The sequence below is a fragment of the Catenuloplanes niger genome, from assembly GCF_031458255.1.
GTDB classification, from domain to species: Bacteria; Actinomycetota; Actinomycetes; order Mycobacteriales; family Micromonosporaceae; genus Catenuloplanes; species Catenuloplanes niger.
The window spans coordinates 3157033-3272375 of record NZ_JAVDYC010000001.1 but is presented as its reverse complement, the minus strand read 5'-3'; the positions used below and the strand labels follow the sequence as shown (position 1 = coordinate 3272375).

101 protein-coding genes and 8 pseudogenes (2 of these 109 only partly in view) are annotated in these 115343 nt (G+C 70.5%); 46 read left to right on the top strand and 63 right to left on the bottom strand.

All coding sequences use genetic code 11. The features are described 5' to 3' along the window. Positions 1-113: the final stretch of a sigma-70 family RNA polymerase sigma factor gene (locus tag J2S44_RS14195; RefSeq protein WP_310413233.1), read on the top strand. 364 nt of this gene lie to the left of the window's left edge; 113 of the gene's 477 nt are visible here — the last part of the coding sequence; the start codon falls outside the window, past its left edge; the stop codon is at positions 111-113. A 21-nt stretch (positions 114-134) separates the two neighbouring features. On the opposite strand, the gene J2S44_RS14190 is transcribed toward J2S44_RS14195, so the two are convergent. Together J2S44_RS14190 and J2S44_RS14185 are read right to left on the bottom strand one after the other, a co-directional pair. Beyond that, positions 135-479 carry a hypothetical protein gene (locus tag J2S44_RS14190; protein WP_310413230.1) on the bottom strand — a complete coding sequence of 115 codons (345 nt, stop codon included), beginning with the start codon at positions 477-479 and terminating at the stop codon, positions 135-137. Positions 480-539: 60 nt separating this feature from the next. After that, positions 540-1595, bottom strand: a complete 1056-nt coding sequence (locus J2S44_RS14185; RefSeq protein ID WP_310413227.1) for a fatty acid desaturase family protein — start codon at positions 1593-1595, stop codon at positions 540-542. 105 nt (positions 1596-1700) lie between these two features. Between J2S44_RS14185 and J2S44_RS14180 the strand changes: the two genes are divergently transcribed. Next, on the top strand, positions 1701-2972 hold the full coding sequence (locus J2S44_RS14180) for a sensor histidine kinase (protein WP_310413224.1): 1272 nt from the start codon (positions 1701-1703) through the stop codon (positions 2970-2972). Continuing rightward, entirely contained in the window at positions 2960-3595 is a 636-nt protein-coding gene (locus tag J2S44_RS14175) for a LuxR C-terminal-related transcriptional regulator (RefSeq protein ID WP_310413221.1), read from the top strand. Before J2S44_RS14180 ends, J2S44_RS14175 begins: the two co-directional genes overlap by 13 nt. Before the next feature lie 11 nt (positions 3596-3606). On the opposite strand, the gene J2S44_RS14170 is transcribed toward J2S44_RS14175, so the two are convergent. Beyond that, positions 3607-5238: a Na+/H+ antiporter gene (locus tag J2S44_RS14170; protein ID WP_310413218.1), complete on the bottom strand. Its 1632-nt coding sequence runs from the start codon at positions 5236-5238 to the stop codon at positions 3607-3609. Between the two features lie 251 nt (positions 5239-5489). Between J2S44_RS14170 and J2S44_RS14165 the strand changes: the two genes are divergently transcribed. Further along, a complete protein-coding gene (locus J2S44_RS14165; protein WP_310413215.1) occupies positions 5490-5693 on the top strand; it encodes a cold-shock protein in 204 nt (67 codons plus the stop codon). 509 nt (positions 5694-6202) lie between these two features. On the opposite strand, the gene J2S44_RS14160 is transcribed toward J2S44_RS14165, so the two are convergent. The 3 genes from J2S44_RS14160 to J2S44_RS14150 form a co-directional block, all read right to left on the bottom strand. Next, on the bottom strand, positions 6203-6694 hold the full coding sequence (locus J2S44_RS14160; RefSeq protein ID WP_310413212.1) for a DUF5994 family protein: 492 nt from the start codon (positions 6692-6694) through the stop codon (positions 6203-6205). A 64-nt stretch (positions 6695-6758) separates the two neighbouring features. Next, entirely contained in the window at positions 6759-7007 is a 249-nt protein-coding gene (locus J2S44_RS14155) for a LapA family protein (protein ID WP_310413208.1), read from the bottom strand. Between the two features lie 297 nt (positions 7008-7304). Next, on the bottom strand, positions 7305-7730 hold the full coding sequence (locus J2S44_RS14150; protein WP_374727980.1) for an ATP-binding protein: 426 nt from the start codon (positions 7728-7730) through the stop codon (positions 7305-7307). Between the two features lie 262 nt (positions 7731-7992). Between J2S44_RS14150 and J2S44_RS14145 the strand changes: the two genes are divergently transcribed. After that, on the top strand, positions 7993-8391 hold the full coding sequence (locus J2S44_RS14145) for a hypothetical protein (RefSeq protein ID WP_310413202.1): 399 nt from the start codon (positions 7993-7995) through the stop codon (positions 8389-8391). After that, complete coding sequence (locus J2S44_RS14140; RefSeq protein WP_310413199.1) at positions 8352-8555, top strand: GAF domain-containing protein; 204 nt, start codon at positions 8352-8354, stop codon at positions 8553-8555. Before J2S44_RS14145 ends, J2S44_RS14140 begins: the two co-directional genes overlap by 40 nt. Here J2S44_RS14140 and J2S44_RS14135 read toward each other — a convergent pair. The 5 genes from J2S44_RS14135 to J2S44_RS14115 form a co-directional block, all read right to left on the bottom strand. Further along, positions 8492-8986: a GAF domain-containing protein gene (locus J2S44_RS14135; protein WP_310413196.1), complete on the bottom strand. Its 495-nt coding sequence runs from the start codon at positions 8984-8986 to the stop codon at positions 8492-8494. The two genes, J2S44_RS14140 and J2S44_RS14135, sit on opposite strands and share 64 nt — an antisense overlap. Before the next feature lie 557 nt (positions 8987-9543). Then, positions 9544-9801, bottom strand: a complete 258-nt coding sequence (locus tag J2S44_RS14130; RefSeq protein ID WP_310413193.1) for an STAS domain-containing protein — start codon at positions 9799-9801, stop codon at positions 9544-9546. Positions 9802-9985: 184 nt separating this feature from the next. Further along, a complete protein-coding gene (locus J2S44_RS14125; protein WP_310413190.1) occupies positions 9986-12652 on the bottom strand; it encodes a helix-turn-helix transcriptional regulator in 2667 nt (888 codons plus the stop codon). A gap of 46 nt (positions 12653-12698) precedes the next feature. Continuing rightward, positions 12699-13598, bottom strand: a complete 900-nt coding sequence (locus tag J2S44_RS14120) for an alcohol dehydrogenase catalytic domain-containing protein (RefSeq protein ID WP_310413188.1) — start codon at positions 13596-13598, stop codon at positions 12699-12701. 9 nt (positions 13599-13607) lie between these two features. Further along, the gene (locus tag J2S44_RS14115) at positions 13608-14642 is read right to left on the bottom strand and encodes a medium chain dehydrogenase/reductase family protein (RefSeq protein WP_310413185.1); all 1035 of its coding nucleotides are present in this window, start codon (positions 14640-14642) and stop codon (positions 13608-13610) included. A gap of 207 nt (positions 14643-14849) precedes the next feature. On the opposite strand from J2S44_RS14115, the gene J2S44_RS14110 reads away from it, so the two are divergent. Continuing rightward, on the top strand, positions 14850-15251 hold the full coding sequence (locus J2S44_RS14110) for a Dabb family protein (RefSeq protein ID WP_310413183.1): 402 nt from the start codon (positions 14850-14852) through the stop codon (positions 15249-15251). Positions 15252-15330: 79 nt separating this feature from the next. Here J2S44_RS14110 and J2S44_RS14105 read toward each other — a convergent pair whose 3' ends face one another. Then, complete coding sequence (locus J2S44_RS14105) at positions 15331-16194, bottom strand: hypothetical protein (RefSeq protein WP_310413181.1); 864 nt, start codon at positions 16192-16194, stop codon at positions 15331-15333. Next, the gene (locus J2S44_RS14100) at positions 16187-16711 is read right to left on the bottom strand and encodes an RNA polymerase sigma factor (RefSeq protein WP_310413178.1); all 525 of its coding nucleotides are present in this window, start codon (positions 16709-16711) and stop codon (positions 16187-16189) included. Before J2S44_RS14100 ends, J2S44_RS14105 begins: the two co-directional genes overlap by 8 nt. A gap of 145 nt (positions 16712-16856) precedes the next feature. Between J2S44_RS14100 and J2S44_RS14095 the strand changes: the two genes are divergently transcribed. Then, complete coding sequence (locus tag J2S44_RS14095) at positions 16857-17975, top strand: acyltransferase family protein (RefSeq protein WP_310413175.1); 1119 nt, start codon at positions 16857-16859, stop codon at positions 17973-17975. A gap of 90 nt (positions 17976-18065) precedes the next feature. Here J2S44_RS14095 and J2S44_RS14090 read toward each other — a convergent pair whose 3' ends face one another. Together J2S44_RS14090 and J2S44_RS14085 are read right to left on the bottom strand one after the other, a co-directional pair. Further along, complete coding sequence (locus J2S44_RS14090) at positions 18066-19034, bottom strand: cation diffusion facilitator family transporter (protein WP_310413172.1); 969 nt, start codon at positions 19032-19034, stop codon at positions 18066-18068. A 31-nt stretch (positions 19035-19065) separates the two neighbouring features. Further along, entirely contained in the window at positions 19066-19542 is a 477-nt protein-coding gene (locus tag J2S44_RS14085) for a substrate-binding periplasmic protein (RefSeq protein ID WP_310413169.1), read from the bottom strand. A 67-nt stretch (positions 19543-19609) separates the two neighbouring features. On the opposite strand from J2S44_RS14085, the gene J2S44_RS14080 reads away from it, so the two are divergent. After that, entirely contained in the window at positions 19610-20023 is a 414-nt protein-coding gene (locus tag J2S44_RS14080) for a CBS domain-containing protein (RefSeq protein ID WP_310413166.1), read from the top strand. Here J2S44_RS14080 and J2S44_RS14075 read toward each other — a convergent pair. Then, the gene (locus J2S44_RS14075) at positions 19982-21790 is read right to left on the bottom strand and encodes a sensor histidine kinase (protein ID WP_310413163.1); all 1809 of its coding nucleotides are present in this window, start codon (positions 21788-21790) and stop codon (positions 19982-19984) included. The genes J2S44_RS14080 and J2S44_RS14075 overlap by 42 nt on opposite strands. After that, positions 21787-22467 carry a response regulator gene (locus J2S44_RS14070; protein ID WP_310413161.1) on the bottom strand — a complete coding sequence of 227 codons (681 nt, stop codon included), beginning with the start codon at positions 22465-22467 and terminating at the stop codon, positions 21787-21789. The genes J2S44_RS14075 and J2S44_RS14070 overlap by 4 nt, the downstream gene beginning before the upstream one ends. A 108-nt stretch (positions 22468-22575) precedes the next feature. On the opposite strand from J2S44_RS14070, the gene J2S44_RS14065 reads away from it, so the two are divergent. The 5 genes from J2S44_RS14065 (at position 22576) to J2S44_RS14045 (ending at position 27326) form a co-directional block, all read left to right on the top strand. Further along, the gene (locus tag J2S44_RS14065; RefSeq protein ID WP_310413158.1) at positions 22576-23781 is read left to right on the top strand and encodes an efflux RND transporter periplasmic adaptor subunit; all 1206 of its coding nucleotides are present in this window, start codon (positions 22576-22578) and stop codon (positions 23779-23781) included. After that, entirely contained in the window at positions 23778-24491 is a 714-nt protein-coding gene (locus J2S44_RS14060) for an ABC transporter ATP-binding protein (RefSeq protein ID WP_310413156.1), read from the top strand. Before J2S44_RS14065 ends, J2S44_RS14060 begins: the two co-directional genes overlap by 4 nt. Next, positions 24488-25699 carry an ABC transporter permease gene (locus tag J2S44_RS14055; protein ID WP_310413153.1) on the top strand — a complete coding sequence of 404 codons (1212 nt, stop codon included), beginning with the start codon at positions 24488-24490 and terminating at the stop codon, positions 25697-25699. Before J2S44_RS14060 ends, J2S44_RS14055 begins: the two co-directional genes overlap by 4 nt. A gap of 13 nt (positions 25700-25712) precedes the next feature. Continuing rightward, positions 25713-26294 carry a hypothetical protein gene (locus tag J2S44_RS14050; RefSeq protein WP_310413150.1) on the top strand — a complete coding sequence of 194 codons (582 nt, stop codon included), beginning with the start codon at positions 25713-25715 and terminating at the stop codon, positions 26292-26294. Between the two features lie 129 nt (positions 26295-26423). Then, positions 26424-27326 (top strand): CPBP family intramembrane glutamic endopeptidase, encoded by a 903-nt coding sequence (locus J2S44_RS14045; protein WP_310413147.1) that lies wholly within the window; start codon positions 26424-26426, stop codon positions 27324-27326. 42 nt (positions 27327-27368) lie between these two features. Here the strand turns inward: J2S44_RS14045 and J2S44_RS14040 are convergent, their stop codons facing one another. Both J2S44_RS14040 and ligD read right to left on the bottom strand, forming a co-directional pair. Beyond that, entirely contained in the window at positions 27369-28754 is a 1386-nt protein-coding gene (locus tag J2S44_RS14040) for a serine hydrolase (protein WP_310413144.1), read from the bottom strand. A 103-nt stretch (positions 28755-28857) separates the two neighbouring features. Then, a complete protein-coding gene (gene ligD, locus J2S44_RS14035; RefSeq protein ID WP_310413141.1) occupies positions 28858-29808 on the bottom strand; it encodes a non-homologous end-joining DNA ligase in 951 nt (316 codons plus the stop codon). A 205-nt stretch (positions 29809-30013) separates the two neighbouring features. On the opposite strand from ligD, the gene J2S44_RS14030 reads away from it, so the two are divergent. Further along, positions 30014-30361, top strand: a complete 348-nt coding sequence (locus J2S44_RS14030; protein ID WP_310413138.1) for an MmcQ/YjbR family DNA-binding protein — start codon at positions 30014-30016, stop codon at positions 30359-30361. Between the two features lie 82 nt (positions 30362-30443). Here J2S44_RS14030 and J2S44_RS14025 read toward each other — a convergent pair whose 3' ends face one another. After that, a complete protein-coding gene (locus J2S44_RS14025; RefSeq protein ID WP_310413136.1) occupies positions 30444-33545 on the bottom strand; it encodes a DNRLRE domain-containing protein in 3102 nt (1033 codons plus the stop codon). Between the two features lie 356 nt (positions 33546-33901). Between J2S44_RS14025 and J2S44_RS14020 the strand changes: the two genes are divergently transcribed. The 5 genes and pseudogenes from J2S44_RS14020 to J2S44_RS14000 all read left to right on the top strand — a co-directional run bounded on the left by J2S44_RS14020 (position 33902) and on the right by J2S44_RS14000 (position 44244). Beyond that, complete coding sequence (locus tag J2S44_RS14020) at positions 33902-41584, top strand: ricin-type beta-trefoil lectin domain protein (protein ID WP_374727840.1); 7683 nt, start codon at positions 33902-33904, stop codon at positions 41582-41584. Then, positions 41581-42090, top strand: coding sequence for a hypothetical protein (locus tag J2S44_RS14015; RefSeq protein WP_310413133.1), 510 nt, complete (start codon positions 41581-41583; stop codon positions 42088-42090). Before J2S44_RS14020 ends, J2S44_RS14015 begins: the two co-directional genes overlap by 4 nt. Before the next feature lie 112 nt (positions 42091-42202). Then, positions 42203-43105, top strand: a pseudogene (locus J2S44_RS14010) (IS5 family transposase). A gap of 171 nt (positions 43106-43276) precedes the next feature. Then, on the top strand, positions 43277-43816 hold the full coding sequence (locus J2S44_RS14005) for an IS110 family transposase (RefSeq protein WP_310413130.1): 540 nt from the start codon (positions 43277-43279) through the stop codon (positions 43814-43816). After that, positions 43804-44244 carry a transposase gene (locus tag J2S44_RS14000; protein WP_310413127.1) on the top strand — a complete coding sequence of 147 codons (441 nt, stop codon included), beginning with the start codon at positions 43804-43806 and terminating at the stop codon, positions 44242-44244. Before J2S44_RS14005 ends, J2S44_RS14000 begins: the two co-directional genes overlap by 13 nt. Positions 44245-44620: 376 nt before the next feature. On the opposite strand, the gene J2S44_RS13995 is transcribed toward J2S44_RS14000, so the two are convergent. Beyond that, positions 44621-45445 (bottom strand): transposase family protein, encoded by an 825-nt coding sequence (locus J2S44_RS13995; protein WP_310413124.1) that lies wholly within the window; start codon positions 45443-45445, stop codon positions 44621-44623. 166 nt (positions 45446-45611) lie between these two features. Between J2S44_RS13995 and J2S44_RS13990 the strand changes: the two genes are divergently transcribed. Next, positions 45612-45932 (top strand): hypothetical protein, encoded by a 321-nt coding sequence (locus J2S44_RS13990; protein ID WP_310413121.1) that lies wholly within the window; start codon positions 45612-45614, stop codon positions 45930-45932. A gap of 3 nt (positions 45933-45935) precedes the next feature. Further along, positions 45936-46406: a hypothetical protein gene (locus J2S44_RS13985; RefSeq protein WP_310413118.1), complete on the top strand. Its 471-nt coding sequence runs from the start codon at positions 45936-45938 to the stop codon at positions 46404-46406. A 146-nt stretch (positions 46407-46552) separates the two neighbouring features. On the opposite strand, the pseudogene J2S44_RS13980 reads toward J2S44_RS13985, so the two are convergent. Then, positions 46553-46741 (bottom strand): annotated as a pseudogene (locus tag J2S44_RS13980) (hypothetical protein); the annotation flags it as partial. Positions 46742-46806: 65 nt separating this feature from the next. Between J2S44_RS13980 and J2S44_RS13975 the strand changes: the two are divergent. Next, a complete protein-coding gene (locus tag J2S44_RS13975; RefSeq protein WP_310413111.1) occupies positions 46807-47100 on the top strand; it encodes a transposase in 294 nt (97 codons plus the stop codon). A 17-nt stretch (positions 47101-47117) separates the two neighbouring features. Beyond that, positions 47118-47978, top strand: a complete 861-nt coding sequence (locus tag J2S44_RS13970; RefSeq protein ID WP_310429655.1) for an IS3 family transposase — start codon at positions 47118-47120, stop codon at positions 47976-47978. A gap of 56 nt (positions 47979-48034) precedes the next feature. Here J2S44_RS13970 and J2S44_RS13965 read toward each other — a convergent pair whose 3' ends face one another. The 7 genes from J2S44_RS13965 to J2S44_RS13935 form a co-directional block, all read right to left on the bottom strand. After that, positions 48035-50398, bottom strand: coding sequence for an ATP-binding cassette domain-containing protein (locus J2S44_RS13965; protein ID WP_310413108.1), 2364 nt, complete (start codon positions 50396-50398; stop codon positions 48035-48037). A gap of 8 nt (positions 50399-50406) precedes the next feature. After that, entirely contained in the window at positions 50407-50814 is a 408-nt protein-coding gene (locus tag J2S44_RS13960) for a VOC family protein (RefSeq protein ID WP_310413105.1), read from the bottom strand. A gap of 5 nt (positions 50815-50819) precedes the next feature. Then, entirely contained in the window at positions 50820-51194 is a 375-nt protein-coding gene (locus J2S44_RS13955; RefSeq protein WP_310429652.1) for a helix-turn-helix transcriptional regulator, read from the bottom strand. Between the two features lie 74 nt (positions 51195-51268). Beyond that, positions 51269-52294: a hypothetical protein gene (locus tag J2S44_RS13950; RefSeq protein ID WP_310429650.1), complete on the bottom strand. Its 1026-nt coding sequence runs from the start codon at positions 52292-52294 to the stop codon at positions 51269-51271. A 76-nt stretch (positions 52295-52370) separates the two neighbouring features. Further along, on the bottom strand, positions 52371-53471 hold the full coding sequence (locus J2S44_RS13945) for a mannose-1-phosphate guanylyltransferase (RefSeq protein WP_310413102.1): 1101 nt from the start codon (positions 53469-53471) through the stop codon (positions 52371-52373). A 111-nt stretch (positions 53472-53582) separates the two neighbouring features. After that, positions 53583-54728 (bottom strand): glycosyltransferase family 4 protein, encoded by a 1146-nt coding sequence (locus J2S44_RS13940; protein WP_310413099.1) that lies wholly within the window; start codon positions 54726-54728, stop codon positions 53583-53585. A 318-nt stretch (positions 54729-55046) separates the two neighbouring features. Beyond that, entirely contained in the window at positions 55047-56975 is a 1929-nt protein-coding gene (locus J2S44_RS13935; RefSeq protein ID WP_310413096.1) for an acetoacetate--CoA ligase, read from the bottom strand. A gap of 97 nt (positions 56976-57072) precedes the next feature. Here J2S44_RS13935 and J2S44_RS13930 point away from each other — a divergent pair, with 97 nt between their 5' ends. Further along, complete coding sequence (locus J2S44_RS13930) at positions 57073-58083, top strand: hypothetical protein (protein ID WP_310413093.1); 1011 nt, start codon at positions 57073-57075, stop codon at positions 58081-58083. Between the two features lie 52 nt (positions 58084-58135). Further along, positions 58136-58702 (top strand): Uma2 family endonuclease, encoded by a 567-nt coding sequence (locus tag J2S44_RS13925; RefSeq protein ID WP_310413090.1) that lies wholly within the window; start codon positions 58136-58138, stop codon positions 58700-58702. Between the two features lie 241 nt (positions 58703-58943). Here J2S44_RS13925 and J2S44_RS13920 read toward each other — a convergent pair. The 7 genes and pseudogenes from J2S44_RS13920 to J2S44_RS42900 form a co-directional block, all read right to left on the bottom strand. Beyond that, a pseudogene (locus J2S44_RS13920) lies at positions 58944-59287 on the bottom strand (transposase family protein); the annotation flags it as partial. 173 nt (positions 59288-59460) lie between these two features. Next, positions 59461-59868 (bottom strand): hypothetical protein, encoded by a 408-nt coding sequence (locus J2S44_RS13915; RefSeq protein WP_310413088.1) that lies wholly within the window; start codon positions 59866-59868, stop codon positions 59461-59463. A 126-nt stretch (positions 59869-59994) separates the two neighbouring features. Beyond that, positions 59995-60408 carry a DddA-like double-stranded DNA deaminase toxin gene (locus J2S44_RS13910; protein WP_310413085.1) on the bottom strand — a complete coding sequence of 138 codons (414 nt, stop codon included), beginning with the start codon at positions 60406-60408 and terminating at the stop codon, positions 59995-59997. A gap of 135 nt (positions 60409-60543) precedes the next feature. Next, positions 60544-60741 carry a hypothetical protein gene (locus tag J2S44_RS13905; protein WP_310413083.1) on the bottom strand — a complete coding sequence of 66 codons (198 nt, stop codon included), beginning with the start codon at positions 60739-60741 and terminating at the stop codon, positions 60544-60546. A gap of 1328 nt (positions 60742-62069) precedes the next feature. Then, a pseudogene (locus tag J2S44_RS13900) lies at positions 62070-62402 on the bottom strand (helix-turn-helix domain-containing protein); the annotation flags it as partial. Between the two features lie 71 nt (positions 62403-62473). Next, positions 62474-63031 (bottom strand): SUKH-4 family immunity protein, encoded by a 558-nt coding sequence (locus tag J2S44_RS13895; protein ID WP_310413076.1) that lies wholly within the window; start codon positions 63029-63031, stop codon positions 62474-62476. A 4-nt stretch (positions 63032-63035) separates the two neighbouring features. Beyond that, positions 63036-63332 carry a nucleic acid/nucleotide deaminase domain-containing protein gene (locus tag J2S44_RS42900; RefSeq protein ID WP_374727839.1) on the bottom strand — a complete coding sequence of 99 codons (297 nt, stop codon included), beginning with the start codon at positions 63330-63332 and terminating at the stop codon, positions 63036-63038. A gap of 221 nt (positions 63333-63553) precedes the next feature. Here J2S44_RS42900 and J2S44_RS13890 point away from each other — a divergent pair. Continuing rightward, a pseudogene (locus tag J2S44_RS13890) lies at positions 63554-64364 on the top strand (transposase family protein). Between the two features lie 51 nt (positions 64365-64415). Here the strand turns inward: J2S44_RS13890 and J2S44_RS43115 are convergent. The 3 genes and pseudogenes from J2S44_RS43115 to J2S44_RS13880 all read right to left on the bottom strand — a co-directional run. Beyond that, positions 64416-64749: pseudogene (locus tag J2S44_RS43115) on the bottom strand (helix-turn-helix domain-containing protein); the annotation flags it as partial. A 147-nt stretch (positions 64750-64896) separates the two neighbouring features. Next, a complete protein-coding gene (locus J2S44_RS13885) occupies positions 64897-65463 on the bottom strand; it encodes an SMI1/KNR4 family protein (RefSeq protein ID WP_310413074.1) in 567 nt (188 codons plus the stop codon). After that, positions 65460-66803, bottom strand: a complete 1344-nt coding sequence (locus tag J2S44_RS13880) for a polymorphic toxin-type HINT domain-containing protein (RefSeq protein WP_310413071.1) — start codon at positions 66801-66803, stop codon at positions 65460-65462. The genes J2S44_RS13885 and J2S44_RS13880 overlap by 4 nt, the downstream gene beginning before the upstream one ends. On the opposite strand from J2S44_RS13880, the gene J2S44_RS13875 reads away from it, so the two are divergent. Further along, complete coding sequence (locus J2S44_RS13875; protein WP_310413068.1) at positions 66699-67532, top strand: IS5 family transposase; 834 nt, start codon at positions 66699-66701, stop codon at positions 67530-67532. The two genes, J2S44_RS13880 and J2S44_RS13875, sit on opposite strands and share 105 nt — an antisense overlap. A 25-nt stretch (positions 67533-67557) precedes the next feature. Here the strand turns inward: J2S44_RS13875 and J2S44_RS13870 are convergent. The 3 genes and pseudogenes from J2S44_RS13870 to J2S44_RS13860 all read right to left on the bottom strand — a co-directional run. Continuing rightward, positions 67558-68739: pseudogene (locus J2S44_RS13870) on the bottom strand (RHS repeat-associated core domain-containing protein); the annotation flags it as partial. Between the two features lie 29 nt (positions 68740-68768). After that, positions 68769-69116 (bottom strand): annotated as a pseudogene (locus tag J2S44_RS13865) (transposase); the annotation flags it as partial. 245 nt (positions 69117-69361) lie between these two features. After that, positions 69362-69697, bottom strand: a complete 336-nt coding sequence (locus J2S44_RS13860) for an EthD domain-containing protein (RefSeq protein ID WP_310413067.1) — start codon at positions 69695-69697, stop codon at positions 69362-69364. A gap of 104 nt (positions 69698-69801) precedes the next feature. On the opposite strand from J2S44_RS13860, the gene J2S44_RS13855 reads away from it, so the two are divergent. Continuing rightward, positions 69802-70188 carry a MerR family transcriptional regulator gene (locus tag J2S44_RS13855; protein WP_310413064.1) on the top strand — a complete coding sequence of 129 codons (387 nt, stop codon included), beginning with the start codon at positions 69802-69804 and terminating at the stop codon, positions 70186-70188. A 157-nt stretch (positions 70189-70345) separates the two neighbouring features. Here the strand turns inward: J2S44_RS13855 and J2S44_RS13850 are convergent, their stop codons facing one another. Both J2S44_RS13850 and cofD read right to left on the bottom strand, forming a co-directional pair. Continuing rightward, positions 70346-71470, bottom strand: a complete 1125-nt coding sequence (locus tag J2S44_RS13850; protein ID WP_445343958.1) for a coenzyme F420-0:L-glutamate ligase — start codon at positions 71468-71470, stop codon at positions 70346-70348. Positions 71471-71665: 195 nt separating this feature from the next. Further along, positions 71666-72622: a 2-phospho-L-lactate transferase gene (gene cofD, locus J2S44_RS13845; protein WP_310413062.1), complete on the bottom strand. Its 957-nt coding sequence runs from the start codon at positions 72620-72622 to the stop codon at positions 71666-71668. A 116-nt stretch (positions 72623-72738) separates the two neighbouring features. Between cofD and J2S44_RS13840 the strand changes: the two genes are divergently transcribed. The 3 genes from J2S44_RS13840 (at position 72739) to J2S44_RS13830 (ending at position 76983) form a co-directional block, all read left to right on the top strand. After that, a complete protein-coding gene (locus tag J2S44_RS13840; RefSeq protein WP_310413059.1) occupies positions 72739-73803 on the top strand; it encodes an ABC transporter permease in 1065 nt (354 codons plus the stop codon). A gap of 96 nt (positions 73804-73899) precedes the next feature. Beyond that, positions 73900-76422: a bifunctional FO biosynthesis protein CofGH gene (locus J2S44_RS13835; protein WP_310413056.1), complete on the top strand. Its 2523-nt coding sequence runs from the start codon at positions 73900-73902 to the stop codon at positions 76420-76422. A gap of 303 nt (positions 76423-76725) precedes the next feature. Then, positions 76726-76983 carry a WhiB family transcriptional regulator gene (locus J2S44_RS13830; protein ID WP_033339648.1) on the top strand — a complete coding sequence of 86 codons (258 nt, stop codon included), beginning with the start codon at positions 76726-76728 and terminating at the stop codon, positions 76981-76983. A gap of 41 nt (positions 76984-77024) precedes the next feature. Here J2S44_RS13830 and J2S44_RS13825 read toward each other — a convergent pair whose 3' ends face one another. Then, complete coding sequence (locus J2S44_RS13825) at positions 77025-77393, bottom strand: metallopeptidase family protein (RefSeq protein WP_306839767.1); 369 nt, start codon at positions 77391-77393, stop codon at positions 77025-77027. A 322-nt stretch (positions 77394-77715) separates the two neighbouring features. Here J2S44_RS13825 and J2S44_RS13820 point away from each other — a divergent pair, with 322 nt between their 5' ends. Then, a complete protein-coding gene (locus tag J2S44_RS13820; protein WP_306838402.1) occupies positions 77716-78090 on the top strand; it encodes a DUF3499 domain-containing protein in 375 nt (124 codons plus the stop codon). Between the two features lie 236 nt (positions 78091-78326). After that, the gene (locus J2S44_RS13815) at positions 78327-80510 is read left to right on the top strand and encodes an immune inhibitor A domain-containing protein (RefSeq protein ID WP_310413053.1); all 2184 of its coding nucleotides are present in this window, start codon (positions 78327-78329) and stop codon (positions 80508-80510) included. Positions 80511-80590: 80 nt separating this feature from the next. Here J2S44_RS13815 and J2S44_RS13810 read toward each other — a convergent pair whose 3' ends face one another. The 3 genes from J2S44_RS13810 to J2S44_RS13800 all read right to left on the bottom strand — a co-directional run bounded on the left by J2S44_RS13810 (position 80591) and on the right by J2S44_RS13800 (position 83973). Then, positions 80591-82003, bottom strand: a complete 1413-nt coding sequence (locus tag J2S44_RS13810) for an NAD(P)/FAD-dependent oxidoreductase (protein WP_310413050.1) — start codon at positions 82001-82003, stop codon at positions 80591-80593. Further along, positions 82003-83349, bottom strand: a complete 1347-nt coding sequence (locus tag J2S44_RS13805; protein ID WP_310429646.1) for an aspartate aminotransferase family protein — start codon at positions 83347-83349, stop codon at positions 82003-82005. Before J2S44_RS13805 ends, J2S44_RS13810 begins: the two co-directional genes overlap by 1 nt. Before the next feature lie 123 nt (positions 83350-83472). Beyond that, complete coding sequence (locus J2S44_RS13800) at positions 83473-83973, bottom strand: Lrp/AsnC family transcriptional regulator (protein WP_310413048.1); 501 nt, start codon at positions 83971-83973, stop codon at positions 83473-83475. A gap of 187 nt (positions 83974-84160) precedes the next feature. Here J2S44_RS13800 and J2S44_RS13795 point away from each other — a divergent pair, with 187 nt between their 5' ends. The 5 genes from J2S44_RS13795 to J2S44_RS13775 are packed head-to-tail and all read left to right on the top strand — an operon-like array spanning position 84161 to position 89625. Beyond that, positions 84161-85387 carry a polyamine ABC transporter substrate-binding protein gene (locus J2S44_RS13795; RefSeq protein ID WP_310413045.1) on the top strand — a complete coding sequence of 409 codons (1227 nt, stop codon included), beginning with the start codon at positions 84161-84163 and terminating at the stop codon, positions 85385-85387. Between the two features lie 59 nt (positions 85388-85446). Beyond that, positions 85447-86574 (top strand): ABC transporter ATP-binding protein, encoded by a 1128-nt coding sequence (locus tag J2S44_RS13790; RefSeq protein ID WP_310413041.1) that lies wholly within the window; start codon positions 85447-85449, stop codon positions 86572-86574. After that, complete coding sequence (locus J2S44_RS13785) at positions 86571-87476, top strand: ABC transporter permease (RefSeq protein ID WP_310413039.1); 906 nt, start codon at positions 86571-86573, stop codon at positions 87474-87476. The genes J2S44_RS13790 and J2S44_RS13785 overlap by 4 nt, the downstream gene beginning before the upstream one ends. After that, positions 87473-88252 carry an ABC transporter permease gene (locus J2S44_RS13780; RefSeq protein ID WP_310413036.1) on the top strand — a complete coding sequence of 260 codons (780 nt, stop codon included), beginning with the start codon at positions 87473-87475 and terminating at the stop codon, positions 88250-88252. Before J2S44_RS13785 ends, J2S44_RS13780 begins: the two co-directional genes overlap by 4 nt. After that, a complete protein-coding gene (locus J2S44_RS13775) occupies positions 88249-89625 on the top strand; it encodes an NAD(P)/FAD-dependent oxidoreductase (RefSeq protein WP_310413033.1) in 1377 nt (458 codons plus the stop codon). The genes J2S44_RS13780 and J2S44_RS13775 overlap by 4 nt, the downstream gene beginning before the upstream one ends. A gap of 298 nt (positions 89626-89923) precedes the next feature. Here J2S44_RS13775 and J2S44_RS13770 read toward each other — a convergent pair whose 3' ends face one another. The 6 genes from J2S44_RS13770 to J2S44_RS13745 all read right to left on the bottom strand — a co-directional run bounded on the left by J2S44_RS13770 (position 89924) and on the right by J2S44_RS13745 (position 97407). Then, on the bottom strand, positions 89924-91480 hold the full coding sequence (locus tag J2S44_RS13770) for an alpha/beta hydrolase (RefSeq protein ID WP_310413030.1): 1557 nt from the start codon (positions 91478-91480) through the stop codon (positions 89924-89926). A gap of 93 nt (positions 91481-91573) precedes the next feature. Further along, positions 91574-93115 carry a beta-N-acetylhexosaminidase gene (locus J2S44_RS13765; protein WP_310413028.1) on the bottom strand — a complete coding sequence of 514 codons (1542 nt, stop codon included), beginning with the start codon at positions 93113-93115 and terminating at the stop codon, positions 91574-91576. A 71-nt stretch (positions 93116-93186) separates the two neighbouring features. Continuing rightward, positions 93187-94350: a carbohydrate-binding protein gene (locus J2S44_RS13760; RefSeq protein ID WP_310413025.1), complete on the bottom strand. Its 1164-nt coding sequence runs from the start codon at positions 94348-94350 to the stop codon at positions 93187-93189. 24 nt (positions 94351-94374) lie between these two features. Next, on the bottom strand, positions 94375-95193 hold the full coding sequence (locus J2S44_RS13755) for a carbohydrate ABC transporter permease (protein WP_310413022.1): 819 nt from the start codon (positions 95191-95193) through the stop codon (positions 94375-94377). Continuing rightward, positions 95190-96131: a carbohydrate ABC transporter permease gene (locus J2S44_RS13750; RefSeq protein ID WP_310413019.1), complete on the bottom strand. Its 942-nt coding sequence runs from the start codon at positions 96129-96131 to the stop codon at positions 95190-95192. Before J2S44_RS13750 ends, J2S44_RS13755 begins: the two co-directional genes overlap by 4 nt. A gap of 1 nt (position 96132) precedes the next feature. Further along, positions 96133-97407 carry an extracellular solute-binding protein gene (locus J2S44_RS13745; protein WP_310429644.1) on the bottom strand — a complete coding sequence of 425 codons (1275 nt, stop codon included), beginning with the start codon at positions 97405-97407 and terminating at the stop codon, positions 96133-96135. A gap of 184 nt (positions 97408-97591) precedes the next feature. Here J2S44_RS13745 and J2S44_RS13740 point away from each other — a divergent pair, with 184 nt between their 5' ends. Then, the gene (locus J2S44_RS13740) at positions 97592-98302 is read left to right on the top strand and encodes a GntR family transcriptional regulator (protein WP_310413016.1); all 711 of its coding nucleotides are present in this window, start codon (positions 97592-97594) and stop codon (positions 98300-98302) included. Between the two features lie 29 nt (positions 98303-98331). On the opposite strand, the gene J2S44_RS13735 is transcribed toward J2S44_RS13740, so the two are convergent. Beyond that, the gene (locus J2S44_RS13735) at positions 98332-99291 is read right to left on the bottom strand and encodes a glycoside hydrolase family 16 protein (RefSeq protein ID WP_310413013.1); all 960 of its coding nucleotides are present in this window, start codon (positions 99289-99291) and stop codon (positions 98332-98334) included. A 133-nt stretch (positions 99292-99424) separates the two neighbouring features. On the opposite strand from J2S44_RS13735, the gene J2S44_RS13730 reads away from it, so the two are divergent. Then, positions 99425-100030, top strand: a complete 606-nt coding sequence (locus J2S44_RS13730) for a TetR/AcrR family transcriptional regulator (RefSeq protein WP_310413011.1) — start codon at positions 99425-99427, stop codon at positions 100028-100030. 65 nt (positions 100031-100095) lie between these two features. Here the strand turns inward: J2S44_RS13730 and J2S44_RS13725 are convergent, their stop codons facing one another. Both J2S44_RS13725 and J2S44_RS13720 read right to left on the bottom strand, forming a co-directional pair. Beyond that, complete coding sequence (locus J2S44_RS13725) at positions 100096-101256, bottom strand: monooxygenase (protein WP_310413008.1); 1161 nt, start codon at positions 101254-101256, stop codon at positions 100096-100098. A gap of 248 nt (positions 101257-101504) precedes the next feature. Then, positions 101505-102380, bottom strand: coding sequence for a LysR family transcriptional regulator ArgP (locus J2S44_RS13720; RefSeq protein WP_310413005.1), 876 nt, complete (start codon positions 102378-102380; stop codon positions 101505-101507). Between the two features lie 70 nt (positions 102381-102450). Here J2S44_RS13720 and J2S44_RS13715 point away from each other — a divergent pair, with 70 nt between their 5' ends. Together J2S44_RS13715 and J2S44_RS13710 are read left to right on the top strand one after the other, a co-directional pair. Further along, entirely contained in the window at positions 102451-103044 is a 594-nt protein-coding gene (locus tag J2S44_RS13715; protein WP_310413002.1) for a LysE/ArgO family amino acid transporter, read from the top strand. Positions 103045-103115: 71 nt separating this feature from the next. Then, positions 103116-103589: a hypothetical protein gene (locus tag J2S44_RS13710; protein ID WP_310412999.1), complete on the top strand. Its 474-nt coding sequence runs from the start codon at positions 103116-103118 to the stop codon at positions 103587-103589. Here J2S44_RS13710 and J2S44_RS13705 read toward each other — a convergent pair. Next, positions 103527-104774 (bottom strand): GAF domain-containing protein, encoded by a 1248-nt coding sequence (locus tag J2S44_RS13705; protein ID WP_310412996.1) that lies wholly within the window; start codon positions 104772-104774, stop codon positions 103527-103529. The two genes, J2S44_RS13710 and J2S44_RS13705, sit on opposite strands and share 63 nt — an antisense overlap. Positions 104775-104907: 133 nt before the next feature. On the opposite strand from J2S44_RS13705, the gene J2S44_RS13700 reads away from it, so the two are divergent. Next, positions 104908-105309: a YbaB/EbfC family nucleoid-associated protein gene (locus tag J2S44_RS13700; protein ID WP_310412994.1), complete on the top strand. Its 402-nt coding sequence runs from the start codon at positions 104908-104910 to the stop codon at positions 105307-105309. Next, positions 105306-105629 (top strand): hypothetical protein, encoded by a 324-nt coding sequence (locus tag J2S44_RS13695; RefSeq protein WP_310412991.1) that lies wholly within the window; start codon positions 105306-105308, stop codon positions 105627-105629. The genes J2S44_RS13700 and J2S44_RS13695 overlap by 4 nt, the downstream gene beginning before the upstream one ends. A 245-nt stretch (positions 105630-105874) precedes the next feature. On the opposite strand, the gene J2S44_RS13690 is transcribed toward J2S44_RS13695, so the two are convergent. From J2S44_RS13690 to exaC, 3 genes are all read right to left on the bottom strand, one after another. Then, positions 105875-106756 (bottom strand): IS5 family transposase, encoded by an 882-nt coding sequence (locus J2S44_RS13690; RefSeq protein WP_310429634.1) that lies wholly within the window; start codon positions 106754-106756, stop codon positions 105875-105877. Positions 106757-106880: 124 nt separating this feature from the next. After that, positions 106881-107255: a DUF779 domain-containing protein gene (locus J2S44_RS13685; protein ID WP_310412988.1), complete on the bottom strand. Its 375-nt coding sequence runs from the start codon at positions 107253-107255 to the stop codon at positions 106881-106883. Positions 107256-107264: 9 nt separating this feature from the next. Next, on the bottom strand, positions 107265-108788 hold the full coding sequence (gene exaC / locus J2S44_RS13680; protein WP_310412985.1) for an acetaldehyde dehydrogenase ExaC: 1524 nt from the start codon (positions 108786-108788) through the stop codon (positions 107265-107267). Positions 108789-108917: 129 nt separating this feature from the next. Between exaC and J2S44_RS13675 the strand changes: the two genes are divergently transcribed. Beyond that, positions 108918-112763 carry a WXG100-like domain-containing protein gene (locus J2S44_RS13675; protein ID WP_396077140.1) on the top strand — a complete coding sequence of 1282 codons (3846 nt, stop codon included), beginning with the start codon at positions 108918-108920 and terminating at the stop codon, positions 112761-112763. Positions 112764-113069: 306 nt separating this feature from the next. Here the strand turns inward: J2S44_RS13675 and gabT are convergent, their stop codons facing one another. Together gabT and J2S44_RS13665 are read right to left on the bottom strand one after the other, a co-directional pair. Further along, complete coding sequence (gene gabT / locus J2S44_RS13670; RefSeq protein WP_310412978.1) at positions 113070-114347, bottom strand: 4-aminobutyrate--2-oxoglutarate transaminase; 1278 nt, start codon at positions 114345-114347, stop codon at positions 113070-113072. A gap of 1 nt (position 114348) precedes the next feature. Further along, on the bottom strand, positions 114349-115343 hold the 3' portion of the coding sequence (locus tag J2S44_RS13665) for a gamma-aminobutyraldehyde dehydrogenase (protein ID WP_310412974.1). It continues 445 nt past the right edge of the window; only the last 995 of its 1440 coding nucleotides appear in the window; the start codon falls outside the window, past its right edge; the stop codon is at positions 114349-114351.

The window sequence follows — 115343 nt, the reverse complement described above, 5'->3', positions numbered from 1 at the left end:
GCGGCGAGTTGACGGTAACCCTGGACGACGCCGAGTTCGCCGGTGCGCGGACGCGCGTGGGCCGGTGGGCCGGGTGCGGTCGGCATCGGCCGCACGGCGAACCCCGCACCTGACGTCCCGGACCCGGCACCGTCCTACAGGTACTGCCCGCTCGCCGCGCTGTCCTGGCCGGCCACCCGGACCGACACCACGTTGGCCAGATTGATGAGTACGGCGTTCTCGTCCGCCGCCCGGTCGTACCTGGCGCGGGTGAGAACCAGGGTGCGGCGCTCGTCCAGGGCTCGGGTGATCGCCTCGATCGCCTCGTCCGGGCCGGAGAAGTCACTGGTCAGCACGGAGACATCCTCACCGCCCACCGGATGGAACCGGATGATCATTTCAGCGTTGTCGGACACGGTCGTCTCCTTCCGGACCGGCCGGATCGCGACCGCCGCTCGGTGCGGCTCGCGCGGATCGTCGCCGGTCACGTTCTCCGTCATTCCCGACGGTACTGCGCGCGCCTCGCCCGGAGGGCCCCGAAGGGCCGTCCACACGTGAACTCACCGTCCGGTGCGTGCCGCGTGCTCGGCGCGGGCCGGGGCGCCCACCTCGTGCAGGTACTGCAGTGCCTGGCGGTACGACGTGACGAGGCTGGTCTGCTCGTACGGGACGCCGATCTCCGCGCAGTAGGCCTGGACGATCGGCTGGGCCTTGCGGAGGTTCGGGGCCGGCATGCCGGGGAACAGGTGGTGCTCGATCTGGTAGTTCAGCCCGCCCAGCGCCGCGTCGGTGAACCGGCCGCCACGGACGTTGCGGGAGGTCAGCACCTGCTTGCGGAGGAAGTCCTCGTCGCCGGTGGGGTGCGGCATGCCCTTGTGGTTCGGGGCGAACGTCATGCCGAGGTAGAGACCGAACAGGGCCTGGTGCACCAGCAGGAACACGACGGCCTGCACGGGGGAGAGCACGAACAGCAGCGCGGCGAGATAGCCGACGGCGTGCATGATCAGCAGCGTGGCCTCCACGCGCGGGCGTTTCATCGTACCGTTGCGCAGGGCCTTGATGCTGGAGATCTTGAGGTCCGCGGCGAGCAGCGTGATCAGCGGGAAGAACAGCGCGGCCTGGTGCCGGGCGATGAAACTCTTCAGCCCACGGCGCCCGACGGCCGACTCGGTGGCCCAGATCAGCACCTCGGGGGCGACGTCCGGGTCGAGGTCGTCGTGGTTCGGGTTGTTGTGGTGGCGGGTGTGCTTGTCCATCCACCAGCCGTAACTCATCCCGATGCCGAGGTTGCCGGCGATCCGGCCGGCGATCTCACCGGGCCGCTTGGTGCGGAACACCTGCCGGTGCGCGAGATCGTGCGCGAGCAGCCCGATCTGGGTGAACGTGACGGCGAGGAACGCCGCCGTCAGCAGCTGCCACCAGGACGAGCCGATCAGGAAGAACGCGGTCCAGCCACCGGCGAGCATGAGCGCGACGACGGCCATCCGGACGACGTAGTGCCCGGTCTGCCGTTCCAGCAGACCCGACGCGTTGATGCGCCGGGCCAGCACGGCGAAGTCGCTGCCGCCCGTCTTGGTCCGCGGCTTCGGTACGGTCGCGACCGCCAGTGTTGTCATACGTTCATCACACCGTCCGGGACGCGGCGCGTCAGGAGCGCTACGACCCACGGCCCGGTGGTGGTAGCACCACCATCGCACTCGCCGGCGAGGGAGCATAGGCCCGTGAAGAGACGCGGTGGCGGTGCGCGGCTGGGCCGCTGGACGTGGCGGGGCGTGCGGGCCGTGCTGGCCGGTCTCGCGGCGATCGGCCTCGCGGTCACCAACGTGCTGCTGCTGGTCGTCGCCGTGGTGACGCTGGCGCTGACGCCGGTACCGTACCTCGGGCTGGCGCTGTTCCCGTGGACGATGACCGTGATCCGCATGCGCGCCGATCTGGAGCGCCGGCTCGCCTCCCGGGCCGGGGTGCTGGTGACCCGCCCCTACCGGCCGCCTTCCGCCCGGGCGGTTGCGGGCGGCTGGGAGCATTTCCGCTGGACCGTGACGGACCCGGCCACCTGGCGCGACGTGGCCTGGCTGTTGCCCGGCGCGGTGATCGGGCTGGCGCTCGGTGCGATCGGGGTGCTGGTGCCGCTGTACGGGATCGCGGGCCTGACGCTGACGCCGTTGTGGATCTGGCTCGGCACCGGCTGGTACGGCTACGGCGCGGTCTGGTCCGTCGACTCGTTCGTCGCCGGGTTGGTCTGCGTGCCGCAGGGCGCGGTCATCCTCGCCGCCGGGCTGTGGCTGGCACCGTGGCTGCGCTGGGTCGACGCGCTCTTCGCCCGGGTCCTGCTGGCGCCCACCAAGGCCGCCGAGCTGCGTCTGCGCGTCACCCAGCTGACGGTCACCCGGGCCGGCACGGTGGACGCCCAGGCGGCGGAGCTGCGCCGGATCGAGCGCGACCTGCACGACGGCGCACAGGCCCGGCTCGCCTCGCTGAGCATGCTGATCGGGCTGGCCGACCGGCTGATCGACCGTGACCCGGCGGAGGCGCACAAGCTGCTCGCCGAGGCCCGGGCGTCCAGCGGGGCCGCGCTGGTCGAGCTGCGCGACCTCGTCCGTGGCATCTACCCGCCGGTGCTGGCCGAGCGTGGGCTGGACGGCGCGGTGCGCGCGCTGGCGCTCAGCCTGCCGATCCCGGTCACCGTCGACATCGCACTGCCGGCCCGGCCGGATCTGCCGTTGGAGTCCGCGGCGTACTTCGCCGTCGCCGAGGCGCTGACGAACGTCATCCGGCACAGCCGCGCCCGGCACGGATCGGTTCTCGCCCGGTACGAGGACGGCGTGCTGCGGATGGTCGTCACCGACGACGGCACGGGCGGCGCGGACCCCTCCGGCGGGACCGGGTTGCAGGGCATCGAACGCCGCCTCGCCGCCTTCGATGGCAAGATCGAACTGTCCAGCCCACGCGGGGGTCCGACCGTGCTCACCATGGAGTTGCCGTGCGCGTTGTGATCGCCGAGGACCACGCACTCCTCCGCGACGGACTGACCCGGCTGCTGCGGGCCTTCGACCTCGACGTCGTCGCCGCCGTCGACAACGGTCCCGCGCTGCTGCCCGCGCTGCTCGAGCACCGGCCGGACGTGGCCGTGCTCGACGTCCGCCTGCCGCCCACCTTCACCGACGAGGGGCTGCAGGCCGCGATCGCCGCCCGGACCCGGGTGCCCGGCCTGCCGGTGCTGATGCTGTCCCAGCACGTCGAGCCGCTCTACGCCCGGGAACTGCTCGGCACCCCGCACGGCGGCATCGGCTACCTGCTCAAGGACCGTGTCTCCGACGTCGGCGAGTTCGTCGACGCGGTGCAGCGGGTGGCCGGCGGCGGCACCGCCATGGACCCCGAGGTGATCTCGCAGTTGCTCGCCCGCCGGGAGCCGCTGGCGGTGCTCACCGCGCGGGAGCGGGAGGTGCTCGGCGAGATGGCGCAGGGTCGTTCCAACGCCGCGATCGCGACCAAACTGCGAATCACCGAGAAGGCGGTGAGCAAGCACATCAACAACATGCTGACCAAGCTCGACCTGCCGCCCTCGGACGACGACAACCGCCGGGTGCTGGCGGTACTGGCGTACCTGAACGCGTGAGCGCGCGTGCCTCACCGGCGGGCCGGCCGGTCCGGCAGCAGCCGTTCCTCGTGGTCCAGCTCGCGTTCCAGCACGCGAAGGCCCTCGTCGGAGAGCCGTCCGGCGTCCCGCCAGCGCAGCAGCTCCTCGCGCTGCGCGTCCAGTGCCACCTGGCGTACGTGTAACGCGGCCTCGTACATCGCCGAGACCGGCGCGTCGGCCGAGTCGTTGTCCCGCAGCAGCACGAGCCGGTCCCGGTACCGGTTCAGCCGGGCCCGGAGCTGCTCGCGCATCGTGTCGATCACGTGGCCCTCGATGTCGTCGTGCTCCTGCGCCTCCAGCTCGTCGAGCGTGACGAGCGCGGCCCGGACGGAGGCCGACCGCGCCTCGTTGCGCAGCCGGGCCTGGTCGTTGTCGTCCGCGTGCAGCCCGAGCAGGCGGACCAGCGGGGCGAACGTCAGACCCTGACCGACCAGGGTGACGAGTACGACGACGAACGTGCAGAACAGCAGCAGATCGCGCGCCGGGAACTCGGCCCCGGTCTCGGTCACCAGCGGCAGCGTGAAGATCGCCGCGAGACTGATCACGCCCCGGGTGCCGGCCCAGCTCAGCACGACGACCTCTCGGCCGGTCAGCCGGGCGGGCCGTCCCGCACTCCACCGGGGACGCAGCACACCGGGCAGCAGCAGGGTGAGCAGCAGCCACAGCGGCCGCAGCAGCAGCACCACGCCGACCGTGATGCCGGCCGCGACGACGACCGTGGCGGTGTCGTATCCCGCGAGTCCTCGCACCACCTCGGGCAGCTGCTGACCGATCAGCAGGAACACGAAGCCCTCCAGCAGGAAGTCGACCAGCCGCCAGACCGCGCTGGTCTGCAGCCGGCCCGCGCCCGAGGCCGCGCGCGGCGTGTGGTGACCGACGATCAGCCCGGCGACGACCACCGCGAGCACACCGGAGACGTGCATCCGTTCCGCGAGCAGGTAGGCGCCGAACGGGGTGGCCAGCGAGACCGCGTTCGCCAGCATCGGGTCGCCGCGCAACGGCCGGGACAGCAGCCGGACGGCGTACGCGACGAGCACGCCCACGGCCCCGCCGCCGGCGGCCGCGACCAGGAACTGGCCGACCGCGGACGGCGCGGAGAACCCGTCACCCGTGGCGGCGGCGACCGCGACGCTCAGAATGGTCAGCGCGGTGGCGTCATTGAGCAGCCCTTCGCCCTGGACCAGCGTGACGATCCGGGGCGGCAGCCCCGCCCGGCGCCCGACCGCCAGCGCGGCCACCGGGTCGGGTGGTGCGACCGCCGCGCCCACCGCGATGCCGGCGGCGAGGGTGGCGCCGGGGACGAACCAGGCGAAGCCCAGGCCGATCAGCAACGCGGTGAGCAGGACCAGGACCACCGACAGGCTCACCACGGTACGCAGGTTGCGGCGGATCGCCAGCATCGACGAGTCCAGGGCCGCGCTGTACAGCAGCGGTGGCAACACGAAGGTCAGGATGATGTCCGGGTCGAGTGTGATGTCCGGACCGGGCAACAGGGAGTACCCGACGCCGAGCAGCGTCAACAGCGCGGCGGCCGGCATCCCGGTCCGGTCGGCGGCCCACCGCACCATGCCGGCCACCGCGACGGTGACGAGAACAAAAACCAGAATCGAGTCGACGTCCACCGCCTCATCCTCACGGACCGGTTCGGCGGTGATCGAGGAGCCCGAAAATCAAAAGTACGATGGCGGCACATTTTCTGTGCTACGGTTGCCGGGTTGCAGTTTTGATTTCCTTAGACGTTCTCGGCGCCTGATGGATCATGTGATTCATCCAGGCGCTTTTCGTTGTTCGTGTCGGTTCCGACGCGGGTGATCAACGCAGCGGCGTGTGGGTCCGCACAGTGCGGTCTCCAACATTCTGCGAAGGAGCAGACATGGCTACAGGCACCGTCAAGTGGTTCAACGGCGACAAGGGCTTCGGCTTCATCACCCCGGAGGGTGGCGGCGCTGACGTGTTCGCCCACTTCTCCGCGATCTCGGCCAGCGGTTACCGCAGCCTCGAGGAGAACCAGCGGGTGGAGTTCGACATCACCCAGGGCCAGAAGGGCCCGCAGGCGGAGAACATCCGCGTCATCTGATCTGATTTTTGCGAACGGCGGCCCGACTGGTTCAGCGGGCCGCCGTTCGGCATTTCTACTCTTATTCGTCCGGCGCGTTCATGCGATTTCCGTGGCCAGCGGCCCGAGCTCCCCGTGGCGTGCCATTCGAGGAAGGCGCCTCCCGCCGTGACCTCCACGTCATCGCCCACGTCCGCCCCCGGCGCAAGCGCGACACCGTTTCTCGCACCGCCGTCCGCGGAGGATCTGCAGCCCGCCCCGCCCGTGTCCGACTGTGACGAGGTGGCCATGTGTCGGCTGCGCCACCCGTTCGCGGTCGCGGCGGCCACGGTGCCGCGCCCCGCGACGGAGGCGTGACCCGGCCCGAGTCGTGAGATCGTCGGCGACGGTGCTCGTGGACGTCCGGCCGGTCGCCGACGTCCGGCCGGTCGCCACGGCCGACGCTCGTCGGCCGTGACCGTCGGTGGTGCCGAGACGTGCGGTGGATCCGCGCCGGCTCCCGACGAGATCCACCGCACACGTCCGGCTCACTACCGCGCGGGCACCGGCTGCCGGTCCGGCGCGTGGTTCGTCTCGACCGTGGACAGGATCTGCGGGGCGTGCCGGGGATTGTCCACCTCGGTGGACAGCAGCAACGCCGCGTCGGCGCGGTCCTCGTCCGTGTCCGGCGGCACGACGAGCAGGTCGACCCGTTCCCCGTGGTCGCAGAGGGCGGTGAGCAGGCTCGTCGGCTGGCTGGCGAAGTAACCCAGCCGGACCACCCGGCCGGGCTCGACCTCCAGGCGCCGGGGATGCTCGGCCCAGCCGTCGGCGGCGAGCACCAGCCGGATCACCCGGCTGTGCAGACCGTCGATGGCCAGCACCAGCCCCGGAAGCTCGGCCACCGGATCGGCGGACCGGGGCCACCAGCCGCCGTCCAGCAGGGTGCGGCGGGCCTCGGCCGGCGCGAGGCGCAGCCGGGGGGTGGTCGGTGGCGTGGTCGACCGGACTGTCATCCGGTCATGGGCGGTGGATCTGGTCATGACGAGTCCCTCCCACCCACCGGCGGCGCGGTACGCGCGGCGGTGGGTGGTGTATCGGTGGAGATCAAATTTTCCGGTTGGCCCGGCGGAGCTGGGCGATGCGCGCGGTGCCGATCGCCATGGTGAGGATCGCGGTCCCCACGGCGGCGGTGAGCAGCGCCAGCGCCAGCGGCACCGTGCCCTGCCAGGCCAGGAAGCTGACCTCGACGTCGCCGGTGTTCTGCAGCATGAAGACGGTCAGCACCACGAGAAGCAGCGCCGCGACGCAGACGCCGAACCAGGTGGCGCCGGTGCGAGTGCGCGGACGTGCCACGGCCTGATGCCGTGGTGGTGCCGCGGTGTCGACGGGCGGGACTCGATCGGCGTCGCCGGAGGACTCCGCGCGGGGAGAAGAGGGGTGAGGAAAAGACATGGCGCCCCCTTACGGGGCTCGCCGGTCGATGGCACCTCAAGACGGATGGCACCGGCACCGGACGACTCGATACTACACCCGCCCGGCCGTACGCCGTGCGGGGCGGGTTGCCGCGACGCATCGTATCCGCAGGTCACAGCGGCCTTGTGGGTACCGCCCGGCGACCACATCGGTCAGACCACCGCTTCGGCACGGGTGCTAGGGGGTGATCTCCAGGGCTGCCCAGACGGTCTTGCCGGCCGCGTCGAGACGGTAGCCCCAGTCGGTGCTGACCGCCTCGATCAGGAGCAGCCCGCGGCCGCGGGCCGACGTCGCGGTCATGCCCTGCCGGGGGACCGGCGGGAGACGGCTGCCGTCGCGCATGGAGAGAAGCAGGCGGCCCGGGAAGAGGGTGATCTCCAACGTCATGATCGTGTGAGCGTGGTCCACCACGTTGCCGACCAGCTCACTGACGATCAGGGCGGCCGGCGCGACCGCCTGCGGCAGGTCCCAGCGCAGGCAGGCCTCGGTCACGATGCCACGCGCGATCCGGGACGCCCCGGCGAGAGGGAACAGATCCTGGGTGACGAGGGCTGGAGTGCCGTTCGCTTCCGTCGCCCGTGTTCTCCGGTCCTCCTCCGACATGTCCACCCGCAGTACCTTCCATCGTCGAAGTGGCCGGATACCCCTTCGCGGCGGAGGCAAACGGGTTCGTGCGCGCGGCCGGGTTCGGACACCGCGGAGGTAAACTGCACCGATCTGTGGCGGATGTCCCATGGCATCGGCGAGTCGGCGTCACACAGCGGCGCGGTCCCGGGCTTCATCGATGATGGAGGCCCGCAGTGATCGTTCTGCCGGAGCCGTGTCGCTGCCGGCCGGGCGCTCGGTACAGCAGGGCGGGAGAGCCGTGGCCACCAGCGAATCCATCGACCCCGAGGCGGCCTTCGCGCAGCTGGCCCGGATCAAGCTGAGCGAGACCGACCTCAACGGCGTGCTGAACATGATCGCCGACCTGGCCCGGCGGGCGGTCCCGGGCGCCGACGAGGTCTCCGTGACGCTGGTGCGGGACCAGCAGGCGCGAACCGCGGCCTTCACCAGCGAGCTGGCGCTCCGCCTGGACGAGACGCAGTACGCGCTGGGCAGCGGCCCCTGCCTGGACGCGGCCGGCACGGCCGGGGCGATGGTGCTGTCCCGGATCGCGACGGAGACACGCCGGCCACAGTGGACGTCCCAGGCGGTGGAACTGGGGCGGACAGTTCGCTGTCGATGGGCCTGCCGGTCCAGGAGTCCGTCACCGGCGCGCTGAACGTCTACAGCACCACGGCCGAGGCCTTCGACGACTCGGCCGTGCGGATGGCCGCGTCGTTCGCGGAGTACGCGGCGGTCGCGCTGGCGAACGCACACCTCTACGACACCACCACGACGCTCACCGTGCGCATCTGCTCGGCGAGCGTGGCGGTCCGGTCGTAGAGGTGCGCATTGGACAGGACCGCGCCGGCGTACTCGGCGAAGGCGCGGGCTGCGAGGACGGTGTCGTCGTCGAACGCGTCGGCGACCCGGCCGTAGACGTTGAGCGCCCCGTCCACGTCCTCCAGGATCGTCAGCGGTACGGACAGGATGCTGCCCGCGCCGGCCGCGGCCGCCTGGGCCGGCCATCGGTGGAAACGCGTGTCCTGTGCGGTTTCCCGGATGTGCACGACCGCCTTCTCGGTGGCGGCGCGCAGGCACGGTCCGTCCTTGATCTGGTACTGCAACTCGTCGAGCTGCGCGGCGGTCTCGCCGGTGGAGGCCACGGTGTAGGGCCGGCGCCCCTCGACGATGGTCACCGACACGTCGGTGCTGCCCGGCAGCGTTCGCCGGGCGATGTGGGTGACGTGGCGCAGGACTGAAACTAGATCCATCTCGGTCAGTTTGATCAGTGCCAGTTGCGCGGTGGCACTGATGGGTTCGGCCGGTTGTTGCGCCATCGTTGTCGGATTCCCCTGCAGCGGACCGCCGCCTCCGAGGGCGGCATCGAAGAATCGGTGCCATCCGGAACCACGGGGGTTCACAGGACACGCGCCGCTGCTTGACGCGAACGCTGACTCGGCGAAGTCAGTGGAGAGCATGATGTTACCCGAGCGTCTCCGGTGGCGGTCGTGGACTGATCGGGCGCGAGACCCCGACGCCCGTCACTCGCCGGACCCGTCGCGCGGGCCCGCCACGACGTCCGGAAAGCGTCGCTCCGGCCGCACGCCGGTCTCCGTCCCCTCCGGTCGTGGACGTGAACCGGCCGGCCCGCTGGACTCGCGCACGCGCCGGCCGGCCCGGCGGCGAGTTCGTCGCGGTGCGGGCACGGCACCGCGGTACCGGCCGCGGCCGGCGGACCGTCGTCCGCCCGGGCGGACGGATGCCGGACGGTCCCGGGAGGGGGATCGGGTTGCGGCTTTCCGGGGCGCGGCTTCCCGGGGCGCGGCCGTTACCGGATCGCCGGGATCACGTGCTCCAGATCGGCGATGGCCAGGACCTGCTCCGTGATGCCGTGCACCCCGCGCAGCCCGAACCTGCGCCCGAGGCCGGTGGCGTGCCGGTGCGCCCGGACCAGCGCGTGTATGCCCGCGGCACCGAAGAAGCCGACGTGCCGCACGTCCAGCCAGGTGTCCGGATGCTCGTCGATCGCGGCCGGTGCGCGCTGCGAGCCGGAGAGCAGTGAAGGATCTGTTCGTGAGCCGGCCATGGGCGCACCTCCCGTCTGATGACCATGACGGGCACGCGGCTTGACCCGTACCTACGATATGCCGTCATCCGCCGGTGCACCATCGGCCCTGCCGAAGGGACCCCGGATCGGGTGCCGGCCTCCGGGCGGCCCGGAGGCCGGCCCGGATCGGATCACCGGATCGCACGTCGCGTGATCCGGCCGCTCAGGCGAGGTCGGGGTGGTCGCGCAGCTGGGCGCGGGAGGTGATGCCGAGTTTGCGGAAGATGGTGCGCAGGTGGGCGTCGACGGTGCGTTTGCTGATGAAGAGCTGGACCGCGACGTCCTTCGACATTGCACCGGCGGCGACCAGGCGGGCGACCGCGATCTCCTGCATGGTCAGCATCTCGTGGGCGGGACCGGTGGCGCGGTGCACGGCGCGTTCACCGGTCGCGCGCAGCTCGGTGGCGGCGCGGCGGGCGAACGCGTCCGCCCCGGTCGCGGCGAACAGTTCGTGCGCGGTGCGCAGGTGGACGAGGCAGTCGCGGCGACGGCTGCGGCGCCGGAGCCACTCGCCGTAGAGCAGGTGAGCACGGGCCCGGTACGGCACGAGCGGGCTCGTGCCGAGCAGCTCGGCCGCCTCCCGGTGGTGGTCCTCGACGCCGGTCACCAGGCCGCGCGCGGACGCGGCGAGACCGCGGGCGGACGGGGTGCCGACGGCCTCCGCGCGCACGGTCAGCGCGTCCAGGCCCCGGGCCGCGAGGTCCGGCTCGTCGCACCGGACCGCGGCCTCGATCAGCTCCGGCAGGACCGCGCCGCTGAGGAAGAACTCGCCGCCCTCGACCGCGCGCCGGGCCGCGGCCAGCGCGGCCGGGTAGTCGGCGAGTCCGTTGTGGAGGATCGCCGTGGTCCAGTTCACGTTGGTGACGCGGGCCGGGCCCCGGGTGGCCTCATCGAGCAGCGGCAGCATCTCGTCGCGGCGGCCACGGTGGGCGGCCAGGTGCAGCCGGTGGTAGAGGAGCGGGGTGCCGCCGGTGGCCTCGGCGACCGCCTCCTCCTCGGCGGTGGCGGCCAGCGCCTGGCCGATGTCGCCGGTGAGCGTGGCGTCGACGGCCCGCTGCGCGAGCCCGAGCCGCAGCATCGTGGGTGAGCCGGTCCCCCGGCCCGTGTCGACCAGCCACTCGGCGAGCGCGGCGAGCGTCTCCAGGTCGTAGATCTCGCCGGCGATCATCGACGCGAGCGCGGGCCGCCGGCTCCACAGCGGAGCGGCGAGCGTGGCCCGCAGCAGCGGGACCGCCGCGTGGTGGCCCTCGGTGGACAGCACGACCAGCGCGTCCAGGACGTCCGGCGACGTCGGCGGGGGTGCCTCCGCCCGTACCGTGGCCATGATCTCTTCGATCAGTCCGCCGGCGCGCCCGACGACCAGCCCCATCTCGACCGCGTCCAGGAAGCACTCGCGGGCGCGGTCCGGGTCGGTGGCGGAGAGCCGGCGCGCCGCGCGCACCATCAGCGCGGGGCCGGAGTCGTCGTCGGAGCGGATGAACGCGATCCGGCCGCGCAGCACGTCGACGCGTGCGAGCCGCTGCTCGTCGAGCACGGCGGCGTCGATCGTGCCGAGCAGATCCGCGGCCGCGTCCGTACCGCCGGCGTCGATGTGCGCCTGTGCCGCGTCGAGCGTGCGGGCGATCCGCCGGCCGGTGTCCATCGTCAGCGCGGCGGCGCGTTCCAGGAACACCGCGGTCGCCGCGACGCCGCCCCGGGCCTGCGCCCGGGAGGCGGATCGTTCCAGGTCGTCGGCGACGTCGTCGTCGGGCCCGCCGCAGGCCTGCGCGCGGTGCCAGGCCCGGCGGTCCGGCGCCACGACCGGGTCGGTGACCTCGGCCAGCGCACCGTGGGCCACGCGCAGCTCGGCCACCGGTGCCGCGTGGTAGACGGCCGACCGCGCCAGCGGATGACAGAACCGGACCCGGGTGCCGAAGTCGGCGAGCCCGGTCGCGGCCGCGTCCGCACCGGCCCGGGTGACGTCCATACCGAGGGTACGGGCGGCCGCCCAGAGCAGGCCGGGGTCGCCGGTCGGGTCCGCGCTCGCGACGGTCAGCAGCAGGCGCGCCTCGTCCGGCAGCCCGGTCAGCCGCGCCTGGAAGCCGCGCTCGATCATGGTCGGCACCGAGGACGTCGCGGGCGGCGCGAATCCTCCGGCCCGGGGCAGTTCGAGCAGCGCCAGCGGGTTGCCGTTCGCTTCGGCGACGAGCCGGTCCCGGACGCGCTCGTCCAGTGGCAACGGGCTGTGCAGAGTCAGCAGCTCGCCGGCGTTGTCGTCGCTGATTCCCGCGACGGCCAGCGTGGGCAGCGTGTCCAGTTCAACGGGGGAGCCGGGGGTGCGGACCGCGATCAGCACCGCGACCGGGTCGGCGCCGACCCGGCGGGCGAGGAAGGCGAGCGCCCGGGTCGAGGCCGGGTCGAGCCACTGCGCGTCGTCCACCACCAGCAGCAGCGGTGCGTCCCGCGCGGCGGCGGTCGCCAGTTCCAGCACGGCCAGGCCGGTGCGCAGCAGATCGGGCACGCCGGTGACCAGGCCGAACGCCACGCGGAGCGCGTCCCGGTGGGATTCCGGGACGACGTCCAGGGAGTCGAGGATCGGCAGGCACAGCTGGTGCAGCCCGGCGAACGGCAGCTCCTGCTCGAACTCCGATCCGGACGCGCGTGCGATCCGGAAGCCGCCGGCGGTCTCCGCGGCCTGGTCGAGCAGCGCGCTCTTGCCGATCCCCGCCTCGCCGGTCAGCACGAGCGCGCCGCCCCGGCCGGCGCGAGCGCCGTCGATCAGGGCGGCGACGCGCCGGCTCTCCGCGGCCCGGCCGACGAGGGCGCCGGGTTCCCGGTCATACGCGTGCATGTCGCGACGGTACCGGCCCCCGCGGCGCGCACGTCCGTCGCAGGTGTCAATCCGCCAGCAACACCCACCGCCCACGCCCACCACCGGCGGCGACGTTGCCGTACGCAAGGGCGGCGTCGCTCAGCGGGACGGTGCCGGCCACCCGCAGTTCCAGCACGCCGTCCGCGGCGAGCGCGAGCAGCGCGGCGAGCCGGTCGCCGTCCGGCTGCGAGTCGACCAGGTCGACCGTGATGCCGCGCTCCGGCGTCGCGGGCCGCGCGGACGTCGGGCCGGCCAGCGCACCACCGTCGCGGACCGCACCGAGCGCGGCGGCCTCCAGCACGGCGGCGTCCACCACCGCGTCGAACGCCGGGCCGGGCAGCTCGGTGACCAGCTCGCGGGCGCCGGCCCGGAGCACGAAGTCCCGGTCGGACCCGCGAGCCAGCGCGGTGACGGCCCAGCCGGCCCGGGCCGCGAGCGCGACCGCGAACCCGCCGACGCCACCGGCCGCGCCGGTGACCAGCAGCGTGCGCCCGCCGGCCGGGCCGAGCCGGTCGAGCAGCTGGGCCGCGGTCAGCCCGTTCAGCGGCACCGTCGCGGCGGCCACCGGGTCGAGTCCCGCCGGGAGCGGCGCGGCGGCGTACGCCGGCACGACGGTCTCCTCGGCGTGGCCGCGCGCCGGTGCGCCGAGCACCGGGTGGGCCGCCGCGATCCGGTCACCCGGCGCGAAACCGGTCACGCCGTCGCCGATCCCGGTGACGATGCCGGTCAGCGACGAGCCGAGGCCGATCGTGCCGGTCAGGCCCCACACCGTCCGGCCGGAGCCGCCGGCCAGGAAGAGATCGACCGGGTCGACCGAGGCCGCGATGACCCGGACGCGCAGTTCGCCGGCGCCGGGCGCGGGCAGCGTCACCGGTTCCAGGACGGGGGTGTCGGTGTCGGGCTTGGAGACGAGAGCGAGTGTCATGATCGGCTTTCAGTTCGCGTCGGGTACGAGGACGACCTTGCCGGCCACGGTGCGTGACTCGGCCAGGGCCAGTGCTTCCGCGGCCCGGGAGAGCGGGAACCGGGCGGCGATCTGTGGGACGAGCGCGCCGTCGGCCAGCAGCCGCAGCACCTCGGTCAGGTCCCGGGCGAGGCGGGCCCGGAACGCGTCCTTCTTCCGCGCGCCGTCCCAGAAGCTGTACTGGTAGGCGCTGCGCGGGTTGGGCGAGTAGTGCCACTGCATGATCCGGGCGTAGGCGGCCACGAACGGCAGCTGCGCGTTGCCCCCGTCGTTCATGGCGCTCGCGGCGCCATAGGAGACCAGCGTGCCGTCGCGGCGCAGCATCTGCCAGGACTGCTTCAGGCCGGGACCGCCGACGTGGTCGAAGACCGCGTGGACGCCGTCCGGCGCGAGGCGGCGGATCGTGTCGGCCATGCCCGGGTCGCGGTAGTCGACCGGCGTCGCGCCCAGGTCCCGGACCATCGGGTGGTGGCGTTCCGCCGCGGTGCCGATCACCGAGATCCCGGCGTGCCGCGCGAGCTGGACCAGCGTGGACCCGACGCCGCCGTTGGCGCCGAGCACCACGATCGTCCCGCCGCGCGGCGTCTTCGCCAGCCCGTGCAGCATCTGCCACGCGGTGATCCCGTTGACCAGCACGGTCTCCACCGCGGCCGGATCACACCCGGCCGGCACGGGTACCAGGTCGGCCGCGTCCAGCACGAGGTGGCTGGCCCAGCCGCCGGTCTTGGTGACCGCGGCGTACCGCTGACCGCGCATCGCGGCGTCCACGTCCGGTCCGGTCTCGGTGACCGTGCCGACGACGTCGTAGCCCGGGACGAACGGGAACGCGGGCTGGTCGTAGTACCGGCCGAGGCGCATCTGCTGTTCGGCGAAGGACACGCCGGTGGCCTCCATCCGGACCAGGACCTGGCCGGGGCCGGGCGGCGGCAGCGGGCGGGTGCGGGTCCGCAACCCGTCCGGTGCGACCGGGCCCGGCAGCACGATCTCCAGGGCGGCGACGGTCATGTGGTGCTCCTCGGGGGTTCTCGGCCGATCACCGCCCCACTGTGCGTGCGGCCGGGCCCCGCGCGCGTCGGCACGGGTTGCCTACATGGGCCGGGGGCGGCGGCGCTGCCTACGGTGCGGTCGCGGCCGATAGGCACGGAGTGCCGATGAGGAGTGCCCCACGCCGGTTCAGCATCGATCGCACCGGACAACCACGAAGGGGGCACGATGATCCACCACATCCTGCGGATGAAGGCTCGCGCGGACGTGACGCCGGAGCAGGCCGAGGAGGTGCTGAGCTGCCTGCGTGAGCAGGGGCGGGTCATTCCGTCGGTGCGGTCGTTCACCGTCGGCCGGGACTACGGCGGCGATTACCAGTGGGGCGCCGTGTTCATGATCGAGGACCTCGACGGCTACTGGGAGTACCTGGTCCACCCGGCGCACGCGCACACCGACCGGGTCGGTCTGCCGCTGGTCGAGCGGATCGAGACGTACGACGTCTCCGACGACGAGGACCCGGAATTCGGCCCGAAGATCGCCGAACTGCACCGCCGCCGGTACGAGCAGGACCCCGAGCTGGCCGCGCTCGTGTTCGCGCTGCCGCAGTTCGCCGGCCACGGCGCGGCCTGACGGACCACGGCACGCGGCCGCCCGGGCCGGTCCGCCGGGCCGCCCGGGCCGGCTTGCCGGGCCGCCCGGGCGGTGGGTCTCAGAACCCGGGTGGCGTCGCGATCGTGATCGGCGCGCCGAAGTCGTAGAACTCGGTGGTCGAGGGCGTCCTGCCCTCGACCCGGATGCGGTGGATCAGGTCGCCGGCCACCCAGACGTCGATGGCGGTGATGTCCTCGGGGTGCTCCAGGTTGAACCACGCGGCCTGGCCGGCGGGCAGGCGGCCGAGCGCGTCCCGGGAGGCGGCGTTCATGGTCAGCCGGTAGTGCGTCGTCGTCGCGCCGCGCACCTGCTCGCGACCCACGCTCTGCACCTCGGTGCCCCGCAGCGCGGTGCGGACCACCGCCCCGGTCGACTCGCCGAACGGTGCGAGGTCCGACTCCGGTGTCGTCTTCCCGGTGCGGAGGACGGGGTCGTCGCTGGCCCGCTCGTAGAACGTGTCCCCGATGGTGTACGAGGCGACGCTCACCGTGCCGATCCGCCAGACCGAGTGGTAGTCGCCGCCGGAGACCTCGACCTCCGACGTCGACCGCGCGCCGTCCTCGTGCACCATCGTGCCGGTCGCGCGCAGCGAGTTCACCTCGGCCGTGGTGTCCGCCGCGAGCAGCAGGGCGTCGTGCGCCGTCATCGAGGACGCGACGGGGGAGTGCGGGCTGAGCGTGCCGCCGGTGCCGCCGAGCGCGACGACGGCCAGCACCGACGCGGCCACCGCGGTGGTGACCGCGGTCCAGGCCATCGGCCTGCGGAAGACCGGGACCCGGCGTGCCGGTACGACCGGGGTCCCGCTCATCGCCCGGCGGAGGATCTCCTCGTAGCGGGCCGACCCGGGCGCGGGCGGCTCCTCCCGGATGGCCGGATCCATCGTGCGCAGCGCCGCCGTCGTGGCGTCGTCGAGGTCAGGCATAACGCCTCCGTTCTCCCAGGGCCGGTGCGGAACCCCGGTGCTTCCGGAGTTGGCGGTCAAGTCTGAGGCGGGCCTTGTGCAGCCGGGACGAGACGGTGGCCCGGTCGATGCCGAGCAGCGTCGCGATCTCGGCGATGCCGAGCCCGTCCCAGGCGCGCAGCAGCAGTAGTTCCCGGTCGTCGCCGTCGAGCGCCGCGAGCGCGGGCCACAGCTCCTCCTGCGCGGGCGCGGGTTGCTCGTACGCGCTCGGCGGCGGGTCCGTGCTGACCAGCCGCAGGTGCAGCCGGTCGCGGCGCTGTCCCTGGCGTGCGTGGTTGGCCAGCACGAACCGGGCGATCCCGAACAGCCACAGCCGCGCGTCCGTCGCCGGGATGTCGTCGCGGCGCCGCCAGGCCACCGCGAACGTCTCGGCCGCGATGTCGTCCGCGTCGCTGCCCGACCCGGTACGCCGGCGTGCGAACCGCCACACGTCCGGGAACTGCGCGGCGAAGAGCACGCTGAACTGCTCCTCGTCCATGCCACCTCCGTCGGCCTCGTCCGTTCCGTCGACCCGGACATGTCCGGGTCGAGCCGTTTCTCGCCGGGCGGACCCGAAAAAGATTGTTCCGCGTCGCCGGGGGTGCCGGACATGTGCTCGTCGTGCGCGACGAGGGGAGACGACTGTGACGGCGAGACCTGACCGGCTGTACGCGCTGGACGGCCTGCGGCTGCTCTGCGCGCTGGCCGTGGCCGCGTACCACCTGGGCCTGGCCTGGTCGCTGGACGGCGTGCGGCCGACCGTCCATCACCTGCCGGCCGGCAGCGGCCCGGTGCTGATCTACGGCTTTCTCGGCGTCGAGGTGTTCTTCATGATCAGTGGCTTCGTCATCTGCATGAGCGGCTGGGGACAGAGCCTGCGCGGGTTCGCCGCATCGCGGGCCGGGCGGCTGTTCCCCGCGTTCTGGGCGTGCGTGCTGATCACCGCGACCGTCATGGTGCTGTTCCCGCTGACCACCGGTGTGCCGTTGCCGTCCGGGCTGACCGGCGCGGACATCGCCGTCAACCTGACCATGCTGGCCGAGCCGCTGAACGTGCCGTACGTGGACACCGTGTACTGGACGCTCTGGTACGAGCTGCGCTTCTACGCGATCTTCGCGGTGCTGGTCCTGGCCGGGCCGACCCGGAACCGCGTGCTGGTGTTCGGCGCCGGCTGGCTGGTGGCGTCCCTGCTGGTCCCGCCGGACGTGCCGCTGGCCGAGCTGGTGATGCCGCAGTTCGCGCCGTACTTCGTGGCCGGCATGACGCTCTACCTGATCCGCCGGTGCGGGCCGGGCGTGCCGCTGTGGGCGCTGCTCGCCGCGACCTGGCTGGTGAGCACGGTTCGGGTGACGGAGCGTGTGCGGTTCGCCAACCCCGGCTTCCCGGTGCCGGTCTGGCCCGGCCTGCTGATCATGACGCTTGCGTTCGGCGCGCTGCTGGCGATCGCGCTCGGTGCCACCGACCGCTGGTCGTGGCGGTGGCTCGCGGTCGCGGGCGCGGTGTCGTACCCGTTCTACCTGCTGCACCCGCGGATCGGCTTCACCATGATCCGGTACGCGTACGAGCGCACCGGTCTGCCCGCACCCGTGCTCGTGGTGACCGCCATCCTGGTGCTGCTGGCCGTCGCCTGGCTGGTCCACCGCGTGGTCGAACGCCCGGCGACGCCCGCGCTGCGCCGGCTGGTCGCGACCGGTTCACTCCGCCGGCCGGCTCCCTCGCCCGCGGACCGGCCGTTCGCCCGGACGCGCGGGTGTCGTTCGTGAGCACCGCGGAGCTGGCAGGGAGGCCGGCCACGGCCGACCGGTCCCCGGCGGGAGCGGCGGCACGCGCCCACGGCGGGACCGGGACCGCTCCTACTTCTCGATCTTCTGGGGTTTGTCTATCCGCGTGACCGGTGCCACCACGATGTCCTGGATGCGCCAGTCGAAGCCGCGGACGAACGTCTGCAGCTTCTCCAGGTGCCCGATCAGGTCCTCGGTGCCGGGATGCGGGACGACCAGCAGCTCACCGACGAAGACGTGGCCGTCCTCGCGCAGCCGCAGCCACGCGTCCGCGATCCAGTCGTGGTCGCGGATCGCGGCGAGCAGTGAGTCCGGCAGCGGGTGCGGGCGGGTGCCGTCGACCACGCGCGGGCGTTCGTCCATCAGGTCGGCGACCGCGCTGCGCGTGGTGCGGAAACCGTCCCGGACGATGTCGCCGCCGATGATCAGTGCGGCGACCGCGTCCGCCCACCACAGGCCGGCGCCGATGCCGAGGATGCCGAGGATCGCGGCGCCGGCGGTGAGCCAGTCCGCGCGGTTCATCTCGGCGTCCGCGTAGAGGCCCTTGTCGTGCAGTTGCCGGGCGATGCGCTGCTTGACGTGCCCGAGCAGGATCGCCGGGACCATCGTCGCGAACAGCACCGCGATCATCAGCCAGCCCAGCCAGAAGCGCTGGCCGAACAGCTCGATCAGGCCGATCGGCGGGCGTTCCCCGGAGATCAGCCGGAGCAGCGAGTCGTAGACCACGTATCCGCCGAGGACCAGCAGCGCGACCGCGCCGGAGAGGAACGCGACGCTGACCGCCCGGTGGTAGCCGTACGGGAAGCGGTCGTTCGGCGGGCGGTTGCGGAACCGGGCGGCGATCAGGAACGCGGCCGGTGGCACCAGGCCGAGCATGTCCTCGATCCAGGCGGCCTTCATCGCCTGCGACTGCCCCAGCGTCACGGCCAGCAACGCGATCGCGGTGAGGAAGAACGCGATCGTCCACCATTCCAGCCGGATCGCCCGTCTGTGCAGCGCGGCCATGTCCGGCGGCAGCTCGACGTTGTCGTAGATCCTCATGCCGGGCCCCCTCCGACGCGCGGTGACTCGCTCACGACGCCTCCAGCAGCCGGGCCAGTTCCTCGTCCGGCAGGGTCAGCAGGAACTCCTCGACCTCGACCTGCCAGCCGTTCTCGCCGGGCGGCACCGCCCAGACGCGGTCGCCCTCGTCCGTGCTCAGGTACGGCCGGGTCAGCGAGGCGTCCGCGGTCCACGGCGCGGTCGCGTCCAGGCCGCCGACCACCAGGTCCAGCGTGCGTTCCTTCAGCGCCGGCATCAGCGTCGACTCGGCGCCCGGGTGCCACTCGACGCGGGCGCCGAGCCGGTCCGCGAGCCGCCGGACCAGTTCCGGTTCGGCGCCGGACGGTTCGCCGTCGTCCGGCAGCACGGTCCACGGCGGGTTCTCCGTGACACCGGCGCGCAGCACTCCGTCGCGCACGTTCTCCAGCGTGCCGGCCGCGTCCCGGGGCCAGCCGCACGACGTCACCAGCAGCAACACGGCCGCCGCCACACCCGTGAGTCCTCGCATGCGGGCCGCTTACCCCACGATCGGGCGAGGCATGTATGACGCGTCCGGACCCGGGTATACGCGGGGCGTGAAGGTACGAGACGTGATGACGGCCAACCCGATCACCGTACGGGCGGACGAGCCGCTGAGCACGGCCGCGCGGCGCATGCGGGACGGCGACGTCGGCGCGGTGATCGTGGTGGACGGCACCGAGGTGCGCGGCGTGGTGACGGACCGGGACATCGCGGTCCGCGCGGTCGCCGAGGACCTGGACCCGCGCACGCTGCCGACCGGGGAACTGGCCGGCCCCGACGTGATCGCCACGTCCGCCGAGGACGACGCGGCGACCGCGGTCGAGTTGATGCGCACGCACTCCGTGCGCCGGCTGCCGGTGATGGACGGCGAGCAGGTGGTCGGCATGGTCACGCTCGGCGATCTGGCGGTGGCCCGGGACCAGGACTCAGCCCTGGCCGACATCAGCTCCGTCGCCCCCAACAACTGAGGCGCCGGGCAGCACGACGGTGAACGTGGCGCCGTGGCCGGGAACGCTGGCCACGGTGACGTCACCGCCGTGCGCGCGGGCCAGCTGACGGGCGATCGGCAGGCCGAGACCGGAGCCGCCGGTGGCACGGGTGCGGGACGTGTCCGCGCGCCAGAACCGGTCGAAGACGCGGGGCAGGTCCGCCGCCGCGATGCCGGGCCCGGTGTCGGTCACCGAGATGACCAGGCGGCCGGGGCGTGTCCCCAGCCGGACCGTGACCGTCCCGCCGGCCGGCGTGTGCCGGATCGCGTTGGAGACCAGGTTGCCGACGATCTGGCGCAGCCGGACCGGGTCCACCTGCACCTCCGGGTCGTGCCGCCCCGCGTCCAGCGTCACCGCGCCCAGGCCCCGGTGCGCCTCGACCAGCTGCTCGAGGAGGTCCCGGACGTACGTCGGTTCCGGGTGCACGCGCAGGCTGCCGGCCTCGAGCGCGGCGATGTCGCGCAGGTCGTCGACCACGTGGTGGAGCAGGACCGACTCCTCGACCAGCAGGTCCAGCACCTCCTGATCGACCTCGACCGCGCCGTCCCGGGCGGTCTCCAGCCAGGTGCGGATGTTCGTCAGCGGCGTGCGCAACTCGTGCGCGATGTCGTTGACCATCGCGTTGCGCTGCTGCTCCAGCGCCTGCCGCCGCGCGGACAGGTCGTTGAACGCGGCGGCCAGGTAGCCGATCTCGTCGCGGGTGGTGACCGGCACCGGCTCCTGCCGGTCCGCGGGCCGGCGAGCCGCCTCGGTCAGCGCGCGCAGCGGCCGGACCAGCCGGCGGCCGGCCACCACCGTGACGGCCAGCGTGAGCAGCAGGATGAGTGCGGCCGTGCCGGCGATGCGCAGCGTGTTCGCGGTGGAGAGGGTGACCGGGCCGGTCTGCGGCGCGGCCGGGCCGGTGACGAACAGCAGCGCGGGCGGAGCCACGTACGGGCGCAGCTGGTCGCGGCGGGCCTCCTCGACGCATTCGCGCACCCGCCGGTCCCGGTCGGCGTCCGGCGGCGCGTCGTCGTACCGGGGCGCGAAGTCCGGGGTGATCGTGAAGCGGACCTCCGTGCTGAGCCACCGCTCCACGCAGACCGTGGTCAGCGCGGTCAGGTCGCGCAGCGGCTGCCGTTCCGACTCCACCGGTTCGGCCAGCGCGGCGGGGTCGCACGGCGTGATCGGCGGCGGCTCGCCGGTGACCTCGCGCAGCACCGGACGGCCGCTGGGCAGCTCGACCACCTCGGCCAGCACGGTGGCCCGGCGCAGGCACGCGACCTGGATGTCGGCGTATCGGCGCAGCCGGTCCCGTTCCGCGTCGGTCAGCCGGTACGGGCCGACCGCGCGCGGGTCGATCCGCCCACCGGTGACCCGGACGCCGCGGTCCAGCCGGAGCGGGTCGACGGTGGCGGTGGGCACGTCGGACGCGGCCACCGCGTCCGGCGCGTCCGGTGCCGACGCCGCGATCAGCGCCCGGTCCGGGGTGGTCAGCGCGATCCGGGTGCCGGTCAGTTCGGCCTGCCGCCGGATCAGCGCGTCCACGCCGGCCCAGCTGTCGTGGCCGGCCGCGTACGCGACGACCGCGTCGTAGACGTCGGTGTCCGAGGCGAGCGTGCGGCTCCGCTCCTGGGTGACGGCCCGCGTGGTGAGCTGCACGGTCAGCCACGCGGTCGCCGCGACCGCGCACACCGCGATCAGCATCGACGTGGCCAGCAACCGGACCAGCAGGCTCCGGTGCGGCGGGACCGCGCGGCCGGTCACGCGCCCGCCAGCCGGTAGCCGACGCCGTAGACGGTCAGCAGCAGCGCGGGCCGGCGCGGATTCGGCTCGATCTTGCGCCGGAGGTTGGACATGTGCGTGTCGATCGTGCGCTCGGTGGAGTCCCGGCCGTACCCGTTCGTCCGTTCCAGCAGCTGGGCCCGGGTGAAGACGCGTTCCGGATGCTCCACCAGCGTGGCCAGGATCGCGAACTCGTCCGGCGTGCAGCCGACCACCCGGCCGTCCACCGTCACCTCCCGCCGGGTCAGGTCGATCGCGACCGGCCCGGCCCGCAGCACGTCCCGGTGGTCGGCGGGGTCGGCGCGCCGCAGCAGCGTCCGGATCCGGGCGAGCAGCTCACGCGGCCGGTACGGCTTGGTCAGGTAGTCGTCCGCGCCCCGGTCGAGCCCGGCCAGCAGGTCGTCCTCGCTGGTGCGCGCGGTCAGCATCAGCACCGGCACGGCCGACTCACGCCGGATCACCGCGCACAGGTCGAGCCCGTCCAGCTCCGGCATCATCACGTCGAGCAGCAGCAGGTCCGGGCGGAGCCGGCGGGCCCGGTCCAGCGCGGTCCGGCCGTCGTGCGTGACCGTGGTGCGGTATCCGGCCGACTCGAGATAGCGCCGCAGGATCTCCGCGTGCTTCGGGTCGTCCTCGGCGATCAGCACATGTGCGGGCACGCCGCCGACTATAGGTTCACGGCGGCGGATATCCGCAGCCCGCAGGCATTTCCCACACCGGCCGCGATCCTCACAACTTCCTGAAAAGGCCTCGGCATCATCGTCGCCATGCCTGAGGAGGACAACCGCCGGCGGCGGCGGGGTCGCGTCGCGGCCGGCCTGGCCGTGGCCGTGGCCGTACCGGCGATCATCGTGACCGCGCTGGTCTGGACGCGCGACGTGGACGCCGCCGCCGAGGAGCCGGCCGAGACGATCAGCGTGGGTACGGTGCCGGTCGCGCGCACCGACCTGTCGACCAACCGCACGCTGACCGGCACGCTCGGCTACGGCACGCCGCGCGCGGTCCGGGCCGTCCGGGAGGGCGTGATCACCGGGTTGCCGGCGAGCGGAGCGACGATCGACCGGGGACAGTCGCTGTACCAGGTCAACGACGAGCCGGTCCCGCTGTTCATCGGCGCGCCGCCGCTCTACCGCACGATCAGCGGGACGAACATGACCGGCCGTGACGTCGCGATGGTCGCGAAGAACCTCGGTGCGCTCGGGTACGCGATCGGCGACCAGCCGGACGCCGGTCAGCAGGTCAAGCAGACGTACACCGAGGAGCCGGACCCGGCCCCGGACCCGGCGCCGTCGGGCACGCCGCCGCCGGGCACGCCGGTCACCCGGACCGCGTGGGTGACCGTCCGGGACGGCGAGGGCGTGCTGACCGCCGCGCTCAGCGCCGCGATCACGCGATGGCAACGGGACGTCGGCCTGCCGGCCGACGGCGTGATCGAAGCCGGTGACCTGGCCGTGCTGCCCGGCGCGGTCCGGGTCGACTCGCTCGCCGTGCAGGTCGGCGACCCGGCCACCGGCGACCTGATGTCCGTCACCCAGACCACGAAGGTGATCACCGTGCAGGCGCCGGTCACCGACGCCGACGCGCTGAAACCCGGCGGCACGGTCACGCTGCGCATGCCGGACGGCACCGAGACGCCCGGCGAGATCGGCGAGACCGCCACGGTCGCGCAGACGCCGGACGGCGCACCGCCGGGCACGGCGCAGCAGGTCAGCGTCACGATCACGATGAGCGACCCGAAGGCGGCCGGCCGGCTCGACGGCGGCACCGTGGAGGTGCGGGTCGAGGGCGAGACCAGGGCGGACGTGCTGGCCGTGCCGGTCACCGCGCTGCTCGCGCTGCGTGAGGGCGGGTACGCGATCCAGCTCCCCGACGGCCGGCTGATCGCGGTCGCGACCGGCATGTTCTCCGGCGGCATGGTCGAGGTCAGCGGCGACGGCGTGACCGAGGGCCTCGCGGTGGTGACGGCGTCATGACCCGCGTGCTCTCCGTCCGCGACGCCGGCCGGGTCTACCCCGGCGGGGTCACCGCGCTCGACCGGGTCTCGCTGGACATCGACGCCGGCGAACTGTGCGCGATCGTCGGGCCGTCCGGCTCCGGCAAGTCGACGCTGCTCAGCATCATGGGCACGCTGGACCGCCCGACGTCCGGCACGGTCGAACTGGCCGGCCACGACGTCGCCACGCTCTCCGACCGGCGGCTGTCCGCGCTGCGCGGCCGCTGGCTCGGGTTCGTGTTCCAGCAGTTCCACCTGACGGACGGGCTGACCGCGGTGGAGAACGTGGCGACCGGCCTGCTCTACGCGGGCGTGCCCCGGCGGAAGCGGCGCGGGATGGCGCTGGCCGCGCTGGACCGGGTCGGCCTCGGCCACCGGACCACGCACCGCCCGCACCAGCTCTCCGGCGGCGAGAAGCAGCGGGTCGCGATCGCCCGCGCGATCGTCAACGAGCCCGCGCTGCTGCTGGCCGACGAGCCGACCGGCGCGCTGGACACCGCGAACGGCACGGCCGTGCTGCACCTGTTCCACCGGCTGCACGCGGAGGGCGCGACGATCGCGCTGATCACGCACGACCGGGACATCGCGGCCCGGCTGCCGCGGCGGATCGAGGTCCGGGACGGCCGCATCGTCAGCGACAGCGGCGGCGGCGACCGCACCCGGGGGATCGCGCGGGTACCGGCCCGATGAACGACGTGAAGGACGTGAAACCGGTCCGGCTCGCGCTCGCCGACGTGCTGTCGCTCGGCACCGTCGGGCTGCGCACCCGCCGCATGCGCGCGGTCCTGTCCGCGCTCGGCATCGCGGTCGGCATCGCCACCATGGTCGCGGTCACCGCGATCCCGGAGTCGAACGAGCGCGCGCTGATGGACGAACTGGCCGCGCTCGGCCCGAACCTGCTGCAGGTGAACGCGGCCGACAACCCGGAGCAGGACTTCGGGCTGCCGGCCGAGTCGATCGAGATGGTTCGCCGGATCGGGCCGGTGACCAGCGTGACCGCGGTCGCGAACACGCACGCGGTGGTACGCCGCTCCGACCTCACCGACCCGCGCGACGGCTCCGGCCTGTCCGTGCTCGCCGCCCGTCCCGACCTGCTCGGCACGCTCGAGGCCGGCCTGCACTCCGGGCACTTCCTGGACCGGGCCGGCGGCGAGTTCCCCACGGTGGTGCTCGGGTCGGTGGCCGCGTCCCGGCTCGGCATCCCGTCCGTACCGTCGCATGCGCCGCCGCCCCAAATCATGATCGACAAGAGCTGGTTCGCGGTGGTCGGCGTCCTGGCCACCACGCCGCTGTCCCCGGAGATCGACCGGTCGGTGCTGGTCGGCTGGGAGGCGGCCCGGGCCGAACTGGGCTTCGACGGCCGGCCGACCGTGCTCTACCTGCGGGCCCGCGAGGCCGCGATCGAGTCGGTGCGCGCGGTGCTGCCCGCGACCGTGCACCCGGCCGAACCGAGCCGGGTGCGGGTCACGCTGCCGTCCGACGCGCTGTTCGCCAAGCGCGCCACCGAGCAGACGTTCTCCGTGCTCTTCGTCGGCCTGGCCGCGGTCGCGCTGCTGGTCGGCGGCATCGGCGTGGCCAACACCATGGTCATCTCGGTGCTGGAACGCCGCTCCGAGATCGGCCTGCGCCGCGCGCTCGGCGCGAACCGCGGTCAGATCCGCATCCAGTTCCTGACCGAGTCGGTGGTGCTGTCCGCGCTCGGCGGCACGGCCGGCACCGCGCTCGGCATCGCCGGCAGCGCCGCCTACGCGACCTACCACGACCTGCCGGTGGTGATCCCCGCGCTCGCGGTCGCCGGCTCGCTCGGCGGCGCGGTCGTGGTCGGCGTGATCGCCGGCGTCTACCCCTCGATCCGCGCGGCCCGGCTCGCGCCGACCGTCGCGCTCGCCTCCGCCTGAAAGGATCCCTGACATGAACCGACTGCGTGCCGGCCTCACCGGCATCGCGCTCGTCGCGCTGCTGGCCGCCTGCGGCGGTGAACCCCCGGCCGACGGCACGACGGACCAGGTCGTCACGCTCGACACGGCGACCCCCGGCACCGGCGCCACCCCTGCCGCCACCGCCTCGCCGGAACGCCCGCTGCTGCGCCCGGACACCTCGGACGCGGAGGAGGAGCGGCTCTACGACGTGTGGTTCGACTGCCTGGAGAAGAACGGGGGCCGCGGCCGCGGGCCGAAGGAGGCCCCGGACGGCGCCACCGGCGGATCCGATTCCGGGCCCGCCGTGGCGGTCCCCGCCGACCCCGAGGCGGAGGAGCAGGACAGGGCCGCGGAGAAGGCCTGCGAGAACCTGGAGCCGGAGGCGCCCTGGCAGCGGGCCAAGCGCCTCGACCCGGAGTACGCGGACAAGCTACGCGACTGGATCACCTGCATCCGCTCGCACGGCATCGACGCCTGGGAGAGCGACGGCTTCGTGACGTTCGAGAGCCTGCCGCCGGAGGACAAGATGGTGCTCGTCGGCGAGTGCGAGACGAAGGCGTTCAGCGTCTCCTGACGCCGGCCCGGCCGACCCGGGGTACAGCCTGCTGTACCCCGGTCGACCAGGCTCCTTCAATGATCTTCGACGCCCGATCCGGTGGACTGGAACCCGTAAGCGACACGGTGCACGTCCTGATCGGAGACCATGGTGGACACGCTGCGCACGCTCGTCCGGCGCTTCCCGGTGCTGAGCTTCTTCACGCTCGCGTTCGGGCTCAGCTGGCTCTGCTGGATGCCGTACGTCCTGTCGGACCGCGGGCTCGGCCTGGTGCCGGACATCCACATCCCGGGCGGGCTGGTCGGCGGCCAGCTGATCGGCGTGCTGCCCGGCGCGTACCTCGGCCCGCTGGGTGCCGCGTTCATCGTCACCGCGCTCGCCGAGGGCCGGACCGGGCTGCGGCACTGGGCACACCGGCTGACCCACTGGCGGGTCGGGTGGCGCTGGTTCTTCGCGGTGCTGCTGCTCGTGCCGGCCGCGATCCTGCTCGCCCCGCTCGCGCTGCCGAAGACCTGGGGCACGCTCACCATGCCGAGCCTGATCGTCCTGGCCGCGTACGTCCCGGTGCTGATCGGCCAGATCATCACCACCGCCGCGGCCGAGGAGCCCGGCTGGCGTGACTTCGCGCTGCCCCGGCTGCAGGAACGCTTCGGCCCGGTCCTCGGCACCACGATCCTGGGCGTGCTGTGGGGCGCCTGGCACCTGCCGCTGTTCCTCACCGAATGGGGCGGCCCGGACAAGCCGTGGTGGCTGCCGGTCATCTTCGTCGCCGGCTGCGTCCCGCTGAGCCTGGTGATGACCTGGGTCTTCAACCGCACCGGCCAGAGCGTCCCGCTGATCATGCTGCTGCACGCCGGCATCAACAGCACCTACTCACTGATCTGGCCCGAGGTCTTCCCGACCCTGGAATCCGCCGACACCATGTGGGGCCAGCTGATCGCCTCCACCACCGCCGCCCTCATCCTCATCCTCGCCACCCGCGGCCGCCTCGGCCTCCAGGCCCCCGCCCGGACCGCCCCCGCTCCCGCACCCGCTCCCGCGCACCTCTGAACCGAAAAGGGCCCGGCCACGGCCGGGCCCTTTCGCGTGCGGTCAGCGGCGGCGGGACTCGTAGCGGTCGATGATGGCGCCGAGCTGGGCGAACTTCTCGGTGTACTGGACCGGGACAGTACCCGCCGGCGTCGGCGGGCGGTGCGGGTCGACGTACTGGTCACCGAGGTTGGAGAAGACCGAGATGATGTAGTGGCGGCCGTCCTCGCCGGGCAGCGAGTGCACGATGCCGGAGTCGGCGCCGCTGTTCGGCACCCAGCCGGTCTTGTGCGCGAACGACACCTCGGCTGCCCGGTTGCACGGCCGCACGTCCTCGCCGAACGCGTCCGTCCCGAGCGTCACGGTGCCGTCCGCGGCGATCCACCGCGGCGCCACCCGGTGCGGGATGCCGGCCGCCGGGTAGTCACGGCCGCAGAAGTTCGGCGTGGACAGCATCCAGTTGTAGCCCTGCTGACGCAGCGTGGACAGGAAGAACTCGCGGGACGCGCGGCTCAGCTCGTTCTTCGTGACGCGGTGGCCGTTCGGCGCGGTCCACAGCGTGCCCGGGCCGCCGTTCACGATCGCCAGCAGCTTCGCGGTGTCCAGCGACGTCATGGTGACCTCGTTGGTCCACCGGCCGCCGTTCGACGGGCGCGTGTTGCGCAGCCGCAGCGTCTCCAGGCCCAGGTCCTGGAACGTCTGGTTCAGCGCGTCGACCGCGTCGTGGTCCCAGAGGAACTTGATCAGCGCGCACGCGGCCTCGTTCGACGACAACGTGATCATGCGGTCGAGAAAACCACGCAGCGTGTCGTCGAAGTCCGGGCCGCACAGCGTGCTCGGCTCGGTGGGCCGGTACCGGTAGGTGTCGTCCAGCCCGGCGGCACCCCGGTCGACCAGGCGCAACACGCCGAACGCGACCATCAGCTTCAGCACCGACGCCGGGTACGGCGACATGAAGTCCAGCGACGCGTCCTCCCGGCCGGGCACGATGTCGACCGTGCCGCGCGCCTCGTTCGCGTACCAGCCCGCGTCGTCCCACTCCCGCCACCGTACGTCCGTGGTGTGCAGGTTCCGGTCCACGTCCACGACCACGCCGTCCGGGTACTGCGGGCTCATCAGCACGGTCGCGGACCCGGTGATCCGGCCGGCCGCGTCCAGCTCCAGCACGGTCGCGTCGATCTGCGGCTGCTGCACGATCGGCGCGAAGACGGGCGCACGCCGTACCGTCGCCAGCTCCTTGTCCGTCGTCACCACCGCGGCCCGCGCCGCCGCGGTGGTCGGCGGCGCCGTGTCCAGAACCTCCTCGAAAGCCAAGCCGTCGAGGGTACGCCGAAGGAAGTCGTCCAGCGGCGTGTGCCGGGCACCGGCCGCCGCCGGGGCGACGAGCACGCCGGCGGTGACGGTCAGCGCCGCGGTGAGGCCGGTCAGCAGGTGTCTCAGGGTTCGCAAGATTCAACTCCGTCGTTCAGAGGTCCCCGTTGGTTGCCGCCGACATTGTCCAATGCGGAGGGCCCGGCCGGGTGTCATCCGGCCGGGCCCTTCGCGAAGACGATCAGGCCTCGGGAACGTCCAGACCGTCCCGCTCCGCCCACTCCAGCAGCGTGTCCAGCGAGAACGCCGTGTCGTCGATGTCCGCGTGCAGGTCGCCGCGGGTCGCGAACCGCTCCGGCACGGTCCGGACCGTGAAGTCACGCGGATCCAGGTCCGGGATCTCCGCCCAGTCCACCGGCGCGGACACGGTCGCCTCCGGCACCCCACGCACCGAGTACGCGCTGGCGATCGTGTGGTCCCGCGCGTTCTGGTTGTAGTCGACGAACAGCGCGGCCGGGTCCCGGTCCCGCCGCCACCAGGTGGTCGTCACGTCGTCCGGCGCGCGCCGCTCCACCTCCCGCGCGAACGCGAGCGCGGCCCGCCGCACGTCCGTGAACCCCCAGCGCGGCGCGATCCGCACGTACACGTGCAGCCCTCGCCCGCCGGACGTCTTCGGATAACCGGTGATGCCCAGCTCGTCCAGCACCTCGTGGGCGACCGCCGCCACCCGCCGCACCCGGTCGAACGGGCAGTCCGGCATCGGGTCCAGGTCGATGCGCCACTCGTCCGGCTTCTCCGTGTCCGCCCGCCTCGAGTTCCACGGATGGAACTCGACCGTCGACATCTGCACCGCCCACAGCACGTCCGCGGTCTTCGTCACGCACAGCTCGTCCGCGTGCCGCTTGTACCGCGGGAACGACACCCGCACCGTCTCCAGCCACGGCGGCGCCCCGTGCGGCACCCGCTTCTGGTGCACCTTCTCCCCGGCCAGCCCGGCCGGGAACCGGTGCAGCATGCAGGGCCGCTCCCGCAGCGCCCGCACGATCCCGTCACCGACCGCCAGGTAGTAGTGCACCAGATCCAGCTTGGTCAGCCCGAGCACCGGAAAATACACCCGGTCCGGGTTGGAGACACGCACCTCATACCCGCCGGCCTCCACCACGACCGCCGGCCCCTTGCTGCTGGCCGCCATGCCCCCGAATCTAGCGAAGGACCGTCCCGCCGGGATGCCGATCGAACGATAATCGGGTCGCCGGGGCCGGAGACCTCATCGATCGATGCGCCGCCGACGCCGATCATTCACATTGCCCGGTGCGGTCCGTGGGTGGTGACGTCCGGGGCGGGCATCGGACGGTACGGTCGCCGAGTGCGAAGTGTGTGTGACCGAAGAGAGCATCATGGCTGACGCCGGCGACGTGCGGCGGATCGCGCTCTCCCTGCCCGGCACCGTCGAGATCGACAGCGACGGCTTCGACTTCCGGGTCGCCGGCAAGGGTTTCGTCTGGTCCTACCCGGAACGCCTGCCCGGCAAGCCCCGCCGCATCCGCACCGACGTGGCCGTCCTCTACGTCGGCGACGAGGCGGAGAAACAGGCCCTCCTCCTCGGCGAGCCCACCCGGTTCTTCACCGCCCCCGGCTACGCCGATCTGCCACTGGTCATGCTGCGCCTCCCCGAGGTCGACACCGCGCGCCTCACCGAGCTCATCACCGACGCCCACCACATGCGCGCCGACCCCCAGCCCTGACGGCCGGGAACATCCGCACCGCGGCGGACCGGCCGGCGGCCCGGAGGCGGTGCGGGGTCCTCGCGAGCCCCGCACCGAGCCGTCAGCCGAACGCCTTGAACTGCCGCCAGTCCGCGACGATGACGTCGCCGACCGGGTTGCCGAGCGCGGTTCTGGTCGGGTGGTAGAGCTGCAGGTATCCGGTGCTGGCGCTGCGTACCCACAGGTCCGGGATCTTGTCGCCGTTGGTGTCCGGGACGCTGATCATGGCGGTGGCCTCGGTGAAGCCGGTGCCGACGGAGACGTCGCCGGAGCGGGAGCCGGCGGCCTTGGCGATCGACTCGAGCGTGACGCTGCCGGCTGCGGCGCCGGGCTTGCCGTGCCGCAGCGAGACGACGCCGCTGCTCAGGTCGCGCCAGAGCAGGTCCGGCGTGCCGTCGAGGTCCATGTCCGCGACGGTGAGGATCTCGCGGCGGTCCCAGCCGGCGGTGTCCAGCTCGACGGCCTGCTGGAAGCTGCCGCCGGTGTAGCCGGTCAGCGCCCAGAACGAGGTGCCGGCGCGCAGGAACAGGTCGGGGTGCCGGTCACCGGTGACGTCGCCGACCGCCTTGATCTGGGTCCAGGTCGACGGGGCCGGCGCGTTCGCCGGGAGCAGGACCCGGAGGCGCCGGTCGACGTCGAAGCTGCCGTACCCGTCGCCCGGATAGATCCAGAAACCGCCGTCCGGGGTACGGGCGAACAGGTCCGTGATGCCGTCACCGGGGTAGACGTCCGAGTGTTTGGTGATCAGCGCGGCCTTGCCGGAGTTCCAGTCGTACCAGTGGCCCTCCGGGTTCGCGGTCTTGTCCTTCGTGTACGAGGCGGCCAGTGACTGGTCGAGCTCGCCGTTGACGTCACCCGGGTAGGTGCGCAGGTGCGCGTTGTGGTTGATCGCGACCAGGTCCGGCAGCCCGTCACCGGTCACGTCGCCGGGGCCGTCCGCGGACGACTTCGGCGTGACGTAGAACGTGTAGACGGTCGCCTCACTGCGGTTGCCGACCGGGTCGTAGGAGCGGACCACGAGCGTGGTCGGCCCCGCGTGCCGCGGCTTGATGTCCGGGACGGTCACGGTCCCGTTGGCCGCGGCGACCGTGACCGGGTTGATGCTGTCCAGCGCGTAGCTGAACGAGGCCGCACCGGCCGCGGTGAAGGTGAACCGGCCGCCGGTGCCGAACGGTACCTTTGACCAGGTGGAGCCGTCGTCGGTCGCGGCCGGGAAGTCGTCGCTGGCCACGGTCGGGGCTGACGGTGCGCTGGCGTCGACCAGGAGCCGGCAGGTCGGGGTGAACGCGGAGACCGCACCCATGTGGTCCTCGCCGCGCACGTCCCAGGAGTAGTTGGTCTTGTCCTCCAGCTGGGTGCTGGGGACGGTCACCGAGACCTTGCCGTTCGTGGGCGTGGTGACGACCGTGCCGGCCGGCAGGGCGCCACCGGTCTTCCAGAAGCGGAACCGCAGATTCTTGAGGTTGCCGTCCGCGTCGTTGCCGACCGCGCTGAGCACCAGGTTCGTCTTCGCCACGATCGTCGGCTTGGCCGTGTCGGTGACGCAGCCGCCGCCGGGTGTGGCCACCAGGTTGGTGGGCACGCTGGGCGTGCGGTTCCAGACCGCGCTCAGGACCGCGGTGTTGGCCTGGAAGAGTCGCCAGGTCTGGGTGTCGGCCTCGTTGTTGGCGCGCATGCCGAGCGTGAGGTTGGGCCAGTACTTGTCGGAGGCCTGCTGGACCGCGTTCTTGACGCTGAACTGCACGTAGTTGTCGGCGCAGCCGCTGCCGTATCCGTTGGCGAACCACACCGTCTGCTGATGGGTCAGCCAGCTCGGTTGCTTGTTCCAGGTGGTGGTGTTGTCGATTCCGCCGGTGGCCCACATCTCGATCGGGCGGGTCAGGCAGCTCCAGGAGTGCGTGTTGAGCACCTTGAACGTGGCGGAGTCGATCGTCGCCCCGTGCATGCTGGTGTTGAAGCCCATCCGCCAGAACGCGCGCCCGGTGTTCCCCTGCTCCTGCTCGTACCCGACGCGGGTCAGCGACGTCGTACCGCCGGCGAAGTTCGTACCGTTCATGAAGACCTGGTTGGGGTTCTTCTTGTACGCGAAGGTCCAGGCCTGTTGCCCGGAGGTGAGCGTCGGGTCGACGAACACCGGATAGGTCGCGTCGCCGGTGAGCAGGCCGGTGGAGTCCGCGTCGAGGTGGACGCGCGCGGTGCGGGTGCCGTCGCCGTCCAGCCGCAGCGGCATGATCGCCTGACGCGCGCTCGGCTCGATGTAGCCCAGCCCGGACAGGGCCAGCACGTCGGCCGGGGTGGCGGTGGAGGTACGCAGCGGCTCGCCCGGAGCCAGCGTGTTGGTGCCGGAGGAGTCCCAGGCGTACGGCGTGGGGATCGAGGAGATCTCCGCGCCGCTCGGGTCGCGCACGACGACGCCACCGGTCTCCGCCTGGCGGTGGAACGTCGCGGTCTCCGAGTAGAGCCCGAAGTCGGGGTGCCGCACCCGGTCCAGCGTGGCCGCCTGCGCTGTCTTGACGATCAGTACCTGCCCGAAGCCGCCCTCGGGCCGGGCGACCATCAGCAGGTCGACGCCCGGCAGCACCTCGGAGTAGAGCGCACGGTTGCCGTCGACGACGGGCGACGGCAGCGCGTCGGGCCAGGTGTAGGAGACCGTGTGCACCCCGAAGTCCGCCTCGGCCAGCACCGACGTGACGCCGGTGCCGCCGCCGGTGCCGCCGCCGGTGCCGCCGCCGGTGCCGCCGGTCGCCGCGCCGCTGTCGCCCCCGTAGAACCGCACCGGCGCGACCGGGTTGGCCGGGCGCAGCGTGCCGGTGCTGTCGTCGCGGACCAGCGTGGTGTCGATCGGGGCCCACTGGCCGGCCGCGTTCCTGGCCCGCTGCGGGACCGGGTGGACCTCGGTGCGCATCCGCCCGTCGGGCCGGGCCCAGGTCTGCTCGTGCGCGTTCGTCGCGGTCTCGACCAGGACTTCCTGGCCGGTGGCGACCGCCTGGGCGCGCGCGTCGGCTTCGGTGCGCGGCCCGGCGGCGACCGGCGTCGCCGGCGACGGGTCGTCGCGCAGCACCCAGATCGGGAGCAGGCCGGCGATCAGCGCGGTGACCAGCAAACCCGCTGTGCACGCCAACCGGGTACGCGTGCGCACGAACGGGCTGAGGAAGCGATGCACGGTCTACTCCCGAGGGCCAGGCGTCGAAAACGCGCATACGATCGCACGCTGGATCATGCGGGCGGGTGTTATCAAGCTGTTATGCAAAACATGAATCACCGATAGTGATGGCCGCCTCATCGTCGTCTGACCGATTTACTGTCCGAGATGTCTGCCCTGGGGAGAAAAATGTGTTTCACGGGGAAGCGGCTGATCGTCATAGTTGATTGGTAATAGTGCCGTGGCCCGGATCACGCTCAAGATCATCAAGTCACTCCATGTGATCTTGAGTCGACATGCAACGTCGCGCATAGTGCCCGAGCGCGCGCCATCAGTGGCGTGTCCCTTGTGGTGCCTACCGGCGGGAGTCGACACCAATGCGTTCCACGGGTCTTTGGCGGCGTCGCGCCCGCACCCTTCTCATCGGCGTGCTGACCACCACGCTGGTCGTCACCGGCACGGCCTCGCAGGGCCTGGCCCTCCCGCCGGACAACCCGGTGCGCGGCCAGAGCACGGTCGAGCTGCCGGAGCTGCCGGAGATCAAACCGCTCGCCGAGAACGAAGAGGCGCGGAAAGACCTCACCACCAAGCCCGAGAACGAGATCGAGCCGTACGCGCCCAAGGCGGTCACGCCGTGGCGGGCCGGTGCCGGTGAGGTCGACCTGACCGGGGTCGAGGCCGGCGAGTCGTTGCCGATCGCCGGCACGCCCGTCTCGGTCGGTGTGCCGGAGGGCGGCGACCCGGCCGCCCTGGCCGGGCTGTGGAAGGTCGACCTGGCCGCGCCGGAGACGTCACAGACCGCCGGCGTACCCGGTCTGATCATGAAGGTCACGCCGCCCGCCGCCGCGGACCCGGCCGCGTCGGTCGCGCTGACCGTCGACTACACCACCTTCGCCGACCTGTACGGACCGCAGGCCGCCGACCGGTTCGGCATGATGCTGCTGCCCGACTGCGTCTACGACGCACCGACCACCGGCGAGTGCGCGCCCAGCACCGAGGACCCCGCCCCGGCGGTGCCGAGCGACGTCGAGGTGATCCCGCCCCCGGCGAACGCGCGCAGCGCCGCCGGCGAGCGTCGTGTGGTCACCGGTGCCGTGCCGCTGTCCGGGCTGCTCGACGGCGCGCCCGCCGCCGCGAACGCCCGTGCCGCCGCCGCGTCGTCCGGTGTCGTCGGCGCGCTGGACACCGGCGCCTCCTCCTCCGGCGACTTCACCGCCACGCCGCTGCTCTCCTCCGGCTCCTGGGCCGCCGGTCAGTCCTCGGGCGCGTTCACCTACTCGTACCAGGTGCACGTGCCGGAGACCGCCGGTGGCCTGAACCCGAAGGTCGCGCTCGGCTACTCGTCGCAGACCGTGGACGGCCGCACGTCCGCCACGAACAACCAGTCGTCCTGGATCGGTGACGGCTGGGACTACAGCGCCGGCTCGATCACCCGCACGTACACCAGCTGCGCGCAGGACTCCAAGACGGCCGGCGCGAACAACAAGAACCACCGCTCCGGCGACATGTGCTGGGGCTCCAACAACGCGACGCTCTCGCTCGGTGGCTCGACCACGGAGCTGGTCTGGGACGACAACAAGTGGACCACCGCGAACGGCGACGGCTCCGTCATCACCCAGGTCAAGGACGACAAGAGCGGCAACGGGGCCTGGAAGGGCGAGTACTGGGTCGTCACCACGCGGGACGGCACCAGGTACCACTTCGGCATGAACCGGCTGCCCGGCTGGGCCGCCGGGAAGCCGGAGACCAACTCCGTGCTCAACGTCCCCGTGTTCGGCAACCACTCGAACGAGGACTGCTACCAGCTCAAGTTCGCCGACTCGCACTGCTATCAGGGCTGGCGCTGGTCGCTCGACTACGTCGAGGACGTGCACGGCAACGCGATGAGCTTCTGGTGGGAGAAGGAGGGCGGCTACTACGCCCGGAACTTCGGCTGGAACAAGCCGGTCGCCTACGACCGCGGCGGCTACCTCACCCGCATCGACTACGGCCAGCGCCGCGACTCGCTCTTCTCCGCGTCCGCGCCGGCCAGCGTGGCCTTCACCGTGGCCGAGCGCTGCTTCGACGAGGACGGCCTGACCTGCACCGACGCGAACTTCGCGTCGAAGGACCCGGGCAAGTACCGCATCTGGTACGACACGCCCGCCGACCTCAACTGTGTGGCCGGTAAGCAGTGCTGGAACGCGAACCCGTCGTTCTACTCGCGCAAGCGCCTCGACAAGATCACCACCTCCGCCCAGCGGTACGAGCACAGCACCGCCCGGCAGACCGTCGACGAGTACCAGCTGCGGCAGTCCTTCCCGGTCCTGAAGACCGGCCCGAACACCGCGCTGTGGCTGGAGTCGATCCTGCGCACCGGCTACGACCGGGCCGGTGCCGCAGGTCAGAAGATCACGCTGAACCCGGTCCGGTTCGAGTCCAACCCGGAGGACATGCCGAACCGGGTCAAGGACGACAGCCGCCCCAGCTTCTCCCGGCTGCGCATCGCCCGCGTGATCAACGAGTACGGCGGCGAGACCGTCGTGTCGTACAAGGCACCGGCGGGGGACTGCGCCACCGGGCAGAACCTGCCGCGCAAGGACCAGACCGCGCTGCTGAAGAGCAACGACCGGCTCTGCTACCCGACCTACTGGCACCCGGACCCGGCCGTCGAGGACATCGACTGGTTCCACAAGTACGTCGTCGAGTCCGTGGAGGAGTTGCCGAACGTCTCCGGCGCGCACGGCACGAAGACCGCGTACGAGTACGACGGCGCGGCCTGGCGCCTGGCCGACGCCGAATTCTCCAAGAAGTCCACCCGGACGTACTCGCAGTTCGCCGGGTTCGCCAGGACCACCGTGCTGTCCGGCGTCGACGACCCGGCCATCGGCAGCCGCCGCACCAAGGCCGTCACCCGCTACTTCCAGGGCCTCGGCGACGACCGCTCGGTCAAGGACAGCGCGGGCGTCGAGATCGCCAAGGACCGGGAGCCGTTCGCCGGCCGGGTCGCGGAGGAGCTGACCTACTCGTCGGCCACCGCCGCGGACGGCGACTGGCTGACCCGCTCCGTCACGTACCCGGAGGCCACGGAACTCGCCCGGCGCAACCGGGCCGACGAGGTCAGCCCGCTGATCGCGTGGCGGATCACCGAGCCACGGCAGAAGTCGTGGGCCCGCTCCTCCGGCAACGGCGACGACAAGCGCACGATCCGCGAGGTCGAAACCAGGACCACCTTCGAGGGTACGTACGGGCTGCCGACGCAGATCGAATCGCTCGGCGACACCGGCAGGTCCGGCGACGAGTCGTGCACCAGGACGACCTACTACCACCAGACCAGCCGCAACCTGATCGGCCTGACCCAGGAGATGCTGGCCAGCCCGACGCTGTGCGAGGACGCGACGTGGACCGACCTGAAGTCCCTGGCCGGTGGCGGACGCACCGCCTATGACGGCAAGGCGTTCGGGATCGCGCCGGCGAACGACTCGCGTGGCCTCGTCACCGAGACGCTCTCGCTGAAGGCGGACGGGACCGGCTTCCAGTCCGCCGGCACCACCGAATTCGACGCGATCGGCCGGGTGGTCGCCACCACGGACGTGGACGGCAAGAAGTCCACGATGACGTACCGGCCGGCGACCGGCCAGGCCTTCTGGATCACCACGAAGAACTCGCTCGGCCACGAGCAGACCCAGGAGGTCGAGCCCGGCCGCGCGGTCACGCTCAAGACCACCGACCTGAACAAGCACGTCAGCGAGGCCCGCTTCGACGCGCTCGGCCGGCTGATCGAGGCGTGGTCGCCGGGACGCACACCGACCGCGACGACGCTGCCGGACTTCAAGGCCGTCTACACCACCCCGGCCGGATCGCCACCGTACGTCACGACGTACACGCGCGGGCACGAGAACAAGACCCAGGTGTCGGTCACGCTGTACGACGGCCTCGGCCGGGAGCGGCAGTCGCAGGAGGAGGCGGTCGGCGGCGGCCGGCTGATCACCGACACGCTGTACAACAGCTCCGGCGAGGTGTGGCAGTCCAACAACGCGTACTTCGCCACCGGTAAGCCGGAGGGTTCGCTGTTCACGCCGCTCGCGGACACGGCGATCCCGAACATGACGCGCTACACGTACGACGGCATGGGTCGTGTCCTTGAGGAACTGCCGGTCCTGAACGGTTCGGCGAAGCCGGAGCGGGCCACCCGCTACGAGTACGGCCTCGACCACTCGACCGTGATCAACCCGGCCGGTTCCAGCTCCTACCGGATCTGGTCCGACGCGAACGGGCGCACCACCCGGATCGACACGTTCACGGACGCGGCGCGGACGACGTTCACGAGCATGCGGTACGAGTTCGACACGCGCGGCCAGATGGTCAAGGCACTCCACTCGGAGGACCCGACGCGGCCGTGGTCGTGGGGCTTCGACCAGCGCGGCCGCATGATCACCTCGTCGGACCCGGACGCGGGCACGTCGACGACCACGTACGACCACCGCGATCGTCCGGTGACCACGACGAACGCGCGTGGGGTGAAGACGTGGACCGGGTACGACGAGCTGTCCCGGCCGATCGAGCAGCGACTCGGCTCGGCCACCGGTCAGCTGCTGGCCGGCTACACGTATGACAGCGCGCCGGGTGGTGTCGGTCTGCCGGCGTCGGTGACGCGGTACACGAACAACGAGGCGTACACGCAGACGGTCGGCGGCTACACCAACGACTACCAGCCGACGTCGACGACGCTGACGTTGCCGCAGTCGGTGGCGGACACGTGGGGTTTCAAGACCTCGTACACGTACTCGTACACCTACACGGACACGGGTCTGCCGGAGTCGTCGGTGCTGCCCGCGGTCGGCAGCCTGCCGTCGGAGAAGCTGCTGGTCCGGTACTCCAACGACGGCCTGCCGCTGTCGGTGTCCGGCCAGGACTGGTACGGGACAGAAACCGTCTACTCGCCGTACGGGCAGGTGGTCCGGTCGACGCTGGGCTCGCAGCCGTACCGTGTCTGGGCTTTGGCGGATTATGACGAGGCCAGCGGTGAGCTGAAGCGCAGTCAGGTCTTCCGGGAGCAGACCGGCAACAAGCTGCTGGTGTCCGGGAACCTGGTGTCGCAGCGTGACTACGCGTACGACGCGGCCGGGAACATCACCGACATCCAGGAGCGCAGCACCGGCATCGAGGAGCGGCAGTGCTTCACGTATGACGCGCGTGGCCAGCTGACGAAGGCGTGGACGTCGAAGAACGTGATGACGTGCGGCTCCGGCCCGGTCACCACGGACGGCACGGTGCTGGCCGGTGCGGGCGTCGACAAGACCGGTTACTGGCAGGAGTACACCTACGACCTGCTCGGCAACCGTACGAAGCTGGTCGAGAAGGACCTGACCGGCGACACCGCCAAGGACGCGACCACGACCTACTCCTACGGCGGTGCCGGTGGTGCGCAGCCGCGGACGTTGACGAAAGTCGGCAAGAAGTTCACGACGCCGGCCGGCGCGCAGGTGACGGCGGAGGCGACGCGGCTTTATGAGCTGACCGGTGAGACGAAGTCGGTCACGTCGATCCAGAACGGCGACAAGCAGGAGCTGTCCTGGACCTACGACGGCCAGATCGAGTCGATCACCGGCCAGGGCGGGACGGGCAAGACCGAATACGTGGGTCAGGCCGGTAAGTGCCTGGACCTGAAGTCGGGTGTGCCGGCGGCGGGTGTGCCGCTGCAGTCCACCGCGTGTAACGGCAGCCTGGCGCAGAAGTTCACGTTCACCCCGGTCCCGGGTCAGTCGAATCCGAATCTGGGCACGCTGTCGATCTTCCAGGACTGGTGTGTCGTCCCGGCCGGTTCGGCTGCGGGTTCCGCGGTGCAGGTGCAGAGGTGCGACGGTACCGCCGTGCAGCAGGTGGCCCGGAATGCTTCGGGTCAGCTGATCCACCAGCCGTCCGGTCTGTGTATCGCGGTGCAGAACACGTCGGGTGCGAATGGCACTCCGGTTGTGCTGGCGACGTGTGGCACGGGTGGTGAGCAGAAGTGGGAGCCGCAGAACCAGACCCGTCACATCTACGGCCCCGGCGGCTCGCGCCTGATCACCGTTCAGGGCCGTCAGGCGACGCTGATGCTGGGCGAGACGACGCTGACGGTGCAGACCGGTGGTGTGCAGGTCTCCGCGCAGCGCAACTATGCCGCCCCTGGTGGTGGGGTGATGCGCTACACCAACGCATCCGGTTCCGGCATGGTCGCCGTTGCTTCCGATCCGCAGGGCACGCCGTCTGCTGAGGTCGCGCTGGCGGACGGGATGGAGACCCGGATCCGTAAGCAGGACCCGTTCGGTAACCAGCGCGGCGTGGCGACGCTGGGTTCGAAGATGGAGACGAAGGCCGGCTACCTCGGCGCGACTCCGGATGACGCTTCGGGTTACGTGCCGCTGGGTGCGCGTCTGTATGACCCGGTGGCAGGCCGGTTCCTGTCCGCGGACCCGCTGCTGGACCTGGCGGACCCGGTACAGAACAACGGCTACTCCTACGCCCACAACAACCCGATGACCCTCTCCGACCCCTCCGGTCTGTCGGTGTCGTTGTCGGCGTCGGAGATGGACGCCGCGTACAAGGGTGCGGGTCTGTCGACGGCGCAGGTGGCGCAGGCGCAGGCGGCGATGAACTCGTCGCTGGTGTCGGTGATCCTGGGCGCGGCGTGGAACATCCTGGCCGAGTTCCTGGGCATCAACGACGCGATCAACTGCTTCGGCGGCGACATGTGGGCGTGCGGCAGCCTGATCATCGGTGCTGTCCCGTGGGGCAAGATCGCCAAGATCCCGAAGATCGCCAAGGCCATCGACCTGACGATCTCCGCCGTCCGCGCGTGGCAGACCGCCCGCAAAATTGCCGAACGGGTCATGGCAGCGGCCAAGGCCGCCGAGGCAGCGTTCATCGCGGCTAAGAAGCTTGCTGCGGAGAAGGCGAAGAAGGCCGCCCAGGCCGCGGCGAAGAAGGCTGCTGATCTGGCGAAGACCACCAGCGCCAAGGCCGCCGACATGACCAAAAAGACCGGCAACCCCGCACAGAAGAGCTCCCAAGCAAAAGCCAACCCAACCAGTTCTTCCGCCGCCGGCAACGGCGGCGGTGGGAACAAACCGGCGGCGCCGGCATCCAAGGGCGACAACGCCAGCGGCGGCGGTCGCAGCGACGGCGGCAGCAGCGGCGGGGGCGGGAGCTGTCCGACGTCCGGCAACAGCTTCGTTCCGGGCACCCGGGTCCTCATGGCGGACGGCACCACCAAGCCGATCGAGGACGTCAAGACCGGCGACATCGTCCAGGCCACCGAAGCCGAGACCGGCGAGACCGAGCCCAAGACGGTAACTGCGACGATCACCGGCCACGGCATCAAGCACCTGGTCAAGGTCGTCATCGACACCGACGGCGAGCACGGCACCGAAACGGCAGTGATCACCGCAACCGACGGCCACCCCTTCTGGGTACCCGAACTCGGCCAATGGCTGGACGCCACCGACCTGCAGCCTGGCCAATGGCTCCACACAAGCGCCGGCACCTGGATTCAGATCACCGCCGTCGACCGCTGGACCACCCCCTCCACAACGGTCCACAACCTCACCGTCAGCGACATCCACACGTACTATGTGCTCGCCGACAACGAACCGGTACTCGTACATAACAACAACTGTGGCGGCGAGCCTGTCGAGGTAACGGTCAGTTGGCAGCCTGGAATGCCAAAGGCTGAATTCAACCGCAAAGCTGCTGAGCTGCAAGCCCTTAGTGATGCCGGCAAGCTGTTCAAGGCCCCCAATCCTGTTAGTCGTGACCCGTCTGTGACAGGAAAATACAAAGCTGATCTCATTCGGCGTGTCTACGATCAGTACGGGGCAACCAATCGCGGATTCGCCGATGCCTTAAAGAGTCGGATTCTTACCCGTATGGACCCGGATCATGTGTGGGAACTTCAGCTTGGTGGACCCGATGCTTCCGGCAACTTGCGTATGCTCGACAGGTTCACCAACCAGCAGATCGGTATGCGGCAGATCTGGCCGCAAATCCGGGGCCTGCCTGACTACACTCCCATCAAAATTATCATTGAAGGGCCATCATGATCTCACCGGAAGTCGTCGCCGTCGTGGAGGCCATCCGTGCAGCTCTGCCATCGGAGCGGGAGTGGTCGATGATGAACTCCATGCCGGCGCCATCCATGGCGACATCGACGGTCGTCGATGCACCGCCGACCTACATCGAATTCCTTGAAGTGGCGGATGGATTCATCTGCGGACCGGCTGTGCTTTTTGACTCACAAACTGTGACTGGGATGCAATTCTATACCGAACCGCCCGAGGGGTCCGCAATTCCGCTGAATCGGGAAGACTGGTATTGTGTTGGAGTTATCAGCGACGAACCATGGTTCATTAAGCGTGCGGACGGAAGCGTTTGGACCTTCCCGGATGCCGGTGTGACGTGGTGGATGAGCGATCGATTTGAGCAGGTAGATACCAGCCTTGAAAACTTCTTTTTAAATGAAGTGTGTGGACCCTCATATCTGAGGCTTACGGGCGCGTTGAGAGGCGACCAATGGTGGCAGTTACTGGGCAGCCTTGGCCGCCTCTAGGGCGTTTTTCAGAAGTCGGTGTGGTCAAGTCGCGGCGTGGCGGTGGTCGATAAAGGGCGAGGTCTCCGGTAGTTGGTTCAGCGACCAAGCAGAACTTCATACCGGAGACCTCGTGGCCACCTTATCGTTGACGAGCCGGCACGATCTGACCGACGTGCAGTGGCAGCGGCTGGCGCCGCTGCTGCCTGCCGCGCCGACGCGGGGCCGGCCGCTGAAATGGGAGATACGGCAGCTCATCGACGATGCGGTGGCGGATCCGGGTCGGCTCGCCGTGGCGTGACGTACCCGCCGAATATGCGCCGTGGCAGACGATCTACGGGCTGTTCCGCCGGTGGCAGCGGGACGGGACCTAGGACAAGATCCTGTCCGCGTTGCAGACCGACGCCGACGCGGCCGGCCGTATCGACTGGGACGTCAGCATCGACTCGACGACCAGCCGCGCTCACCAGCATGCTGCTGGTGCCCGCCGAGATGGGCAGTCACAGAAGGAACCACCCGGCGGCGTGCACACCGAACCAGACGACCATGCATTCGGCAGGTCGAGGGGCGGGCTGACCACGAAGACACATCTGGCTGCGAGCAGGGCCAGAAAGTCATGGCGGCGGTCGTGACCGCAGGCCGGCGCGGTGACAGCCCGCAGTTCATCCCGGTCCTGGAAAAGATCCGCGTCGCCCGCCCCACGGCCGGGCGGCCACGGACCGGCCCGGACCGGGTCCTGGCCGACAACGCCTACACCCTGGAAGCGAACCGGGAACACCTGCGCCGGCGCGGGATCAAGGCCTGCATCCGGTCCAAGAAAGATCAGGACGCCCACCGCAAGGCCAAAGGATCCGAGGGCGGCCGCCCACCTGGCTTCGATCCGGTCCTCTACCGGCAGCGCCACGCCGTCGAACGTGGCATCAACCGCCTCAAACGCCACCGCGGCGTCGCCACCCGCTACGACTGTGAGGATGATCAGGTGCCACCCGGTGCCCTGGGGCCTGACCCGCGTTACGACTGGCCTTCGGTGCCTTGAGTTTGATCTGTCGGCCCTCGGGTCCCGGGTGGTGCCTGCCGCCGCCGGACCGGCAGGGCGTGTCCCGATAGGAGCCTTGCCGCTAACAGGGCGCCATCACAGTCCTGACCGCCTCACGCCGGCCCGGCGACGGCCGTCCGTCCCCCCGAGGCATCAGGAGCCCGCACCACCATGTCCAGAATCTCCCACCCACCTGCCATCAGCCAGACCGGCGCCCGCACCGAGGCGGTCCTCGGCGTCGACACGCACAAGGACTTCCACGCCGCCGCCGTGGTCAGCGCGGCGGGTATGCTCCTCGGCAGCCGCACCTCCGCCGCGACCGCCGACGGCTACCAGCAGATGCTGGACTGGGCCGCGAGTCTCGGACAGGTCCGGTCCGCCGGGATCGAGGGCACCCACTCCTACGGCGCCGCCCTGACCCGCCACCTACACGCCGTGAACATCCAGATCATCGAGGTCAACCAGCCTGACAAGGCCGATCGGCGCCGCCGCGGCAAGACCGATGCCATCGACGCCGAGACCGCTGCCCGCGCCGTGTTGTCCGGCCGCGCCACCGCTACCGCGAAGACCGGCGACGGCCCGGTCGAGATGATCCGGCTGTTCAAGCTGGCCAAAGCCTCCGCGATCAAGTCCCGCTCACAAACGATCAACCAACTTAAGCCGTCCTCGTCGGCGCAGACCCCCAACTCCGCGCATCCATGGCCGGCCTGAGCAACCCGAAGCTGTTCCGTCGCTGCGCAGAGCTGCCCGCCACCGCACCGGCCGATGCGATGTCCGCCGCGGCCTACACCCTCCGGCTGCTCGCCAGCCGGATCATCGCGCTGACCGCCGAGATCGACGACCTCGACCAGCACATCACCGACACCGTCCGGGTCCACACACCAGGCCTGCTCGACCGCCAGGGCGTCGGCCCCGACACCGCCGCCGCGCTGCTGCTCGCCGCCGGCGACAACCCGCAACGTCTCGCCAGCGAAGCGGCCTTCGCCGCCCTCTGCGGCGTCAGCCCGACCGAGATGTCCTCCGGCAAAACACAACGACGCCGCCTCAACCGAGGCGGCGACCGGCAAGCCAACTCCGTGCTCTACACCATCGTCGGGACTGATCCGCCGACTGAGTGCGGATGTTCCAAAGGGAAGTGAAGTGCAGGTGGATGAAATACTTAAGAATTTGTATTCAGACATAGTTGAACTGGGCGGATTGTCGAATGCTGCTAGTGAGGCGATTGCCGAACGCGGCCTTCTGGTCTCCGTTGAGTCCGACAGTGGGTCTGGCTGGACTGCTCGAGTCGAGGCTGATCGAGGAGTCTGCTATCTAAATGTCGGCGCCGGTGAGGGGGTATTCTTTTTCGAGATTCATCGTCGCAACTACAGAATTTTGTGGGCAAGTGGTGCATCTCCAGACTTCAACGTCGTGATCTCTGTGATTTGCCAATGGCTTCATGGTCGTAGGGCATTTGAGGTAGCTGAAGAGTTTCCCTTTGTTCGCATCGGGCCGCTTGCCGATATTGAGGTGATCTCAGTGAGTTTCGGGCAGGATTCGGTATTCGAAGTGGGTGAGGTGAAGTGCGGCGGCGACGATGTCACCGATTCGTCGTGGGCTGGCGGTGGTATGGCGTAGCGTTTTCCAGCGGCCGACGAGGATGGCGAAGCCGCGTTCGCCTTGCCAGCGCAGGCCGCGTAGCAGCCGGTTCACCGTCCGGTTCGCCACCGCGAGTTGCCGGCCGCCGGCCGGTTGTTTGGTGGGGGTTTTGATGCCGTGACCTGCTCCTTCGTAGCCGGCGTCGGCGAGGGCCGGCAGCTGCAGTTCGGCGGCGGCCCAGTTCAACGCGGCGGTGACGCCCAGCTGCTGAGCGCAGCTGAGATCATGCATATGCCCGGGCAGTGACGGTGAGGTCCAGATGATCAGCCCGTCAGGGCGCATGACGGCCTGGACGTTCGCGCCGAAGTCCCGGTGCTTTCCCGAGTACCAGGCGTCGATCGTCTCGCCCTTCACGCTGGTGGCGGTCTCCGCGAGGCGGTCACAGTCGAACAGCTTGCCGTCCAGAATGACGAACGCCCAGCCCTCGTCGGCGGCCCGTTGTAACGCCTCATGCAGATCAGGTGCCTGGGCGGACAGCACGGTGATGCCTTCGGCGAGATACCGGTAAACGGTGGCCCGGGAGATCCCGAACCCGGCGCCCAGCACCGTGGCGTCTTCGGCTTTGCGGAACCACACTATGACCAGCAGCGCCTGGTAGAAGCAGGTCAACGACCGTGTCCCGCGACGGGTGCCCCTCGCCCGCCGTTCGGCGGACAGCAGCCGGGCAAGGTAGCGCACCAGTTCCCTGGGCACGTCGAGCATGGCAGGATAAGCGATCACGTGGAGCCCTCTCGTAGACCTGTTCCGTCGCAAGAACCTGTCTATCGATGGCTCCACGCCCATATCCAGCACCATCCGCTTCGACCCGATATGCCCGTGTCTACAGCAGAACCGCGCCGCAAGTCCTCGTTGAGATCACCTCACTGCAGTGATCGGTGTGTTCAATACTAAGACGAAAGAGTGGACGAACTACATTGCGATCAATGGCAGTGCTGATGAGATGCCGAGCGGCTGGAAGCTGCGCGATAATGAAAGATGGGTAGGTGGTTCGGGGCATGCTGAAGAAACGATCTTGAAGAGTCTCGGGCTGGACGAGGTTGTGGCGTTCGGTGGAACATCCCGAAATATTTGCCGAGATACCTGTTACCCGCTGTTGAATGGACCTGGCATGAGGTTTGGTGGCGCAGGGTACTTTGGCGGCAAGGCGGATAAGACGGAGTTTTCACTCTTCTGGCAGGAGGATGACTAAGGTATGGAAAGTGCCAAGCTGACGACGGCGCTCGGTTATGCGGTTGGTGATCGACTCACCATCTTTGCTGAAGCGTTCGAGACTCGTGTCAAACGCGTCAATGCTCGAAGGTTGACGGTTGAGTGGCCATGGCGAGAGGTTGACCCGGACTCGGAAAATTTGTGGGACGGCACGCTGGGGTTCGCGCGAGACTCTGACGCTTACGATTGGCGCAATACGCCATGGCGGCTAGAGCCCAATCCGGAAGAGTTGGAGCCGGGAGGTTCATGTTTTGTGGGAGTGCCAATGACTGAAGTGATTGTTACTGGCATTGAGAAGTATGACCCGCCAGCCGACTTTGGCTTTCTGCCTAGGCCTGAGTACGTTATGGAGTTGGTTCCGAAGGATCTGGTAGACGATGGGGAAGCTGGATATGTTATTTATCTGAATGGAAACGAGCCCTTCGAAATTGAAAAAGTTGAGTCTCTTGCATGACGGTCTATGTGAGTCTAATTGAGGTGCTGCGACGCGTGTAATTTGCGAATCTATGTAGGAACGGTGCGTCATCTAGGAATAAGGATTAGCCGGCCTGCGGGTTAGCGATAACTTGCACGTTCGCGCCATGAGTGGATTCGGTGGGTCTAAAGCTTGTGCGCGCCGACGTAGTCGGCGAGGTGTTGGCCGGTCAGCGTCGCGCGTGACGTGACCAGTGCCTCCGGAGTGCCCTCGAAGACGATTTTTCCGCCGTCGTGGCCGGCGCCGGGACCCAGGTCGATGATCCAGTCGGCGTGGGCCATGACCGCCTGGTGATGCTCGATGACGATGACTGACGTGATCCGAAGTCTCCGGACACACCGCCAAGTAGGGTGGCGGTGGCGTCTGGGAGGAACGGTACGTGGTAAAGAAACCGGTGAAGTATTCGCCTGAATTGCGGGCTGAGGTCGTCGCGGCGTACGAGCAAGGCGGGCGTACGTATGCCGAGGTGGCTCGCAATTACAACCTTGTGCCGGAGACGGTGCGGTTGTGGGTGGCTGCGGCCAAGAAGGAGAATTCCGGTCAGACTCCGGAGGCCCGGGGTTCGATAGAACGGGCGCGGGTCGCGGAGATGGAGCGGCGTATCCGTGAGCTGGAGTCGGAGAACGCGTTCCTGAAAAAAGCTGCGGCCTTCTTCGCGAGAGAACAACGGTAGACGAACGTTTCGCGTTTATTGCTGCGGAGAAGGCTGCCTATAGCGTGACGATGATGTGTGCGGTTATGGATGTCTCTCGTTCTGGATTCTATGAGTGGTGGGGCCGGCCGGTGTCGGCGTCAGCGTCACGGCGTGCGATTCTCTCGGATCTGGTGCGTGACGTGTTCGACCGTTCCGGCCGCACGTACGGCTACCGGCGGGTGCACGCGGAACTCGTGCGTAGCGGCGTGGCTGTCGATGACGATCTGGTCCGCCGGCTGATGGGAGCCCAGCAGTTGGTGCCGGTGCAGGTGAAGCGGCGCCGGGGCCTGACGGTCGCGAACCAGGCAGCGGGTCCGATCCCGGACCTGGTCGGCCGGGACTTCACCGCCGCGGCGCCCGGAGCGAAGCTGGTCGGTGACATCACGCAGATCGACACCGAAGAGGGCCCGCTGTTCGTTGCCTCGGTTATCGACTGCTATTCGAAAATGGTGATCGGCTGGTCGGTCGATATCCGCTATCCGGCCAGCCTGGTCAGCGCCGCGATGCGCATGGCCGCACAACGGATCCCCTTGCCGAAAGATGCCATCTTCCATTCCGATCGCGGCAGCCAGTACACGTCGCATGAATTTGCGTCGGTTCTCGCCGGGCTGAAGGTCCGGCAATCAGTGGGCCGGACCGGGATCTGCTTCGACAACGCGATGGCCGAGTCGTTCTTCGGGAAGCTGAAGACCGAGCTCGTTCATCACCGGAAGTTCGCCACGCGGGCGGCAGCACGCCGGGAAGTGATTCGGTACATCGAAGGCTTCTACAACAAGCAGCGCCTGCATTCCGGCCTGGACTACCGGCCGCCCGCGGAAGTGCTCGAAGAATGGTTTGTTGTTAAGCAAGCCGCATGATAGATTCACATTTTGGTCGAGTCCGGAATCTTCGGATCATGTCAGATTCGATGGGTCTAAAGCTTGTGAACGCCGACGTAGTCGGCGAGATGCTGGCCGGTCAGCGTCGCGCGTGACGCGACCAATGCCTCCGGAGTGCCCTCGAAGACGATTTTTCCGCCGTCGTGGCCGGCGCCGGGGCCGAGGTCGATGATCCAGTCGGCGTGGGCCATGACCGCCTGGTGATGCTCGATGACGATGACCGACTTGCCGGAGTCGACCAGCCGGTCCAGCAGCCCCAGGAGCTGTTCCACATCCGCGAGGTGCAGACCGGCGGTGGGCTCGTCGAGGACGTAGGTGCCGCCCTTCTCGCCCATGTGGGTGGCGAGCTTCAGGCGCTGGCGTTCGCCGCCGGAAAGCGTGGTCAACGGCTGCCCGAGCGTCAGATAGCCCAGCCCGACGTCAGTCAGGCGGGTCAGGATCGCGTGTGCGGCGGGCGTCCGGGCCTCGCCCTCGCCGAAGAACGTCGTGGCGGCCGCGACCGGCATGGTCAGCACCTCGCTGATGTTCCGCCCGCCGAATTGATACTCCAGCACCGACGCCTGGAACCGCTTCCCCTCACAGTCCTCGCAGGTGGTGGCCACGCCGGCCATCATGCCGAGGTCGGTGAAGATGACGCCGTTGCCGTTGCACGTGGGGCAGGCGCCCTCGGAGTTCGCGCTGAACAGCGCCGGCTTGACCCCGTTGGCCTTCGCGAACGCCTTCCGGATCGGCTCCAGCAGCCCGGTGTACGTCGCGGGGTTGCTGCGCCGGGACCCGCGGATCGCACCTTGGTCGATCGCGACGACGCCATCCCGCGGAGCGACCGAGCCGTGGATCAGCGAGCTCTTTCCGGACCCGGCCACGCCGGTCACCACGACCAGCACGCCGAGCGGCACGTCCACGTCCACGCCGCGCAGGTTGTGCAGCTCGGCACCGCGGATCTCAATTGTGCCGGTAGGTGTACGCACGGACGGCTTCAACGAAGCCCGGTCGTCGAAGTGCCGGCCGGTGACGGTGGCACTGGCACGCAGTCCGTCGACCGTGCCCTCGAAGCACACCTCACCCCCGCCGGTCCCGGCGCCGGGCCCCAGGTCGACGATGTGGTCCGCGATCGCGATCGTCTCCGGCTTGTGCTCGACGACCAGCACCGTGTTGCCCTTGTCGCGCAGCCGGAGCAGCAGGTTGTTCATCCGCTGGATGTCGTGCGGGTGCAGGCCGGTGGTCGGCTCGTCGAAGACGTACGTGACGTCGGTCAGCGACGAACCCAGGTGCCGGATCATCTTGACCCGCTGCGCCTCACCGCCGGAGAGCGTGCCCGCCGGCCGTTCCAGCGACAGGTATCCCAGCCCGATCTCGGTGAACGAGTCGAGCGTGTGCCGCAGCGTGTCCAGCAGCGGCGCCACGGACGGCTCCTTCAGCGAAGCGGCCCACGCCGCCAGGTCGGAGATCTGCATCGCGCACGCGTCCGCGATGCTGATTCCCTTGATCTTGCACGCGCGCGCACCCTCGCTGAGCCGCGTGCCGTCGCATTCGGGGCAGGTCTGGAACGTGACCGCGCGCTCGACGAACGCGCGGATGTGCGGCTGCATCGCCTCCACGTCCTTGGACAGGTACGACTTCTGGATCGACGGAATCAGCCCGGTGTACGTCAGGTTGATCCCGTCCACCTTGATCTTCGTCGGCTCGCGGTAGAGGAGGTCGTGCATCTCCTTCTTCGTGAACTTCTTGATCGGCTTGTCCATGTCGAACCAGCCCGAGCCGGCGAAGATCCGGCCGTACCAGCCCTCCATGCTGTAGCCCGGGATGGTCAGCGCGCCCTCACTCAGCGACTTCGTGTCGTCGTACAGTGCCGAGAGGTCGATGTCGTTGACGGTGCCGCGGCCCTCGCAGCGCACGCACATGCCGCCGACCCGGGAGAACGTGGCCTTCTGCGCCTTGGTGGCGGCGCCGCGTTCGACGGTCAGCGCGCCGCTGCCGCTGACCGACGCGGTGTTGAACGAGAACGCGCTGGGCGGGCCGAGGTACGGCTTGCCGATCCGGCTGAACAGGATGCGCAGCAGCGCGTTCGCGTCGGTGGCGGTGCCCACGGTGGAGCGCGGGTCGGCGCCCATCCGCTGCTGGTCCACGATGATCGCGGTGGTCAGCCCGTCGAGCACGTCGACGTCCGGCCGGGCCAGTGTGGGCATGAAGCCCTGGACGAACGCGCTGTACGTCTCGTTGATCATGCGCTGTGACTCGGCCGCGATGGTGGCGAAGACCAGCGAGCTCTTGCCGGATCCGGACACGCCGGTGAACACGGTCAGCCGTCGTTTCGGCAGCTCGACGCTGATGTCCTTGAGGTTGTTCTCCCGGGCGCCGTGCACCCGGATCAGGTCGTGGCTGTCGGCGACGTGACTCATGAGACCCCTCAGGCCTGCTGGATGCGGATCAGGTTTCCGGCGGGGTCGCGCACCGCGCAGTCGCGCACCCCGTACGGCTGGTCGGTCGGTTCCTGCACGATGTCCGCGTCCGCGGCCTGGAGCCGGTCGAACGTGCCCGCCAGGTCCTTCGTCGCGAGCAGGATGCCGGCGTACGTGCCCTTCGCCATCATCTCGGTGATGACGCGGCGCTCGTCGTCGGTGATGCCCGGGTCGACCGCGGGCGGCGTGAGCACGATGGACGTGCCGGGCTGCCCGGGCGGGCCGACGGTCAGCCACCGCAGGCCGCCGTACCCGACGTCGTTGCGGACCTCGAAGCCGAGCAGGTCGCGGTAGAACCCGAGCGCGGCCTCCGGGTCGTCCTGCGGCAGGAAGCTGGCGTTGATGGAGATGTCCATGCCGCTCACCCTAGAGTCGCCGCGGTGACCTGGACTTCTCTATTCCTGACCGGCCGGGTGACCGCCTTGGCGACGCACGACGGCAACTCCGCCTGCACAGACGCGCGCCGGTAGGCACCCGGGGACATGCCGACCAGCTCGGTGAAGCGGGTGGTGAACGTGCCGAGCGAGGCGCAGCCGACCGCGAAGCAGACGTCGGTGACGCTGAGGTCGCCGCGCCGCAGCAGCGCCATCGCGCGCTCGATCCGCCGGGTCATCAGGTACGAGTACGGCGACTCACCGTACGCGAGCTTGAACTGCCGGCTGAGGTGCCCGGCGGACATGTGCACGTCCCGGGCCAGCGCCTCCACGTTCAGCGGCTGCGCGAACTCGCGGTCCATCCGGTCGCGGACGCGGCGCAGCAGCTTGAGATCGCGCAGGTGCGGAGTGCTCACTGCGCGATGATGCCACAGCCTCAGGCGAACCAGAGCGCGATCCGGTGGTCTTCATCCGTCACGTAGTACGGATGCCCGTCGATCTCGGCCAGACCTTCGACGTTCCGGAACGGCGCGAGCTCGGCGACGACCTCCCCCGAAGCACGGGGCAGCGAGAACCGCACGTGCCGGCACTCCACGCCGCCGCCGTGCGGGTGGTCGTCGATCAGGATCGAGCCCTTGTTCAGCGCGTCGATCGAGCCGATCACCGCGTCGAAGCTGCCGTCCGGCCGCGCCGTGATCGCTCGGAACCCGGTCAGCGTGCCCGGCGGCGTGACGCCGGTGAGCACGTGCACGCCGGTCACCGTCGGCCAGGTGTGCTCGTCACCGTCGAACATCGCCTCGACGCCGTCGATCTCCAGCAGGATCGGCTCGCCGGCGGTGGTGACCGGGAAACGCAGGCCGAGCAGCAGCGTGCCGGCCGGGGTGAACGCGGCGGCCTCGACGTTGACCGGGTGGTCGCCCGGGGCCAGCCGGCGGGTCCAGCGCTTGCCGCGGGCGGTGCCGCGGTGTGTGGTCTCCACGATGAACCGGGCCTGGGACCGCTCGCCGGGCGGCAGCGTGTCGACGCCGTGGGCGCGCAGCGCGTCGTTGAACGCCCGGTGCAGCCGGAACTGGTTACGGACGATCTGGAGCGGCACCGGGCCGCGGGCCGCGTCGTCCTCGCGGAACCGGGAGAAGAACGCACGGCGCGGGCGCAGCGGGCCGGCCTTCGAGCCGAAGTGCGAGCCGATCGCGTAGACCCAGCCGTCCCGGTACGCCAGCGCCTCGCCGTCCTCGGTGCGGCCGGCCTCACGCCCGGGCAGCGCGTCCAGGTGGTGGGCGAACCAGTGGCCGGGGTTGTCGTCCTTCTCCAGCAGCAGCGCCAGGCACTCCTCGACCGGGCCCTCGTCCAGCACGGTCCAGAAGCCGCGGCGGGCGCCGTGCGCGGCCAGCAGAGCCTCGGAGTGTACGGGCAGCAGGTCACTGGCCTCGTTGCCCGCGATGGCGAGCTCGACGGATGTCAGATGGTCCACCGACACAGAGTAGGAGGCCGTGACCAGGGCCGGGACCTCATTGAAGGCTCCGGCCCTGATCGCAGGGTCAGACGAGGGCGTGCTCGCCGCGCTGCTTGAGCTCGTCGACGAGCTGTTTGACGTCCTGGGCGCGATCGCGCGGGCAGACCAGCACCGCGTCCTCCGTGTCCACCACGATCAGGTCGCGGACGCCGAGCGCGGCGACCAGGCGGCCGGAGTGCGGCACCACGACCAGGCCGCTGGAGTCGCGGATCAGCACCTTCGGGCGGTCGCCGGACGTGTCCGCGCCGAGCACCATGTTGCCGGCCTCGTCCGTGCTGAGCACCTCGCCGAGCGTGTGGAAGTCGCCGACGTCGTTCCAGCCGAAGTCGCCGGAGACCGTGGCGACCTGGCCGGCCGCGGCCGCGCCCTCCATCACCGCGTAGTCGACGGAGATCTTCGGCAGCGTCGGCCACACCTCGCCGAGCACGTCCTCCTGCTCCGGGCTGTCCCAGGCGGCGGCGATCCGCGAGATGCCGGACGCGAGCTGCGGCTGCTGCCGGGCCAGCTCGGCGAGGAACACGTCGACGCGCCAGACGAACATGCCGGCGTTCCACCGGTAGCGGCCGGACGCCACGTACGACTCGGCGACCTCGAAGGACGGCTTCTCCTTGAACTCCTCGACGCGCAGCAGCGGGCCGCCGTCGATCGCGTCGCCGCACTGCAGGTAGCCGTACCCGGTCTCCGGGTGGGTGGGGTTGATGCCGACCGTCATCAGCAGGCCGGACTCCGCGCCCACGATCGCGTCCTTGAGCACCTCGACGTACGCGGCGCCGTCCGCGATCAGGTGGTCGGCCGCGAACGAGCCCATCACGGCCTCCGGCTCGCGGCGCGCGATCACGGCCGCGGCCAGCGCGATCGCGGCGCACGAGTCACGCGGCGACGGCTCGACCAGGATGTTGCCCTCGGGCAGGCCGGCCAGCTGCCGGGCCACCGCGGCGGCGTGCGACACGCCGGTCACCACGAGCGTCCGCTCCGCCGGGGCCAGCGGCGCCAGGCGAGCCACGGTGGCCTGCAGCAACGACTCGTCGGTGCCGGTCAGCGGGTGCAGGAACTTGGGGTGACCGGCACGGGACAGCGGCCACAGGCGCGTGCCGCTCCCGCCCGCCGGGATGACGGTGTAGAACATGGGCGCCATCATGCCCGGTCAAGATGAGTGCGCATGCATGCCACACATATACAGATGGTAACGATCAGTTACGCCTTGATGACCGAAAAGGGCGTTTCCGATTACTCCGGGTCAGGCCGCCGCGCGCGTCCACGCGGCGACGTGCACGTCCGCGCTGGACTCCCAGGTGAACTCCTTGGCCCGGTCGAACCCGGCCTTCGCCAGGGCCCGCCGGCGCGGCTCGTCGTCGAGCAACGCGGTCAGGTCCGCCGCGATCCGGCCCGGCTCCTCCGACGTGTAGGCGACCGCGTCGCCGCCCACCTCCGGCAGCGACAGCCGGGGCGTGGTGAGCACCGGGGCGGCGCACGCCATCGCCTCCAGGATCGGCAGACCGAAGCCCTCACCGTACGACGGGTACGCCGCGACGAGCGCGCCGCCGAGGAAGCCGGGCAGGTCCGCGTAGCGCAGGTAGCCCGGGCGCAGCAGGCGCAGGTGCGGCGGCACCTCGGCCACGGCCCGGTCGATGTCGTCGTCGTGCCCCTGACCACCCGCGATGACCAGCGCCGGCGGGTCGTCGCGGTCGGCGACCGCGCGCACCCAGCCACGGATCAGGTTCGGCACGTTCTTCCGCGGCTCCTTCGCGCCGAGGAACGCGACGTACTGCGTGCCGCCGAGGCCGAGCCGGGCCCGCACACGCGCCTTCTCCTCGTCGGTGGGCGCGTGGAACGCGGTGTGGTCGACGCCGTGGTACGCCACGTCGATCATCGTCGGGTCCGCGTCCAGCAGGCGGATCAGCTCGTCGCGGGTGGCCTTGCTGGGCACGATCACCCGGTTGGCCCGGCGCAGCGACGTCTTGATCGCACTGCGGAAGAACGTGCGCTTCGACTTGTCGTAGTGCTCCGGCTCGGTGAAGAACGTGGCGTCGTGGACGGTCACGGTCACCGGGCACATCGCGCGCAGCGGGCAGGTGTAGAACGGCGAGTGCAGCACCCGCGCGCCGACCTGCTGGGCCAGCATCGGCAGGCCGGTCTGCTCCCAGGCGAGCCGGGCCGGGCGGTGCGCGACCGCGGCCGGCGCGGCGATGATCTCGGCGCCGGGCAGCATGCGCCCGTATCGCTCGGTGTCCGTCCGCAGCGCGACCACGGCCAGGTCGACGGCGCTGCCGACCATGCCGCCGAGCGCGCCGAGCAGGCCGTCGACATATCTGCCGACCCCACCGCGGTCGGCGGGGACGCTGGTGGCGTCGACGAGAACTCGGGGCGGATGACCGGCGGTCACAGGGCAACTCCTCGATCAGTCAGCGGTGCGGTGATGCCGCGTGCGTGTGGTGCTCCGACCTCGCGCGAGCGGGGCCGGCGACCGGAGCAAGCCTACGCCGATCCGGTTCGGCGGCGATGTCCACGACGCGACGGTAAAGGGTCTTTCCCCGCACCGATCACACGGCATTATCGGATCTTCCGCTCACCCTCATCGCGCCGAGCAAGAGCGGTCACACTCCGTACACCTTGATGGGGCCGGTCCGAAGATTTTCAGCGGCCGCGACGCCGTGACCAGGGCCGGTTCAATGCCGACCCCCGAATTCGCAGGATCTGTACATCATCTCTCCGCGTGACGCCGTGCGGCGAGTTGCTCGAACGCGGTCAGCGACTCCGGGTTCGCGAGCGCGCCCTTCGCGGCCGCCTCCCCGGCCGGCGTGCCGCCGAGGATGCGCTTCACCGGCACCTCCAGCTTCTTCCCGGACAGCGTCCGCGGCACCGCGGCGACCGGGTGGATCTCGTCCGGCGTGTGCCGTGGCGACAACCCCGTGCGCAGCGCGTCCCGCACCCTCCGCAGATCAAGATCAGAACCCGCCGCCGGTACGACGAAGAGCAGCAACTCGTCGGTCTCCTCCAGGTGTACGACCAGCGAGTCCGCCACCTCGTCCAGGCCCTCCACCACCGAGTAGAACTCCGCGGTCCCGAGCCGCACACCACCCCGGTTCAGCGTGGCGTCGGACCGGCCGGTGATCGCACACGAGCCGTCCTCGCCGATGGTGATCCAGTCGCCGTGCCGCCACACGCCCGGGAACACGTCGAAATACGCCTCCCGGTACCTGCTCCCGTCCTCGTCGCCCCAGAACCCGACCGGCATGCTCGGCATCGGCGCCGTGATCACCAGCTCGCCGAGCCGGTCCAGCACCGGCTTGCCGGCCGCATCGAACGCCTCCACCCGGGCCCCGAGCGCCCGGCAGGCGATCCGCCCGGAGTGCACCGGCAGCAGCGGCGAGCCGCCGACGAACCCGGTGCACACGTCCGTACCGCCGGAGAGCGAGTCCAGCCGCAGGTCCCGGTGGACGTTGTCGTAGACCCAGTCGAAGCCCTCGGCCGGCAGCGGCGCGCCGGTCGACCCGATCCCGCGCAGGCGCGGCAGCTCCGGCGGTGTCACCCCGGCCTTCCGGCAGGCCATCAGGAACGGTGCGGACGTGCCGAAATAGGTCGTCCCGGTCTCCTCGGCAAGCCGCCACATCGCGCCCAGGTCCGGGTGCGCCGGGTTGCCGTCGAACAGCACGATCGAGGCGCCCACGGCCGGGCCGGAGACCAGGAAGTTCCACATCATCCAGCCGGTCGTGGTGAACCACAGGAACCGGTCGCCGGGGCCGAGGTCGTGGTGCAGCGCCAGCATCTTCAGGTGCTCCAGCAGGATGCCGCCGTGCCCGTGCACGATCGGCTTCGGCAGCCCGGTCGTGCCGGACGAGTAGAGCACGTACAGCGGATGGTCGAACGGCACCGGCGTGAACGTCAGCGGCTCGGTGGTCGGCGCGGCCAGACCCGCCCACGGCTCGGCGTCCGGCTCGCCGTCACCCAGATAGGTGATCATTACGGTGTGGGTGAGCGTCGGGAGCGCGGCCCGGATCTCGGCCACCTCCGCGCGACGGTCGACCGCCTTCTCGCCGTAGCGGTAACCATCCACCGCGACCAGCAGCGTCGGCGCGATCTGCCGCCAGCGGTCGATCACGCTGCGGACACCGAACTCGGGGGCGCAGGACGAGAAGATCGCGCCCAGGCTGGCCGCGGCCAGCATCAGGATCAGCGTCTCCGGGATGTTCGGCGCGTACGCCACCACCCGGTCGCCGCGCCCGACGCCCCGGGCGCGCAGACCCGCCCGTACCCTCGCTACCTGGTCTTTCAGGTCTTCGACCGTCAGGTCCCGGTGCGCTCTGGTCTGGCTTCTCGCCAGCACGACCGGGCCTTCCGCCGTCTTTGCCGTCAGGACGTGCTCGGCGTAGTTGAGCGTGGCGCCGGGGAACCAGCGCGCGCCCGGCATCGCCGGATCGGCCAGGACCGTGCGCGGCGGGTCGTAGGCGTGCACGCCGAAGTGCTCCCAGATCGACGACCAGAACGCCGGGAGATCGGCGACCGACCATTCCCACAGCGCGCGATAGTCCGCGAAGCGCAACCCGCGCTCCCGCTCCAGCCAGGCAAGATAGGCCCCGATGCGACTGGTGTCGCGGACGTCGTCAGGTGGTGACCACAGCGGTGTGCCCATGCCATGATGGTGCCCTAATAATCGTTAAGGAGTAAGTGGACTTTCGCGGCGCGTCCCAGAGATGACCGGAAAGCCGGAAAACGGTACGGTGCGCGCTATGCGACACATCTGGAGTCTGATAGCCGGGTTGGTGGCGGCACCACTGACGTGGCTCCTGCTCGCCACCGGCCAGGCGTCCTCCTCCGAGCTGATCGCCGGCTGGGTGGCGGCCGGTCGCGGGTGGGACACCCACGACCTGATCGAACCCGCCGCGTTCCTCCTCGTCGCCGGCCTGCTGCTCGGCATCGTCGCCACGCTGCGCATCTCTCCCGTCGGGCCGCTGGTCGCCGGGCTGCTGCTGATCTCCGGTTACGTGGCCACGTTCATCGACCCGCTCGCGGTCCGCGACGTGCTGCCGAACGACTGGGTGATCCTGGACCGCCCGGTGCCGCTGCACGTGCCACTGGACAACGGGACGCTGGCGGTCCTCGGGGTGCTGCTGCTGGTGGCACCGTTCAGCATCCAGCGCTGGCGCCGGTGGCCGGTCTCGGTTGCCGCGCCGGCCGCTGAGGCTCCCGACACCGCCGAAACCGACGATGCGGCCGAGACCTCCGAGACGTCCGGGACCTTCGCCGGGGCCGGGGCTTCCGAGACGTCCGGGGCTTCCGATGTGTCCGGGTCCAACGACGTCACCCAGGAGCTGCGGCCGGTGTCCCCGGCCGGCCGGACAGCCGAGCCGGCTCCCGCCGCGCACCCCGGGCCGGCCGCGTCCGCAGCGCCGCCCGCCCCGGCCGCGCCTCCGGTGGTCGCCGCGCCGCCGAAGCCGGCCGCGCCACCCAAGCCGGCCGCGCCGCTGACGCTGGCCAGCGTGTCCGTGCCGGGGCCGGTCGTGGAGAGCCCGGCGACGAAGCGGGCGAAGGGCAGCGCCACGCCGCCCGCCCCGCCGCAGCCGACGCCGCAGCCGCAGCCGGCGGACCCCGCGCGCCGGCCGGCACCCGGCCACCCGGCACCGACCGACCCCGAGGGCCCCGCCCCCGAGGACCCGCAGGTGCCGACCGCGCGCCGCCCCGAGTCACCCTGGTCCCAGCCCCCGAGCGGCCCGGCCAGCCGAAGCAGGACCCCGGGTTAGGCGGCTCGTCGGTATCGTGAGTCGGTAGTCAAGGACGCTCCAGGAGGTGGGTATGACTGTCGAGATGGTCGCGCCGGACTGGATGCACGAGCTGGTCACAGCCGAGCAGTACGCGACATGGACGCCTGAGCAATGCGCGGGCATCGAGATCGTGGATGGGATGATTCTCGTGAGTCCGAGCGCGTCCAAGCGGCACAACCGTCTGGCCCGGCTGCTGGCGAACGCCCTGGACGCCGCCGCGGGGCCCGACTGGAACGCGGACACCGACTTCGACGTTCGCCTCCATGACGTCCCGCTGAACAACCGTCGCCCCGATGTCACGGTGTACCGCGCGGACACCATCGACGTCGCCCCGACCCGGCCGGAGCACGTGCTTCTCGTGGTCGAGGTGGTCTCACCCGGATCGGAGACGACCGACCGGATCGTCAAGGCCGAGCAGTATGCGCGAGTGGGGATCCCGTTCTACTGGCGTGTCGAGCAGGCCGCCACCGGCGTACCCATCGTCTACACATATGTCCTCGACCCGGCAGCCGGCCGCTACCGCGACGGCGAGGTCTTCACCGGCACGGTGAAGCTGACCGCGCCCTTCCCCATCGGGGTCGATCTCAGCCAGATCTGACACCACCTCCCATCACGGCGGGGTACTCATTGAGCCATTCCGCATAACGGACCGAGCAGTGCCTGACGGCCGGAGTTGAGGCCGTCGCCGCCACCGGTAGCGTTCCTGCTCACCGTGCCGGCGGATCAGGACAGTGAGGTGATCAAGACTGCGGATGGACGATGAGATCGCGGAGGGGTGGAACAGCCTGAGCGAGGCTCCTGGTGAGGGCATCGGATCTTGGTCGACTGCTGTATTAAGAGCGCATGTAGCGCCGTTTGAACGGCGTCCGGACGGTGACACCGGCGCCCTGGTAGCCCTCGTCAGTGAAGGTCATCACGTTCGCGCTGGTCAGCGCGTCGATGATCCGTTGGATGCGGGCAGCGGTCAGGTCATGAACGGCGCCGGGCAGCGCGGCTGATGCCCCGACGAGACGCCAGCCGCGTCGGCGATGACCTGCACGTTCGCTCCGTGACGCTTGTGTTTGCCGGAGTAGTAGGGCTTCTGGTCGGCAACCCGGTCGATCGGGATCAGGGTGCCGTCGAGGATCGCGTACGCCAGCAGTCGGATGCACCGCATAGCGGCGTCCAAGTCGTCGGCGGCTGCCCGGCCCTGATACTGACCTTCGTCCTATCTGAACGGGACCGCCACGAGTATCGGCGGAGCGCCAATGCCGCCGACTACGCCACCCGGCAGCCCGTGGCATGCCGAAAGGGTCCCAACCCTTACCGAGGTAACCTCAATTTCCGTACGTCAAATTACCTGGGACGCGCGCGACACTAAAATGTATTCCACTCCACCCGGGGAATACTGTCGTATGGACTGTCCAGCCAACTTTCAATGACGAACACCGGCCTTGTCAAGACCACGTCACCGGCACGCTGAACGCGCACTAAAAAGCCAAGATCTGGCGAAGACGGAATACCCTTCTCCGAATATCTGAGGAGCAGATCATATAATTCAGTGTAATTTTCGATCCAGGCTTCATAGCCTGAAGGGGCATGCCCGACAAGTTCGTGGCTATCATACAGAGCCTGTGGACCAGAAATCGCATCAACCGCAATGCCGGAAAGCATTCCCGAGTCGGAATAATATGCAGAAATTCCGACATCAGTAAATCGCGCCCAAGGTCCACCATTGGAAGTGATAATCGCATCAGTCATCGCGCCACCGGCGGACGCAGTCACGTCAATCACCTCCGAATGCCGCATACCGAAATTCAAGCCACCAACGCCCGCGAAAGGAATGTAAGACCAAACGGGCCGGGATGGGATTTTGATGTCATTTACCGCCAATTATCTACCTACGTCCCTTCAGCGTGGCGTGCTCACCTCACCGGTACCCCACCAAACATGCATTGTATATCCCTTTGGCGGCATGTCCTGAACCGACTCAGTGCAGTTAATTAAACTACTACAAAGTCCGCCCTTATTGTTGATTACCACATGCACCTCCTTGACTCCTCGCATCACCATCCAAGCCGCATAATTTGTCTCTACATGAGCAGCGTTTGAATATTTGCCACGCGGATTGATGTAATTGGGGCGCCCGAGCCGATATGCCTGCTTCATCAAGTCGTCAGCCATCGCAAAGAGCCAGCCACCCTCACCGCTGGACATGCCACTGACATCGTCTGCCACGGCTTGACCGATCCGTGTTCCGTCAGGCCCGAAAATCATACCTGTCGTCTGGTGCATCGGTTCGGTCGCGTCCAGCGCAGACTGCACCCATGCGGGCCCACAGTTGGGTACCAGAACCGGAGTATCGTCTGCGACCGCGTAGTACGTGTGGAGGTCGCTGACGGCAAGGTTGTGGACTGTCGCGAACTGGGTGGTCCAGCGGTCGATGGCAGTGATCTGGATCTAGGTGCCAACGCTGCTTTGGAGCCATTGGCCGGGCTGGAGGTTGGTGGCGTCCAGCCACTTGCCCAGTTCGGGTGCCCAGAAAGGGTGGCCGTCGGTTGCGGTGATTGTGGCGGTGCCCCTAGGGTGATCGCCGTCGGTATCGAGGACGATCTTGACCAGATGCTTGACGCCGTGGCCGGTGATCGTCGCGGTCACCGTCTTCGTTTCCCTCTCGCCAGATCCGGCCTCAGTAGCCACCTCCGGCGCATGACCTGTCCGAGCTAATGCTGCTCGTCATTCTGTTCGGACTGCACCGCCGCGAATACCGGCTGGAGTCGAACAGATCGAGATCACGATTGAGCAGCGCACGCGTGTAGAAGACTCAGACACGGACCATCGCGCCGGAGAACCGGGGGCGGCATTCTTCGGAGTGGCACGACGTTCGCGCTCCCGCTCGGTGTGCTCAACTGTATAGCTGCACGACTTCCCGGAGCAGAGCTTGGCGAACGCGGCGACGTGGACACGTCCGCGGCAACAGCCCAAGGGAACGGAGCCTGGCAGCCGTCTTCCTGACTGACCGGCGTCCCGTCATGACCGCAAGACTCGCAGCGAAGTCGATAACAGATTAAAACTTGGAACGGAAGAAGGCTAAACGTTCCCTGCCAACTCGCCTGGCATCTTCCCGCAGACTATCCGCAGAAACTCCGACCGAAAGGGCGTCGATAACTTCACTTTGACTCCGCTCCTCCCACTTAAGAAACGGTGAACACGAATAAGGCGCTCCAACCTAAAAGCTCCATCACGTGACGCCATGGAGCAATCCTCTAAAGCCGCCACCGAAGGATTAGCAAGAACACCGAGAGCCGAATGAAGAGTTACGGCCGAGTGCAACGCGTAGGCAGCAGGCCCAATAGCCTCATCCCCTAGGGTCATTTCACGCATCAACTCAAGCTGATGTATCATTGCACCATAGGACGTTGGATCAGCTTCGCCCTGCCGCCACAGAATTTCCAAGGCATCGACATATCGGGCCACGTCGTCCGGCCTGCCGTCCTGCGCCACAGTCCACAGGAGGATACCGACTGATCGCTCCGCGCAGGCCGCAGCAAATATAGCGTCCTGCGCGGGCGAGGCCGCAGCGAAAAAACTGCCAACAGTCATTTGCATCCACATATCCTTGAACCAGGCCAGTAGAAAGTCCGCACCTGCCAGTCCGTTTCCTTGGGATACGGCTGTCCCGAAATTGTGCCACCTGTACCAAGGATAAGAGCACCACGCTGGCCAGTGTCCTTGCAGACGCTTCTCGATGCCGCACCAGCGATTGGCACGCCGCCGAGTTCGTTAATTTTCAGAAGAATGTTGTGTTCTGCGTGAGTCAAGCCAGCACATTGTCCACAATTCGAGGGCACCCCGGAGGCATTGGTCGCGTCACGCACGACGCTGACCGGCCAGCATCTCGCCGTCTACGTCGGCGTTCACAAGCTGTAGGCCCCTCATCTTCCGCCTCCGACGGGTGACCTGCCCGGTTGCTGCGTTCGACAATCCGCGGATGGTGACACCCGTACAGCCTGATCGCCGGCATAGTCGGCAGGCAGCCGGCCCGCGGTCGACGCCGACGACCAGCCGGTCCTCGGCAACTCGGTGACCACCGTCCGCAGCCGTGGTGACCAATCGACCGCGTAGGCCTTCGACCTCGACCGGCCGGCCGCCGCCGCGTCGTCGGCGTCTACGGCCCGGTACTGGGCGCGGTCGCCACGCCGGGCCACGTCCTGGGAAACCGCTGACGGGTTCCGGCTGATCAGACGGGCGATCTCCTTGCACTCCAGGCCCTCGGCCAGAACACGGGATATCTCTTCACGATCGGTCAAGGTCAGCAAGGCGCGCATAGCGGGCCTCTTGTCCCACCGACTCGCCAAGATCAAATGCTACAACCGCCTGAACCTGAACGTCAGCCAAAGGGTCGAGCGAAATGATATCCCCAGAAACTGTCAGCATTTCCGAGAACCGGGTCACGTGAAGCTAGTCGCTTAAGTACGGCGCTGTATTTCGGAATCATCTCCTTGTCGGGCAAGCCTTCATATCGATGCCGAGCTGCGCCCAAAGTATTTAAGAAGTAAGCAAAATGCCCCAAACTGGAGTTTACTGGCAGCGGGTCAATCCCTTGTCCCGGGAAAATTTCCCAGACCGTCCCGTCAGACGACCTCAAGCCGAAATAGCCACAGCCGCACTCTGGGAGAAAAATGTCGCCATGAACCCGACCGCAGTCCTCTTCCCTCCCCAGCACATAAAAATCAGTCAACAGCGGTTCCGCAGAATCCTGGATATCCGGAACGAACAGATCACTGAAGGGCGGGATTCCCTCTTCGGCCAGCTGCCGTCGAACCACTTCGGTGACGCCCCGCATCCGCACTGTATTTATCGAAGCCCTGCGGACCCGATCCGCCCCGGCCCATGATGCCATTTCGCGTGCTGATATTACTTTTTTCGATAGATCCAAAACATCCACCCGCCTACCACAAGCCATCGAATGTAAACCCTCGTCTCATAAAACCCGAAACGCCACTCCTGATACCCTTTCTCGCATGCTCCTCCCCCTCATCGAAACTATACGACACCTTGAACGGCAATCCTGACATTGCCGCAGCGCACCCCTTTGGCCCGGGGCATGGAATCCTCTCCGTATAAAGCTCCTCGATATCGTCTCCGTAAATTTGCATAGCAAGACGTTCAGAGTGCCCCGCCTTCTCCATCGTGCCCGAACTCGGGACAACCTTAATCTCACCCGACTTAAGCCTGACAGCCGCCACGTTGCGACTTTCCGTAAGGGCATCGTAAGGTAAACCCGCTTTGGTTGCCGCATCTGCAGCAAGCTTGTCATCGGCCCGATGCCGAATAACCGCTTGACTCAGATCTCCCTCACCATAGGAAACCTTGAGCCTTTTTCATCGTGACGGTGCAGGTCACGGGCAGGGTGGGAGGCCGGTGTCCACGTAGGACGAGGCTCCCGGTAAGACAGCAATCGACCAAGATCAGATGCCCCAACCGGGAGCCTCGCCATGCTGTCTTACCGTCCACGATCTCGTTGTCCAGCCGGACCCTGAACCACCTCGCCAACCGCATCCGTAGCTACCGCCAGCAGCGCAAATCCCGGTGGAGACGACTCGGCCCAGGCCGTCAGGCCCTGCTCGCCCTGGCCCATCTGCGCAACGGCGACACCTACGCCCGCCTCGCCACCGGGTTCAAGATCGGGATCACGACCGCCTGGCGCTACGTCCAGGAAGCGATCACCCTGCTCAGCGCAGCAGCCAACGACCTGGACGCCGCGATGCGGCGCATCCGACTGCTGGCGTACGCGATCCTGGACGGCACGCTGATCCCGATCGACCGGGTCGCCAACCAGAAGCCCTACAACTGGCGGAAAACACAAACGTCACGGAGTCAACGTGCAGGTCGTCGCCGACGCGGCCGGGCGCCTGGTATGTGCGTCCGCCGCGCTACCCGGCGCCGTTCATGACCTGACCGCCGCCCGCACCCACGGCATCATCAACGCGCTGACCAGCGCACATGTGATGACCTTCGCCGATAAGGGCTACCAAGGCGCCGGCGGCGCCATCCGGACGCCGTTCAAACGCCATCACCGCCGACCGAAGCTGTCACGCCGGCAGAAGGCCGTCAACCGCGCCCACGCGAAGATCCGCACCCGCGGTGAACGCGCGATCGCCACCCTCAAAACCTGGAAGATCCTGGCCAAACTGCGGTGCTGCCCACGCCGCGCGACCGCGATCGTGCAGGCCATCCTCGCCCTGCACCACGTCGAAGCCAACCGCTACGCAGGATGAAAAAGGCTCACTGGATAGAGAGCGCGAGCCCGCCTATCCCCAAAGGCGTTAGATCGCCTCGTGTGACACCCGTACAGCCCGATCGCCGGCGTAGTTGGCAGGCAACCGGCCCGCGATTGACGCCGGTGAACAGCCGATCCTCAAGAGCTCGGTGACCGCCGTCCGCAGCCGTGGTGACCGGTCGACCGCGTATGCCTTCGGCCGTGACCGGCCGCCGCCGCCGCATCGTCGGCAGTCACGGCCCGGTACTCGGCGCGTCCTCCGTGCCGGGCCACGTCTCGGGAGACCACCGACGGGTTCCGGTTGATCAGAAGGGCGTCTCCTTGCATTCCAGACCCTCCTTCAGGCCACGGGATATCTCTTCACGGTCGGTCAAGGTCAGCATTGCGCGCACAGCGGGAATCCTGTCCCGCCGACCTTCCAAGATCAAATACTACAACCGTCCGAATCTGCCGACCTCACGTCGCCAGACCAACGGGTCGATCCCGCCAGCCCACCCATTTACTACTGTTCCATTCCGGCTGGGCCCACTTCAGCTAGCACTATCGACCGGCTCGTCGCCGAACCTTTCCATCTTATGATGCTTGAGGCCGAATATCCCAGCCAGTGTCGGAGGCTCGATTTCCGCAGTCAGCAACCGACGAATAAATTCCGTAGCCATGAGATCGTATTCGTACCAGTTCTGCAAGTCGACATCAACGAATACCACATTCCAGTCGTCAGCCGAAACGCTCTCCGTCGCAATCCAATAAAAGTAATTGCCTTCGGCACTCCCAAAGGGGATTAGCCTTACGCCCGAAAAGTATCGCTCCGGAAGCACCACGCCCGCAGTACGATAATCCTCCCACGCATCATCGCACAGTCTCACCAACTCCAACAGGTTGCCGTCACGATCAATTCGATCGACGCCATAAATGCAGAGACTGTCATCTATTACGCCAGCACCAATTGCGTCAATAAGGTTCTTGTAGTCCCTTGGGGCACTGTAGCCAATATCAGCCTCCACGTAATCCCAATCCACAATACCCACTTCGCGCAGCCCTGGCAGATCACCACTAACCATTCGAACAATCGAGTCAACATCGGAAATGCGAATCACCTATTCAGAATAGTTACATGGATGTCGATAGCATTAGGGCCATGACTCTGCGCGAACAGCTCAATCCCAATGGGTCGAGCATTGGTCCCCTTGTAGATCGGAGTGGCTCTATAGAATACCGTCTCATCCGCCTTGAGTGCCGACTGCACTTGATTCTCGAAATTTAGCATAACGGGCGCGTTCGCCTTCGCCCGCATAGAAACATAGTTTTCCCTGCGGGTGTTAGAGCCGCCATTGAAGGCTCCGAGGAGGTGCGTCCGGTTATCACCCGCGCGCCATCCCGGCGGTCTCCAGCTAGGAGGTTTGGTGGACCCACCGAGGTTGCTCTTGTCCAAGATCGCACGAACGCCGCTCCTCTGCCCATGCTCATTGATATATTCATAATCGATGCAATTGTGAACAAGGGCCGAGAAACCAGGGCCTGCTACGTAATAGGTATGAACGTCACTGACCGTGAGGTTGTGAACAGTTGCCCGACTCTCGGTCCAGCGAGTGATTTGCGAGATCTGTACCCACGTACCGGTGCTTGTGCGCAGCCACTGCCCGGGCACCAAATCGGCAGCCTCGAGCCACTTGCCGAGTTCGGGGACCCAGAAGGGATGATTGTCGGTGGAGATGATCTCTGGTGACGTCATCTCCGCTGTACTGCCGACGCTGATCACGATCTTAATTAGGTGCTTGATGCCAGCACTGGTACGCGTTGCCGTGACGGTTTTAGCCTCCGTTTCGCCGGATTCGGCGTCGGTGGCTCTAACCTTGTCTCCTGGCTTGACGTCCTCGATCGGTTTGGTGGTCCCGTCGGCCATCAGGACCCTCGTGCCGGGCACGAAGCTGCTGCAGGTGGGACCGCTCTCGACATTGACAAAGCTGTTGCCGCTGGCGCCACCGCTGCTGCGGCCGCCGCCGCTAGCGTTGTCGGCTTTCGGCTCCGCCTTCTTGCCGCCGCCGTCGGCGGCAGTGGAACTTGACGGGTTTGCCTTAGCTTGACTATTTCGCTGTGCGGGATTGCCCGTCTTCTTGGCGTTGTCGGCGGCCTTCGCGCTGGTGGTCTTCGCCAGATCAGCAGCCTTCTTCGCCGCGGCCTGGGCGGCCTTCTTCGCCTTCTCCGCAGCAAGCTTCTTAGCCGCGATGAACGCTGCCTCGGCGGCCTTGGCTGCTGAGTGCGTGTTTGAGAAGGTCTGTTGTGGACGGTGTGTTGGGGTGACTTCGATGCCCGGGTAGGGCAGGGTGGCGCGATGTCGCAGCGCCGTGGGTATCCCTCTGACCTGTCCGACGCCCAGTGGGCGTTGATTGAGCCTCTGCTGCCGGAGCCGAGTGCGGGTGGCCGGCCGGAGAAGCATCCGCGTCGGGAGATCGTCAATGGGATTCTGTATGTGGTGCGGTCGGGGTGTCCGTGGCGGTATCTGCCTGCGGATCTTCCGCCGTGGCAGACGGTGTACTGGTACTTCACCGCCTGGGAAGAGGCCGGTGTCACCGAGAGGCTCCTGGCCGCGTTACGGATCAAGGCCCGAGTGCAGGCAGGCCGGGAGCCGGAACCGACTGCGGGGATCATCGATTCACAGTCGGTCAAGGGTGCCGACACCGTCGGCACCGATAGCCGCGGCTATGACGCGGGCAAGAAGATCAACGGCCGGAAGCGGTTTATCGTCACTGACACCCTCGGCCTGCTCGTGGTGGTGGTCGTGCTGGCCGCGTCCTGGCAGGACCGCGACGGCGCGAAATCGACCCTGCTCGCCGCCTACGCGGCGACCCCGATCCGGCATGTCTTCGCTGACCAGGGCTTCGCCGGGAAGCTCGTCGACTGGGCGCGCAACCTGCTGCACACCACGATCGAGATCGTCCGGAAACCCGCTGACCAGGTCGGCTTCGCCGTGCACCCCCGACGGTGGGTGGTCGAGCGGACCCTGGCCTGGCTGACCGCCTGCCGCCGGCTGGCCCGCGACTACGAACGCCACCCGGAGACATCCGAAGCCATGATCCGCTGGGCTGCCATCGCCGGCACCGCCCGCCGTATCACCCGCGGCGAACCCGCCCAGCGACAAGCCCGCCGCACCTTCGACTGGACCTGACCAACCCATCTCAAACACGCACTGACATGACGCGTTCGGCGATCTTGCGGGCGGTCTGCCACGCGCGGACGGCGGAGATCGTCAGGTCGATGGCCTTGGCGATCTTCGGGATCTTGGCGATCTTGCCCCAGGGCACGGCACCGATGATCAGGCTGCCGCACGCCCACATGTCGCCGCCGAAGCAGTTGATCGCATCGTTGATGCCCAGGAACTCGGCCAGGATGTTCCACGCCGCGCCCAGGATCACCGACACCAGCGACGAGTTCATCGCCGCCTGCGCCTGCGCCTGCGCCGTCGACAGACCCGCACCCTTGTACGCGGCGTCCATCTCCGACGCCGACAGCGCCACCGACAAGCCCGACGGGTCAGACAGGGTCATCGGGTTGTTGTGGGCGTAGGAGTAGCCGTTGTTCTGGACCGGGTCGGCCAGGTCCAGCAGCGGGTCCGCGGACAGGAACCGGCCTGCCACCGGGTCATACAGGCGCGCACCCAGCGGCACGTAACCCGAAGCGTCATCCGGAGTCGCGCCGAGGTAGCCGGCCTTCGTCTCCATCTTCGAACCCAGCGTCGCCACGCCACGCTGGTTACCGAACGGGTCCTGCTTACGGATCCGGGTCTCCATCCCGTCCGCCAGCGCGACCTCAGCAGACGGCGTGCCCTGCGGATCGGAGGCAACGGCGACCATGCCGGAACCGGATGCGTTGGTGTAGCGCATCACCCCACCACCAGGGGCGGCATAGCTACGCTGCACGGAAACCTGCACACCACCGGTCTGCACCGTCAGCGTCGTCTCGCCCAGCATCAGCGTCGCCTGACGGCCCTGAACGGTGATCAGGCGCGAGCCGCCGGGGCCGTAGATGTGACGGGTCTGGTTCTGCGGCTCCCACTTCTGCTCACCACCCGTGCCACACGTCGCCAGCACGACCGGAGTGCCATTCGCACCCGACGTGTTCTGGACCGCGATACACAACCCGGACGGCTGGTGGATCAGCTGACCCGAAGCATTCCGGGCCACCTGCTGCACGGCGGTACCGTCGCACCTCTGCACCTGCACCGCGGAACCCGCAGCCGAACCGGCCGGGACGACACACCAGTCCTGGAAGATCGACAGCGTGCCCAGATTTGGATTCGACTGACCCGGGACCGGGGTGAACGTGAACTTCTGCGCCAGGCTGCCGTTACACGCGGTGGACTGCAGCGGCACACCAGCCGCCGGGATGCCCGGACGTCGGCGACGCGTCGTGCTGCGGGTTCGAGGATCAGTGCGTGGAACAGTCGGCGGAGTTCGTTGACGGTGATGGCGGTCAGCCCGTCCGGGTTTGCTGTGCTGACTGCCGTTGCTGCGGCGAGGAAGGCGTGGGCGGCGATGACCAGGGTGGTCCAGCGGTGCCAGGCTTTCCAGCGGCGGTGCCGGTGCTGGTCGAGACCGAGTCCGGTTTTGGTGGCATGAAACGATTCCTCGATGCTCCAGCGCCGGCCGGCGACGGCGACGAGTTGGTGCAGGGCAGCGAGTTCAGGGTTCCAGCAGCGGTGGAACGCCGGCTCGCCGGTGCTGCGGTTGCGGCGGATCAGCATCCAGCTGCGGTTCGGTGGCGAAGCCGATGCTGTCGGGCATTCCGCCCCGGCGCGTCGTTGCGGGTCTTCAGTCCACGATTCGGTAGGCGAGTTCGCCGGGCGGGGCGCCGATCTCGTCATCAGCGGGTCGAACGCGGTCGACGGCTCCCGCACCGCCTGCGCCCAGAGCGCCTGCCCCGGCCCGGCCGACCAGGTTTCGTGGGGGCGAAAGGCCCGCGCCCTCCCCGTGCGGGAAGGGGCGCGGGCGTGATCTCTCAGATGATGACGCGTTCCTCGGTGACCATGACGGAGATGTCGGCGTGGACGAAGAAGGTCGACTCGTCGGGCTGGACCACCGTGCGGTAGTTCTCCGAGGTGAAGAAGGCGTCGTGGTCGGCCCAGGAGTCGAAACAGATCTCCACCACGGCGTCCCAGCCGGGCGCCGGGTACTGCTCGGCGGGGACGGGGTGCGAGACGGTGTAGCGCCTGACGTACTTCGCCGCCTCGGGGATGGACTTGAACAGCGGCGCGTGGCGCTCGCGGTGGTACGTGACGAACTCCTCGAACGTCAGGTGTTCGGCACGCTTGACCAGGTACACGAACTTGATCATTTACCGTCTCCTATCGAATGTCGGACAGGAGATACCGTAGAAGTTGACATTGATGTCAAAGGCAAGGCGTCGTGACGCGGCGCACACGAGGAGCGGGGGTTGCGATGCGCATCGGTGAACTGGCTGCCCGGACCGGTGTCAGCACCCGGTCGCTGCGCTACTACGAGCAGCAGGGTCTGTTGGTGAGCGCGCGTTCCGCGACCGGGCAGCGCCACTACGAGGAGGACCATGTCGATCGGGTGCGCATCATTCAGGCGTACCTGACCGCCGGGGTGCCGAGCCGCACGATCGCCGAGATGGTGCCCTGCATGAACAGTCCGAGCCTGCGCGAGGCCCGGCGCGCAGCCGAGGTCATGGACCGCGAACGACAGCGACTGTCGGAGTCCATCGACGATCTGACCACCGCCCGCACGGTGCTGGACGCACTGATCGAGTCCAACCAGCGGTTCCTGCGCGCGCAGGAACCGGGCCGCCGCGACCCCGCCCGCTGAACGAGGGCAGCGCCCCGGCAGGCCCGCACCGAGTCATAAACGGGTCTCCTGCTGGAGTACCAGCCCCGCGCCGTCGTCGACAGGTCGGCCGCCGACGCGGCAGAAACGGCTGTTCCGGCGGCTGGCAGCCGAGGTGCGCGGGATTGTGACAGCACGATCAGGCGGGGCCGACGGCCAGGAGGATCGGTGGGGTGTCGGTGAGGGTGGCGGAGGCGAGGCCCTCGGCGGCGAGGGAGGCGCGGAGGCGGTGGATGTCGGCGCCGAAGCGGATCAGGGCGGGGGCCGAGTCGACGGGTGGGGTGCAGATGATGAGGTCGGTGGTGGCGGCCGGGATGTCGACGCCGGGTGGGGGCGTCTCGCGTACCGTGGCGGGGTTTTTCTCGTGGGTGAAGAGCGTGCCGGGGGCGGCGGCGGGCAGCGCGTGGGAGATGGCGCGGACCACGGCGGCGGTGTCCTCGGCGTCGGGTAGCGCGGGGGAGTGGAACAGCGGGGCGGGGGGCAGGTCGGCGGCGTCGCGGAGGCCGGCGGCGCGGGCCTCGGTGGTGCCGAGCGAGAACATGTCGGTGGCGCCGTCGCGGACCATGACGCGGGCGCCGGGGCCGTCGCCGGGCGGTGCGGTGAAGCGGTAGCCGCGGACGACGGCCACGGGTACGCCGTCGGCCTTGCCCTTGACCAGGTCGGCGGCGGCGGCCAGTTCGTCGGCGACGGCGATCTGCGTGACGTGCAGCTCGTTGCCGTACGAGTCGGTGCGGCCGCGGTGGTCGTCGATCGGGTCGAGGCCGGCGACGCCGAGCGCCACGTCGGTGAGACCGTTGCGCCAGGGGCGGCCCATGGTGTCGGAGACGATCACGGCGACGGTACGGGACGTGAGCGCGTGCAGCGCGGCGCGGAGGGCGCGGGCCGAGGCGTCCGGGTCGGCGGGCAGCAGCACCAGCCGGTCGGGCTCGACGTTGGAGGCGTCGATGCCGGCGTTGGCCATGACGAAGCCGTGGTGGGTCTGCACGATCCGGGTCTGGCCGCGGGTGGCGACGACCCGGGCGGTCTCGCCGCGCAGCACCTCGGCCTTGGCGGCGTCCCGCTCCGGGCCCTCCGCCGCGGGGACCGGGACCAGGCGGCCCTCGGCCTTCGAGACGATCTTGGAGGTGACCACCAGGACGTCGCCGTCCTGCAGCCACGGCGCGGCCTCGGCGATGGTGGCGGCGAGGTCGTCGCCGGGCCGGATCTCGCCGATGCCGGCGACGGGCAGGACCATCAGATCGGTCACGGGACTCTCTCCGCTCATGCCGGGATCTTTCTCTTCACCGCGTCGGTGCCGATGCGTCGCGGCCCGGCGCCGGTTCGCGTGTGGTCTGCTCGCACGCCGCCGGGGCGACGCGAGGAAAAACGCCGGCGGACCGGCGGCGCCGAACCGCCGGAACCGTGCGACGACGACGTGATGTTCCTACGCCGTGGAAACGATCAACGGTGGTGGCGGGTTTCACCCGGCCAGCGCGAGCGCGGCGGCCACGATCGCGGCGGTCGCGTCCTCGTCGGTCATCCAGAGCGGCGCGGACGCCACCCGGACGCCGGGAACGGTGAGTCCGTCGTCCGTGGTGTCGACCAGCCAGCCGTCCAGCAGGCCGCCGTCGGACCGTGCGCCGTAGAGGCCGCCGACGCCGGCCGCGGTGCACTCGACGCCGATCGTGGCCAGGCACTTGTCGGCCATGCCGCGGACCGGGGAACCGCCGATGATGCCGGAGACGCCGACGATCGGCGCGGACGCGGCGACCAGCGCGTCGCGCAGCCCGGGCACGGCCAGGATCGGCGCGATGCTCACCACGGGGTTGCTCGGCGCGATCAGGATCACGTCCGCGGCCGCGATCGCCTCGAGCACGCCGGGCGCGGGCTTCGCCGTGTCCGCGCCGACGAACACGAACCGGCTGGTGGGCACGTTGCCGCGGTACCGGACCCACCACTCCTGGAAGTGGATCGCGCGCCGGCCCTCACCGGGCAGGTCCACCACGACGTGCGTCTCCAGCCGGTCGTCGGTGGCCGGGATCAGCCGGACGCCGGGGTTCCACCGGGCGCAGAGCGCCTCGGTGACCTGGGAGAGCGGGTAACCGGCGTCGAGCATGGTGGTGCGCACCAGGTGGGTGGCGATGTCCTTGTCACCGAGCCCGAACCAGGTCGGTTCCGCGCCGTACGCCTTGAGCTCGCCGCTGACCGTCCACGTCTCGCCGGCCTGGCCCCAGCCGCGCTCGGCGTCGTGCGCGCCGCCCAGCGTGTACATGACGCTGTCCAGGTCCGGGGAGATCCGCAGGCCGTGCATGCGTGTGTCGTCCGCGACGTTCACCACCGCGGTGACGTCGCCGTCCGGCTGGGTGCGCGCGTGCGCCCGCACGCCCTGGAGGAAACGGGCACCGCCGATGCCGCCGGCCAAGACCGTAATCCGCATGCCCCAATCCTTACTCATCGCACCGGAGGCCGGTCGCGGCGGTCCGGGGCGGACGCTAGGCTGCGCGGGACAACCGCGCCGAACACAACGACGCACATGACTTCCCAGGGGGAGCCGTGACCACCCAACCCGACCCGGCAGCAGCCGGACAGCACCCGGCACCGGCCGGTAAGAAGCCGGTCCGCGAGCTGGTCGAGCCGCTGCGTGAGATCGCGGCCCTCGTCCTGCTCGGCGTGAACGCGGTCTTCCTGTTCGTCGCCTTCCTCAACCTGGTGGTGCCGTTCGGCTTCGGCGCGGACCGGTTCACCGACCGCGCCGCCGCCACGTTCGGCGACTTCATCAACCTCGTCACGATCGGCTTCCCGCTGATCGCGGTGCTGCTGGCGGTGTTCGTCACACCGGTGCTGCCGCGGGCGAAGCTGATCGTCACGGTCGCGCTGGCCGAGTTCGCCGTGTCCGCGTTCTTCGGGCTGCTCTTCGGCCTGCTGGTCGGCGTGGTCAGCCTGGCGGCCGGCTCGGTGCTGAACGGCTTCACCGCGCTGCTGGTGCGACTGGCCTGGACCGCGGTCCTCGGCCTGGTGGCGTACGGCGTGTGGACGATCTTCCAGGCGCACTACTACACGCCGCGGCCGAAGCCGGCGCCGCCGGTCCCGGGCATGTACGGGCACCCGGGCCAGCCGGGGCAGTACCCGGGTCAGCCGTACCCGGGCCAGCAGTATCCCGGCCAGCCCTACCCGGGCCAGCCGCAGTATCCGGGTCAGCCGCAGCACCCGGGTCAGCCCGGTCAGCCCGGCCCGGCCGTGCAGTACGGGTTCCCGCCGCCGCAGCAGTACGGCGCGCCGTACGGTGAACCGCAGAACTTCGGTGCGGACCAGACCGCGGCGTACCCGATGCAGCCGGCGCCCACCGGTTCGCCGGCCGCCCCGCAGTACCCGGACCCGCAGTCGGCACCGCCCGCGCCGCAGCAGCCGCACTACCCGGCGGCACCGCAGTCCGGCCCGCCCGCACCGCAGTCCGCGCCGCCGGTCCAGCACGACCAGCCCGCCCACGGGCAGCCCGCGCAGGCGCAGCAGTCCTACGGGCAGCCGGCGCCGGGACAGCCCGGTACGGGTCAGCCGCAGGGCGCGGGTTACCCGCCGGCCTCGGCCGAGCAGCCGCCGCGGGACGCGGACGGTCGCTGACCCGTTTATTCCGCCGAGCCGAACACGGGCCGTGTGATCACAATTACCGGGGGGCGGACTCCCGGTAAGGGGTGATCCACGGCCTAGGCTCATCGAATGGCCGAGACAGCATTCGGGGAAGAGCAGCCGACCGAGGCGAGCATCCGGCGTGCGCTGCGCCGCGCCGCCGACGGCAAGTCCCTCGACGCGGACGAGGCGACCACGCTGCTCGCCGCGCGTGGTGAGCAACTCGACGAGCTGCTGGCGATCGCCGGCGGCATCCGGGACGCGGGCCTGCGCGAGGCCGGCCGCCCGGGCGTGGTGACGTTCTCGAAGAAGGTCTTCATCCCGCTGACCCGGCTCTGCCGGGACCGCTGCCACTACTGCACGTTCGCCACCGTGCCGCACCGGCTGCCCGCGCCGTTCCTGGACCGCGACGAGGTGCTGGCGATCGCCCGCGAGGGCGCGGCGCAGGGCTGCAAGGAGGCGCTGTTCACGCTCGGCGACGCGCCCGAGGACCGGTGGGACGCGGCCCGGCAGTGGCTGGACGAGCGCGGCTACGACTCCACGCTCGACTACGTGCGGGCCTGCGCGATCGCGGTGCTGGAGGAGACCGGCCTGCTGCCGCACCTGAACCCGGGCGTGATGTCCTGGGCCGACCTGACCAGGCTGAAGCCGGTCGCGCCGAGCATGGGCATGATGCTGGAGACCACGGCCACCCGGCTGTGGTCGGAGAAGGGCGGCCCGCACTACGGATCGCCGGACAAGGAGCCGGCGGTCCGGCTGCGCGTGCTGGACGACGCGGGCCGGGTCGGCGTGCCGTTCACCACCGGCATCCTGATCGGCATCGGTGAGACGCGCGCGGAGCGGGTCGACTCGCTGTTCGCGATCCGCCGCACCCAGCGTGAGTACCACCACGTGCAGGAAGTCATCATCCAGAATTTCCGCGCGAAGCCGGACACCGCGATGCGCGGGATGCCGGACGCGGAGCTGCACGAGCTGGCCGCCACGATCGCGGTCGGCCGCATCCTGTTCGGCCCGGCGATGCGCATCCAGGCCCCGCCGAACCTGATCGACGACGAGTTCGCGTTGCTGCTGCGGGCCGGCATCGACGACTGGGGCGGCGTGTCCCCGGTGACGCCGGACCACGTGAACCCGGAGCGTCCCTGGCCGCAGATCGACGAGCTGGCCCGGCGCAGCGCCGAGGCCGGTTTCACGCTGCGCGAACGGCTGACCATCTACCCGGAGTACGTGCTGCGCGGCGAGCAGTGGACGGACCCGCGGGTGGCCGGGCACGTGGCCGCGCTGTCCGACCCGGCGACCGGCCTCGCGGTCGAGGACGCGATCCCGGCCGGCCGGCCGTGGCAGGAGCCGGAGGACGCGTTCGTCCCCGGCGGCCGCACCGACCTGCACACGTCCATCGACTCCGAGGGGCGTACCGAGGACCGGCGCGGCGACTTCGACTCGGTGTACGGCGACTGGGACGACGTGGCCGCGCACGCCGCGCGCACCTCCGCCGGGGCGCGGGAGAAGCTGCCGACCGACGTGCTCGCCGGGCTCAAACTGGCCGCCGAGGACCCGGGCGCGCTGCTGCGCGAGGAGCACACGGACGCGGCGATGGCGCTGTTCAACGCGGACGGCAGCGCGCTGGACGAGCTGGCCCGGATCGCGGACGACCTGCGCCGGGACGCGGTCGGCGACGACATCACGTACATCGTGAACCGGAACATCAACTTCACCAACGTCTGCTACGTGGGCTGCCGGTTCTGCGCGTTCGCCCAGCGCGAGCGGGACGCGGACGCGTTCCGGCTGTCCATCGAGCAGGTGGCGGACCGAGCCGAGGAGGCGTGGAAGCTCGGCGCGGTCGAGGTCTGCATGCAGGGCGGCATCGACCCGAAGATGCCGGTCAGCGCGTACGCGGACATCGTGCGCGCGGTGAAGCGCCGGGTGCCGGGCATGCACGTGCACGCGTACTCGCCGATGGAGATCGTGACCGCGGCCGCGAAGGCCGGCGTCTCCGTGCGCGAGTGGCTGACCGAGCTGAAAGAGGCCGGCCTGGACACCATCCCGGGCACGGCCGCGGAGATCCTCGACGACGACGTGCGCTGGGTGCTGACCAAGGGCAAGCTGCCCGCGTCCGCCTGGGTCGACGTGGTCACCACCGCGCACGAGGTGGGCATCCGGTCCAGCAGCACCATGATGTACGGACACGTGGACCACCCGCGACAGTGGCTGCAGCACTTCCGGGTGCTGGCCGGCATCCAGGACCGCACCGGCGGGTTCACCGAGTTCGTCGCGCTGCCGTTCGTGCACACGAACGCGCCGATCTACCTGGCCGGCATCGCGAAGGCCGGACCGACGTGGCGGGAGAACCGGGCGGTGCACGCGATGGCCCGCGTCCTGCTGCACGGGCGGATCGCCAACATCCAGTGCTCCTGGGTGAAGCTCGGCGACGAGGGTACGGTCGCGATGCTCAACGGCGGCTGCAACGACCTCGGCGGCACCCTGATGGAGGAGACCATCTCCCGGATGGCCGGCTCGGACCACGGCTCCGCCCGGACCGTCGCCCAGCTGCACGACATCGCGGCGAGGGCCGGGCGTCCGGCGCGTCAACGGACCACTGCGTACGGTCGCGTCTGATCTTTTTCCAGCGCGCCACGCCGATCGGGCGTTACCCCGGCCGGGTCTGAATCGATAGGGCAGGTTACGAGACCACTCACGGTGGCGCTCCGGGAAAGTGACCCTATTTATCAGGTTCGGCTTGACGACGCACGCATAACACGCGTGTAATTTCGATGGGGTTGTGCGAACGGAAGGCCACACTTGCCGCTAATCGGACAGTAGTTGTCAGATGGCGGAAAGGCATGTGGTACGTACGTAGCTGGACACGCTTCCGCGTGGGGGATCAGCCGGTGGTTCACCGGCGGCGAAGGGGGCACGTTGATGGACGGCCAAGTGGAAGTGGCCGACCTGCTCGGGGACGCGCCGGAGTGGCAGGAGCGGGCACTGTGCTCGCAGACCGACCCGGAGGCGTTCTTCCCCGAGAAGGGGGGATCGACGCGGGAGGCGAAGCGGATCTGTGGCCGCTGCGAGGTCAAGGGCGAGTGCCTGGAGTACGCGCTCGGCCACGACGAGCGGTTCGGCATCTGGGGCGGGCTCTCCGAGCGGGAGCGTCGCAAGCTCAAGCGCCGCGCGGCCTGACGCGCGGGTGTGTCGGCCCGACGGGCCGCCGGGGGGCGCTCTTACGAGGAGAGCTCGTCCGGGTCGACACCGAGCAGGTTCGCCACCTGCTCGATGATCACGTCGTGCACCAGGTCGGCCAGGTCCTCGCGGTCCATCGCGCGGAACTCCAGCGGCCGGCGGTAGAGCACGATCCGCGGCGGCACCTCCTGCCGGCCGGGTCGGCCGGGCAGCAGCCGGGCCAGCGGCACCTCGCCGTCCTCCAGCACGTCGCTGTCGTAGACGTTCAGATCCGGCGGCACGTCCTCGACCGCGAACTCGACGCCGGCCAGCTCCTTCGCGTACCGCCGCTCCAGGCTCTCGACCGTGTCCAGCACCAGGTCGTCGAAGATCTCCGCCTTGGTGCGGGCCAGCGGCACGGTGGCGGGCACCAGTCGCCCGCGCAGCCCGCGCCCGTGGCGGTCGCGCCGGGGACGGCGGCCCGGCCCGGCGCTGGTCGGACCCGCGGCGCTGGTCGGGCCGCCCGCGCTGGTCGAGCCCCCCGCGCTGGTCGGGCCCCCTGCGCTGGTCGGGCCCGCGGAGGCTGGGCTGGTCCGCTCGGTCACGGTTCCCAGGGTAGTCCGGCCGGAGCGGCCCGTGGCGCGGCCCGGTACCGCGCGTTCCCGCGTGTCGCCGAATCGTGATCATCGCGTGGTCGGCGTGTCGCAGTCGCGCGCGTGGGCGCGGAGCGGGTAAGGGAGATAACGTTCTGCCGTGAGGTCACCACGGCGTTGCTCCCGAAACGGCTGCCCCCGGCAGGCCGTAGCGACGTTGACCTATGTCTACACGGAATCCACGGCCGTGGTCGGCCCGCTCTCCGCATTCGCCGAGCCGCACACCTACGACCTGTGCGAGCCGCATGCCCGCAGCCTGACCGCGCCGCGCGGCTGGGAGCTGGTCCGGCACGAGGGCGAGTTCACGCCGCCGCCGCCCACCACGGACGATCTGGTCGCGCTGGCCGAGGCGGTGCGCGAGGCGGCCCGGCCGGTGCAGCCGCGCCCGGAGGATTACGAGCAGAAGCCCGCACCGGGGCAGCCCGGCCCGCAGACCGGGCGTCGCGGGCACCTGCGCGTCATCCCGCCGGCCTGACCGGTTCTTTCCGGCAATTCCGCGCGCTCTACCACGTACTCCCGGGGTCGTATGCCCTTTTTGGGGTTTCGTTCGCATGGTGTTAGCCGGGATTTCCCTTGCAGCCTTTCGGGGAGCGGCCCGCGACCCGCCTTCGGCGTAACGTCACGTCCGGCCCGGCGATCGATGCATTTGCCAAGCTCAGATCGATGTGGATGGTCTGCCGGGCGGACGAGAACCCCTCCGAAGGGAGTTTCATGGCACGCAGCCATGTGGTCCGGGGAGCGGCGGCCGCGATCGTGGCCATCCCGCTCGTGGCAATGGTTCCGGCGCAACCTGCGGCGGCCGAGCCCGGCGGGACGATCGAGCCCTACGCCAGTGACATGCGGGTGCTGGACCAGGACAGAGTCAAGACCTACAAGCTCGACGACGCCGTCTCGACGCAGGCCCGGCGGAGCGCACCGGTCACCACCGCGGCGGCCACGCCGCCGGTCGGCACGGTTCGCCAGTGGCTGGCACTGGACGACGCCGCGGGTCAGTACTACTTCAAGGACTACACGCTTCGCGGCGTGGGCGAGAAGATCGAGGTCTGGGTCGCCAACGACACCGCCTTCCCCGAGGGCGACTGCCGTAACCCGACCGGCGCGACCGTGGTGACGGACGAGCAGGTCAACGCGCTGGTGACCGAGTTCGACACGAACATCTACCCGAAGGAGACGGCGGCGTTCAGCACGCCGCCGGACCGCGACGGGACGAACGCGACGCTGCCCGGCCGCGACTTCACCGGCGACGGCGACAAGACCGTCACGCTGGTGGACAACGTCCGGGACGACAACTTCTACGACTTCCCGGCCGCCAGCACGTACATTGCCGGCTTCTTCTCCACGGCGATCAACAACTACACCGACCGCAACGTCCAGACCATCGACGCGTTCGACTGGGCGCACCGCACCGGTGCGAACCCGCCGAACGAGCCGACCGACGACGTCTGCACCAGCCGCCCGGCCCGGCCGCGCGCCTACGAGGGCACGTTCGCCCACGAGTGGCAGCACCTGCTGCTGTCCTACGTGGACCCGGACGAGTCGACCTGGGTTAACGAGGGCCTGTCCGACTACGCGCAGTTCCTGGTGGGCTACTCGAACACGGCTGCGACCGTGTACGAGTCCGGTCAGGACGGTCACCTGGTCTGCTTCCAGGGCTTCGGCCCGGTGCAAACCGACTTCAACACCAACCCGCGTGACTGCGGCGGTCCGGAGAACTCGCTCACCCTCTGGGGCGAGAGCCCGAACCCGGCCGCGGTGCTCGCCGACTACGGCAACGCGTACGAGTTCATGCAGTTCCTGCACGACCGGTACGGTCCGGACTTCCTGACCGCGCTGCACCGGGACGCGGACCTGCAGGGCCTGGCCAGCGTGGCCGCGCTGGCGAAGAAGGAGGGCGTCAAGGACATCTACCAGCTGATCCACGACTACCAGTCGATGGTGCTGCTGGACAAGATCGTCGGCGGCCGGTGGGGTGTCTCGCTCGGCGTCCCGAAGAGCCGGGTCACCAGCGCCAGCCTGACCTCCACGGTCAACCTGGCCAACCCGACCGCGAACGCGACGCCCGGCGCCGCACCCAACGGTGCCGACTACGTGCTGCTGCAGGACCGCAACGGCCGGGCGCTGAAGGGCAAGGATCTCCGCTCGGTGCAGTTCACCGGCGCGGCGACGCTGCCCACCCAGCCGCTGCAGTGGACGATCGTGAACGACGACCCGGACCGCCCGGGCAACCCGGTGCTGTTCTCCGGCAACGAGAACAACACCGACGCGTCCGCCGTGTTCGAGTCGACGGTTCCGGCCGCGTCCCCGACGCTGACCTTCCTCGCGAAGTACGGCGCCGAGGCCGACTACGACTACGGGTACGTCTCCGTGTCGACGGACGGCGGCAAGACGTACACGATCATCCCGGGTGACCGGACCGTCGACGCCCCGCTCGGCCCCGGCCTGAACGGCACCACCGACGGCTTCGAGCCGCACAGCTACGACCTGTCGGCCTACGCCGGCCAGTCGGTGCTGATCAGCATCCGGTACGTCTCCGACGGCGGCGTCAACGAGGGCGGTCTGCTCGTCGACGACATCGCGGTCGGCGGCACGCCGGTCAGCGACGGCTCCAGCCTCGACCCGTTCGACTCGCCGTCCGAGGTCTCCCCGACCCCGGTCGACAACTGGAACGTCAAGCTGATCGGCATCGACGAGAAGCTCGGCGTCTCCTGGCAGTTCGAGTACGACGGGAAGAACTCGCTGAAGCTCGGCCAGCTCTCCACCCTGCTGCTCGCCGCCTTCCCGAAGGTGGTCGCGGTCGTCGCCTACGACGAGCCCACCGAGCAGATCCAGCAGTACGCGCCGTACACCCTCACGGTGAACGGCGTGCTTCAGCCGGGCGGCGCGCCGCTCTCCTGACGCATCACCCGTGACGGGCCCCGGATCGCACCGCGATCCGGGGCCCATTCCGTTGCGGGGCGCTTCGGTGGTCGAGGAACTCAGCCGCCGAGGAGGCGGTCGAAGAGCGCGGCGCGGCGCGAGGGGCGGCCGGAGCGGGACTCGGCGGCGTCGGCGGTGCCCATGACGGTCAGGCCGGCGTTGACGCCGAGCCAGCGGAGCGGCTCCGGCTCCCAGCGCGGCGAGCGGTGACCGACCCAGGGCAGCCGGGTCAGCGCGGTGGACTCGCCCGTGATCAGGTCGGCGAGGGTGCGGCCGGCCAGGTTGCTGGTGCCGACGCCGTCGCCGACGTAACCACCGGCCCAGGCGAAGCCGTGCGCGAGACCGACCGAGGCGTGCCAGTCGCGGGCGACGCCGAGCGGGCCGCCCCAGGTGTGCGTGATGTCTACGTCGTCCGGCAGCGCGGGGAAGAGGTCGCGGAGCGTGGCCGCGAGCGACGCGAAGACGCGCGGATCGCGGTCGAACTCGGGCCGGACCGCCGAGCCGAAGTGGTACGGCGCGCCGCGCCCGCCGAACGCCAGCCGGCCGTCCGCGGTGCGCTGGCCGTAGACGATCAGGTGCCGGTAGTCGCTGATCGTCTCGCGCGCGGCCAGCCCGGTCCGCTCCCAGAACGACGCGGGCAGCGGCTCGGTGGCGATCATCAGCGAGTAGAGCGGTGCCAGCGCACGCCGCCCGCCGGGCAGCGTGGCGGTGTAGCCCTCGGTCGCCCGGACCACCACGTCCGCGCGCACCCGGCCGAACGGGGTCACGGCGACGCCGCGGCGCCCTCCGCCGGGACGGCCGTCGTCGCGGCGTGGGCCGGCGCGGCCGGGCGTCAGCGCGGTCACCGGCGTGCGCTCGTAGATCGTCACGCCGAGCCGCTCGACCGCGCGCGCCAGCCCGCGGACCAGCCGGGCCGGGTGGACGGTCGCGCAGTGCGGGGTCCAGACGCCGCCGAGCACGCCGGACGCGGCGCACCGGGCGGACGCCTCCGCCGCGCTCAGCAGCGAGAGGTCGGCACCGAGCCCGGCCGCCTCGGCGACCTCGGCGCGGGCGCGGGCCAGCTGCGCCGGGGAGCGGGCGAGCGTGAGGCTGCCGCCCTTGGCCCAGTGGCAGTCGATGCCCTCGGCCGCGGCCACCCGGCCGACCTCGTCGACCGTGTCGTTCAGCGCCTGCCGCATCGCGACCGCGGCGTCCCGGCCGTGCCGGCGTGCGATCGAGGCGTCCGAGGTGGGGAAGAGCGCGGAGCACCAGCCGCCGTTGCGGCCGGACGCGCCGTACCCGGCGATCTCCTTCTCCAGCACCGCGATCCGCAGCGACGGGTCCGCCCTGGCCAGGTAGTAGGCGGTCCAGAGACCGGTGTAGCCGGCACCGGCGACCACGACGTCGGCGTCCCGGTCGCCGGGCAGCGACGGTCGCGGCGTCAGGTCGTCGTCCACACCGGACATCCAGAACGAGACGCCGCGATAGTCCATCAGATCCGGCCGTACGCCTCGGTGAGCACCGCGCGCAGGATGCGCTCCATCTCGTCGAACTCGGCCTGGCCCGCGGTCAGCGGCGGCGCGAGCTGGACGACCGGGTCGCCGCGGTCGTCGGCGCGGCAGTAGAGCCCGGCCTCGAACAGCGCGTCGGACAGGAAGCCGCGCAGCAGCCGCTCCGACTCCGCGTCGTCGAACGTCTCCCGGGTGGTCTTGTCCTTGACCAGCTCGATCCCGTAGAAGTACCCGTCACCGCGCACGTCGCCGACGATCGGCAGGTCGTGCAGCTTCTCCAGCGTCGAGCGGAACGCCGCCTCGTTCGCCCGGACGTGCCCGTTCAGGTCCTCGCGGGCCATCAGGTCGATGTTGGCGAGCGCGACCGCGGACGAGACCGGGTGCCCGCCGAACGTGATGCCGTGCAGGAACGCGACCCCGTCGCGCAGGAACGGCTCGATCAGCCGGTCGCTCGCGACGGTCGCGCCGAGCGGCGAGTAACCCGAGGTCAGCGCCTTCGCGGTGGTGATGATGTCCGGCTGGTAGCCGTAGCGCAGCGCGCCGAACCAGTCGCCGAGCCGGCCCCACGCGCAGATCACCTCGTCGGAGACGAGCAGCACGTCGTACCGGTCGCAGATCTCGCGGACCCGCTGGAAGTAGCCGGGTGGCGGCGGGAAGCAGCCGCCCGCGTTCTGCACCGGTTCCAGGAAGACCGCGGCGACCGTGTCCGCGCCCTCGCGCTCGATCGCGCGCGCGATCTCGTCCGCGGCCCACTCGCCGAACGCGACCGGGTCGTCGCCGTGCACCGGCGCGCGGTAGATGTTCGTGTTCGCCGTCTTGACGCCGCCGGTGACCAGCGGCTCGAAGTCGGCCTTGATCGCGGGCAGGCCGGTGATGGAGAGCGCGCCCATCGTGGTGCCGTGGTACGACAGGTAGCGGCTGATCACCTTGTGCTTGCCCGGCTTGCCGGTCTTCCGGAAGTACGCCCGGGCCAGTTTCCACGCGGTCTCCACCGCCTCGGAGCCGCCGGTGGTGAAGAACACCCGGTTGAGGTCGCCGGGGGTGAGCCCGGCGATCCGCTCGGACAGCTCGATCGCGGTCGGGTGGGCGACGCCCCAGAGCGGGAAGTAGGCCAGCTCCGCGGCCTGCTTCGCGGCGGCCTCGGCCAGCTCGGTGCGCCCGTGACCGGCGTTGACGGTGAACAGGCCGGCGATGCCGTCGAGGTAGCGGCGGCCCTTGTCGTCCCAGACGTACGAGCCCTCGCCGCGCACGATGGTGGGCACCTGGCCGTCGCGGAAGCTGGACATCCGGGTGAAGTGCATCCAGAGGTGGTCGGTCGGCTTGGCCATGGTCAGCCCTAACGGAGTCGTCATCGCGGTCCTTACCGTTATCGCACACCGATTCCGTGAGTGGCAAGGCGCAGTGACGACGGAAACCGTGCCGGTCGGGCTATTTGTCTACGGTTTTCGCAACTATGCCGTACCCCAGCTGTAGGTCTGTTTCCGTAGTTTGAGGTAGACGAACGCCTCGGTGGAGAGCACACCCTCCACCGTCCGGATCCGCTGGAGGATCTCGAGCAGATGGTCGTCGTTGCGGCAGACCACCTCCGCCATGATCTCGAACGATCCGGCGGTGATCACCACGTAGCTGCACTCGTCCAGCTCGGCGATCCGGTCCGCGATCACCCGCAGGTCCCCGGTGGTCCGGACGCCGATCATGGCCTGGCGCGGGAACCCCAGCTGGAGCGGGTCGGTGACCGCGACGATCTGCATCACACCCGCGTCGAGCAGGCGCTGCACCCGCTGCCGCACCGCGGCCTCGGACAGCCCGACCGCCTTCCCGATCGCCGCGTACGGCCGTCGCCCGTCCTCCTGCAACTGCTCGATGATCTGCTTGGCGACGTCGTCGAGCAGCGGGTGCCCCTCGCGGACGGTGATGCGCCGGCCGTTACCCGCCGGTGTGCTCTGGGCCATACGGAAGTCTCCTTCGTAACCGTTCCGACTCAAAGTCTGCGGTATTTCGTTGCGCGGGGACAGATACGCAACGGATTCCCTTGTGGCCGTACGCATCTTGCATGTGAGAGCCGTTCGTCTAATCTAGGGCGACCCCTTATCCTCGCTTTTCTCGCCACCAGCGGGACCCCTTGTACAGGAGCCGTGAATGCGTAAGCCACCCCGTGCACCGCTGTCGCCGGAGGCGTCGGCGGTCATCTCCGCCTTCACGGTCTCCCGGCGCACGCTGATGCGGGGCACGCTGGCCTCGTCCGCGCTCGTCGCCGCCGGTGGGGTGCTGACCGCGTGCGGGACCCAGGGGCAGACGCAGACCGCCGAGGGCTGCGTCAGCGAGGACCTCTCCGCCACCGAGAAGACGCTGTCCTTCTCCAACTGGCCGCTCTACCTGGACGTCGACGCGCAGGACGAGTCGAAGCACCCGACGCTGGACGCGTTCACCGCGCAGACCGGCATCGCGGTCACCTACACCGAGGACATCAACGACAACAACGAATTCTTCGGTAAGGTGCAGAACCAGCTCGCCGGCTGCCAGCCGACGAATCGCGACGTCATGGTGCTCACCGACTGGATGGGCGCGCGCCTGATCCGGCTCGGCTGGCTGCAGAAGCTGGACGTCGCGAAGATGCCGAACGTGCAGGCGAACCTGCTCTCGTCGCTGCGCAACCGGGCGTTCGACCCGGCCGGCGAATACTCCGTCCCGTGGCAGGGCGGCCTCTCCGGCCTCGCCTACAACGCGGCCGTCACCGGCGAGATCCGCACCGTGGACGAGCTGCTCACCCGGGCGGACCTGAAGGGCCGGGTCACCGCGTTCGCCGAGATGCGCGACACGATCGGCCTGCTGCTGCAGTCCAACGGGCACGACCCGTCGAACTTCACCGCGGCGCAGTTCGACGACGCGCTGGCCAAGCTGCAGAAGGCGGTGGACTCCGGGCAGATCCGCCGGTTCACCGGCAACGACTACGCCACCGAACTGGCCGGCGGCGACATCGCGGCCTGCATGGCGTGGTCCGGCGACGTCATTCAGCTCTCCGCCGAGGACGAGAAGGTGCGGTTCGTCATTCCGGAGTCGGGCGTCATCCAATATTCGGACGACATGATGGTGCCGAACAAGGCGACGCACAAGGCGAACGCCGAGGCACTGATGAATTACTACTACGACCCGGCAGTGGCCGCCGAGGTGGCCGCCTATGTGAACTACATCTGCCCGGTCGAGGGCGCGCGGGCCGAGGCGGAGAAGACCGATCCGGAGCTCGCGGCGAACACGCTCATCTTCCCGGACGAGACCGTCACGTCCAAGGCGAAGGGCTTCATGGCGCTCGACGAGGCCACCGAGAAGGCGTACGAGCAGAAGTTCCAGGCCGTCATCGGTGCCTGACCGATCATCACCCGTATCTTCATGGCGGGCGATGATCGGCGACGAGCTACGGAGCAGCGATGAGTGTTGACGGCGAGGGCCTGCGCCTGGCCGGCGTGACCAAGCGGTTCGGGGCGTTCACCGCGGTGGACGACCTGACGCTGACCATCCCGCAGGGCGCGTTCTTCGCGCTGCTCGGCGCGTCCGGCTGCGGCAAGACCACCACGCTGCGGATGGTGGCCGGGCTGGAGGAACCCACCGCCGGGCAGATCACGCTGGGCGGCACGGACATCACCCGGCTGCGGCCGTACCGGCGGCCGGTCAACACCGTGTTCCAGAGCTACGCGCTGTTCCCGCACCTGAGCATCGCCGAGAACGTCGCGTTCGGCCTGCGGCGCAAGGGCGTCAAGCACGTCGCGCCGCAGGTCGAGTCGATGCTGTCGCTGGTCGAGCTGGCCGGCTTCGGCAACCGCCGGCCGGCCCAGCTCTCCGGCGGCCAGCAGCAGCGGGTCGCGCTGGCCCGCGCGCTGATCAACCACCCGCAGGTGCTGCTGCTCGACGAGCCGCTCGGCGCGCTCGACCTGAAGCTGCGCCGGCAGATGCAGATCGAGCTCAAGCGCATCCAGACCGAGGTCGGCATCACGTTCGTGCACGTCACGCACGACCAGGAGGAGGCCATGACGATGGCCGACACGGTCGCGGTGATGAACGCGGGGCGGATCGAGCAGCTCGGCGCGCCGGCCGAGATCTACGAGTTCCCGGCCACGCCGTTCGTGGCGAACTTCCTCGGCCAGTCCAACCTGCTGGCCGCGGCCGGCAACGGGCGCAGCGGCGACGACCTGCTGGTCACCGCGCACGGCGCGCGGTTCAGCGTGCCGGCCGCCCGGTCCCGGGCCACCGGCGACGACGTCTACCTGGGCGTCCGGCCGGAGAAGATGACGCTGCTGGTCGGCGGCGACGTGCCGGGCGGGTTCCAGCACGTCACCGGCACCGTCACCGACTCGTCCTACGTGGGCGTCAGCACGCAGTACCTGGTCCGGACCGCCTGGGACACCGACCTGTCCGTCTTCGCGCCGAACGTCGGCGTGGGCGGGCCGCTGCCGAACGGCACCGAGGTGACCGTCGCCTGGAATCCCGCGCACGCGTTCCTGCTCGACCGGGCACACGGCGCGGGCGACTCGACGCAGGCGCTGGTGGAGACGGCATGAGTGTTGCGGCTATCGGTGCGGGGGCCGGATCGGGTGCCCCGCCGCCGCCCCGTCCGTCGCGGCGGACGTGGCTGCCGTACCTGCTGCTGCTTCCCGCGGGCCTGTGGCTGCTGGTCTTCTTCGTGATCCCGCTGGTGCAGCTCGGCGCGACCAGCCTCTACGACCCGAGCGGCTCGCTGACCACCGGGTACGCGATGACCTGGGAGTTCGGCAACTACCCGGTCGCGTTCGAGGCCTACCGGTGGCACTTCCTCCGGTCGCTCGGCTACGCGGCCGCGGCCACCGTGATCTGCCTGCTGCTCGGCTACCCGCTGGCCTACGCGATCGCGCACCGCGCCGGCCGGTGGAAGAACCTGATGCTGGTCGGCGTGATCGCGCCGTTCTTCACCAGTTTCCTGGTCCGCACGCTCGCCTGGAAGACGATCCTGTCGGACAACGGCGTGATCGTCGAGGCGCTGCGCGCGGTGCACCTGCTCGGCGCGGACGGCCGGCTGCTGGCCACGCCGACCGCGGTCATCATGGGCCTGGTCTACAACTTCCTGCCGTTCATGGTGCTGCCGCTCTACGCGAACCTGGAACGGCTGGACCGGCGGGTGCTGGAGGCGGCGAGCGACCTCTACGCCGGCCCGGTCAGCACGTTCTTCCGGGTCACGCTGCCGCTGAGCATGCCGGGCGTGGTGGCGGGCACGCTGCTCACGTTCATCCCGGCGGCCGGCGACTACATCAACGCGGAGCTGCTCGGCACGCCCCGGCAGTACATGATCGGCAACGTGATCGACTCGGCGTTCCTGGTCCGGCTGGACTATCCGCAGGCGGCCGCGCTCTCGTTCATCCTGATGGCCGCGGTCCTGGCGATCGTGGTCGTCTACGTGCGCCGCTCCGGCACGGAGGAGGTGCTGTGAGGCGCAACTGGGTCCTCGTCGTCGGCCTGCTCGTCCTGCTCTACCTCTTCCTGCCGATCTTCGTGGTGGCCGGGCTGTCGTTCAACGAGCCGACCAGCCGCCTGTCGTACGACTTCCACCGGTTCACGCTGGACAACTGGGCCGACCCGTGCGGCCCCGGCGACATGTGCGACGCGGTCGGCCGCAGCATCCAGATCGGGCTGCTGTCCACGCTCATCGCCACGCTGCTCGGCACGCTGATGGCGTTCGCGCTGGCCCGGCACCGGTTCCGCGGTCGCGCCGCCACCAACCTGCTGGTCTTCCTGCCGATGGCCACACCCGAGGTGGTGATGGGCTCGTCGCTGCTCGCGCTCTTCGTGGCCGGTGGCGTCTCACTCGGCTTCTGGACCGTGGTGATCGCACACGTGATGTTCTGCGTGTCGTTCGTGGTGGTGACCGTGAAGGCGCGGCTGGCCGGGCTCGACCCGGCGCTGGAGGAGGCCGCGATGGACCTCTACGCCGGCGAGTGGCAGACGTTCCGCCGGATCACGCTGCCGCTGGTCGCGCCCGGCATCGTCGCGGCCGCGCTGCTGTCGTTCTCGCTGTCGTTCGACGACTTCATCATCACGAACTTCACCTCCGGCACCACGGTCACGTTCCCGATGTACGTCTGGGGCGCGGCCCAGCGCGGCATCCCGCCGCAGGTCAACGTGGTCGGCACGGCGATGTTCGGAATCGCGGTGATCCTCGTGCTGGGAGGCGAGATCATCAGCCGGCGCCGGAACCGGCTCGGATGAGGTCGCTGCGGGACGCCGCGCCGGTCCCGTACTGGCTGGACCGTCCGGACCGCCCCGACCCGCTGCCACCGCTGTCCGGCGACCGGCGCGCGGACCTGGCGATCGTCGGTGGCGGCTACGCCGGGCTGTGGGCCGCGGTGCTGGCCAAGCAGGCCGATCCGGCGCTGGACGTGGCCGTGCTGGAGGCCGGCACCTGCGGGTGGGCCGCGTCCGGCCGCAACGCGGGGTTCTGCGCCACCAGCCTGACCGGTGGGCTCGCCAACGGCCACGCCCGCTTCCCGGACGACCTGGTCCGGCTGGAGCGGCTCGGCACCGAGAACCTGGACGCGATCGAGTCGTTCGTCGCGCGGCACGGCATCGACTGCGACTTCGTCCGCTCCGGCGAGCTGAAGGTGGCGACCGAGGCGTACCAGGTGGCGCAGCTGGCCGAGAACGCGGTGCTGGCCATGGCGTACGGCCGGACCGTGCGCCTGCTCGACTCCGCCGCGGTCCGCGCCGAGGTCGGCTCGCCGACCTACCTCTACGCGGCCTGGGACCGGCGCGGCACCGCGCTGGTCGACCCGGCCCGCCTCGCCTGGGGCCTGCGCCGCGTCGCGCTCGACTCGGGGGTGCGGATCTTCGAGCACACCCGGGTCACCGGGCTCGCCGACACCGGCGCCGCGGTCCGGCTGACCACCGCGCACGGCCGGCTCCGGGCCGGGAAGGCGATCCTGGCCACGCACGCGTTCCCGCCGCTGCTGCGCCGCCTGCGGCACTACGTGGCACCGGTCTACGACTACGCGCTGATGACCGAGCCGCTGACCGCCGCGCAGCTCGCGTCCGTCGGCTGGCGCCGCCGGCAGGGCGTGTCCGACCTGGGGAACCGGTTCCATTACTACCGGATCACCGCGGACCGGCGGATCCTGTTCGGCGGCTACGACCCGGTCTTCCACGCCGGCGGCCGGATGGCACCGGCGCTCGCACAGCGCCAGGCCTCGTTCGAGACACTGGCCCGGCACTTCGCCACGACGTTCCCGCAGCTCGCGGACGTCCGCTTCAGCCACCGGTGGGGCGGCGCGGTCGACGCCAGCACCCGCCTCTTCGCCTTCCACGGCACCGCCTGCGGCGGCAAACTCGCCTACGCCGCCGGCTTCACCGGCCTGGGCGTCTCCGCCACCCGCTTCGCTGCCCGGGTCAGCCTCGACCTGCTCAGCGGCACCCGCACCGCACTCACCGAGCTCGCCACGGTCCGCCGCAAGCCACTGCCCTGGCCCCCGGAACCGGCCCGCACGCTCGGCATCGCGCTCACCCGCCGCTCCCGCGCCCACGCCGACGACCACGAGGGCCGCCCCGACCTGTGGCTCCGCACGATGCGCCGCCTCGGCCTGGGCTGACAAAACCCTTAGAAGCAGACATTCCCGCTTCCGCCGTGGTGCCGCCCGCATGCTCCCGCGGGCCACGCTCGTCGCTGGCGCTCCTCGCTGCACGATCCGCGGGTGGCTGCGAGAACCCCGCCTCGGTGGGATTCGCCGTGGCGGGGCGGCCCCGTTCGCACCGCGGAACCGGCAGGGAGGCCGGCCACGGCCGAGCGGTGCCCGCGGGAGCACCGCGAAGCGGCCACGCCGGAAGCGGGAAGATCCGCTTCCGAGGGGTTGGTGACGTGGAGCCGCCGCGGGGCGGCCCCACGGGTAGCTAGTTCGTGGTGGCGGGTTGCAGCGTGCAGGTGGTGCCGTCGGCGGGGGTGCGGAGGTTGATCAGGTAGTCGGCGACGATGTCGTTGACGCAGGGGTTCGTGCCGGAGGCGGTGATCGTGTGGCCCCAGCCGTCGACGGTGAGCAGGCTGCCGCCGAGCGTTTCGGCCAGGCTGATGCCGCCGGAGTGCGGCGTGGTGGTGTCGTTCGTGATGGAGACGGTCAGCGTGGGCGGGAGGCCCTCGATCGTCGGCGGGAACGGGTAGCCGGGCTTCGGTGCGGCCGGCCACGCCTCGCAGGTGTCCCGGGCGCCGTCGACGCCTTGGCCGGAGTCCAGGAACGGCGCGGTCGTCCACAGCCGCCGGCGCATCTCGACGGCCTGTTCCGGGGTCAGCCGCTCCTCGTCCATGCAGTTGATGGCGACGGAGGCGTCCAGGAACGCCCCGGCCGCACCGGCCGCGTCGTTGACCCGGTCGATGATGGCGAGCATCGTGTCCGCGTTGCCCTTGCGAAGGTCGCCGATGCCGAGCGTGATGGCCGGCCAGGCGCGCGGGTCGTAGAGCGCGCTGATGGTGAGGTCGCTGACCGAGCGGAACGTCAGCTTCCGGCCGTCCGAGCCGGTGAGCGGCGTGGTGGCGAGTGGCTGGACCGCCTCCTGGTAGACGCGCGTCGCGGCGGCCGGGTCCGGGCCGAGCCCGCAGTCCGGCTTGGCCGCGCAGTCGGCCGCCATCGCGTCGAACGCCTTCTGGAACGCGGCGAAGCTGGAGACGCGCCGGTCGGCGAACCGCAGCTGCGGGTCGACCGCGCCGTCGACGGCCATCGCGCGGACGTGCTGCGGGAACTCGCGGGCGTAGAGCGCGCCGATCCGGGTGCCGTAGCTGTGGCCGAAGAAGGTCAGCTTCTCCTGGCCGAGCGCGGCGCGCATCACGTCCATGTCCCGTGCCGTGTCCCGCGAGGACATCGCGCCGAGGGCCTGGGCGCCGCCGGACCGGGTGGTGCACCGGTCGGCCATCCGCCGGGTGTCCTCGGCGGTCGCCTTGACGTCCGTGACGATGAACTCGAACGCGACCTCCGGGTTCGCGTAGTCCTCCTCGGTGAAGCAGGAGGCGGCGGGTTTCGTGGCGCCGACGCCCCGGGTGTCGAAGCCGATCAGGTCGAAGCGCTCGGTGATCGGGCTGGTCGCCAGCGCCGCCGCGGTGGTGGCGGCGAAGTTCAGGCCGAGCACGCCGGGGCCGCCGCCGTGCAGGACCAGCGGCCCGAGCGATTCACCGCGGGCGGGGACGCGCAGCATCGCGATCTGCGCGGTCCCGCCGTCCGGCTCGTCGTAGTTCAGCGGGACCTCCAGGCGGGCGCACCGGTAGGTCGGGTTGCCGGCGAACAGGTCGCGGTCGGCGTCCGTGGTGGCGTATCCGTCGCAGGACCCGAAGGTGAGCGTCTGCTCGTAGAAGCGGTCGAGCGCGTCGGTCTGCGCCGGCGCGGACGGCGTGCAGGCCGCGAGCACGAGGATCGCGGGTAGTGCCGCGGCCGTCAGCGCCGCGCGGAGGGGTGAGATGGGCACGGTGTTCCTCTCAGCGGTGGACGAGTGCCGCTGATTTGCCCTAGCCGTATAGGGCTAAAACCGTGTCCTTGGGGCAGAGTGGCATAGTGACTGCTAGTCCAATGGGCGATAGTTCAGGCCCGCCTCGTCGAAGCGGCGGAGGTGCGCGCGCAGCCGGGTGCGGAAGGAGTCCGGCGCGGCCGGCGTGCCCCAGGCGATCTCGGCCACCGCGGCCAGGCGGGGCAGCAGGTTGTACTCGGCGCCGGCCGGGGTCGGGGTGTACTCCGACCATAGGTTGGCCTGCACGCCGATCACCCGGGACGGAAGGTCCTGGGGTAGGCCGGCGGGCTCCGGGCGGTAGGTGTAGACGTGGTCCAGCGTGGTCGGCCCGTGCCCCTCGGCGTAACCGGTGCGGATGGAGAGCGGCTCGCCCGGCGCGTCCGACGCGGGGTAGTCCAGGTAGAGGTGCTCGTGCGGGGTCGCGATCACGTCGTGGCCGTCGCGCAGCCCTTCGGCGATCCGGTCGTGCCCACGCCACGCCATCACGATCGCGTCCGGGGGCGCGGCCTGGCCGACCAGCTCGTCCCAGAGCACGGCGCGCCGGCCGTTGCGGGCGACGTGCGCCGCGGCCCGGCGGATCCACCAGCCGAGCAGGTCCTCGGCGCCGGTCAGGCCCTCGGCCGCGATCCGGTCCGCGGCGGCCGGGGAGGTGCGCCACTCGTCCAGCGGTACCTCGTCGCCACCCAGGTGGATCCACGGGCTCGGGAAGACGTCCATCAGCTCGTCCAGCACGTCCGTGACGAACGCGACCGTCTCGTCCGCGACGTTCAGCACCCGGTGGCTGACGCCGAACCGGGTCCACACCTCGGGCGGGTTCGCCGGATCGTTGCCGAGCCGGGGGTACGCCGCGATCGCGGCCTGCATGTGGCCGGGCAGATCGATCTCCGGGACGATCGTGACGCCGCGCCGGGCCGCGTAGGCGACCAGGTCCCGCAGCTCGTCCTGGGTGTAGAAACCGCCGTGCGGCGTACCGTCGGACAGCCCTTCGGTCTCGTGCCCGCGCGGCGACGACGCGCGGAACGCGCCCACCTCGGTCAGCCGCGGATGTTTGCGCACCTCGAAGCGCCAGCCCTGGTCGTCGGTGAGGTGCAGGTGCAGCACGTTCATCCGGTGCATGGCGAGCACGTCGACGACCGTGCGCAGCCAGGCGACCGGCTTGTGCCAGCGCCCGACGTCGATCAGCAGCCCGCGCCAGGGGTAACGCGGCGTGTCCACGATCGAGACCGGCGTGACGGTCCAGGACACGTCGAGGACGGGACCGGACGCGAACGCCGAGGCCGGGAGCAGCTGCCGCAGCGCCTGCACGGCCCAGCGCAGTCCGGCCGACCCGGTCGCGACCGCGGTCACGCCGGTCCGGGCCACGTCCAGCCGGTACCCCTCCGCGCCGAGGTCCGTCGCGGCCGGGTCGACGAGCATCGCGATTGCCTGCGGACCGGGGTCGGGCGCGTCCGGCAGCGGCAGGCCGGTGACCGGGGTGAGCAGCTCGCGCAGCAGTGCGGCGACCTCCGGCGCGTCCGGCGCGTGGATCGTGGTCGCCGGCGTGAGCGCGAAGGACCCGGAGCTGTCCGAGATCGAGACGGGCCGGGGGATCAGCATGAGGCCTCCAGAGTGTGTGACGCCGCCCTTCCTCTACGTAAGCAGAAAGGGCGGCGGAAGCGAAGCGGACGTCAGCAGGGGCCGAGGTCGCGCCACTGTGCGGTGATGCCGGGTTCGGAGCCCTGCGTCCACCAGTTCGCCTGCCACAGCCGGCCGTTGTGGGTGACCCGGTCACCACCCAGGTAGACCGTGCCCCAGGCCCACGGGTTCGCGCCCGCGCAGGAGACCGGCGGCGGTGTGGTCGGCCGTACCGTGGGCGTGGTCGTCGGGTTTCCCGGGGTGGCGGTCGGGCCGGTCGGGCAGCCGCCGCCGGCCAGCGTGTCCTCGTGCACCCGGCCCGCGCCGCGGTACGCCGCCGTCCGCGCGTTCAGGTCCGCCGGCGACACCGACTCGTTCTTTGCGTAGTAGACCCAGTCCACGTGTTCCTGGTAGGTCGCCCGCCCGCCGGTGTGCGCGGCCAGGTCGATGAACCACAGGTTGAAGTTGATCGACATGGCCGCGCGCGGGTAGACGCTCCACGCCGGGTCCTTCTCCGACACCGTGTGGTCGCCGACCTGCACGCCGTCGATGAAGTACTTGACGTGCCCGTTCGCCACCTGGCCCAGGACGGTGTGCCACCCGGCCAGGCTGCCGGTCTGCTGGGAGTGCGCGTTGTACGGGTCCCACGGATCCTCCCGGTACCCGTTCCAGCTGGTCTGGTAGTTGATCGACCCGGTGACGCCCCAGCCGCCGTTCGGCAGGTACTCGGAGAAGTCCAGTTCGGAGTAGAGCGGGTCGTAGTCGAAGCGCTGGCCCGGCCCGATCGCGAAGAACGTCTCGTTGATGTGGTCGCCGTCCGGCCCGCTGACCGGCGCGTCGGAGAACTTGATCCGCGCCGCGTAGGTGCCCTCGAAGAAACGCCGCTCGGTCTGCAGGAACTCCGCGTGCGTGGTCCCGGCCGCGGTGCCGTCCGTGGACGCCTGCAGCTGTGCCACCTTCTGCCCGTCCACGGTCGGGAACGAGATGTTCGCCGCGGACCAGGTCGCGCCGGGCACGCCGGGGCCGCCCGCGTTGTTCCGCGCGGTCCAGCCGTGCCCGGTGAACGCGCTGTCGGCCGGGGACGTGTAGTTGAAGTCGTCGAACAGCACACCGCAGGCGGCCGCGGCGTCCGCGGACGCGGTGCCGGTGGCTATCAGCCCGCCGGCCGCGGTGACCAGGGCGGCAGCGGCGAGCGCTGTCCTTCGTACCGTTGGCATGGGTCCTCCTCGGGGGATGGGGATTCAGCCCTTGACCGCGCCGGCGCTCATGCCGGCCACGGCGCGTCGCTGAACCAGCAGGAAGAAGACGACGACCGGGAGCGTGAACAGGAAGGCGACCGCCATCTGCGGCCCGTGGTCGACGTCGTCGCGGCCGATGAACGACTGGATGTAGACCGGCAGCGGGTAGTTCCTCGGGTCGTTGATCAGCACGTACGCGTAGGTGAACTCGGTCCAGGCCGTGATGAACGCGAAGATCGAGGTGGCCAGCAACCCCGGCGCGACCAGTGGGAACAACACCCGCCAGAACGTCTGCCAGCGGGTCGCGCCGTCCATCGCCGCGGCCTCCTCCAGGTCGACCGGGATCGACGCGACGAACCCGCGCAGCATCCACGCGGTGAACGGCACCGTGATCGACAGGTAGACCAGCATCAGCCCGGGCAGCCGGCCGAGCAGGTGCGTCTCGCGCAGCATCAGGTAGAACGGGATGAACAGCGCCTCGCCCGGGATCATCTGCACGATGATCAGGCCGAGCACGAAGCCGGTCCGGCCGCGGAACGTGAACCGGGCCAGCGCGACCGCGGCCATCAGCGCGACCAGCGTGCCGGCCGTCACCACGGTCACGGTGACGGTGAGCGAGGCGCGCAGCGCGGCCCAGAACTCACCGTCGCCGAGCACCCGGGCGAAGTGTCCGAACTCGAGCGGCCACGGGACCAGGACCGGTGGGTGGCTGACGATGTCCGCGTCCGGCTTGAGCGCGGTCGACGCCATCCAGTAGACCGGGAGGACGAACAGCGCCGCGAGGACCACACAGGCACTGTTCACCAGCGCGCGGCGGGTCATCGGGCCTCCTGCCGCATGGCCCGGACGTAGATCCAGGAGAGGCCGAGCAGCAGCACGGTCATCAGCACCGCGATCGTGGACGCGACGCCGAACTGCGAGCCGACGATGCCCTTCTGGTAGATGTAGACGCCCAGCATCACGGTGCCCTGGTAGGGGCCGCCCTTGGTGGTGAGCCAGACCTGCGGGAAGACCTTCGTGTCCCAGATGACGGAGAGCACGGTGAGGATCGCGTAGATCGGCCGCAGCAGCGGGAACGTGATGCGCCAGAAGATCCGGTACGCGCCCGCGCCGTCCACCCGCGCGGCCTCGCCCAGCTCCGGCGGCACGGTCAGCAGCCCGGCGTAGATCGACAGCGCGGCGAACGGCACCGCGCCCCAGACCACGATCGAGACCAGCACGGCGAACGCGGACCACTGGTCGCCGAGCCAGGACCGGTGCCGGCACTCGCACAGCCCGGACTCGGTGAGCAGCCAGTTGACCACGCCGAACTCGGCGTCGAAGAGCCACTTGAAGACCACCGCGCCGATCAGCACGGGCGTCGCCCAGGCCACCACCATGCCGACCGAGAGCACCACCCGGGCCCACCGGCTCGCGTGGTGCAGCAGCAGCGCGGCGCCGGTGGCGACGGTCAGCGTCAGGGCCACACAGACCGCGGCGAATCCGACGGTACGTGGGAGCACGGTCCAGAACACCGGGTCGGTGAGCACGGACCGGTAGTTGTCCAGGCCCACCCACACCGTGCGGCGGGTGACCAGGTCGCCGAGGTTCCCGCGCTGGAAGCTGAGCGCCACCATCCGCCCGACCGGGTAGAGCAGCGTCGCGAACACCGCGATCGTGGCCGGGATCAGCAGCAGGTAGGGGGTCGCCACGCGGCGCCGGCCGCGGGTGCCGGGCGCGTCGACGGCCGGTGGCGCCACCGGTGCCAGGGTGGTGCTCACGTCAGGCCGCGTTCAGCATCTGGTCGATCTGCGCGTCGGCCTTCGCCGTGGCCTCGGCCACGGTGGCGTCGCCGGCCGCGATCGACTGCAGCATGTCCATCAGCACCTGCGCGTTGTCCACGTCGGACCACTTGGTGGAGGTGGGCGTGAACCAGCTCTTCGCGGCCGCGTCCATCTGGATCTTCGTGATGCCGGTGACCACGCCGGCGAGGCTGGTCGAGTTCGGCAGCAGGCCGTTCTGCGCCAGCAGCGTCTGGTACTTCGTGCCGGTCATCAGCTTGATCCAGTCGTACGCCAGGTCCTGGTGCGGGCTCGCGGCCGCGGACGCGAGGTTGGAGCCGCCGAGGAAGACCGGCATCGGCCCGGCCGTGCCCGGCACCGGGAACGCGGCCAGCTGGTCGGCCAGCTCCGGGTGGTCCTCACCGATCGAGCCGACCATCCAGGCCTGGCCGATGATCATGCCGGCGCGGCCCTCGGCCAGCACGTCCGGCAGGTTCGTCTCGTCCGCGTCGGCCGGTGCCCGGGAGATCGCCCTGACCAGCTCGGCCCAGTTGGTCAGCCCGGCCCGGGCCTGCGGGGTGGAGAGCGCGCCGGTCCAGCGGTCGCCGTCGCGGACCGCGATCGTGCCACCGGTGTCGTAGAGGAACGGCAGCGCCGCGTACTGGTAGCGGCCCGGGAAGTAGAGGCCGGAGAAGTCGCCGGCGGCGGCCCCGAAGCGGCCCGCGGCACCGGCCTGCTGCAGCTTCTCCCCGGCCGTGCGCAGCTCCGCCAGCGTGGCGGGCGGCGCGCTCAGCCCGGCCTTCGCCCACAGGTCCTTGCGGTAGATCACCACGCGGTCGCCGCCGTAGTACGGGACGCCGTACAGCCGGTCCTCGTAGCTGCCGGCCTCGCGCAGCCCCTGCAACCAGGTCGCCTGGTTCTCGAACTCGCGCCCGGTCAGCTCGGCCAGGCCGCCGGCGGCCGCGTACGCCAGCACGTCCGTGTTACCCATCTCCAGCACGTCCGGCGGGTCGTCGCCGGCCAGCGCGGTCTTCCACTTCACGTCGCGGCCGTCCCACTCCAGGACCTGGACCGCGACCGTGACGCCGGGGTGCGCGGCCTGGAACTCGGCGTTGATCTGCTGGAGCACCGCGTCCGGCGCGGAGTCCTTCATCAGCCAGACGTCGAGCGTGATCGGGCCGTCCTCGGCCGCGGGGCCGCCACAGGCCGCGGTGGCGCCGAGCGTGACGGCCGCGAGCGCGGCGCCGAGCGCGCGGCGGCGGGTCAGGGTGGTCATCACGATGTGCTCCCCAAGGGTGAGGGTGTCTCGCGTTGGGGAGAACGGTGGTCCAACCACTGGTTAAAGTCAAGACTCCTTGCAGATTTATAGGGTTCACTTAATGGGCGTTTCGCCCGCCTTTGCGCGGGGAAAAGGTTTACCACTGGGAAAAGTTGGCACAACGGGTTGGTATAGTCCGATCATGAAGCGGGCCGAGATCCGGGAACTGCTCCGTGAGCTGATCGACGGCCGCGAACCCGGCGAGATGATGCCGTCCGAGCGGCACCTCAGCGAGCGGTTCGGTGTCTCCCGCCCCACGCTGCGCGCCGCCATCGAGGACCTGACCAGGGACGGGCTGCTGGTCCGCAGCCACGGGCGGGGCACCTTCACGCCGCCCCGGAAGATCTCCCAGGAGCTCGCCCCGGCCAGTGCGGGCAACTTCACCGTGCCGCCGGCCGAGGGGGACTGGCGCAGCGAGGTCATCGACTTCCGGGTCGAGCCGGCCGGTGCGCGGCTCGGCCGCCGGATGGCGCTCTCGCCGGGCGAGTCACTGCGGTACATCCAGCGGGTCCGCGTGGTCGACGGCGCGCCGATGGCGATCGAGCGCATCCGGATCCCGGCCGAGCTGGTCCCCGGCCTCGCGCCGGCCGACGTCGAAACCGGGTCGCTCTACCAGCTGTTGCGCATGCGGTACGAGGTGGTGGTGGCGGACGCGGTGCAGACCACCGAGCCCACGGTCACGGACGCGGAGGAGTCACGGCTGCTCGGCGTACCGCTGCACGCCCCCGCCCTGCTCTTCGAGCGCACCACCCGGGACACGTCCGGCCGGGTGGTGGAGTTCGCCCGGTCCATCTACCGCGGCGACCGGTACCGGATCACCACGCACCTGGCCTTCGGGAACGACGCCGGATAGGTCCCGGCGCCGCCCCCTCCCGGACCCGGTCAGCAGCCGCCGAGCGTGTCCTCGCGCGCGGTGCCGGCGGCGCGGTAGGCCGCGGTACGCGCGTCCAGCTCGGCCGGCGAGACCGCCTCCTCGTCCGCGTAGTACACCCAGTCGACGTGCTCCTGGTACGTGGACCGGCCGCCGGAGTGCCCGGCCAGATCGATGAACCACAGGTTGAAGTTGAGGCCCATCTCCACGCGCGGGAAGACCGACCGCGACCCGTCCTTGTAGTCCACGGTGTGCTCGGCGACCCGGACACCGTCCACGAAGTACGTCACGCGCCCGTCCACGGCCTGGCCGACGATCGTGTGCCAGCCGGCCAGGCTGCCGTCCTGCGCGTCGCTGGCGTTGTACGGGTCCCACGGATCGGCCCGGAACCCGTTGTAGCTGGTCTGGTAGTTGGTCGGGCCGTCCGTGCCCCAGCCGCCGTTCGGCAGGTACTCGGTGAAGTCCAACTCGGAGTAGAGCGGGTCGTAGTCGAACCGCTGCACCGGGCCCATCGCGAAGAACGTCTGGTTGACGTGGTCACCGTCCGGGCCGCTGACCGGCGTGTCGGACAGCTTGATCCGGGCCGCGTAGGTGCCCTCCAGGAACCGCTTCTCGGCCTGGTAGAACTCGGCCTGCGTGGTGCCGGCCGCGGTGCCGTCCGTGGAACCCCGCAGCTGCGCGACGCGCTGACCGTCCACATCGGCGAACGAGACGTTCGACGCGGACCAGCCCGCGCCGGGGACACCGGGGCCGCCCGCGTAGTTGCGCACCCGCCAGCCCTGACCGGCGAACGCGGCGTCCCCGGTCGTGCCGTAGCTGAAGTCGTCGAAGAACCGGCCGCACGCGGCGGTGGTCGTCGTGGGCCCGGTCTCGGCCAGCGCGTTGCCGGTGACCACCAGCCCGCCGCCGGCGGTGACCACCGCGGCCGCCGTGAGCAGTCCCAGCCGTACGCGTGAGGCTCCTGATCGCACCTTTTCTCCTGACTCGAGGGGATCTCGCCTTTCGACGCTGGTTCGCGCGCGCGGCGGAGTCAAGATCTTTCAGGGTCTCCTAAGAATGGTTTAGTGCGATGTTTGCCTGTCGATCCCACTACCCTCGGTCTCCGTGACCGAGTCGAACGCGCGGCGCGCCCGCGGCAGCTACACCAAGGGGCGGGCGAAACGGGCCGAGATCCTGCGGCACGCGGTCCTGGTGTTCGCCGAGTCCGGATATCGCGGCGGTTCGCTGAAGGAGATCGCGGACGGCGTCGGGCTCACCCAGGCCGGGCTGCTGCACCACTTCTCGTCCAAGGAACAGCTGCTCGCCGAGGTGCTCGACGAACGGGACGGCGCCGACCTGAGCCGGCTCGACGGCGAGCGCGGCTGGGCGTTCATCCAGGCGGTCGCGGACCTGGTGCGGCACAACGCCACCGTCCCGGGCCTGGTGCAGCTCTACGCCACGCTCTCCGGTGAGGCGGTCGCGGAGGACCACCCGGCACACGCGTTCTTCACCGACCGCTACCGCCGGATCCGCGGGCTGCTGGCCGAGGCGCTGCACGCGGCCAAGGCGGACGGGGACGTGACCGCGGACCTGGACGTGGACGCGACCACGGTGTCGATGATCGCGCTGATGGACGGCCTCCAGATCCAGTGGCTGCTCGACCGGGACACGGTCGACATGCCGGCGGTCCTGGAGGCCTTCCTCGCCCGGCTGCGCCCACCGGGCCGGTGACCCGGGCGGTCGATCCGGGTGTCGTTCCGGCCGTCGCGACGACCGGGACGACACCCGGAACCGCGCTACGAGCCGGACACGACCAGGATGCCGAGGCACATCTCGTCGCTGGTGCCCTCGCCCCACACGACGTACCGCGGCGGCAGGTCCCGCAGGGCCGGCAGCTGGCGGCGGAGCCCGGCGTCGTGTGTGCAACTGACCTTGAGCGAGTCGCCCGGCTTGATCTGGACCGGCGCGTCCAGCGGGCGGATCGCCTGGTCGTCGAAGTCGTACGCCGGGATGTCCAGCAACCTGGCCGCCTGCGGCGTGCCCGGGTTCAGCTCGACCGAGATGGCCCGGCCCAGCAGGTGCATGTGACCGGCGACCGCGTGCACGGTCATCGGTCGCGACACCGGGATCGTGCAGCTCTGCGACGTGCCCTGCTGCGGCGCCCGGCCGCCGTTGCAGCCCGCGTTGAGCTGCTCGACCGTCTGCCCGGCCCCGGCACCGAAACGCTTGGTCACGTCCGCGACCGCGGCCGCCCGGTCACACAGCGGCCCGGACTCGCCCGGCGCGCACGGCAGCTCGATCGGCGCGGTCAGCAGCGCGGTGTTCAGCGGCGTCAGGCTCGCGTCCGACAGCCGCAGCCGGATGGCCGACTGGTCCGTCGCGCTCGCCGCGGTCCGCGCGGCCAGCAGGTTGTAGTGGACCTGCATGACCAGGCGGCTGCCCGGCGGCATCGGGTAGCCGAGCGTGTCGTTCAGCAGCACCTCGTCCGCGCCCGGCGCCCAGTGCGCCACCCAGGCCGCGTCGCCGACACCCGCGTTGCCGAAGCAGCGCCAGCCGTCGCCGTCCTCGGACGCGTCCAGCTTCTCCGCCGCCGCGACCTGGCCGGGCTCCATCCGGAAGAAGATCGCGTGGTGCACGATCTCGTGGTTCTGCGGCAGGAACTGGCTGCCGGTCAGGAACGCGGCCTCGGTCAGCCCCGGATCGATCATGAAGCAGCGGTACTCGTCGGTGGCGCCGTCCGGAGCCTGCGGCGTGTACGGCCGGGCCATGGTCAGCTCCTGGAACCGCTCGCCGTCGCGCAGCGGTGCCGCGGGTGGTGGCGGCTGGTACTCGTGGCCGTGGCCGCCGCTCGCGGCCGGTGCGGCCGCCCGCTCGCCACCGTCGTCGGCCGTCGCGCAGGCCGTGGTGAGCAGGAGCGCGGCGAGCGCGGTACTGATCAGTTTGCTGCGATGTCGCACGAGGTCGTGCCTCCGTCCGCTAGTCGCCCCGTCGCATCAGGGCGGAGTCACCGATGTGCACCTTGACCGTCTCAGAGGGTGAGGGTCGGATTCATCGGGGATAACCCCGATGAATCCCCGACCGTTCCGGTGCCGGATGATCCGTTCCGCCCGAGCTCAGGGCCGCGCGGCGGCGACCCGGCCCGGCGTGGCGGCCCCGTCCGGCGCGGCGGTGACGGCCCGGCCCGGTGCAGCGGTGGCGGTCCCGCTCAGTGCAGTGCGGTGGCGGCCGCGGCGCGGACGGCCGTGGTGAGGGCCGCCAGCACGGCGGATTCCAGCCGCCAGTACTGCCAGTAGAGCGGCACGTCCACGTGCCGGCCCGGCGCCAGGTGGACCAGCCGGCCGGCCTCGACGTCCGCGGCCGCCATGAAGTCCGGCAGCAGGCCCCAGCCCAGACCGAGCCGGACCGCGGCGTCGAACGCGGACGACGCCGGCACGCAGTGCACGGGCGGATCCAGGTCGCGGCCGGTCACCTCGCGCGCGAACCGATGTTGCAGCACGTCCTTGCGGTTGAAGCGGACCATCGGCGCGTCCGGCAGCGCGTCCGCCGGTTCGCGTCCGGCGAACCAGGCCGCGTGCACCGCGGGCGCCGCGACCGGCAGATATCGCATCACGCCGAGCGGCAGCACCCGGCAGCCCTGCACCGGCGTGTGCTCCGTGGTGACCGCGGCCATCACGGTGCCGGCGCGCAGCAGCTCCGCCGTGTGCCCCTCGTCGTCCGTGTGCAGATCGAAGACCGCGTCGGGTACGTCCGCGAGCGCGGGCAGGAACCAGGACGCCAGTGAGTCCGCGTTCACCACGACCGCGACCCGCGCCCGGCCGGTCAGCGCGCCGCGCGCCGCGTCCAGCGCCTCCCGCTCCAGCAGCGCGATCTGGCCGCCCAGCCGGACCAGTGACGCACCGGCCGCGGTCGGCTCGCACGGCCGGGCCCGGCGCACCAGCACCTGGCCGACCACCTGCTCCAACGCCTTGATCCGCTGGCTCACCGCGGACGGCGTGACGTGCAGCGCCCGCGCGGCCGCGTCGAAGCTGCCGTGCGCGATCACCGCGTGGAACGTCGCGAGCTGCACCGGGTCCAGCGCCATTAAGCGATTCTAATGGCGCTGCAGAATCTTTAGCTGGAGTGCGGGCCGACGCGGCCCTAGCGTTCTCGGCATGGCATCCGTGCTGGCCGGGTTCGGCTTCTCGCTCACGCTGATCGTCGCGATCGGCGCCCAGAACGCGTTCGTGCTGCGCCAAGGCCTGCGCCGCGAGCACGTGCTCGCGGTCGTCGCGGTCTGCGCCGTCTCCGACGCCGTGCTGATCACCGCCGGGATCGCCGGCCTCGGCGCGCTGCTCGAGCGCGCACCGGCCGCGCTCACGGCCGTCCGCTGGGCCGGCGCCGCGTTCCTGCTCGGCTACGCCGCGCTGGCCGCCCGCCGCGCGCTGCGACCCGGCACGCTCACCCCGCTCGACCGCCCGCCGGCGACGCTGCGCGCCACGCTGCTCGCCTGCCTCGCGTTCACGTTCCTCAACCCGCACGTCTACCTGGACACGGTCGTGCTGCTCGGCACGATCGCGAACCAGGACCCGAACCAGTGGCTCTTCGGCACCGGCGCGGCCGCGGCCAGCGCGGTCTGGTTCACCGCACTCGGCTTCGGCGCGGTACGCCTCGCCCCGCTCCTCGCCCGGCCCGCCGCCTGGCGCGCCGTCGACGCCCTGATCGCCGCCGTGATGACCGCGCTCGCCGTCACCCTGCTGCTCGGCTGACCCCCTTTACACGCCCCGCCCGGCATCCCTGGAGTGCGGCTCCCAACAAGATCAACGAGGGCTGGCCGGGGATGACGACGACGAGGCGATGGCTCGAGCAGCGGCCCGGCCGCCGGTGGTTCCTGCGCATGCTGGGCTTCACCGTCGCGCTGATGCCGGTGCGAGTGCTGTTCCTGGCGCTGGTCATGACCCTCATCGACCACTCCGGCACCGGTGCGGTGCTGCCGCTGATCGGTCTGCTGCTCGTCGCGGACGGGTGGCTGGTCACCGGGCCGACGGTGCTGGTCCTCGGCATGCTCGCCACCCGGGTCGGGCGGATCAGCCAGACCCACGCCGGCTTCCGGAAGCTGAGTTACCGGCTGTTGCTGCCGGTCACCGCGATCGGCGGACTCGTCATCTTCACCCCGCTCTACTGGCTGCCGGTCGCGGTCGGGCAGTTCGTGGTCGCGGTGCGGGGGGTGCGGATCGCGGAGCTCGGGCCGTTACAGCCCGTACTCGCGGGTCAGGTCGCGGGTGCGGGCGGCGGCCAGGGCGCGGCGGGGTGACGAGGCCGGCAGCACGGCGGTGAGCGCCTCCCAGGCCTGGAGGTCGTCGCCGCCCCAGTCGGTGCGGACCCAGGTGTCCAGCAGCGCCGGGTCGCCGGAGCCGAAGACGGCGGCGCGCAGCCGGTCGTCGAGGGTGCGGCGCAGCCGGATCACGCCGGGCGCGTCCGAGCCGGGCAACAGCGGGCCGGCGTACGCGTCCAGTGCCTCGCCGACCAGGCCCGCGTCCAGCAACCGGGTCACGGTCAGGAAGTCCGCGGTCACGCCGGGCTCGACGCGGTAGGGACGGGAGCCGACCAGTGCCGGGCCGAGCGTGCGGCGCAGCCGGGACAGCTCCGCGCGCAGCGTCACCGGCGCCTGGTGGTCCTCGCCGTAGAGGTCCAGCGCCAGCTGCTCACCGGTGCGGCCCTCCGGGTGGCAGAGCAGCAGCGCCAGCAGCTCGCTGTGCCGCCGGCCCAGCCGGATCCGCCGCCCGGCCACGGTCAGCACCGCCTCGTCCCGGCCCAGCGCGGCCAACGACGCGGAACGGCCGGGCACGGGCGCGGCCAGCAGCGCCTCCGCGGCCCGCGCGGTCGCGGTGACCAGCGCCAGGCTGTGCGGGTTGGCCAGGTGGTCGCCGCCGGTCAGGTCGACCGCGCCGAGCAGCCGGCCGGACGCCGGGTCGTGGATCGGCGCGGCCGCGCACGTCCAGCGCTGGACCGGGCGGCTGAAGTGCTCGGTCGCGAAGATCTGCACGGAGTGGTCGACCGCGAGCGCGGTGCCGGGCGCGTTCGTGCCCGCGTGCGTCTCGTCCCAGCGCGCGCCGGGCACGAAGTTCATGGCCGCGGCCTGCCGCAGCACCGCGGTGTGCCCCTCCACCCAGAGCAGCCGGCCGCGCGCGTCGCAGACCGCCATCAGGTGCTCGCCGTCGTCCGCGATGGCGCCGAGCAGGTCGCGGAACAGCGGCAGCACGCGGGCCAGCGGATGCGCGGACCGGTACTCGGCCAGCTCGGCGTCGGTCAGGTCGGTGGGCGCGGTGGTGTCCGGGTCGACGGACGCGACCGCGGACCGGTGCCAGGACTCCGCGACGACGCTCCGGACCTGCGCGGTCGTGCCGCCGCTGATGAACGCGTCGTGCGCGCGACGGATCTGGCCGATGCGCTCGGCCGGGTCGGCGCCGAGCTGAAGGGCGAGCCACGGGTTGGACATCGGCGTCCTTCCCTGCGTCGGGCGGCGGACTATCGCTATCGTGACCCAGGTCACCCCGCGCTGCCAACCGTGCGGCGGGCGGTTGTCGCGGGCCGGTACTGTCGGCCGGCGCCTGCCAGGAGGAGGGGATCCGGTGGCCCAGCACGCCGACCGCGAGGTGAACGCCGCGCTCAAGGCCCGTTTCGCGGACGCCTACGGTCAGTACGAGCGCGTTCGCGACGGCATCGGCGAGCTGCGTACCCGCCTGTCCGAGTTGTCGGTCTCCGCCGTGGACGCCAAGGAGCTCATCCGCGCCACCGTCGGGCCCCGGGGCCAGCTGACGTCGCTGGAGATCGAGCCGCGGGCATACCGGGCGTACGAGCCGCACGAGCTCGCCGACGAGATCACCCGGGTGGTCGCCGACGCGGCCGCGCGGGCCACCGAGACCGTCCGTGAGCTGGCCGGCGAGGTGCTGCCGCCGGGCTCCGCCGCGATGTCCCACCTGCGCGACGGTGACCTCGGCGCGCCGCCGCACCCGGGCGCGGACCGGGCATGAGCGACCTCGAACTGGACGCCGCGCGGGCCGCGCAGGCCGCCCGCGACCTGACCGACGCCGGCGCCGACCTCCGCGCCCGCGCCCGCGCCGCCGCGACCCGCGTGCAGGGCCTGTCCGCCGCGCCGCCGTGGGGCACCGACCGGATCGGCGCCGCGTTCGAGTCGCGCTACCGGGAGGCCGAGTCCCGGCTGCTCGCGGCCGCGGAGAGCGCCGGCACGCGGGTGGAGGCGCTCGGCGAGTCCGCCACCCGGGCGGTCCGCCGCGTCACGGCCACGGACGAGACGAACGACGAGCTCATCCAGCACACCTGGAAGACCTGAAGACCATCATTCGCCCGCTTCCGGCGGGGCGCGGTCCGTATGCTCCCGCGGGCAACGGTCGTCGCCGGCGCTCCTCCCTGCACGATCCGTGGGGTGGGGAAGGACCGGGTCGGTTCTCCGGTGACCACCGGTGAACCGGCAGGGAGGCCGCCCGCGGCCGACCGGTGCCCGCGGGAGCATGCGGGCCGCACCACGCCGGAAGCGGGAAAATCAGGTATTGGCCGGCTCTAGAGCGTGTATCGAAGTCAGAGCCAGATGTTGATGCAGGCGATCTGGACGGTGGCTTCGTAGCGGACGGCGAGTTTGTCGTACCGGGTCGCGACCGCGCGGTGCTGCTTCAGCCGGCTGATCCCGCGTTCGATGGTGTTCCGTTGTTTGTACCGCTCAGCATCGAAGTCGTAGGGCCGGCCGCCGGCTGCACCCTTCCGGGTGCGGCCGGCGGCCTGGTCGGTCTTGATCGGGATGACACAGGTGATCCGGCGGCGGCGCAGATAGGCGCGGTTGGCCCGGCTGGAGTAGGCCTTATCGGCCATCACCGCCTCCGGCCGGGTTCTCGTCCGGCCGGACAGTTTCACGACCTTCACCCGTTCCAAGACCTTGACGAACTGCGGGCTGTCGCCCCGGTGCCCGGCCGTGACCACGATCGCCATGGGCTTGCATCCCTGCTCACAGGCCAGATGAACCTTTGTCGTCCAGCCGCCACGCGACCGGCCCAACCCGTGATCGTCAGGCTCCGGATCACCGACACCGCCCGGCGGCTCCGCCTGCCCGGCGCTGTCGCGGCGTGCTCCGGCGGCATGCTGATGCGCCCGCGCGATGGTCGAATCAACCGACAGATTCCAGATGATCGCGCCCACCGCCTCGGCCAAAGCTTGCAGCCGGGCGAGGATTCTCGACCAGGTCCCGTTGCGTTGCCACCGGCGAAACAAAGCGTATGCCGCGGACCATGACCCGTAACACGGCGGTATGTCCCGCCATGCACAGCCGACCCTCACCCGCCATCGGATCGCGTCGATCACCGTCCGTCGGCACGTCGCAGGCGGGCGGCCGGAACGCCGCTGGTCAGGAACAGAAAGCAACGGCTCCAGACGCGCCCACTGCACGTCGGTCAGGTCATGCCGCCGCAACACCGCTAAGGTGTCCACGAGGTCTCCGGTATTCAGGTGTTTCTTGGTCGAAAAACCTTCTACCGGAGACCTCGCCTATTTCAGCCACGACGCGCCGCAACCCTCGTGGACTTCGATACACGCTCTAGTCGCCCAGGGCGGCCAGTTCGTCGTCGGTGAGCAGGCGGGAACGGATCAGGAAGCGGACGCCCTCGGGCGCTTCGAGGGAGAAGCCGCCACCGCGGCCGGGGACCACGTCGACGGTCAGGTGGGTGTGCCGCCAGAGCGCGAACTGTGACGACGACATCCAGAACGTGACCGGTTCGGCGACGCCGTCGATGACGATCTCCTCCAGCAACACGTCGGAGCCACCGGTGCGGAACTCGCCCGCGGGGTAACACATCGGCGCGCTGCCGTCGCAGCAGCCACCGGACTGGTGGAACATCAGCGGCCCGTGCGTGCCCCGCAGCGACCTGATCAGGTGCGCCGCGGCCGGCGTGACGTCGACCCTGGAGACCATGACACCTTCCTAGAACAGTCCGACGGCCTTGGCGGAGTAGCTGACCAGCAGGTTCTTGGTCTGCTGGTAGTGGTCGAGCATCATCCGGTGGTTCTCCCGGCCGATGCCGGACTGCTTGTAGCCGCCGAACGCCGCGTGCGCCGGGTACGCGTGGTAGCAGTTCGTCCAGACGCGCCCGGCCTGGATCGCCCGGCCCGCCCGGTACGCGGTGTTCAGGTCGCGGGTCCAGACGCCGGCGCCGAGGCCGTACAGCGTGTCGTTGGCGATCTTCATGCCGTCCGCGAAGTCGGTGAACGACGCGACCGAGACGACCGGCCCGAAGATCTCCTCCTGGAAGATCCGCATCGCGTTGTCACCCTGGAAGATCGTCGGCTGGACGTAGTAGCCACCGGACAGCTCGCCGCCCAGGTCCGCGCGCTCGCCGCCGGTGAGCAGCTTCGCGCCCTCGCGCTGGCCGATGTCCAGGTAGGACAGGATCTTCTCCAGCTGGTCGTTGGACGCCTGCGCGCCGACCATCGTCTCGGTGTCCAGCGGGTGACCCTGCTTGATCGCGTTCGTCCGCTCGACGGCAGCGGCCAGGAAGTCCGAGTAGTGGCCGGCCTGGATCAGCGCGCGCGACGGGCAGGTGCAGACCTCACCCTGGTTCAGCGCGAACATGGTGAAGCCCTCGAGCGCCTTGTCGAAGAAGTCGTCGGTGCGCGCGGACACGTCGTCGAAGAACAGGTTCGGGCTCTTGCCGCCCAGCTCCAGCGTGACCGGCTTGATGTTCTCCGACGCGTACTGCATGATCAGCCGCCCGGTCGTGGTCTCACCGGTGAACGCCACCTTCGCCACCCGCGCGCTGCTGGCCAGCGGCTTGCCCGCCTCCACGCCGAAGCCGTTGACGATGTTCACCACGCCCGGCGGCAGCAGGTCCGCGATCAGGCTCATCAGCAGGTGGATCGAGGCCGGCGTCTGCTCGGCCGGCTTCAGCACCACCGTGTTGCCGGCCGCCAGCGCGGGCGCCAGCTTCCAGACCGCCATCAGGATCGGGAAGTTCCACGGGATGATCTGCCCGACCACGCCGAGCGGCTCGTGGAAGTGGTACGCCACCGTGTCCTCGTCCAACTCCGCGAGCCCGCCCTCCTGCGCGCGGATCGCACCGGCGAAGTACCGGAAGTGGTCGATCGCCAGCGGCAGGTCCGCCGCCAGCGTCTCCCGGATCGGCTTGCCGTTCTCCCAGGTCTCGGCGACCGCGAGCCGTTCCAGGTTCGCCTCCATCCGGTCCGCGATCCGGTTCAGGACGTTCGCCCGTTCCGCGACCGACGTGCGCCCCCACCCCGGCGCCGCGCCGTGCGCCGCGTCCAGCGCCCGCTCCACGTCGTCCGCGGTCCCGCGCGCCACCTCGGTGAACGGCTGCCCGTTCACCGGACTGGGATTGTCGAAGTAGCCACCCTTGGCCGGTGCGACGTACTCGCCACCGATCCAGTGGTCGTACCGGTTCTGGTAGGAGACGATCGCGCCGTCCTGTCCGGGCGCTGCGTATCGGGACATGTGCCGGCCTCCTCGGTGTCGTGGCCCGCAGGCTAGTTACGCCGACGTTGCGCCAACGTTGCGTGGCTGTTGAGGTGGCGGGTGCCTGCTTGAATGGGTGGCTCGTGACCGGGGAAGATCGGGGGATTCGTGACGGCCTTGACGAACCCGGTTCCGCATCCACGCGGCCTGCTCTGGCCCGACGCCCCCGACTGGGCCCGCGACGGCCTCGACTGGGTCATCGGCACCGAATGGCCCGAAGGCGACGAAACGGCGATCTGGGACCTGGCCGACGAATGGTACGGCGTGGCCGCGCTCCTGACCGCCCCGGCGGAGAACGCGTCCGCGGCGGCCGGCACGTTCGGGGCCGCCTACGACGGCCCGGCGGCCGAGGCGTTCCGCTCGGCCTGGACCTTGCTCTCCACCGGGACCGCGCACTCCACCAGGACCGCGCCTGCCGCCGGCGACCGGACCGCGCTCGACGAGCTGCCGGCCGCGGCCGGCGAGATCGGCCGGGCGGTCGAGGAATGCGCCGCCGACATCGAGGCCGCGAAGATCAAGATCTGGACCGAGGTCACGGGGCTCGTCGTCGAGCTGCGCGCGCTGACCGTGGTGGAAGCACTCGCGCCCGGCACGGCCGGCCCGGCGGCGGCCGCGGCACTGAGCGGCAGCCGGGTCGAGGTGCAGCGCATCTTCGGTGAGCTGGCGGCGTCGATGGAGGCGAAGAGCGTCTCGCCGTCGCCGTCGCCGTCGTTGGCTCGTCGTGCGTCGGGCGGCGGTGGGGCTGAGGTGGTGGAGGCGGTCGATGAGGGTGGGCCGCGGCCATCGGCCGGCGCCGAACGGCGGGAGGCGGGCGGTGCGGTTCCGGACCCGGCGGCTGCCGGCGTCGCGGCCGATCGCGGGGAGGGGGCCGGGCCGGGAGCGTTACTGGATCCGGTGGAAGCGGGCCCTCCCGCCGGCCGTCGGGACGGTGGCGGGCCGGGGGTGCCGCAGAGTTCCTCGGTGAACGGCCTGGCGCCGGAGACGGCCTCTTCGGGATTCTGGGTTGATTCGGGGCTTTCCTCCGGCGAGACCGGCGCACTCAACGCGGAGCTGGCCGCGAAGCTCGACGGCATCACGGCCGCCACGGATCTCGGGCCGGGCCAGGCGGTCGCGGAGACCTTCGAGGCGGTGCTATCCCCGGAGGGAACGACATCGGCGGCCGCACCGGTCCCCGGCGCAGCCTCCCAGGACGCGATCAACGACGCGCTGCATCCGGACGGCAGGCTCGCCGGGGTCACCGGCCCCGCTTTCGGGACCGAGCCCGCCCCGGGAGCCGGGCCGGCGTCGGTAGCCGAGCTGACTTCGGAAATCGAGCTGGCGTCGGGAACCGGGCTGGCCTCCGGAACCGAGGTGATCTCGGAGCCTGAGCCGGCGTCGGGAGCCGAGCCGGCATCGTTCGAAGCTGGGCTGGTATCGGGAACTGAGCTGCCGTCGTCCGGAACTTTGCCGGTGTCGGGAACGGAGCTGGCGCCGGGGACTGAGTCGGGGTCGTCCGGAGCTTGGCCGGTGTCGGGAACGGAGTCGGCGCCGGGGACCGAGTCGGTGTCGTCCGGAACTTTGCCGGTGTCGGGAACGGAGTCGGCGCCGGGAACTGAGTCGGCGTCGTCCGGAACTGAGCCGGTATCGGCAATCGAGTCGGCGCCGCCCGGAACTGGGCTGTTGCCGGGAACTCAGTCGGCGTCGTCCGGGGCGGAACCGGCGTCGGGAACTGAGCTGGCGTCCGGGCCCGGGCTGCCGTCGGGAACCGGGCCGGCGTCGGGAACTGGGCTGGCGTCGGCCACGGCGCTGGCTGCGGTCGACGACGACGCTCCCGGCGACCCGCCGCGCGCGCACCGGGACGCGCCCGAGGACCCGGCCACCGAGCCGCCGTCCTCCGGCCCCGCCGTCGGCGCCGCCGCACCGGAGGGGCCGGTCGTCGCCCCGACACCGGCCGGAGGCACCGGCACTCTCGGCAGAGCGGCCGGGGTCTCCGGTCCGCTCGCTGCCGGCAGCGGTGCCGGCCAGGTGGTGGCGCATACCGACATCGCGGCCGCATCGGCCACCGTGGGCCGCTGGTCGGACGGCCTCGACCCGTCTCCTGACCGCCCCGCGGCGGCCGCTCCGGTGACGGGTGCACCATTCCCCGCCGGCCCACTGTCGGCCGGCAGCAGAATCGGCGAGTCCCTGGCCAGCGAGGCCGCCCGTGCCGCCGCCGGCTGGACGGACGCGTTCTCCCACCGGCACACCGCCGCCGGTCCCCTCACGGCCGGGCTCGGCCCCGCCCTGTCGCCGCCGGACGACGCCGCCACGGCCTCCCGGACAGCCGACGGCCGAGCGACCGGCTCGGCACCCTCACCCGCAACGCCGTCGGACAGCGGTCCAGGCCAGTCTCCGGCGGGCGCCGGTCCGGGTCAGGCTCCCGTGGGCGGTGGGCTGGGCCAGGCTCTGGCCGGTGGCGGTCCGGGTGAGGCTCCCGTGGGCGGTGGGCTGGGCCATGTTCTGGCGGGTGGCGGGCCGGGTCAGGCTCCGGCGGGTGCCGGTCCGGGTCAGGCTCCCGTAGGTGGCGGGCCGGGTCAGGCTCCCGTGGGCGGTGGGCTGGGCCAGGCTCTGGCCGGCGGTGGGCTGGGGCTGCCTTCGGCGGGCAGCGGGCCGGACCGGTCTTCGGCGGGCAGTCCGCCGCTCCAGTCTTCGGCCGACAGTGGCGCGGACCGGTCCTCGGCGAAGGGGCCGCTCACTACCGGCGCCGGTGCCGGCCTGATCGCGGCCGGCGTGGGATCGGGCGAGGATACGGCTGCGAGGTCGGTAGCCGGGCGGGACGAGCGGCCCGACCGGCCCGATCGATCGCCGGTGACCGCCGGGATCAGCCAGGCGTCGGCGGTGGCCGCGTCGGGTGCCATGGGCAGCTGGCTCGATGGTCCCGGCCACCGGGCGGACGACCCGGCCGAGCATGCCCGGAAGACCGCGGCCGCCCCCGGTCCGCTGGCGGGCGGCAGTGGAATCGGGACGAGCGGTACGCCGGCCGTCACCCACACCATGGGCGAGGTGGCCGGTGGACCGAGCGGCCTGACCGCGAGCACGGATGCCGCGACCGGCCCGGACGCTGCGGAGACCGGCGGACCGGCCCAGACCGCGCCCGTGACGGCCACGGCCGGATCCGAGGCCGCGGCGCCGGGAGTCTTCGTCGCGCCGCCGATCGGCGGCATCGGACCGGGCGGCGGCAACCGTGGATCGTCGAAGGGCGGCGGAAAGCAGGGACCGCCTCCGTTCCGGCCGGCCAAGGAACCGATCAAGCAGCCTGGCGTGCCGTCGCCCGGAGTCCTCGGCTCCGCGTCGTTCGGCATCGAGGAGCCGGTGCTGCCCACTCGCCCGGTGGCGAACCGACCGGCCCCGCCCTCGCCCGGCGGATCCGTGCCGGTTCCGTCAAGCGGCCCAGTGGCGGTTCCGTCCGGCGGATCTGTTCCGTTTCCACCGGGCGGCCCGGCGGCGGTTTCGTCAGGCGGGGCTGCGGCGGTTCCGGCAGGCGGGTCCCCGCCGGTTCCGCCCGGCGGGCCAGCGGCGGTTCCGCCAGGTGGGTTCTCACCGGTGCCGGGTGACCGGTTGGTGCAGGTGGCGCCCGATGGACGCGCGGCGATCCCGCGTGGGGATGCCCCGGCGAGCGCAGCCCTCCCGCCGACCGGCCAGGCCGTGGAGACCACCGGCAGCGGACGCGCCGTGCCACCGGTTCAGGGCGGTGCGCCGGCGGAGACCTCACCGAGTAGCGGTGCTGTTCGGCCGCCGTCCAGCCCCGGCGTCATCTCCGGCGGGGACGCGTCCTTCACCGGGCCGGTGCCGCCGGCCCGGCGAGCCGGCACGCCGGGCCTGATCAGTCCGGGTGAATTCGGCATGCCGACCTCCGACATCCCGGCGGTCCGCGCGACCGGCGAACCCGCCCCGAGCGTCGACGACGCCGAGGCGTCCCGCGTCGAGCGGGGATGAGGCGTCGGCGCTGAGGCCCGCCGGCGGCGACGTGTCCGCGAGACGGACCAGCGGGGCGAGGTGCCCGCGAAACGGGCCGGCGGCGACGACGTGTCCGCGAGACGGGCCGGCGGCGGCGAGGTGCCCGCGAAACGGGCCGGCGGCGAGGTGCCCGCGAAACGGGCCGACGTCATCGCGGTATCCGGGAAACCCGCCGCCGGCGACGCCACGTCCGTGCGGAGCGCGGACCGGGACGAGGTGAGCCGCGGCGAGGTCCGGAAGCGGTCCGCCGGCCGGGAGGCGAATAATCCGGCCTCCGGTGGAGGGTCAGCGCACCGTGGTGAAGGCCTCGTCGAGGATGGTCAGGCCGCGGTCGAGTTCCGGTTCGGAGATGACCAGCGGTGGCAGGAGGCGCAGGACGTTGCCGTAGGTGCCGCAGGTCAGCGTGAGCAGGCCGGCCGCGTGGCAGGCGGCGGAGAGCGCGGCGGTGGTGGCCGGGTCCGGGGTCAGCGTGCCGGGACTCACGAGCTCCACGGCGAGCATCGCGCCGCGGCCGCGTACCTCAGCGATTCTCGGGTCCCGGTCGGCCAGGGACGTGAGGCGCGGCAGCATGGTCGCTTCGATGGATTTCGCGGCGTCGGTGAGGGACAGCTCGCGCATCGTCTCGATGCTGGCCAGCGCGGCCGCGCAGGCGATCGGGTTGCCACCGTAGGTGCCGCCGAGGCCGCCGGCGTGCACCGCGTCCATGATGGACGACCGGCCGGTGACGCCGGCCAGCGGCAGGCCGCCGGCGATGCCCTTGGCCGTGGTGACCAGGTCCGGTTCGACGCCCTCGAACGTGCTGGCGAACCAGTCACCGGTGCGGCAGAAGCCGGTCTGGATCTCGTCGGCGACGAGCACCGCGCCGGCGGCGGTGGCCCAGGCGCGCAGGGCGGGCAGGAAACCCGGTGCCGGTACGACGAAGCCGCCCTCGCCCTGGATCGGTTCGATGAGCAGCGCGGCCACGTTCCGGGCGCCGATCCGTGTCTCGATCAGGTCGATGGCGGCGGCCGCGGCGGCCGGGCCGGAGCGGCCGCCGTCGCGTAGCGGGTACGACATCGGCACCCGGTGCACCTCGCCGGCGAACGGCCCGAAGCCCTGCTTGTACGGCATGTTCTTCGCGGTCAGCGCCATGGTCAGGTTCGTCCGCCCGTGGTAGGCGTGGTCGAACACGACGACCGCCTGCCGTCCGGTGGCGTGCCGAGCGATCTTGACGGCGTTCTCCACCGCCTCGGCGCCGGAGTTGACCAGCATCGACCGCTTCTCGAACGAGCCCGGCGTGAGCGCGTTCAGCTGTTCGCACACGTCGATGTAGAGCGAGTACGGCGCGACCATGAAGCAGGTGTGGGTGAACTTCTCCACCTGGGCGCGCACGGCCTCGACCACGCGCGGCGCGGAGTTGCCGACGTTGGTGACCGCGATCCCGGACCCGAAGTCGATCCACTCGCGCCCGTCGACGTCGGTGAGCGTCGCGCCGGACGCGTGCGCGACGTAGGAGCCGATCACGCTGGTGACGCCGGGTGCGACGGCGGCGAGCCGCCGGTCGTGCAGCGACGGGGAGGACACCTCAGGCCTCGATGTTGTGCATGACGTGCTTGACCCGGGTGTAGTCCTCCAGCGAGTAGAGCGACAGGTCCTTGCCGTACCCGCTGTGCTTGAAGCCGCCGTGCGGCATCTCGGACACGAACGGGATGTGCGTGTTGACCCAGACGCACCCGAAGTCGAGGCGGCGCGTCATCCGCATGGCCCGGCCGTGGTCGCGGGTCCAGACGGACGCAGCCAGGCCGTAGTCGACGCCGTTGGCCCAGCGCACCGCCTCGTCCTCGTCGGTGAACCGCTGCACGGTGATGACCGGCCCGAAGACCTCGTCCTGGATCACCTCGTCGTCCTGCCGCACGCCGGAGACGACGGTGGGGGAGTAGAAGTAGCCGCGGTCGCCGACCCGGGACCCGCCGGCCTCGACCGACGAGTGCGCGGGTAGCCGGTCGAGGAACCCGGCGACCCGGTCCAGCTGCGCGGCGTTGTTGAGCGGCCCGTAGGAGACGTCCGGGTCGTCCGGCAGCCCGGTGCGGGTGGACCGTGCCTCCGCAGCCAGCGCCGCGACCAGGTCCGAGTAGATGCCGGGCCCGGCGAGGACGCGGGTCGCGGCCGTGCAGTCCTGGCCGGCGTTGAAGTAGCCGCCGCTCGCGATCGCCGTGGCCGCGGCCGCCACGTCCGCGTCGTCGAAGAGCACGACCGGTGCCTTGCCGCCCAGCTCCAGGTGGGTGCGCTTGAGGTCGGGCGCGGCCGAGGCGAGCACCTCCCGGCCGGCCCGGGTGGAGCCGGTGATCGAGACGAACTGCGGCGTGCGGTGCGAGACGAGCGCGCGGCCGGTGTCCCGGTCGCCGGCGACCACGTTGAACACGCCCGGCGGCAGGAACTCGGCCGCGATCTCGGCGAGCAGCAGCGTGGAGACCGGCGTGGTGTCGGACGGCTTGAGCACCACGGTGTTGCCGGCCGCGAGCGCGGGCGCGATCTTCCAGATGGCCATCATGAGCGGGTAGTTCCACGGCGTGACCTGGG

Coding starts and splice junctions, on each gene's coding strand:
- J2S44_RS14190 (WP_310413230.1), bottom strand. CDS start 479: ATGACGGAGAACGTGACCGGCGACGATCCGCGCGAGCCGCACCGAGCG.
- J2S44_RS14185 (WP_310413227.1), bottom strand. CDS start 1,595: ATGACAACACTGGCGGTCGCGACCGTACCGAAGCCGCGGACCAAGACG.
- J2S44_RS14165 (WP_310413215.1), top strand. CDS start 5,490: ATGGCTACAGGCACCGTCAAGTGGTTCAACGGCGACAAGGGCTTCGGC.
- J2S44_RS14160 (WP_310413212.1), bottom strand. CDS start 6,694: ATGACCAGATCCACCGCCCATGACCGGATGACAGTCCGGTCGACCACG.
- J2S44_RS14150 (WP_374727980.1), bottom strand. CDS start 7,730: ATGTCGGAGGAGGACCGGAGAACACGGGCGACGGAAGCGAACGGCACT.
- J2S44_RS14140 (WP_310413199.1), top strand. CDS start 8,352: ATGGGCCTGCCGGTCCAGGAGTCCGTCACCGGCGCGCTGAACGTCTAC.
- J2S44_RS14135 (WP_310413196.1), bottom strand. CDS start 8,986: ATGGATCTAGTTTCAGTCCTGCGCCACGTCACCCACATCGCCCGGCGA.
- J2S44_RS14130 (WP_310413193.1), bottom strand. CDS start 9,801: ATGGCCGGCTCACGAACAGATCCTTCACTGCTCTCCGGCTCGCAGCGC.
- J2S44_RS14125 (WP_310413190.1), bottom strand. CDS start 12,652: ATGCACGCGTATGACCGGGAACCCGGCGCCCTCGTCGGCCGGGCCGCG.
- J2S44_RS14120 (WP_310413188.1), bottom strand. CDS start 13,598: ATGACACTCGCTCTCGTCTCCAAGCCCGACACCGACACCCCCGTCCTG.
- J2S44_RS14115 (WP_310413185.1), bottom strand. CDS start 14,642: ATGACCGTCGCCGCCCTGGAGATCGTGCTGCCGGGCCCGGTCGCACCG.
- J2S44_RS14110 (WP_310413183.1), top strand. CDS start 14,850: ATGATCCACCACATCCTGCGGATGAAGGCTCGCGCGGACGTGACGCCG.
- J2S44_RS14105 (WP_310413181.1), bottom strand. CDS start 16,194: ATGCCTGACCTCGACGACGCCACGACGGCGGCGCTGCGCACGATGGAT.
- J2S44_RS14100 (WP_310413178.1), bottom strand. CDS start 16,711: ATGGACGAGGAGCAGTTCAGCGTGCTCTTCGCCGCGCAGTTCCCGGAC.
- J2S44_RS14090 (WP_310413172.1), bottom strand. CDS start 19,034: ATGAGGATCTACGACAACGTCGAGCTGCCGCCGGACATGGCCGCGCTG.
- J2S44_RS14085 (WP_310413169.1), bottom strand. CDS start 19,542: ATGCGAGGACTCACGGGTGTGGCGGCGGCCGTGTTGCTGCTGGTGACG.
- J2S44_RS14065 (WP_310413158.1), top strand. CDS start 22,576: ATGCCTGAGGAGGACAACCGCCGGCGGCGGCGGGGTCGCGTCGCGGCC.
- J2S44_RS14060 (WP_310413156.1), top strand. CDS start 23,778: ATGACCCGCGTGCTCTCCGTCCGCGACGCCGGCCGGGTCTACCCCGGC.
- J2S44_RS14055 (WP_310413153.1), top strand. CDS start 24,488: ATGAACGACGTGAAGGACGTGAAACCGGTCCGGCTCGCGCTCGCCGAC.
- J2S44_RS14050 (WP_310413150.1), top strand. CDS start 25,713: ATGAACCGACTGCGTGCCGGCCTCACCGGCATCGCGCTCGTCGCGCTG.
- J2S44_RS14045 (WP_310413147.1), top strand. CDS start 26,424: ATGGTGGACACGCTGCGCACGCTCGTCCGGCGCTTCCCGGTGCTGAGC.
- ligD (WP_310413141.1), bottom strand. CDS start 29,808: ATGGCGGCCAGCAGCAAGGGGCCGGCGGTCGTGGTGGAGGCCGGCGGG.
- J2S44_RS14030 (WP_310413138.1), top strand. CDS start 30,014: ATGGCTGACGCCGGCGACGTGCGGCGGATCGCGCTCTCCCTGCCCGGC.
- J2S44_RS14020 (WP_374727840.1), top strand. CDS start 33,902: ATGCGTTCCACGGGTCTTTGGCGGCGTCGCGCCCGCACCCTTCTCATC.
- J2S44_RS14015 (WP_310413133.1), top strand. CDS start 41,581: ATGATCTCACCGGAAGTCGTCGCCGTCGTGGAGGCCATCCGTGCAGCT.
- J2S44_RS14005 (WP_310413130.1), top strand. CDS start 43,277: ATGTCCAGAATCTCCCACCCACCTGCCATCAGCCAGACCGGCGCCCGC.
- J2S44_RS14000 (WP_310413127.1), top strand. CDS start 43,804: ATGGCCGGCCTGAGCAACCCGAAGCTGTTCCGTCGCTGCGCAGAGCTG.
- J2S44_RS13995 (WP_310413124.1), bottom strand. CDS start 45,445: ATGCTCGACGTGCCCAGGGAACTGGTGCGCTACCTTGCCCGGCTGCTG.
- J2S44_RS13985 (WP_310413118.1), top strand. CDS start 45,936: ATGGAAAGTGCCAAGCTGACGACGGCGCTCGGTTATGCGGTTGGTGAT.
- J2S44_RS13965 (WP_310413108.1), bottom strand. CDS start 50,398: ATGAGTCACGTCGCCGACAGCCACGACCTGATCCGGGTGCACGGCGCC.
- J2S44_RS13960 (WP_310413105.1), bottom strand. CDS start 50,814: ATGGACATCTCCATCAACGCCAGCTTCCTGCCGCAGGACGACCCGGAG.
- J2S44_RS13955 (WP_310429652.1), bottom strand. CDS start 51,194: ATGGACCGCGAGTTCGCGCAGCCGCTGAACGTGGAGGCGCTGGCCCGG.
- J2S44_RS13945 (WP_310413102.1), bottom strand. CDS start 53,471: ATGTTCTACACCGTCATCCCGGCGGGCGGGAGCGGCACGCGCCTGTGG.
- J2S44_RS13935 (WP_310413096.1), bottom strand. CDS start 56,975: ATGGGCACACCGCTGTGGTCACCACCTGACGACGTCCGCGACACCAGT.
- J2S44_RS13930 (WP_310413093.1), top strand. CDS start 57,073: ATGCGACACATCTGGAGTCTGATAGCCGGGTTGGTGGCGGCACCACTG.
- J2S44_RS13925 (WP_310413090.1), top strand. CDS start 58,136: ATGACTGTCGAGATGGTCGCGCCGGACTGGATGCACGAGCTGGTCACA.
- J2S44_RS13875 (WP_310413068.1), top strand. CDS start 66,699: ATGTCGCAGCGCCGTGGGTATCCCTCTGACCTGTCCGACGCCCAGTGG.
- J2S44_RS13880 (WP_310413071.1), bottom strand. CDS start 66,803: ATGCTTCTCCGGCCGGCCACCCGCACTCGGCTCCGGCAGCAGAGGCTC.
- J2S44_RS13860 (WP_310413067.1), bottom strand. CDS start 69,697: ATGATCAAGTTCGTGTACCTGGTCAAGCGTGCCGAACACCTGACGTTC.
- J2S44_RS13855 (WP_310413064.1), top strand. CDS start 69,802: ATGCGCATCGGTGAACTGGCTGCCCGGACCGGTGTCAGCACCCGGTCG.
- J2S44_RS13850 (WP_445343958.1), bottom strand. CDS start 71,470: ATGAGCGGAGAGAGTCCCGTGACCGATCTGATGGTCCTGCCCGTCGCC.
- cofD (WP_310413062.1), bottom strand. CDS start 72,622: ATGCGGATTACGGTCTTGGCCGGCGGCATCGGCGGTGCCCGTTTCCTC.
- J2S44_RS13835 (WP_310413056.1), top strand. CDS start 73,900: ATGGCCGAGACAGCATTCGGGGAAGAGCAGCCGACCGAGGCGAGCATC.
- J2S44_RS13830 (WP_033339648.1), top strand. CDS start 76,726: ATGGACGGCCAAGTGGAAGTGGCCGACCTGCTCGGGGACGCGCCGGAG.
- J2S44_RS13815 (WP_310413053.1), top strand. CDS start 78,327: ATGGCACGCAGCCATGTGGTCCGGGGAGCGGCGGCCGCGATCGTGGCC.
- J2S44_RS13810 (WP_310413050.1), bottom strand. CDS start 82,003: ATGGACTATCGCGGCGTCTCGTTCTGGATGTCCGGTGTGGACGACGAC.
- J2S44_RS13805 (WP_310429646.1), bottom strand. CDS start 83,349: ATGGCCAAGCCGACCGACCACCTCTGGATGCACTTCACCCGGATGTCC.
- J2S44_RS13800 (WP_310413048.1), bottom strand. CDS start 83,973: ATGGCCCAGAGCACACCGGCGGGTAACGGCCGGCGCATCACCGTCCGC.
- J2S44_RS13795 (WP_310413045.1), top strand. CDS start 84,161: ATGCGTAAGCCACCCCGTGCACCGCTGTCGCCGGAGGCGTCGGCGGTC.
- J2S44_RS13790 (WP_310413041.1), top strand. CDS start 85,447: ATGAGTGTTGACGGCGAGGGCCTGCGCCTGGCCGGCGTGACCAAGCGG.
- J2S44_RS13785 (WP_310413039.1), top strand. CDS start 86,571: ATGAGTGTTGCGGCTATCGGTGCGGGGGCCGGATCGGGTGCCCCGCCG.
- J2S44_RS13775 (WP_310413033.1), top strand. CDS start 88,249: ATGAGGTCGCTGCGGGACGCCGCGCCGGTCCCGTACTGGCTGGACCGT.
- J2S44_RS13765 (WP_310413028.1), bottom strand. CDS start 93,115: ATGCTGATCCCCCGGCCCGTCTCGATCTCGGACAGCTCCGGGTCCTTC.
- J2S44_RS13760 (WP_310413025.1), bottom strand. CDS start 94,350: ATGCCAACGGTACGAAGGACAGCGCTCGCCGCTGCCGCCCTGGTCACC.
- J2S44_RS13755 (WP_310413022.1), bottom strand. CDS start 95,193: ATGACCCGCCGCGCGCTGGTGAACAGTGCCTGTGTGGTCCTCGCGGCG.
- J2S44_RS13745 (WP_310429644.1), bottom strand. CDS start 97,407: ATGACCACCCTGACCCGCCGCCGCGCGCTCGGCGCCGCGCTCGCGGCC.
- J2S44_RS13740 (WP_310413016.1), top strand. CDS start 97,592: ATGAAGCGGGCCGAGATCCGGGAACTGCTCCGTGAGCTGATCGACGGC.
- J2S44_RS13720 (WP_310413005.1), bottom strand. CDS start 102,380: ATGGCGCTGGACCCGGTGCAGCTCGCGACGTTCCACGCGGTGATCGCG.
- J2S44_RS13715 (WP_310413002.1), top strand. CDS start 102,451: ATGGCATCCGTGCTGGCCGGGTTCGGCTTCTCGCTCACGCTGATCGTC.
- J2S44_RS13710 (WP_310412999.1), top strand. CDS start 103,116: ATGACGACGACGAGGCGATGGCTCGAGCAGCGGCCCGGCCGCCGGTGG.
- J2S44_RS13705 (WP_310412996.1), bottom strand. CDS start 104,774: ATGTCCAACCCGTGGCTCGCCCTTCAGCTCGGCGCCGACCCGGCCGAG.
- J2S44_RS13695 (WP_310412991.1), top strand. CDS start 105,306: ATGAGCGACCTCGAACTGGACGCCGCGCGGGCCGCGCAGGCCGCCCGC.
- J2S44_RS13685 (WP_310412988.1), bottom strand. CDS start 107,255: ATGGTCTCCAGGGTCGACGTCACGCCGGCCGCGGCGCACCTGATCAGG.
- exaC (WP_310412985.1), bottom strand. CDS start 108,788: ATGTCCCGATACGCAGCGCCCGGACAGGACGGCGCGATCGTCTCCTAC.